General features: G+C 71.5%; 108 protein-coding genes, 1 tRNA gene, 2 pseudogenes and 1 riboswitch (1 of these 112 only partly in view). Of the genes and pseudogenes, 71 read left to right on the forward strand and 40 right to left on the reverse strand.

Features of this window, described 5'->3' with window-relative positions; all coding sequences use genetic code 11:
• Both AB0I88_RS07865 and AB0I88_RS07870 read left to right on the forward strand, forming a co-directional pair.
• Window positions 1–367: pseudogene (locus tag AB0I88_RS07865) on the forward strand (NDP-hexose 4-ketoreductase); the annotation flags it as partial.
• A 61-nt stretch (window positions 368–428) separates the two neighbouring features.
• Window positions 429–1,013 (forward strand): DUF4291 domain-containing protein, encoded by a 585-nt coding sequence (locus AB0I88_RS07870; RefSeq protein ID WP_361019958.1) that lies wholly within the window; start codon window positions 429–431, stop codon window positions 1,011–1,013.
• Between the two features lie 6 nt (window positions 1,014–1,019).
• On the opposite strand, the gene AB0I88_RS07875 is transcribed toward AB0I88_RS07870, so the two are convergent.
• A complete protein-coding gene (locus AB0I88_RS07875) occupies window positions 1,020–1,916 on the reverse strand; it encodes an A/G-specific adenine glycosylase (protein WP_361019960.1) in 897 nt (298 codons plus the stop codon).
• Window positions 1,917–1,936: 20 nt separating this feature from the next.
• Between AB0I88_RS07875 and AB0I88_RS07880 the strand changes: the two genes are divergently transcribed.
• The 4 genes from AB0I88_RS07880 to AB0I88_RS07895 all read left to right on the forward strand — a co-directional run bounded on the left by AB0I88_RS07880 (window position 1,937) and on the right by AB0I88_RS07895 (window position 4,278).
• Complete coding sequence (locus tag AB0I88_RS07880; RefSeq protein WP_361019962.1) at window positions 1,937–2,446, forward strand: ACT domain-containing protein; 510 nt, start codon at window positions 1,937–1,939, stop codon at window positions 2,444–2,446.
• Window positions 2,443–2,940, forward strand: coding sequence for a peptide deformylase (def, locus tag AB0I88_RS07885; RefSeq protein ID WP_361019964.1), 498 nt, complete (start codon window positions 2,443–2,445; stop codon window positions 2,938–2,940). Before AB0I88_RS07880 ends, def begins: the two co-directional genes overlap by 4 nt.
• 82 nt (window positions 2,941–3,022) lie before the next feature.
• The gene (locus AB0I88_RS07890) at window positions 3,023–3,763 is read left to right on the forward strand and encodes an adhesin (protein ID WP_361019966.1); all 741 of its coding nucleotides are present in this window, start codon (window positions 3,023–3,025) and stop codon (window positions 3,761–3,763) included.
• Window positions 3,764–3,768: 5 nt separating this feature from the next.
• Entirely contained in the window at window positions 3,769–4,278 is a 510-nt protein-coding gene (locus tag AB0I88_RS07895) for a 2'-5' RNA ligase family protein (protein WP_361019968.1), read from the forward strand.
• Between the two features lie 101 nt (window positions 4,279–4,379).
• Here the strand turns inward: AB0I88_RS07895 and disA are convergent, their stop codons facing one another.
• The 4 genes from disA to AB0I88_RS07915 all read right to left on the reverse strand — a co-directional run bounded on the left by disA (window position 4,380) and on the right by AB0I88_RS07915 (window position 8,715).
• Window positions 4,380–5,561 (reverse strand): DNA integrity scanning diadenylate cyclase DisA, encoded by a 1,182-nt coding sequence (gene disA, locus AB0I88_RS07900; protein WP_361019970.1) that lies wholly within the window; start codon window positions 5,559–5,561, stop codon window positions 4,380–4,382.
• A 93-nt stretch (window positions 5,562–5,654) separates the two neighbouring features.
• Window positions 5,655–7,067, reverse strand: coding sequence for a DNA repair protein RadA (radA, locus tag AB0I88_RS07905; RefSeq protein ID WP_361019972.1), 1,413 nt, complete (start codon window positions 7,065–7,067; stop codon window positions 5,655–5,657).
• A gap of 35 nt (window positions 7,068–7,102) precedes the next feature.
• A complete protein-coding gene (locus AB0I88_RS07910; RefSeq protein WP_361019974.1) occupies window positions 7,103–7,795 on the reverse strand; it encodes a hypothetical protein in 693 nt (230 codons plus the stop codon).
• 92 nt (window positions 7,796–7,887) lie between these two features.
• Window positions 7,888–8,715 carry a UbiA family prenyltransferase gene (locus AB0I88_RS07915; RefSeq protein WP_361019977.1) on the reverse strand — a complete coding sequence of 276 codons (828 nt, stop codon included), beginning with the start codon at window positions 8,713–8,715 and terminating at the stop codon, window positions 7,888–7,890.
• A 48-nt stretch (window positions 8,716–8,763) separates the two neighbouring features.
• Here AB0I88_RS07915 and AB0I88_RS07920 point away from each other — a divergent pair, with 48 nt between their 5' ends.
• From AB0I88_RS07920 to AB0I88_RS07935, 4 genes and pseudogenes are all read left to right on the forward strand, one after another.
• On the forward strand, window positions 8,764–9,471 hold the full coding sequence (locus tag AB0I88_RS07920) for a methyltransferase domain-containing protein (protein WP_361019979.1): 708 nt from the start codon (window positions 8,764–8,766) through the stop codon (window positions 9,469–9,471).
• Window positions 9,461–10,615, forward strand: a complete 1,155-nt coding sequence (locus AB0I88_RS07925; protein WP_361019981.1) for an acyl-CoA dehydrogenase family protein — start codon at window positions 9,461–9,463, stop codon at window positions 10,613–10,615. The genes AB0I88_RS07920 and AB0I88_RS07925 overlap by 11 nt, the downstream gene beginning before the upstream one ends.
• A gap of 131 nt (window positions 10,616–10,746) precedes the next feature.
• Window positions 10,747–11,808 (forward strand): annotated as a pseudogene (locus AB0I88_RS07930) (type III polyketide synthase); the annotation flags it as partial.
• Window positions 11,805–12,257, forward strand: a complete 453-nt coding sequence (locus tag AB0I88_RS07935; protein ID WP_361019983.1) for a DUF6023 family protein — start codon at window positions 11,805–11,807, stop codon at window positions 12,255–12,257. The pseudogene AB0I88_RS07930 and the gene AB0I88_RS07935, both read left to right, overlap by 4 nt.
• A 110-nt stretch (window positions 12,258–12,367) precedes the next feature.
• On the opposite strand, the gene AB0I88_RS07940 is transcribed toward AB0I88_RS07935, so the two are convergent.
• Window positions 12,368–13,150, reverse strand: a complete 783-nt coding sequence (locus AB0I88_RS07940; protein WP_361019985.1) for a hypothetical protein — start codon at window positions 13,148–13,150, stop codon at window positions 12,368–12,370.
• 350 nt (window positions 13,151–13,500) lie between these two features.
• Here AB0I88_RS07940 and AB0I88_RS07945 point away from each other — a divergent pair, with 350 nt between their 5' ends.
• From AB0I88_RS07945 to AB0I88_RS07970, 6 genes are read left to right on the forward strand one after another with little or no spacing between them, the layout of a single operon-like run.
• Window positions 13,501–13,986, forward strand: coding sequence for a CarD family transcriptional regulator (locus AB0I88_RS07945; RefSeq protein ID WP_183222390.1), 486 nt, complete (start codon window positions 13,501–13,503; stop codon window positions 13,984–13,986).
• A 42-nt stretch (window positions 13,987–14,028) separates the two neighbouring features.
• Window positions 14,029–14,724, forward strand: coding sequence for a 2-C-methyl-D-erythritol 4-phosphate cytidylyltransferase (ispD, locus tag AB0I88_RS07950; protein WP_361020306.1), 696 nt, complete (start codon window positions 14,029–14,031; stop codon window positions 14,722–14,724).
• Window positions 14,721–15,209 (forward strand): 2-C-methyl-D-erythritol 2,4-cyclodiphosphate synthase, encoded by a 489-nt coding sequence (gene ispF, locus AB0I88_RS07955; protein ID WP_361019988.1) that lies wholly within the window; start codon window positions 14,721–14,723, stop codon window positions 15,207–15,209. The genes ispD and ispF overlap by 4 nt, the downstream gene beginning before the upstream one ends.
• A 42-nt stretch (window positions 15,210–15,251) precedes the next feature.
• On the forward strand, window positions 15,252–16,340 hold the full coding sequence (locus AB0I88_RS07960) for a hypothetical protein (protein WP_361020308.1): 1,089 nt from the start codon (window positions 15,252–15,254) through the stop codon (window positions 16,338–16,340).
• Window positions 16,341–16,379: 39 nt separating this feature from the next.
• The gene (locus AB0I88_RS07965) at window positions 16,380–17,276 is read left to right on the forward strand and encodes a hypothetical protein (RefSeq protein ID WP_361019990.1); all 897 of its coding nucleotides are present in this window, start codon (window positions 16,380–16,382) and stop codon (window positions 17,274–17,276) included.
• A 29-nt stretch (window positions 17,277–17,305) separates the two neighbouring features.
• Window positions 17,306–18,457, forward strand: a complete 1,152-nt coding sequence (locus AB0I88_RS07970; protein ID WP_361019992.1) for a PQQ-binding-like beta-propeller repeat protein — start codon at window positions 17,306–17,308, stop codon at window positions 18,455–18,457.
• Window positions 18,458–18,622: 165 nt separating this feature from the next.
• Here the strand turns inward: AB0I88_RS07970 and AB0I88_RS07975 are convergent, their stop codons facing one another.
• Entirely contained in the window at window positions 18,623–19,927 is a 1,305-nt protein-coding gene (locus AB0I88_RS07975) for an ROK family protein (protein WP_361019994.1), read from the reverse strand.
• A gap of 47 nt (window positions 19,928–19,974) precedes the next feature.
• On the opposite strand from AB0I88_RS07975, the gene AB0I88_RS07980 reads away from it, so the two are divergent.
• Entirely contained in the window at window positions 19,975–21,189 is a 1,215-nt protein-coding gene (locus tag AB0I88_RS07980; protein ID WP_361019996.1) for an MFS transporter, read from the forward strand.
• Window positions 21,190–21,366: 177 nt separating this feature from the next.
• Here AB0I88_RS07980 and hisC read toward each other — a convergent pair whose 3' ends face one another.
• Together hisC and AB0I88_RS07990 are read right to left on the reverse strand one after the other, a co-directional pair.
• Window positions 21,367–22,455, reverse strand: coding sequence for a histidinol-phosphate transaminase (hisC, locus tag AB0I88_RS07985; protein ID WP_361019998.1), 1,089 nt, complete (start codon window positions 22,453–22,455; stop codon window positions 21,367–21,369).
• Window positions 22,452–23,504, reverse strand: coding sequence for an RDD family protein (locus AB0I88_RS07990; RefSeq protein WP_361020000.1), 1,053 nt, complete (start codon window positions 23,502–23,504; stop codon window positions 22,452–22,454). Before AB0I88_RS07990 ends, hisC begins: the two co-directional genes overlap by 4 nt.
• Window positions 23,505–23,747: 243 nt before the next feature.
• On the opposite strand from AB0I88_RS07990, the gene AB0I88_RS07995 reads away from it, so the two are divergent.
• From AB0I88_RS07995 to AB0I88_RS08005, 3 genes are all read left to right on the forward strand, one after another.
• Window positions 23,748–24,233, forward strand: a complete 486-nt coding sequence (locus tag AB0I88_RS07995; protein WP_361020002.1) for an Lrp/AsnC family transcriptional regulator — start codon at window positions 23,748–23,750, stop codon at window positions 24,231–24,233.
• Window positions 24,234–24,295: 62 nt separating this feature from the next.
• On the forward strand, window positions 24,296–25,588 hold the full coding sequence (locus AB0I88_RS08000) for a hypothetical protein (protein ID WP_361020004.1): 1,293 nt from the start codon (window positions 24,296–24,298) through the stop codon (window positions 25,586–25,588).
• A gap of 63 nt (window positions 25,589–25,651) precedes the next feature.
• A complete protein-coding gene (locus tag AB0I88_RS08005; protein ID WP_361020006.1) occupies window positions 25,652–27,310 on the forward strand; it encodes a fumarate hydratase in 1,659 nt (552 codons plus the stop codon).
• A gap of 16 nt (window positions 27,311–27,326) precedes the next feature.
• Here the strand turns inward: AB0I88_RS08005 and AB0I88_RS08010 are convergent, their stop codons facing one another.
• Window positions 27,327–27,851, reverse strand: coding sequence for a hypothetical protein (locus AB0I88_RS08010; RefSeq protein ID WP_361020008.1), 525 nt, complete (start codon window positions 27,849–27,851; stop codon window positions 27,327–27,329).
• Between the two features lie 195 nt (window positions 27,852–28,046).
• Here AB0I88_RS08010 and AB0I88_RS08015 point away from each other — a divergent pair, with 195 nt between their 5' ends.
• Genes AB0I88_RS08015 through rlmB form a run of 3 tightly spaced genes read left to right on the forward strand, consistent with a single transcriptional unit; the run spans window position 28,047 to window position 32,007 of the window.
• Window positions 28,047–29,444 (forward strand): class II fumarate hydratase, encoded by a 1,398-nt coding sequence (locus AB0I88_RS08015; RefSeq protein WP_361020010.1) that lies wholly within the window; start codon window positions 28,047–28,049, stop codon window positions 29,442–29,444.
• 23 nt (window positions 29,445–29,467) lie between these two features.
• Window positions 29,468–30,883: a cysteine--tRNA ligase gene (gene cysS / locus AB0I88_RS08020; RefSeq protein WP_361020012.1), complete on the forward strand. Its 1,416-nt coding sequence runs from the start codon at window positions 29,468–29,470 to the stop codon at window positions 30,881–30,883.
• Window positions 30,883–32,007 (forward strand): 23S rRNA (guanosine(2251)-2'-O)-methyltransferase RlmB, encoded by a 1,125-nt coding sequence (rlmB, locus tag AB0I88_RS08025; RefSeq protein WP_361020014.1) that lies wholly within the window; start codon window positions 30,883–30,885, stop codon window positions 32,005–32,007. Before cysS ends, rlmB begins: the two co-directional genes overlap by 1 nt.
• Before the next feature lie 51 nt (window positions 32,008–32,058).
• Here rlmB and AB0I88_RS08030 read toward each other — a convergent pair whose 3' ends face one another.
• Complete coding sequence (locus AB0I88_RS08030) at window positions 32,059–33,177, reverse strand: PQQ-binding-like beta-propeller repeat protein (RefSeq protein ID WP_361020016.1); 1,119 nt, start codon at window positions 33,175–33,177, stop codon at window positions 32,059–32,061.
• Window positions 33,178–33,278: 101 nt separating this feature from the next.
• Between AB0I88_RS08030 and AB0I88_RS08035 the strand changes: the two genes are divergently transcribed.
• Both AB0I88_RS08035 and AB0I88_RS08040 read left to right on the forward strand, forming a co-directional pair.
• Entirely contained in the window at window positions 33,279–34,193 is a 915-nt protein-coding gene (locus tag AB0I88_RS08035) for a TipAS antibiotic-recognition domain-containing protein (protein WP_361020018.1), read from the forward strand.
• A gap of 454 nt (window positions 34,194–34,647) precedes the next feature.
• A complete protein-coding gene (locus tag AB0I88_RS08040; protein WP_361020020.1) occupies window positions 34,648–35,265 on the forward strand; it encodes a DUF6518 family protein in 618 nt (205 codons plus the stop codon).
• A gap of 36 nt (window positions 35,266–35,301) precedes the next feature.
• Here the strand turns inward: AB0I88_RS08040 and AB0I88_RS08045 are convergent.
• A tRNA-Thr gene (locus AB0I88_RS08045) sits at window positions 35,302–35,378 on the reverse strand.
• Between the two features lie 138 nt (window positions 35,379–35,516).
• Here AB0I88_RS08045 and ugpC point away from each other — a divergent pair.
• Complete coding sequence (gene ugpC / locus AB0I88_RS08050) at window positions 35,517–36,605, forward strand: sn-glycerol-3-phosphate ABC transporter ATP-binding protein UgpC (RefSeq protein ID WP_361020022.1); 1,089 nt, start codon at window positions 35,517–35,519, stop codon at window positions 36,603–36,605.
• A gap of 60 nt (window positions 36,606–36,665) precedes the next feature.
• On the opposite strand, the gene AB0I88_RS08055 is transcribed toward ugpC, so the two are convergent.
• Window positions 36,666–38,333, reverse strand: a complete 1,668-nt coding sequence (locus AB0I88_RS08055; protein WP_361020024.1) for a PQQ-binding-like beta-propeller repeat protein — start codon at window positions 38,331–38,333, stop codon at window positions 36,666–36,668.
• A 401-nt stretch (window positions 38,334–38,734) separates the two neighbouring features.
• Between AB0I88_RS08055 and AB0I88_RS08060 the strand changes: the two genes are divergently transcribed.
• Window positions 38,735–39,154: a GNAT family N-acetyltransferase gene (locus AB0I88_RS08060; RefSeq protein WP_361020026.1), complete on the forward strand. Its 420-nt coding sequence runs from the start codon at window positions 38,735–38,737 to the stop codon at window positions 39,152–39,154.
• Window positions 39,155–39,584: 430 nt separating this feature from the next.
• On the opposite strand, the gene AB0I88_RS08065 is transcribed toward AB0I88_RS08060, so the two are convergent.
• Window positions 39,585–40,553, reverse strand: coding sequence for a hypothetical protein (locus tag AB0I88_RS08065; protein ID WP_361020028.1), 969 nt, complete (start codon window positions 40,551–40,553; stop codon window positions 39,585–39,587).
• A gap of 123 nt (window positions 40,554–40,676) precedes the next feature.
• On the opposite strand from AB0I88_RS08065, the gene AB0I88_RS08070 reads away from it, so the two are divergent.
• Entirely contained in the window at window positions 40,677–42,440 is a 1,764-nt protein-coding gene (locus AB0I88_RS08070; protein ID WP_361020030.1) for an NAD-binding protein, read from the forward strand.
• On the opposite strand, the gene AB0I88_RS08075 is transcribed toward AB0I88_RS08070, so the two are convergent.
• A complete protein-coding gene (locus AB0I88_RS08075; protein ID WP_361020032.1) occupies window positions 42,420–43,640 on the reverse strand; it encodes a DUF4032 domain-containing protein in 1,221 nt (406 codons plus the stop codon). The two genes, AB0I88_RS08070 and AB0I88_RS08075, sit on opposite strands and share 21 nt — an antisense overlap.
• A 90-nt stretch (window positions 43,641–43,730) precedes the next feature.
• Here AB0I88_RS08075 and AB0I88_RS08080 point away from each other — a divergent pair, with 90 nt between their 5' ends.
• Together AB0I88_RS08080 and AB0I88_RS08085 are read left to right on the forward strand one after the other, a co-directional pair.
• Window positions 43,731–45,086, forward strand: a complete 1,356-nt coding sequence (locus AB0I88_RS08080; protein ID WP_361020035.1) for a serine protease — start codon at window positions 43,731–43,733, stop codon at window positions 45,084–45,086.
• A 10-nt stretch (window positions 45,087–45,096) separates the two neighbouring features.
• Complete coding sequence (locus AB0I88_RS08085) at window positions 45,097–45,783, forward strand: phosphatase PAP2 family protein (RefSeq protein WP_361020037.1); 687 nt, start codon at window positions 45,097–45,099, stop codon at window positions 45,781–45,783.
• Here AB0I88_RS08085 and nagA read toward each other — a convergent pair.
• From nagA to AB0I88_RS08100, 3 genes are read right to left on the reverse strand one after another with little or no spacing between them, the layout of a single operon-like run.
• Window positions 45,780–46,874 (reverse strand): N-acetylglucosamine-6-phosphate deacetylase, encoded by a 1,095-nt coding sequence (nagA, locus tag AB0I88_RS08090; RefSeq protein ID WP_361020039.1) that lies wholly within the window; start codon window positions 46,872–46,874, stop codon window positions 45,780–45,782. The genes AB0I88_RS08085 and nagA overlap by 4 nt on opposite strands.
• Window positions 46,871–47,797 (reverse strand): ROK family protein, encoded by a 927-nt coding sequence (locus AB0I88_RS08095; RefSeq protein WP_361020310.1) that lies wholly within the window; start codon window positions 47,795–47,797, stop codon window positions 46,871–46,873. Before AB0I88_RS08095 ends, nagA begins: the two co-directional genes overlap by 4 nt.
• Before the next feature lie 8 nt (window positions 47,798–47,805).
• Window positions 47,806–48,729: a sugar isomerase gene (locus AB0I88_RS08100; protein ID WP_361020041.1), complete on the reverse strand. Its 924-nt coding sequence runs from the start codon at window positions 48,727–48,729 to the stop codon at window positions 47,806–47,808.
• 190 nt (window positions 48,730–48,919) lie between these two features.
• On the opposite strand from AB0I88_RS08100, the gene AB0I88_RS08105 reads away from it, so the two are divergent.
• Together AB0I88_RS08105 and AB0I88_RS08110 are read left to right on the forward strand one after the other, a co-directional pair.
• Window positions 48,920–49,705: a DeoR/GlpR family DNA-binding transcription regulator gene (locus AB0I88_RS08105; protein WP_361020043.1), complete on the forward strand. Its 786-nt coding sequence runs from the start codon at window positions 48,920–48,922 to the stop codon at window positions 49,703–49,705.
• Window positions 49,706–49,825: 120 nt separating this feature from the next.
• Complete coding sequence (locus tag AB0I88_RS08110; protein ID WP_361020044.1) at window positions 49,826–50,170, forward strand: DUF3263 domain-containing protein; 345 nt, start codon at window positions 49,826–49,828, stop codon at window positions 50,168–50,170.
• Between the two features lie 31 nt (window positions 50,171–50,201).
• Here the strand turns inward: AB0I88_RS08110 and AB0I88_RS08115 are convergent, their stop codons facing one another.
• Window positions 50,202–52,412, reverse strand: a complete 2,211-nt coding sequence (locus tag AB0I88_RS08115) for an AAA family ATPase (RefSeq protein WP_361020046.1) — start codon at window positions 52,410–52,412, stop codon at window positions 50,202–50,204.
• A 71-nt stretch (window positions 52,413–52,483) separates the two neighbouring features.
• On the opposite strand from AB0I88_RS08115, the gene AB0I88_RS08120 reads away from it, so the two are divergent.
• The 4 genes from AB0I88_RS08120 to thrC all read left to right on the forward strand — a co-directional run bounded on the left by AB0I88_RS08120 (window position 52,484) and on the right by thrC (window position 58,621).
• On the forward strand, window positions 52,484–53,074 hold the full coding sequence (locus AB0I88_RS08120) for a hypothetical protein (RefSeq protein ID WP_361020048.1): 591 nt from the start codon (window positions 52,484–52,486) through the stop codon (window positions 53,072–53,074).
• Window positions 53,075–53,121: 47 nt separating this feature from the next.
• Window positions 53,122–55,872: an alpha/beta fold hydrolase gene (locus tag AB0I88_RS08125; RefSeq protein ID WP_361020050.1), complete on the forward strand. Its 2,751-nt coding sequence runs from the start codon at window positions 53,122–53,124 to the stop codon at window positions 55,870–55,872.
• A complete protein-coding gene (locus tag AB0I88_RS08130; RefSeq protein ID WP_361020052.1) occupies window positions 55,869–56,762 on the forward strand; it encodes an ABC transporter permease subunit in 894 nt (297 codons plus the stop codon). Before AB0I88_RS08125 ends, AB0I88_RS08130 begins: the two co-directional genes overlap by 4 nt.
• A 426-nt stretch (window positions 56,763–57,188) precedes the next feature.
• Window positions 57,189–57,328: riboswitch (SAM riboswitch) on the forward strand.
• A gap of 9 nt (window positions 57,329–57,337) precedes the next feature.
• On the forward strand, window positions 57,338–58,621 hold the full coding sequence (gene thrC, locus AB0I88_RS08135; RefSeq protein ID WP_361020054.1) for a threonine synthase: 1,284 nt from the start codon (window positions 57,338–57,340) through the stop codon (window positions 58,619–58,621).
• A gap of 177 nt (window positions 58,622–58,798) precedes the next feature.
• Here the strand turns inward: thrC and AB0I88_RS08140 are convergent, their stop codons facing one another.
• Together AB0I88_RS08140 and AB0I88_RS08145 are read right to left on the reverse strand one after the other, a co-directional pair.
• Window positions 58,799–59,257, reverse strand: a complete 459-nt coding sequence (locus AB0I88_RS08140; RefSeq protein WP_361020056.1) for a hypothetical protein — start codon at window positions 59,255–59,257, stop codon at window positions 58,799–58,801.
• Between the two features lie 20 nt (window positions 59,258–59,277).
• The gene (locus tag AB0I88_RS08145; protein ID WP_361020058.1) at window positions 59,278–59,781 is read right to left on the reverse strand and encodes a GNAT family N-acetyltransferase; all 504 of its coding nucleotides are present in this window, start codon (window positions 59,779–59,781) and stop codon (window positions 59,278–59,280) included.
• Window positions 59,782–59,827: 46 nt separating this feature from the next.
• Here AB0I88_RS08145 and AB0I88_RS08150 point away from each other — a divergent pair, with 46 nt between their 5' ends.
• Both AB0I88_RS08150 and groL read left to right on the forward strand, forming a co-directional pair.
• Window positions 59,828–60,058, forward strand: coding sequence for a hypothetical protein (locus AB0I88_RS08150; protein WP_361020060.1), 231 nt, complete (start codon window positions 59,828–59,830; stop codon window positions 60,056–60,058).
• A 299-nt stretch (window positions 60,059–60,357) separates the two neighbouring features.
• On the forward strand, window positions 60,358–61,980 hold the full coding sequence (groL, locus tag AB0I88_RS08155) for a chaperonin GroEL (RefSeq protein WP_361020062.1): 1,623 nt from the start codon (window positions 60,358–60,360) through the stop codon (window positions 61,978–61,980).
• A 56-nt stretch (window positions 61,981–62,036) separates the two neighbouring features.
• On the opposite strand, the gene AB0I88_RS08160 is transcribed toward groL, so the two are convergent.
• On the reverse strand, window positions 62,037–67,145 hold the full coding sequence (locus AB0I88_RS08160; RefSeq protein ID WP_361020064.1) for an Ig-like domain-containing protein: 5,109 nt from the start codon (window positions 67,143–67,145) through the stop codon (window positions 62,037–62,039).
• Window positions 67,146–67,255: 110 nt separating this feature from the next.
• Between AB0I88_RS08160 and AB0I88_RS08165 the strand changes: the two genes are divergently transcribed.
• Complete coding sequence (locus AB0I88_RS08165; RefSeq protein ID WP_361020066.1) at window positions 67,256–69,055, forward strand: glycerol-3-phosphate dehydrogenase/oxidase; 1,800 nt, start codon at window positions 67,256–67,258, stop codon at window positions 69,053–69,055.
• A complete protein-coding gene (locus tag AB0I88_RS08170) occupies window positions 69,052–69,405 on the forward strand; it encodes a DUF4031 domain-containing protein (protein WP_361020068.1) in 354 nt (117 codons plus the stop codon). Before AB0I88_RS08165 ends, AB0I88_RS08170 begins: the two co-directional genes overlap by 4 nt.
• A gap of 128 nt (window positions 69,406–69,533) precedes the next feature.
• Here AB0I88_RS08170 and AB0I88_RS08175 read toward each other — a convergent pair whose 3' ends face one another.
• Window positions 69,534–70,172: a metal-dependent phosphohydrolase gene (locus AB0I88_RS08175; RefSeq protein ID WP_361020070.1), complete on the reverse strand. Its 639-nt coding sequence runs from the start codon at window positions 70,170–70,172 to the stop codon at window positions 69,534–69,536.
• Window positions 70,173–70,240: 68 nt separating this feature from the next.
• Between AB0I88_RS08175 and AB0I88_RS08180 the strand changes: the two genes are divergently transcribed.
• Window positions 70,241–71,344 (forward strand): FUSC family protein, encoded by a 1,104-nt coding sequence (locus AB0I88_RS08180; RefSeq protein WP_361020072.1) that lies wholly within the window; start codon window positions 70,241–70,243, stop codon window positions 71,342–71,344.
• A 14-nt stretch (window positions 71,345–71,358) separates the two neighbouring features.
• Complete coding sequence (locus AB0I88_RS08185) at window positions 71,359–72,762, forward strand: PrsW family intramembrane metalloprotease (protein ID WP_361020074.1); 1,404 nt, start codon at window positions 71,359–71,361, stop codon at window positions 72,760–72,762.
• On the opposite strand, the gene AB0I88_RS08190 is transcribed toward AB0I88_RS08185, so the two are convergent.
• Entirely contained in the window at window positions 72,753–73,049 is a 297-nt protein-coding gene (locus tag AB0I88_RS08190; protein ID WP_361020312.1) for a co-chaperone GroES, read from the reverse strand. The two genes, AB0I88_RS08185 and AB0I88_RS08190, sit on opposite strands and share 10 nt — an antisense overlap.
• A 117-nt stretch (window positions 73,050–73,166) precedes the next feature.
• Here AB0I88_RS08190 and AB0I88_RS08195 point away from each other — a divergent pair, with 117 nt between their 5' ends.
• The gene (locus AB0I88_RS08195; RefSeq protein WP_361020076.1) at window positions 73,167–74,462 is read left to right on the forward strand and encodes an AI-2E family transporter; all 1,296 of its coding nucleotides are present in this window, start codon (window positions 73,167–73,169) and stop codon (window positions 74,460–74,462) included.
• Between the two features lie 162 nt (window positions 74,463–74,624).
• On the opposite strand, the gene AB0I88_RS08200 is transcribed toward AB0I88_RS08195, so the two are convergent.
• From AB0I88_RS08200 to AB0I88_RS08220, 5 genes are all read right to left on the reverse strand, one after another.
• Window positions 74,625–74,975 carry a DUF1416 domain-containing protein gene (locus AB0I88_RS08200; protein ID WP_361020078.1) on the reverse strand — a complete coding sequence of 117 codons (351 nt, stop codon included), beginning with the start codon at window positions 74,973–74,975 and terminating at the stop codon, window positions 74,625–74,627.
• Between the two features lie 2 nt (window positions 74,976–74,977).
• Window positions 74,978–75,826: a sulfurtransferase gene (locus AB0I88_RS08205; RefSeq protein WP_361020080.1), complete on the reverse strand. Its 849-nt coding sequence runs from the start codon at window positions 75,824–75,826 to the stop codon at window positions 74,978–74,980.
• A gap of 179 nt (window positions 75,827–76,005) precedes the next feature.
• Window positions 76,006–76,083, reverse strand: coding sequence for an Ms5788A family Cys-rich leader peptide (locus tag AB0I88_RS08210; protein WP_316248150.1), 78 nt, complete (start codon window positions 76,081–76,083; stop codon window positions 76,006–76,008).
• Between the two features lie 70 nt (window positions 76,084–76,153).
• Window positions 76,154–76,945 (reverse strand): DUF2993 domain-containing protein, encoded by a 792-nt coding sequence (locus AB0I88_RS08215; RefSeq protein WP_361020082.1) that lies wholly within the window; start codon window positions 76,943–76,945, stop codon window positions 76,154–76,156.
• A gap of 68 nt (window positions 76,946–77,013) precedes the next feature.
• A complete protein-coding gene (locus tag AB0I88_RS08220) occupies window positions 77,014–78,003 on the reverse strand; it encodes a hypothetical protein (RefSeq protein WP_361020084.1) in 990 nt (329 codons plus the stop codon).
• A 276-nt stretch (window positions 78,004–78,279) separates the two neighbouring features.
• On the opposite strand from AB0I88_RS08220, the gene AB0I88_RS08225 reads away from it, so the two are divergent.
• The 6 genes from AB0I88_RS08225 (at window position 78,280) to pstB (ending at window position 84,253) form a co-directional block, all read left to right on the forward strand.
• The gene (locus tag AB0I88_RS08225; protein WP_109595296.1) at window positions 78,280–78,996 is read left to right on the forward strand and encodes a response regulator transcription factor; all 717 of its coding nucleotides are present in this window, start codon (window positions 78,280–78,282) and stop codon (window positions 78,994–78,996) included.
• Between the two features lie 16 nt (window positions 78,997–79,012).
• Entirely contained in the window at window positions 79,013–79,894 is an 882-nt protein-coding gene (gene mshD, locus AB0I88_RS08230; protein WP_361020086.1) for a mycothiol synthase, read from the forward strand.
• 236 nt (window positions 79,895–80,130) lie between these two features.
• Window positions 80,131–81,219 (forward strand): phosphate ABC transporter substrate-binding protein PstS, encoded by a 1,089-nt coding sequence (gene pstS / locus AB0I88_RS08235; protein ID WP_361020088.1) that lies wholly within the window; start codon window positions 80,131–80,133, stop codon window positions 81,217–81,219.
• Window positions 81,220–81,259: 40 nt separating this feature from the next.
• The gene (gene pstC / locus AB0I88_RS08240) at window positions 81,260–82,330 is read left to right on the forward strand and encodes a phosphate ABC transporter permease subunit PstC (protein WP_361020090.1); all 1,071 of its coding nucleotides are present in this window, start codon (window positions 81,260–81,262) and stop codon (window positions 82,328–82,330) included.
• Window positions 82,331–82,373: 43 nt separating this feature from the next.
• Window positions 82,374–83,459, forward strand: coding sequence for a phosphate ABC transporter permease PstA (gene pstA, locus AB0I88_RS08245; RefSeq protein ID WP_361020092.1), 1,086 nt, complete (start codon window positions 82,374–82,376; stop codon window positions 83,457–83,459).
• A gap of 17 nt (window positions 83,460–83,476) precedes the next feature.
• Complete coding sequence (gene pstB, locus AB0I88_RS08250) at window positions 83,477–84,253, forward strand: phosphate ABC transporter ATP-binding protein PstB (RefSeq protein ID WP_361020094.1); 777 nt, start codon at window positions 83,477–83,479, stop codon at window positions 84,251–84,253.
• A 1,693-nt stretch (window positions 84,254–85,946) separates the two neighbouring features.
• Here pstB and AB0I88_RS08255 read toward each other — a convergent pair.
• Window positions 85,947–86,720 (reverse strand): NUDIX domain-containing protein, encoded by a 774-nt coding sequence (locus tag AB0I88_RS08255; RefSeq protein WP_361020314.1) that lies wholly within the window; start codon window positions 86,718–86,720, stop codon window positions 85,947–85,949.
• Between the two features lie 118 nt (window positions 86,721–86,838).
• Window positions 86,839–87,171, reverse strand: coding sequence for a helix-turn-helix domain-containing protein (locus AB0I88_RS08260; protein WP_361020096.1), 333 nt, complete (start codon window positions 87,169–87,171; stop codon window positions 86,839–86,841).
• Here AB0I88_RS08260 and AB0I88_RS08265 point away from each other — a divergent pair.
• Window positions 87,114–88,091, forward strand: a complete 978-nt coding sequence (locus tag AB0I88_RS08265; RefSeq protein WP_361020099.1) for a Gfo/Idh/MocA family oxidoreductase — start codon at window positions 87,114–87,116, stop codon at window positions 88,089–88,091. The two genes, AB0I88_RS08260 and AB0I88_RS08265, sit on opposite strands and share 58 nt — an antisense overlap.
• Here AB0I88_RS08265 and AB0I88_RS08270 read toward each other — a convergent pair whose 3' ends face one another.
• The 3 genes from AB0I88_RS08270 to AB0I88_RS08280 all read right to left on the reverse strand — a co-directional run bounded on the left by AB0I88_RS08270 (window position 88,092) and on the right by AB0I88_RS08280 (window position 90,761).
• Window positions 88,092–89,099, reverse strand: a complete 1,008-nt coding sequence (locus tag AB0I88_RS08270; RefSeq protein ID WP_361020101.1) for an inorganic phosphate transporter — start codon at window positions 89,097–89,099, stop codon at window positions 88,092–88,094.
• Window positions 89,100–89,102: 3 nt separating this feature from the next.
• Window positions 89,103–89,729, reverse strand: coding sequence for a DUF47 family protein (locus AB0I88_RS08275; protein WP_361020103.1), 627 nt, complete (start codon window positions 89,727–89,729; stop codon window positions 89,103–89,105).
• Between the two features lie 84 nt (window positions 89,730–89,813).
• Window positions 89,814–90,761, reverse strand: a complete 948-nt coding sequence (locus AB0I88_RS08280) for a hypothetical protein (protein WP_361020105.1) — start codon at window positions 90,759–90,761, stop codon at window positions 89,814–89,816.
• 99 nt (window positions 90,762–90,860) lie between these two features.
• Between AB0I88_RS08280 and sigJ the strand changes: the two genes are divergently transcribed.
• Window positions 90,861–91,751 (forward strand): RNA polymerase sigma factor SigJ, encoded by an 891-nt coding sequence (gene sigJ, locus AB0I88_RS08285; RefSeq protein WP_361020107.1) that lies wholly within the window; start codon window positions 90,861–90,863, stop codon window positions 91,749–91,751.
• On the opposite strand, the gene AB0I88_RS08290 is transcribed toward sigJ, so the two are convergent.
• Window positions 91,728–92,237, reverse strand: a complete 510-nt coding sequence (locus AB0I88_RS08290) for a DUF402 domain-containing protein (protein WP_361020109.1) — start codon at window positions 92,235–92,237, stop codon at window positions 91,728–91,730. The two genes, sigJ and AB0I88_RS08290, sit on opposite strands and share 24 nt — an antisense overlap.
• Before the next feature lie 155 nt (window positions 92,238–92,392).
• Here AB0I88_RS08290 and AB0I88_RS08295 point away from each other — a divergent pair, with 155 nt between their 5' ends.
• From AB0I88_RS08295 to AB0I88_RS08310, 4 genes are all read left to right on the forward strand, one after another.
• Window positions 92,393–94,288 carry an ATP-dependent DNA helicase gene (locus AB0I88_RS08295; RefSeq protein WP_361020317.1) on the forward strand — a complete coding sequence of 632 codons (1,896 nt, stop codon included), beginning with the start codon at window positions 92,393–92,395 and terminating at the stop codon, window positions 94,286–94,288.
• Between the two features lie 93 nt (window positions 94,289–94,381).
• Window positions 94,382–94,609 carry a hypothetical protein gene (locus AB0I88_RS08300; protein WP_361020112.1) on the forward strand — a complete coding sequence of 76 codons (228 nt, stop codon included), beginning with the start codon at window positions 94,382–94,384 and terminating at the stop codon, window positions 94,607–94,609.
• A complete protein-coding gene (locus AB0I88_RS08305; protein ID WP_361020114.1) occupies window positions 94,606–94,908 on the forward strand; it encodes a hypothetical protein in 303 nt (100 codons plus the stop codon). The genes AB0I88_RS08300 and AB0I88_RS08305 overlap by 4 nt, the downstream gene beginning before the upstream one ends.
• An 86-nt stretch (window positions 94,909–94,994) precedes the next feature.
• On the forward strand, window positions 94,995–95,915 hold the full coding sequence (locus AB0I88_RS08310; protein ID WP_361020116.1) for a hypothetical protein: 921 nt from the start codon (window positions 94,995–94,997) through the stop codon (window positions 95,913–95,915).
• Here the strand turns inward: AB0I88_RS08310 and AB0I88_RS08315 are convergent.
• Entirely contained in the window at window positions 95,909–96,283 is a 375-nt protein-coding gene (locus tag AB0I88_RS08315) for a DsrE family protein (protein WP_361020118.1), read from the reverse strand. The two genes, AB0I88_RS08310 and AB0I88_RS08315, sit on opposite strands and share 7 nt — an antisense overlap.
• A 14-nt stretch (window positions 96,284–96,297) precedes the next feature.
• Between AB0I88_RS08315 and mtfM the strand changes: the two genes are divergently transcribed.
• The 13 genes from mtfM to AB0I88_RS08380 all read left to right on the forward strand — a co-directional run bounded on the left by mtfM (window position 96,298) and on the right by AB0I88_RS08380 (window position 104,412).
• Window positions 96,298–96,402 carry a small membrane protein MtfM gene (mtfM, locus tag AB0I88_RS08320; protein WP_043533180.1) on the forward strand — a complete coding sequence of 35 codons (105 nt, stop codon included), beginning with the start codon at window positions 96,298–96,300 and terminating at the stop codon, window positions 96,400–96,402.
• Window positions 96,399–97,001: an FABP family protein gene (locus tag AB0I88_RS08325; RefSeq protein WP_361020120.1), complete on the forward strand. Its 603-nt coding sequence runs from the start codon at window positions 96,399–96,401 to the stop codon at window positions 96,999–97,001. The genes mtfM and AB0I88_RS08325 overlap by 4 nt, the downstream gene beginning before the upstream one ends.
• A gap of 62 nt (window positions 97,002–97,063) precedes the next feature.
• On the forward strand, window positions 97,064–97,486 hold the full coding sequence (locus AB0I88_RS08330; protein WP_361020122.1) for a Fur family transcriptional regulator: 423 nt from the start codon (window positions 97,064–97,066) through the stop codon (window positions 97,484–97,486).
• 8 nt (window positions 97,487–97,494) lie between these two features.
• A complete protein-coding gene (locus AB0I88_RS08335) occupies window positions 97,495–98,523 on the forward strand; it encodes a folate-binding protein (protein ID WP_361020319.1) in 1,029 nt (342 codons plus the stop codon).
• A gap of 11 nt (window positions 98,524–98,534) precedes the next feature.
• Entirely contained in the window at window positions 98,535–99,377 is an 843-nt protein-coding gene (locus AB0I88_RS08340) for a 3-keto-5-aminohexanoate cleavage protein (protein WP_361020124.1), read from the forward strand.
• Window positions 99,374–100,282: an asparaginase gene (locus AB0I88_RS08345; protein WP_361020126.1), complete on the forward strand. Its 909-nt coding sequence runs from the start codon at window positions 99,374–99,376 to the stop codon at window positions 100,280–100,282. Before AB0I88_RS08340 ends, AB0I88_RS08345 begins: the two co-directional genes overlap by 4 nt.
• A gap of 103 nt (window positions 100,283–100,385) precedes the next feature.
• Window positions 100,386–100,769 (forward strand): helix-turn-helix transcriptional regulator, encoded by a 384-nt coding sequence (locus AB0I88_RS08350; RefSeq protein WP_361020128.1) that lies wholly within the window; start codon window positions 100,386–100,388, stop codon window positions 100,767–100,769.
• Window positions 100,766–101,248, forward strand: coding sequence for a hypothetical protein (locus AB0I88_RS08355; protein WP_361020130.1), 483 nt, complete (start codon window positions 100,766–100,768; stop codon window positions 101,246–101,248). Before AB0I88_RS08350 ends, AB0I88_RS08355 begins: the two co-directional genes overlap by 4 nt.
• A gap of 66 nt (window positions 101,249–101,314) precedes the next feature.
• On the forward strand, window positions 101,315–101,632 hold the full coding sequence (locus AB0I88_RS08360; protein WP_361020132.1) for a DUF2516 family protein: 318 nt from the start codon (window positions 101,315–101,317) through the stop codon (window positions 101,630–101,632).
• Window positions 101,633–101,699: 67 nt separating this feature from the next.
• A complete protein-coding gene (locus tag AB0I88_RS08365) occupies window positions 101,700–102,533 on the forward strand; it encodes an alpha/beta hydrolase (RefSeq protein WP_361020134.1) in 834 nt (277 codons plus the stop codon).
• Between the two features lie 95 nt (window positions 102,534–102,628).
• Window positions 102,629–103,069, forward strand: coding sequence for a hypothetical protein (locus AB0I88_RS08370; RefSeq protein WP_361020136.1), 441 nt, complete (start codon window positions 102,629–102,631; stop codon window positions 103,067–103,069).
• 24 nt (window positions 103,070–103,093) lie between these two features.
• On the forward strand, window positions 103,094–103,894 hold the full coding sequence (locus AB0I88_RS08375) for an EI24 domain-containing protein (protein WP_361020138.1): 801 nt from the start codon (window positions 103,094–103,096) through the stop codon (window positions 103,892–103,894).
• Entirely contained in the window at window positions 103,891–104,412 is a 522-nt protein-coding gene (locus AB0I88_RS08380) for an O-acetyl-ADP-ribose deacetylase (RefSeq protein ID WP_361020140.1), read from the forward strand. The genes AB0I88_RS08375 and AB0I88_RS08380 overlap by 4 nt, the downstream gene beginning before the upstream one ends.
• A gap of 308 nt (window positions 104,413–104,720) precedes the next feature.
• On the opposite strand, the gene AB0I88_RS08385 is transcribed toward AB0I88_RS08380, so the two are convergent.
• From AB0I88_RS08385 to AB0I88_RS08395, 3 genes are all read right to left on the reverse strand, one after another.
• The gene (locus AB0I88_RS08385) at window positions 104,721–105,734 is read right to left on the reverse strand and encodes a LacI family DNA-binding transcriptional regulator (RefSeq protein WP_361020142.1); all 1,014 of its coding nucleotides are present in this window, start codon (window positions 105,732–105,734) and stop codon (window positions 104,721–104,723) included.
• Window positions 105,735–105,756: 22 nt separating this feature from the next.
• Window positions 105,757–107,160 carry a GH1 family beta-glucosidase gene (locus AB0I88_RS08390; protein WP_361020144.1) on the reverse strand — a complete coding sequence of 468 codons (1,404 nt, stop codon included), beginning with the start codon at window positions 107,158–107,160 and terminating at the stop codon, window positions 105,757–105,759.
• Window positions 107,161–107,263: 103 nt separating this feature from the next.
• A complete protein-coding gene (locus tag AB0I88_RS08395; RefSeq protein ID WP_361020146.1) occupies window positions 107,264–108,025 on the reverse strand; it encodes a maleylpyruvate isomerase family mycothiol-dependent enzyme in 762 nt (253 codons plus the stop codon).
• A 68-nt stretch (window positions 108,026–108,093) separates the two neighbouring features.
• Here AB0I88_RS08395 and AB0I88_RS08400 point away from each other — a divergent pair, with 68 nt between their 5' ends.
• Window positions 108,094–109,116 (forward strand): UDP-N-acetylmuramate dehydrogenase, encoded by a 1,023-nt coding sequence (locus AB0I88_RS08400; protein ID WP_361020148.1) that lies wholly within the window; start codon window positions 108,094–108,096, stop codon window positions 109,114–109,116.
• Between the two features lie 4 nt (window positions 109,117–109,120).
• Here the strand turns inward: AB0I88_RS08400 and AB0I88_RS08405 are convergent, their stop codons facing one another.
• Entirely contained in the window at window positions 109,121–109,855 is a 735-nt protein-coding gene (locus AB0I88_RS08405) for a CAP domain-containing protein (RefSeq protein WP_361020150.1), read from the reverse strand.
• A gap of 364 nt (window positions 109,856–110,219) precedes the next feature.
• Between AB0I88_RS08405 and AB0I88_RS08410 the strand changes: the two genes are divergently transcribed.
• Window positions 110,220–110,918, forward strand: coding sequence for a response regulator transcription factor (locus AB0I88_RS08410; RefSeq protein WP_361020152.1), 699 nt, complete (start codon window positions 110,220–110,222; stop codon window positions 110,916–110,918).
• A gap of 65 nt (window positions 110,919–110,983) precedes the next feature.
• A protein-coding gene (locus AB0I88_RS08415; RefSeq protein ID WP_361020154.1) for a chemotaxis protein CheA crosses the window boundary here: on the forward strand, window positions 110,984–112,800 show its 5' portion. It continues 568 nt past the right edge of the window; the window shows 1,817 of its 2,385 coding nt (coding positions 1–1,817); its start codon is at window positions 110,984–110,986; its stop codon lies off the right edge, out of view.

Here is a 112,800-nt window from a genome sequence, read left to right on the forward strand (position 1 = left end):
GCTGCGTGAGGCGGAGATCCTCCAGATCGTCGACATCTTCACCGCCCGCATCGAGGGACAGCTGAAGAACAAGGACATGGGTCTCGAGCTGACCGACGACGCCAAGAAGTACCTGGCGGCCAAGGGCTTCGACCCGGTGCTCGGTGCCCGTCCGCTGCGCCGGACCATCCAGCGCGAGCTGGAGGACACCCTGTCCGAGCAGATCCTCTTCAACGAGCTGCGCCCCGGCCAGATCGTCGTCGTGGACTGCGAGGGCGACCCGGCCAAGGTGGAGAAGGCCAAGCTGGTCTTCCGCGGCGCCGAGAAGGGCGTGACGGTGCCCGACGCGGTGCCGGCCGACCTCGGCGCGGCAACCACCGAGGAGTAGAAGCACGCACGATCGGCCCGGCTGCGCTCGCAGCCGGGCCCTTCGCGTTTAATCGAGCACCATGCGACATGAGATCCGGGCCGCGTACGACGACAGCACCGTCACCGTCTACCAGGCGTACCGATCGGAGATCGCCGGCCCGGCGGTCCGCGCGGGCCGGTTCGTGCCGCCGTTCAAACGCGACCGGATGACCTGGATCAAGCCGTCGTTCCTGTGGATGATGTACCGCTGCGGGTGGGCCACGAAGCCCGGTCAGGAGCATGTCCTCGCGGTGTCGATCACCCGGGAGGGCTTCGAGTGGGCGCTCGCCAACGCCGCGCTGAGCCACTACGTGCGCGGCGTCCACCCGGACCGGGCCACCTGGCAGCGCGAACTCAAGCGGGCTCCCACCCGGGTGCAGTGGGATCCGGAACGCGACCTGCGACTGCGTGAGCTGCCGTACCGGTCGCTCCAGCTGGGCCTGGGTGGCGCGGCGGTGCCCCGCTACGTCGACGAGTGGATCACCGGGATCACCGAGGTGACCGGGCTGGCGCGCGAGATCCGGGCGCTGCTGGACCGGGACGACGAGGCACGGGCGGCCGCGTTGCTGCCTCCCGAGCGGCCCTATCCCCTGCCGCCCGAGATCGAGTCGCGGCTCGCCGCCTGAGAAGGCTCACCCGAGGTTCTGGACCTCTCCTCGTGGACTGTCGCCGGCCAGCACGAAGTCGCCTCCCAGCCGCTCCACCAGGCCGTCCTCGACCAGCCCGGCGAGCGCCCGGGCCCGCTGCACCTCGTCGTTCCACACCAGGTCGAGGCGCTGTCGCGGCACGGGTCCGGTCGCGTGCCGCAGCACCTCCAGGAGGAGCCCGCGCACCTGGCGGTCGGTTCCGGCGTACCGCTGCGGTTTTCGGCTGGGGCCCTCCGGCAGCGGCTCGCCGCGCAGCCGCCAGGCGCACACGTCGTGGAACGGGCAGTCCACGCAGCGGGGCGCCCGCGCGGTGCAGACGATCGCGCCGAGCTCCATGAAGGCGATGCTGGCCTTCGCGGCCCGCGGCACGTCCGCCGGAAGCAGTTCCTCCATCGCGGTGAGGTCGGCGGCCGTGGTGGCCGGTCCGGCGTCCGGTTTGCCTTCGACGGCGCGGGAGACCACCCGCCGTACGTTGGTGTCGACGACCGGGTGCCGCTGCCCGTACGCGAAGGTCGCCACGGCCCGCCCGGTGTACGTCCCGACGCCCGGCAGCGCGAGCAGTTCCTCCAGCGAGGAGGGAACCCGGCCACCGTGCCGTTCCACGATGGCGACCGCGCAGGCGTGCAGTCGCATCGCCCGGCGCGGGTAGCCGAGCCGTCCCCACATGCGGATCGCCTCCGACGGCGGGTCGTCGGCGAGCGCGGCGGGGGTGGGCCATCGGGTCATCCAGGAGCGCCAGGCGGGCTCGACGCGGACGACGGGGGTCTGTTGCAGCATCACCTCGCTGACCAGTACCCCCCAAGGGGTGGTGTCCGGCTGCCGCCAGGGCAGATCGCGGGCATTTGTGGCGTACCAGGCGATGGCTTCGTCGGCGAGAGTCATATCCCGTTTACTGTAAGCGGGTGTACGAGCTTGCCATCACCGTCATCGGCCCGGACCGCACCGGCATCGTGGCCGACGTCTCCGAGGCTCTCGCGGCGGTCGGCGCCAACCTGACCGACTCGACGATGACCCGGCTCCGCGGCCACTTCGCGATGACCCTGATCTGTACCGGGCCGACCGAGTCGGAGGCGACCCGGGCTCTGGAGCCGGTCGCCACCGGCGGTCTGCTGGCCACCGTCCGCCGGGTGGAGCCGGAGGCCGACAGCGCGGCCGCCGGCGAGCCCTATCTGGTGAGCGTGCACGGGGCGGACCGTCTCGGCATCGTCGCCGCGGTGACCCGGGTCGTCGCGGCCGCCGGCGGCAACATCACCGACCTCACCACCCGCCTCACCGGGCCGCTCTACGTGCTGGTCGCCGAGGTGGACGTGCCGGCCGGGGCGGGCGACGAGCTGGCCGAGCGGCTCGCCGTGGCCGCCGCCGAGCTGGACGTCGACGTGACACTGCGCCGGTCCGACACGGAAGTCCTGTGAGAGCGGTCGTCACCGCGCCGGCGAGCGTGCTGAGCACCCCCGGCGAGGCGGTCGACCCGACCGATCCGGAGGTCGTCCGGCTGGCCGCCGAGCTGGTCGAGATCATGCGCGGGTCACCCGGATGCGTCGGCCTGGCCGCCCCGCAGATCGGCGTGAGCGCGCAGGTGTTCTGCGTGGACGTGACCGGCCATCCGAAGGCGGTCACCACACACGGCACGTTCGTGCTCTGCAACGCGAAGATCGTCGAGGCGAGCCGGTGGCGTCCCGGCCGGGAGGGCTGCATGTCGGTGCCCGACCTCACCGGCGACGTGAAACGGGCCGGCCGGATCGTGGTGGAGGCGGTTCTGCCGGGCACCGGGGAGCCGTTCACGCTCACCGCTGACGCGTTCGAGGCGCGGGCCGTGCAACACGAGATCGATCACTGCGCCGGCAAGCTGTTCCTCGATCGGGTGGCCGGAGCCCATGCCGTCCACCAGCGCAAGGTCTATCTCTAACGAGCGTTGCGTGAGTTGGTGTCGCATAACCGGCGCGTCGTGCACATAGCGACGGCTGTCCGGGTTTACCGTGAGCGGCATCATGCGTGCGACGGTTGGTCCCCTCCCACCCGCGGTCTACTGGCGGCGGCGTGCGGTCGTGCTGAGCGCGGTCCTGCTCGGCGTCATCGTGCTGTTCCAGGCCTGCTCCGGCGAAGACGATCAGGGCAAGAAGAAGGCGTCCTCCCAGACGACGAGCTTTCCGACACCCGGTGCCGGTAAGAATCCGAGCGTGTCGCCGACACCGTCGTTCGAGGAGACCGGCCCCGCCGTCGGCCCGGCCCTGCCCGACCCCAACGATTTGCTCTCCCGGCAGCCCGACGACGGTGAGCAGTTGCCTCCGCCCGCGAACGGCGCCACCGCGACCGGGAACCCGGCGTCCGGCTCCGGCGCGTGCGCCGACAACGAGATGTCGGTGACCCCGATCCCGGCGGACACGTCCCCGCAGCGCGGCACCCCGCTCAAGATCAAACTCAAGATCAAGAACGTCGGTACGCGTACGTGCACCCGCGACCTGGGCGCCAGCGCACAGGAGCTGTACATCGAACAGGGTGCCCAGAAGTACTGGTCCTCGGACCTGTGCAACCCGGTCAAGGGCAACCAGGTCGACACCCTGACCGCGGGCGCCGAACGCGAGTTCGAGGTGACCTGGAACGGCCGCTCCTCCACCCAGTGCGTCAAGAACGTCGCCGCCGGCCCGATCCCCGCCGCGGGCGCCTACGAACTGCGCGGCCGCCTGGACACGATCATCAGCAACCCGGTGGTCCTGACCATCGTCGCCTGACCGAATTGGTAGCCGCACTCGAGCTGTACCTGGACGTCGACACGACGCGCCGGGTCCGCACCCTGTGGCGTGCCCTGGACGCCGAGGGCATCCCGTCCCTCGGCTCCCTGCATCAGAGACACCGCCCGCACATCTCGCTCGCCGCCGCCCACCGCATCGACCCGCACGCAGTGGCGGACGCACTGGCGGGTTTCCAGGTGGCCCGCCCGATCCCGTTGAGCATCGACTTCGTGGGCCAGTTCGTAGGCCGGGTCCTGTGGCTGGGAGTCACCGTCACCGAGGACCTGCTGGCCCACCACCGGGCCGTCCACGAGCGCCTCTCCGCGGCCGGGGTGGAGGTCTGGGACCACTACCGCCCGGGCCGCTGGGTTCCGCACTGCACCATCTCGATGCGCGTGCCCAACCCGGTGATGGCCCCCGCCGTACGCCGCTGCCTGGAATACCTTCCCCTTCAGGCCACGATCACCGGCGCCGCCGTGGCGGACCACGCCAACGACATCAGCCACCCTCTCTGACCCCGGCCCTTTCCGGTACGCGTGACCGGCGCCCCGCCTGAATCGGACCGTCCACCTCCCCGGCGCCGTGAATCCGGGTGGGGGCCGGACGGTCGCGAGCGTCAGACGTAGCGTTCGAGGATCGAGGCCTCGGCCAACCGGGAGAGCCCTTCCCGCACTCCCCGGGCCCGTGCATCTCCCACGCCCTCAACCGCCTGCAGGTCCTCGACGGTGGCGCCGAGAAGACGCTGGAGGCTGCCGAAGTGGTCGACGAGCCGGTCGACGATCTGGGCGGGCAGCCGTGGCACCTTGGCGAGCAGCCGGAAACCGCGCGGGGAGACGGCCGCGTCGAGGGAGTCGGAGGCGCCCGGGTAGCCGATGGCCTTGGCCACGGCGACCAGGTCGATCATCTCGGTGGCGGTCAGCAGGTCGAGCTCGACGAGGGCCTCGTCGAGGGTGCGGGCTTTGCGCCCGGACGGCAGGTAGTCGCGGATGACCAGGGTGCGGTCGGAGTCGACGCCGGCCATCAGTTCGTCGAGCTGGAGGGCGAGGAGGCGCCCGTCGGTGCCGAGCTCGACCACATAGCCGGAGATCTCGTCGGCGATGCGGCGGACCATCTCGAGGCGCTGCACCACCGCGACGGCATCACGCACCGTGACCAGGTCTTCGATCTCCAGGGCGGAGAGGGTGCCGGAGACCTCGTCGAGGCGGAGTTTGTACCGTTCCAGAGTGGCGAGGGCCTGGTTGGCGCGGGACAGGATGGCGGCCGAGTCGTCGAGGACGTGGCGCTGACCGTTCACATACAGCCCGATGATGCGCATCGACTGGCTGACCGAGATCACCGGGAAGCCGGACTGCTTGGCGACCCGCTCGGCGGTGCGGTGCCGGGTGCCGGACTCCTCCGACGGGATGGACGGGTCGGGCATCAGATGCACGGCGGCCCGGACGATGCGGGTGCCGTCGCTGGAGAGGACGACAGCGCCGTCCATCTTGCACAACTCACGCAGCCGGGTGGCGGAGAACTCCACATCGAGCGGGAACCCACCGGTGCAGATGGTCTCCACGACGGCGTCGTGACCGAGGACGATGAGCGCGCCGGTGCGGCCGCGGAGGATGCGCTCCAGACCGTCGCGCAGCGCCGTGCCGGGAGCCATCAGCGCCAGATTTGCCCGCAACGGATCACTTGCTCCGCCGGTCAGACCGGCGCCCACGGCCGGCGTCATCGCGCGATGCCCCGCGCCGTTGACGCCGGGACGCGGCGTTGAACTGGCGGCGGGCTTGGAACCATCGCGGTCGAGCGGCACCCGGACATTCTACGGACTGTCATCCAGGCCAACGAGGCTTGGTTCAATGAATGCTCCGTAGCGTGATGATTCGTAACCCTGGGTAGTCAAGAATCAGGAGGAGGCCGAGGCCCGGGCCGCGCTCTGCAGTGCCGCCTGGAGGTTGCCGACCTCCACGACCTCCATGCCCTTGGGCATCCCACTGGCGCCGTCGGGCCCGCAGCCGGGCGGAACGAGCGCCACCTTGAAACCGAGCCGGGCCGCCTCGGCGAGCCGCCGGCCGACCGCGCCGACCCGCCGGATCTCGCCGGTGAGGCCGACCTCGCCGATCGCCACGAGGTGCGGGGCCATGGCCAGGTCTAGACCGCCGGAGGCGACGGCCAGGGCCATGGCCAGGTCGGCGGACGGCTCGGTGAGCCGGATGCCGCCCACAGTGGCCGCGAAGACCTCTCGGTTGTAGAGCTTGAGCTGCTTGGTCCGCCGCTCCAGCACGGCCAGGACCATGGCGAGCCGGGCACTGTCGAGCCCGGACACCGTGCGCCGGGGTGAGCCCTGCACCTCTGCCCCGATCAGCGCCTGAACCTCGGTGACCAGCGCCCGCCGGCCCTCCATGGCGACCGTCACGCAAGTGCCGGGGACCGGCTCCAGATAGCGGGTGAGGAACAGGCCGGACGGGTCGGGCAGGCTGGTGATGCCGCCCTCGTGCATCTCGAAGCAGCCCACCTCGTCGGCCGCGCCGAACCGGTTCTTCACCCCGCGGACCAGGCGCAGCGAGGAGTGTTTGTCGCCCTCGAAGTGGAGCACCACGTCGACCAGGTGCTCCAGCACGCGAGGGCCGGCGACCTGCCCGTCCTTGGTGACGTGGCCGACCAGGACGGTGGCGATGCCCCGCTCCTTGGCGATCGTGACGAGTGCCGCGGTGACCGCCCGGACCTGGGTGACGCCGCCGGGGACGCCCTCGGTGCCGGGTGCCGAGACGGTCTGCACCGAGTCGAGCACGAGCAGACCGGGCCGGACCGCGTCGAGGTGGCCGATGACCGTGCCGAGATCATTCTCCGAGGCGAGGTAGAGCTTCTCGTGCAGGGCGCCGAGCCGCTCGGCCCGCAACCGCACCTGGCTGACCGACTCCTCGCCGCTGACCACCAGCGACGGTGTGCCCGCCCCGGCCGCCCACTGCTGGGCGACGTCGAGCAGCAGGGTGGATTTGCCGACGCCGGGCTCGCCGGCGAGCAGCACCACGGCGCCGGGCACCAGGCCGCCACCGAGGACCCGGTCGAGCTCGCCGACGCCGGTGGCGACCGCGCGGGCCGGCGCGGCGCTGATCTGGGCGATCGGGCGGGCCGGCTCGGCCGGCATGCGGGAGCTGACCACCCGGCCGGAGGCTCCGACGGTGACCGTGGACTCGATGATCGAGCCCCACTCGCCGCACTCCGGGCACCGGCCCAGCCATTTCGGCGGCTGATGGCCACAGGCGTCACAGACGTAGGCGGCTCGGGGTGCCTTGGCCGCGGATCGGGAGGTCGTCACACCGACAAGCTAGCTCGGCGGTATGACAACTCCGGTCAGTGACCCCCGGCCTCCCCGGCCTCCTCGTGCACCTCCGCCGACCCGCGGGGGGCCGGGCTGAGCGGGGAGGCGACGGGCGCCTGGAGGACCAGCTCCTCCGAGCTGTTGCTGAACTTGAAGACCAGGTTGACCGCCAGGCCCGGGGTCAGCTCCTCCTTCAGGCCGATGACCTGGAGTGGAGTGGAGTCGCTCGGCCGGAACAGGGCCGCGGACAGCGGGGCGATCTGGATCTGGGCCGGGCGGACCTCCGGGGCGGCCGGCGCGGAGGCAGCGACGCTCGGGCCGGCGGACGGCGCGGAGGCGGAGGCGGCGGCGGACGGCGCGGAGGCGGACGGGGTGGCGACGGCGGCGGCGCTCGAGAAGCCGACCTTGTCCGCCCCGACGACCTGGGCGCGGTCGGGTTCCCTGGTGGTGATCGTGACGGTGATCGGCTCGGCGGTCTGGTTGAAGAGACTCAGCTCGAGCGGAGCGTTGTCGCCCTTGGCATAGCCCTCGGTGCCGTTGTACTCCACCTGCAGGTTGCGGATGAGCACGCTGCCGTCCGTGGACTCCGTGTCGACGCCGGCGATGGGCGTGTCCAGGATGGCGGTCTCGGCGACCTGGCCGGCCGAGCAGCCGCCCAGAGCCAGGGCGGCGACCGTGGCGGCACCCGCGACCAGAGCGGCGCGACGGGTTCCCAGGGGACGCATCACGATCCTCCAAATAGAGACACCAAGGTGTTGACTCAGCCTAATGGGCGGCGATCAGCGGCGTGCGCCGACCCATCCATCAGCCCCCGCGATCAGGTCAACCGGCCATTCACAACGAGAAGCAGAACGTCTATCAGGGCGACCACGATGACCGCCCGGAACAGCGCGACCGGCCGTCCGTCGGCACGCCGCGCGGCGTACCACCCGAGGGGAAGGACCACGACGGCGGCCGCGATCGCCGCCGAGCCGGTCCACGACGGCGGCCCGGGTGGCCCGAGGACCAGGGTGAGCGTCGCGCCCAGCAGGAGCCCCGCGGCGGCCAGCTGGGACCCGGCCGCGCCGATCCGGTGCGGCAGCCCGCGCACCCCGGTGGCCGCGTCGTCGGCCAGGTCCGGCAGCACGTTGGCGAAGTGCGCGCCGCCACCGAGCAGCGCGCCGGCCGCGACCAGCCAGACCGGCGGCGCCGGATGCCCGGGCAGCGCGAGCACCACGAAGGCCGGCAGTAGTCCGAAGGCGACCAGGTAGGGCACCACCGAGAACGCGGTGTTCTTCAGCGGCCAGTCGTAGAGCAGCGCGGACACCGTCGCCACCGAGATCGCCAGGAGCGCCGGAAGACCGAGATCAAAAGCCAGCAGGGGTACGCCCAGCGCCGCCCCGATCCCGGCGGCGCCGACCGTGCGTGGCGACACGGCACCCGACGCCACGGGTTTGTCCCGCCGCCCGGCCCGCCTGTCGCGTTCCGCGTCGAGCCGGTCGTTGACCCAGCCGACCGCGAGCTGGCTGGCGGCCACGGTGAGCGCGACGAGCAGCAGACGGGACCCGCGGTGCCCGGCTCCGGCGGCCAGCAGAGTCATGGCGAGGGTGACCGCGGCACCCGGTTCCGGATGCGACGATCGGAGCAGCGCGAGCGCACGGGACATGGCTGCCAAGTGTGGCCTCCGCGCACGGTCCGTGCCAGGCTCGATCACATGCTGTCGATGCAGCGCAATGATCCACGTCAGTACGACGACCTGGCCGGCGAGTGGTGGCGACCCGGCGGACCCTTCGAACTGCTGCACTGGCTGGCCGAGGCCAGGGCGGCGCTGATCCCTCCGGCGGAGTCCCCCGGCCGGATCCTGCTCGACGCGGGCTGCGGCGGCGGCCTGCTGGCCCCGCACGTCCGTGGCAAGGGCTACCGGCACGTCGGTGTGGACCTGCGGCGTACCGGGCTGGAGCGGGCCGTGCCGCGCGGGATGACCGCGGTGAACGGTGACGTGACCGCCCTGCCGCTGGCGGACGGCAGTGCCGACGTGGTGGTGGCCGGCGAGATCCTGGAGCACGTCACCGATCTGTCCGGCACGGTGGCCGAGCTGTGCCGGGTGCTGCGTCCCGGCGGGCTGGTGGTGCTGGACACGGTCAACGACACGCGGCTGAGCCGCCTGATCACGGTGACGCTCGGGGAGCGGTTGGGGATCGCCCCGGTGGGCCTGCACGATCCGGCGCTGTTCGTGCCACCCCGGCGTCTGGTGACCGAGTTCACACGGCACGGGGTGGAACTGGAGATACGCGGGGTACGCCCGAGCCTGCCGGGACTGTTCCGCTGGCTGATCCTCGGCCGGGCCGCGAGCGGGCGCATCGTGCCCGCCTTCTCGGCGGCGGTCCTCTACCAGGGAATCGGGAGAAGACATGCGGGATGAGGCACGACGGCTGGCGCCACGGTTCGCGGCGCGGGCGGCCGTCACCGACCGGGACGGCTCGTTCCCCGAACAGGACTTCGCCGAGTTACGGGAGGCGGGCTTCTTCGGGCTGATGGTCCCGGCCCGGCTGGGCGGGGCGGGCGCGGGCTTCGCCGACTACGCGGAGATCGCCTACGAGCTGGCCCGCGGCAACGGCTCGACGGCCCTGGTCTTCAACATGCATGCTTCGGTGACCGGGGCGATCGCCGGGGTCACCGACGAACTGGCCGAGATGCTCGGGCTTCCGCCGGAGGCGCTGGACGCCCGGGACGGTTTCCTGAAGGCGGCCGCCGGCGGCGGTTGGTACGCCGTGGCGATGAGCGAACGCGGCGCCGGCTCCCGGCTGTCCGAGCTGGCCACCACCTACGACCGGGTGGACGGCGGCTACCGGCTCACCGGCGCCAAGACGTTCTGCTCGGGGGCCGGGCACGCGGACGCGTACCTGGTGGCCGCCCGCAGCGCCGCCGATCCGTCGCAGGTCTCGCAGTTCCTGGTCCCGGCGGGGGACGGCCTGCGGGTGGAGCCCACCTGGGACGCGCTCGGCATGCGCGCCACCGGGTCGCACGACCTGCACATCGACGTGACGGTCCCGGCGTCGGCGCTGCTCGGCGGCGTGGAGGGGCTCGCCCTGGTGGCCGCCCAACTCGCCCCGCACTGGATGGTGGCCAGTTACGCCGCGGTCTACGTGGGGGTGGCCCGGGCGGCCGTGGACGCCGCGGTCGAGCACGTCAACGCCCGCGGCCTGGGCCGGCTGCCGACGGTGCGGGCCCGGATCGGCCGGGCCGACGCGGCGGTGTCGGCCGCGCACCTGGTGGTGCGGGAGGCGGCCCGCCGGGTCGACGAGGCCCCCGGCGAACCGGAGACGAACCGCTGGGTGTGGCGGGCCAAACTGCTGGCCGGCACGACCGCGGCGGACGTGGCGGCGGCGATGCTGGAGGCTGCGGGCACCTCGGCGATGCGTCGCGGCCATCCGCTGGAGCGCCTCTACCGGGACGCCCGGGCCGGTTCGCTGCAACCGGCGACCAGTGACGTCTGTGCCGACTGGCTGGGCGTGGACGCGCTCGGCGGCGACCCGGACGCCGACGGCGTCGCCCCGCGCTGGTGACGGCCCGCGACATGACAGAGCGAGAGACGGGCCCCGGTATGACAGAGCACCGGACGGACGGTCCCGGTGTGTGGGTTTCGGGTGCGAATCGCGCCCGAACTCGACACACCGGTTCTGAGCGCCAGGGCCGGCACGCGGTGATCAGCGGCATCGGGGTGGCGCTGCCGCCCGCCACGGCGCAGGACGACATCTGGGACGGCTACTTCGCCCGCCACTACACCGGCGCCCGGCACGGCCTGGCCCGGCGGATCTTCGCGAACTCCGGGGTGCGTACCCGGCAGGCCGTGGTGAACCCGCTGCTGGAGGACGTCTCGCACTGGTCCACCGAGCGCCGGATGCGTCGTTACCAGGCCGAGGTGATGCCGCTGGGCAAGGCCGCCGTGGACCGGGCGCTGGCCGACGCCGGGGTGGCGGCCGGCGATGTGGGCCTCTTCGCGGTCTGCTCGTGCACCGGCTACGCGACGCCCGGGGTGGACATTCTGCTCGCCCGGGATCTGGGAATGTCACCGAGCGTTCAGCGGCTCTTCGTCGGCCACATGGGCTGTTACGCAGCGTTACCGGGCCTCGGTACCGTGAGCGACTTCGTGGTGGCCCGGCACCGGCCCGCGCTGCTGCTCTGTGCCGAACTGACCAGCCTGCACCTGCAACCGCCGAGCGCCCGTGCGGACGTCCAGCAGATCGTCTCGCACGCCCTCTTCTCGGACGCCGCGGCCGCCGTCGTGGTCACCCCACCGGATCAAACCCGTCCGGGGTACGCCGTACGCGAACTCGCCGCGATCACCGACACCTCCACCGCCGACCACATGACGTGGGAGGTCACCGACCTGGGGTTCCGGATGGGCCTGTCGCCGAAGGTGCCTTCGGTGCTCGCCGCGCACGTCCGCGGACTGGTCGAGCAGGTCTTGTCACGGCACGGCCGGAGCATCGCCGACGTGGACGGCTGGGCGGTGCACCCCGGCGGTCCCAAGATCCTCGACGTGGTGCAGGAGCGTCTCGATCTGCCCGCCCCCGCACTGGCCGAGTCCCGTGCCGTCCTGTCCACCCACGGCAACTGTTCATCACCCACCGTGCTCCTGGTCCTGAACGAGTTACGCCGTCGCCCCGTCCCGCCGCGACGGATAGTGATGCTCGCCTTCGGTCCGGGCCTCACGCTCTACGTCACCCTTTTGGAGGGCTCTACTCTCGCAGCGTGAGCGGCGAACGGGGACGCGGCGTCGTGCTGCAGGCGCTGGCGCTATTGATCTTGATGGTTGGGCTGGTGTGGTGGTGGCGGGCGGCGCCCGGTCAGGGCGCCGACCGGCGGGTGGTGGACTGGCGGCTGAGTGCCGAGCAGCTCCTGCCCGACATCGGCGAGCAGGAGGTGGCGAACACCCTGGTGCTGGAGCCCGGTACCGGCTACGAGGAGGTCGTCGAGATCGAACAGGGCGACTTCCTGGTGTCGGCGGTGTGCGCCGGTGACGACGGTGCCCGGGTCCGGGTCAGTCTCGGCGACGAGGACTCCGGCCGTGGCCTGCGCTGCTCGGGCGCCCGCACCCCGGACATCTTCAGTGTCGGCCTCAGCGAGGAGCTGCGTATGCGGATCAGCATCGACTCACCCGGCCCGGTCGTCTTCCGTTACGCCCTCCAGCGCTCGTCCGGGTGACCCTCACACAGGGGTCGCTTCTGCGCCTGGGCCGGGATCCGAAACGGCCCGAGTCGGGGGCCGGTTTCCGAGGGTACGGCCACACGCGTACCCATTGTGGGGTTTGGTCGTTAGAGGCGCGACAGGTCGGGCCGGAACGTCTCGATCGACGCGGTCCGCGGGTGCACCCGGACGATCTCGCCGCCCCGGTCGACGAGAACCACCGCGGCCGTCCCGTCCGGCGCCGCGAGCCCGAGGTGCCGCCGCAACGTGTCGGTGGGGTCCTGCAGGGCGGCGACCGACTTGCCGTCCGCCCGGGGAGTCCGTGCGGTGGGCAGCAGGCTCTGGCTGGTCGCGGACGGTCCGATGGAAACGGGAGCCTTACTCACCGTGAGGATCGTGATGTCGGTGCGGACCGCCGCGATCGTGTCCGCGATCAGGTGCGCGCAGTCGCAGCCGTCGGTGAGCATCACCACGGCCGGAAGGCGTCCCCGGATCGAGACGCTCTGCCCGCCGCTGTCGATGAGATCGACCGCCGGCAACGTGTCGGACCGGCTCTCGGTGGCGCCCGAGGTCCGCTGTGTGGTCGGCTGCCGGGCCGGTCCGGGCCATGCCGACGCGAACAGGCTGGCCACCGTGACCAGCACGGCAAGGGTGATGATCAGGGCGGGCGTGTGTGTCAGGAGACCGCCGAGACGGCGCAGCCGACGCGCCGTGGGCCGCCGGGCCAGGCGCTGCAGCCCGTTGAGCGGCGCCGCCGTGTGCAACTCGGCGCGGACCGCCTCGACCTCGTCGGACAACTCGGAGAGGTCGTCGGGGATGACGATGACGCCCCACTCCTCGGGGAAGTCGGGGAGGCCGTCGGGGGACCCGCCACCGGGCGGCCTGTCGCCGTTGTCGCTCGCGCCAGCCATGACTCAACCTCCCCCCTGGCCGACCAGATCTTGCTTCGGTCGGGGAACTTCCGTCCAGCCTCCCGCACGTGAGGCCGCATCGCCAGTGGTGCGCCGGCGCGGACCTTAGCGATAAGCTTGATCTGACAAAGCCGGTCAGGTCTGGAATTCCCGACTTGGTGGATGAGGCCGCGTTGGTCGGGGCCGTGCAGTTCGGTCACTTTGCGTTACTTAGGCAGCTTCTCGCTTCGCTGTCAAGCGGTAGAAAGCCCCGTCACAGGGCCTCTGAGCTGCACTAACGGTAACCGTACGGGCAAGACACAGCCGCCCGGGCGTGTTACCCTAGACACAGCGAAAGGGGTTTCGAACCTATGGTTTTCAGTGTCGGCGAGACCGTTGTTTACCCCCACCACGGGGCCGCACTCATCGAGGCAATCGAGACTAGGGTCATCAAGGGCGTTGAAAGGCAGTACCTCGTTCTGCGTGTCGCCCAGGGCGATCTGACTGTTCGAGTGCCCGCTGAGAACGCCGAGGAAGTCGGCGTGCGCGAAGTGGTTGGCGAGGAAGGCCTTGGAAAGGTCTTCGATGTCCTTCGTGCTCCGCACACCGAGGAGCCGACCAACTGGTCGCGGCGCTACAAGGCCAACCTCGAGAAGCTTGCTTCCGGTAACCCGCTGAAGGTTGCGGAGGTTGTTCGTGACCTCTGGCGCCGTGAGCGTGAGCGTGGCCTTTCCGCGGGTGAGAAGCGCATGCTCGCCAAGGCTCGCGACATTCTGGTCGGCGAGGTGGCCCTCGCTGAGAAGAGCAGCAAGGATGAGGCCGAGGTCCTGCTCGACAAGGTCCTCACCGAGGCCTGATCCGTCCAACGCATCCCTCACACCTTGACCGACGACCGCGACGTGACCGCGCAGCTGAATGCTCGCGGTGACGTCGCGGTCGTCGTTCCGGCCGCGGGTGCCGGTGTGCGCCTCGGTCCCGGCACCCCCAAGGCCCTGCGCCTGCTCGAGGGGGAGCCACTCCTGGTCCACGCGATCCGCCGGACCGCCGCCGCGCCGTCGGTCCGCCTGATCGTGGTCGCCGCCCCGGCCGCCGAGGTCGACGCGGTGCACCGGCTGCTCGCCCCGATCGCCCCGGTCACCGTGGTGGCGGGCGGTGCGGAGCGGCAGGACTCGGTGGCCGCCGCCCTCGCGGTCGTTCCCGACGACATCGGCATCGTCCTGGTGCACGACGCCGCCCGTTGTCTCGCGCCGGCCGACCTGTTCGAACGGGTCGCCGCCGCCGTTCGGGAGGGAGCCGACGCCGTGATCCCGGCGCTCCCGGTGGTCGACACCGTCAAAGAGGTCGCGGCGGACGGCACGGTGCTCGGTACGGTGGACCGCTCGGTTCTGCGGGCCGTCCAGACACCCCAGGGCTTCCGCGCCACGATTCTGCGAGCCGCCCACGCGGCCGCCGCCGACTCGCACACCGACGACGCCGGTGCCGTGGAGAAACTCGGCCGGCCGGTGCTGTGCGTCCCCGGGTCGGACTTCGCCTTGAAGATCACCCGGCCGATCGACCTGGCGCTCGCCACCCACCTGCTTAAGCTCTCCGCGTGATCATTCCGCGGGTCGGCATCGGTACCGACGTTCACGCCTTCGACCCGGACCGCCCCTGCTGGGTGGCCGGGCTGCACTGGCCCGGCGAGGCGGGGCTGGCCGGGCACTCCGACGCCGACGTCGCGGCACACGCCGCCTGTGACGCCCTGCTCTCCGCGGCCGGGCTCGGCGACCTGGGCGGCAATTTCGGCACGAGCCGGCCGGAGTGGGCCGGGGCGGCCGGGATAACGCTGCTCGCCGAGACGGCCCGTCGCGTACGGGAAGCGGGTTTCGAGATCGGGAACGTGTCGATCCAGGTGATCGGGAACCGCCCGAAGATCGGCAAACGCCGTGCCGAGGCGGAGAAGGTGCTCTCCGAGGCGATCGGGGCGCCGGCCACCGTGGCCGGGACGACCACCGACGGGCTCGGGCTCACCGGGCGGGGCGAAGGGCTGGCCGGGATCGCGGTCGCCATGGTGTATCCAGCGTCACCCCGACTCGCCTGATCCTCGGGTGGACGGCCTACGCTCGGCAGCGTGCCAGCCCCCATGGAGCCCGACACCACCCCGGAGGAGCACCGTCAGCGTGCCCTCCTGCTCGCCGACCTCGGCCGTTACGACGAGGCCGCCGACGAGATCGCGGCCGGCCTGACCGTCGCGCCGCGGGAGACCAGCCTGCTCGCCACCCTGGCCCGCATCCACCTGGCCGCCGACCAGCCCGCCGAGGCGCTGGCCGCCGCCGACCGGGCCGCCGGGGCCGACCCACGGGACCTGGCCACGCTGGTGGTCCGGGCGATGGCGCTCACCGACAGCCGACGGTTCGGCGACGCCGCCCGGGTCGCCGCCGAGATCCTCAGCGGGTGGCCCGACGACGCGTACGCGCAGCGAACCGGGGCGGCCCTGCTCAGCGAGTCGCGCAACGGTCAGGAGGCGCTGAACGCGGCCTGGAACGGGGTCCGGGTCGCGCCCACCGACGCCGAGGCGCATCTGGTCCTGGCCGTCGTGGCGGCCCGGCTGCGGTTGTTCGACCTGGCTCAGCGGGCGTACGCGGAGGCGCTCGAACTGGACCCGGCGATCGGCGACGCGGGACAGGAGACCGGGATCGTCCGGTTCGAGCGCCGCCGCTGGGCCCGGGCCATCGAGGAACTGGCCGAGGAGGCGTCGCTCGGTGTGCCGCCGGGTGGGGAGACCCCGGCGCCGGGGCCGTTCGTGAGCCCGGCGCCGCCGGTCGTGGTGCCGGCCCGCCCGGTTCTCGACGTGTCCGGGGAGACGGCCGAGGCGGTCGGTGAGACGGCCCGCTACGGCGCCGGCGGCACCATCGTGGCCGCGGTGCTGGCGGCGGCCATGACCCTGATCAACGTCGGGATCTCCCGGGTCTGGGCCGGGCTCATCGGCGTACTGGTCTTCGGGGCTGTGGTGTTCTGGTTCCGCGGCCGGTTGCCGGAACCGGCCGGGGTGGTGATGCGCCGCCTGCGATCCGGGGACCGGCGGCTGGCGGTGGCCGTCTACCTGACTTTCGCGGCACCGCTGTTCCTGCTGGCGTACGCCGTCGTCGGCGGGCCGGCGCCACTGGTCGCGGGCATGGCGGCCGGCGCCGTCGCCGAGATCCTGGTGCTGACGGGCCGCCGCAAGCGCTGAGGCTGTCCGTTTCCGGCGGCGTCTACTAGGTTCGAATTCGTGTCGACGATGGTGCCTCCGCTGTATGCCGGGCTGGTCGATGACGCGTCCCTGCTGCCGCCCAGCCCGGTCGGCCTGGACGACGCGGTGCTCAAGCATCAGGAGCACACCACTTCGTGGTACCGCGACCTGATCGGTTCGCTGCTGGTGCCCGCCTCGATCGTCGGAACCGAGCCCCTGAAACCGGCGTGTGGAGTTGGGGTGCGCTCCGCACCCGAAATCCACACGCCGGTTCCTGGGCTCACCGCTGTGCTGATCGGCGACGTGCCGGCCGCCGCCCTGCCCAACACCGTGGAGAAGCTGCGCTCCTCCGGTGTGGTGGTCAAGCACGTCGAGGCGGCGGTGGCCCGCCGGGGTGAGGACCCTCAGCCCGGGCTGGCCACTCTCTGCACGTTCGCGGCCGCCGAGACCGGTCTGCCGCTGTACGCCGAGATCCCGCTGAGCTGGGGTCTGCTGGCGGCGCTGGACTCGGTGGCCGAGGCCCGCGCCGACGGTCTGGCGATCGCCCCGAAGTTCCGGGTCGGGGGCCTGGCCGCGGAGCTGTTCCCGACCCCGGTCGAGCTGGCCGCGGTGATCTGCGCCTGCCGGGACCGGGAGTTGCCGTTCAAACTGGCCGCCGGACTGCGCCACGCCACCCGGCACACCGACCCGGAGACCGGGTTCACCCACCACGGCTTCCTCAACGTGCTGGTCGCGACGGTGATCGCGGCCGACGGCGGCGAGGTCGCCGAGGTGGCCGAGGCGCTGGCAGCCACCCACCCGGTGCCGCTGGTCGAACCGGCCCGCATCCACCGGGACGGGCCGCGGCCGCTGTTCGTCGGATTCGGCGCCGCCAACGTGGTGGAACCGCTCACCGAGCTGGTCCGGCTCGGCCTGATCAACGGTGGTTACGAGTGACCTCGCCCTGACCTGTAATACTTTCGGCCGTGACCCGGGTGCCGCTGCGAATCCTGGCGGCCGTGCTTCTGCTGGTCGCGTCCGCCGTGATCGGATGGCGAGTGCTGGCCCCGGCGGAACAGACGGCGAGCGCCATCACCCCCTACCCGCCGGAGCCGTCGCCCGCTTTCGGCGTCACCGGGCGGCTCAACCAGGCGCCGTTGATCGTCGACCGGCGGCTGCGCGTCTACGCGGCGAAACATCAGGTGCGGGCGGACGGGCCGGTCACCGCCCGGACCATGTACACCGCCCGCTGGTCGTTCCGCCGCTGGCCACAGCAGGTGAGCGCGGTGGTGGCGAGCGGCGCCACGGTGGTCACCCGATGGTCCGACGGCCGGTTGATCGCGCTCGACGCCCGTACCGGAAAGGTGTCCTGGCGGGCGGACGGCCCGGACGCGCCGGACTATGCCGGACACCGCACCGGGGCCGCGACCGTCTGGACCCCGCCGGGTCTGCGTCTCGCCGGCGGCGCCGTGGTGGTCACCCAAGATCGAGATCTCTCGGGGTACGCGCTGAGCACCGGCCAGCGACTGTGGAGCACGACCGTCCCGGCCGGGTGCGCGGACGGGTTCACCACCGACGGCGGCGCGTACGTGTGCGCGACCGGCGCCTACGACGCGGTGACCGGGCGTCCCGCGGTGGGCTGGACGGCCGGGCCCTACGAGCCGGTCGGATGCGTCTCGTTCGTGTGCCCGGCGTTCCGGGACGGCGCCGGGCGCGGCTGGCTCGCCGGGACCGCGAGCCCGCGACGGGCGGCCGGACTGGACGTGCCCGGCTCGACGTTCGCGGCGGGCGTCGTCGTCACACCCACCGACGCCGGCGTCAGCGCCGCCTCGGTGAACGGCGGGCGGCTCTGGGAACGGCCGGGACTGGTGCGGGTGCTCGGCGGGACGCCGGCGACCGTGCTCGTGCTCACGCCGTCCAACACTCTCGAAGGGCTGGACGCCCGGACCGGGGCGCTGCGGTACACCTATCCGATGGCGTACGGGAACGACCACACCCACTGGAAGGCCGGGTTGTACCAGGTCACCGACGGGTATCTGGCGATGGAGCGGCTGAGGCCCGACGCGCCGGACGACCCGGAGTCCCCGATCTACTACCTGACGTTCGACGCCGTGCTGGTCGCCGTCCTCCCGTACTGAGCTGTTCCGGCGCCCTGGCAACCGCCGGGATGGCCCGGCTGGCTCTGGGCACTGTTTCGGGCTGTTTGAGGCGGCTCTGGTGTCCGGTCGGGTGGGCCGGGTGGCTCGGCTGGGGTCGGGGGCTGTTCGGGCTGTTCGAGGCAGCCTGGTGCCGGCTGGGGGTGTTTACGGCAGGCGGGGAAGCAGGGCGGACCAGGCCTCCTCGGCGGCGCCGGCGATCGGGCCCTCGTCGTCCGGGAGGGTGGCCGGGCGGACCGGGGGAGGGGACGCTCGGTGGATCAGCATGAGGCCGTCCCGGTAGGCGGCGTGGATCTCGGCGGGGACCGTGGCGAGCAGGTCCACGCCCAGGCCGCCGAGAGTCACCAGATCCGCGTCCAAGGCGTTGACGAGGCCGGCCATGCCGCGGCCCAGAGCGGCGCCGACGGCACGGACCGCGGCCACGGCGGCCTCCGGGTCACTCTCCGGGCCGGTGTCCCCCGAGCTGTACGGGCTGGGTGGTGCGGTGTGCGGTCGGGCCGCGGGATCGGCGGGGCTGGGCGGTGCGGTGTGCGGTCGGGCCGCGGGATCGGCGGGGCTGGACGGCGGGGGCGGTGGGAGGCCGGCCAGATCCTGGCGGGCTCGCTGGGAGGCGAGGGCCCGGGCGGCCGTGGCGATCACCCGGCGGGCGTAGGTGACCGGGTCGCGTGGGCGCGGGTCGCCGAGCAGCCGGGCCAGGGCGGTGCCGTCGACGGCGGTGCCCCAGCAGCCGTGGGCGCCGCACGCGCAGCGTACCGCCGGGTCGCCGAACGGCATGTGGCCGAACTCGCCGGCCGCGCCGCGAGCGCCCAGCACCGGGCGGCCGTCCTCGATCACGGCGCCACCCAGTCCCGCCTCGATCCGCAGGTGCAGGGCGACCGCGGCTCCGGCGCCGGCTCCCCGGCGGTGCTCGGCGGTCGCGGCCAGGGTGGCGTCGTTGCCGGCGACCAGCAGTTCGGCGCCGGGCCAGAGTCCGGTCAGGTCCACGTCGTGCCAGTCGGCCCGGAACGCTTCGAGACGAAGTGTGCGGGAGACCGGACCGGGCACTGATACGCCGAGGGCGCGCGGGCGGTCCCCGTACCGGGAGAGGAGGTCTTTGATCTCGGCGGCGACGGCCGCACGGACCTCGGCCCAGTCGGTGCTCGCGTGCCGTCGGGACCGGGAGGCGACGGCGGCCCCACCCAGCTCGACCACGTCGATCCGCCAGGCCTCGTGGCTGATCGCCACAGCCAGCACGAGGGGGCCGCGTGGATGCGGCAGCAGGACGGTGGTGGGGCGCCCGCGGCTGCCGCTCGGCGCCGCCGGGGCCTCGGTGAGCAGGCCGGACCGGCTGAGCTTGGCGACGAGCTCGGTGGCGGCGCCGGTGCCCACGCCGAGCAGCCGGGCGGCGTCGGCGCGGGTCACGCCCGGGCGCTGGTGGACGACCCGGAGGAGCTCGGTGGAGCGCGTCGTCACAGTCGTACTCCTGTTTATGATCTGCCTTAGAGTTTATTGTGCGAGGGGTGAGACTCAACCGGCCGGCGATCGTCGTCCTCGGCTCCTCCTCGTTCTGCTACGTCGCGGCGGAAACCCTGCCCGTCGGCCTCCTCCCACAGATCTCCACCGACCTCGGCGTCACCGAGGCCCAGGTCGGGCTGCTGCTCACCAGTTACGCCGTGGTGGCCGCGCTGAGCACCATCCCGTTCACCGCGCTCACCATGCGGGTGCCGCGGCATCTGCTGATCGCCGCCACGGTAGCGGTCTTCGCCGTGTCCCAGGCCGCGGCCGCGCTCGCGCCCACCTTCGTCATCCTCATGCTGTCCCGGCTCGTCTGCGCCCTCGCGCACGGGGTGTTCTGGTCGATCATCGGGCCGATCACCGCCCGGCTCGCCCCACCCGGACAGGCCGGCCGGGCCACCGCCATGGTCTTCATCGGCAACTCGCTGGCCATCGTGCTCGGCGTGCCGGCCGGCACCGCCCTCGGGCAGTGGCTGGGCTGGCGGGTCGCGGTCGGGTTCTTCGCGGTGGCCGGAGCGATCTGCGTGGCGCTGCTGCTCAAGGTGCTGCCCACACTTCCGGCGCTGCCCCGGGACCTGGCCGCCGGTACCGGGCGGCAACTACGGGACGCCGTCCGGATCCTGCGCGACGGACGGGTCGCCCGGCTCTGCCTGATCACCACGGTGCTGGTGGTGGGGCACTTCGCGGCATACACGTACATCGCCCCGCTGGTACGCCGGGACGCCGGGCTGGACGGGGCCGGGCTCAGCGCGCTGCTGCTCGGGTACGGGCTGGTCGGCCTGCTGACGAACTTCGCGGTCGGCCGGTTCGTGGACCGGCGGCCCGGCCCGCTGGTGATCGCGCTGACGACGATCGTCACCGTGTCGGTGGGGCTGCTCGCTCCGGTGCTCGGGGCCGCGCCCACGATCGTCGCCACGCTGCTGTGGGGTGGCGCGTTCACGGCCATCCCGGTGTTCCTGGCGGCGGCCGTGCTGCGGGTGGCGCCGACCGCCCGGGACGCGGCGTCGGCGGTCTACGTGGTGGCCTTCCAGATCGGCATCGGCGGTGGGGCGTTCGTCGGTGAGCGGCTGGTCAGCGCCGGGCACCTGGCCGTGCTGCCGCTGCTGGCGTCCGGGTTCGCGCTGGTCGCCACGGTGCTGACCGCCCTGTCGCCGACGGTGTTCCCGCGCCGGATCGACGCCGAGGAACACCGCCGGGCCGAAGTGGCCGCGCTGCACTGACGGACGGTCGCTGGCCGGTCGCCGCGGCCTGGGGACGGCTGCTGGCCGGTCGCCGCGGCCTGGGGACGGTCGCTGGTCGGTCGCCGGGGTGACCGGAGATGTCAGCCCGGCGCCCGCGCCGCCGCCGCGCGAGGGCCGGCGGCGGCGTGCGGTGGGCGTACCCGAGAAAGGTTCGGATCAGGCCGTCTCGGCGAGATTGGCCTCGGCGACCGCGAGGAACTGGTCGTTCTCCTCGGGGGTGCCGATCGTGACGCGGACGCCCTCGGGGTGGAAACCCCGGACGATCACGCCACGGTTCTCGCAGGCCGCGGTGAAGGCGGCCGTCCGGTCGCCGAGCGGCAGCCAGACGAAGTTGGCCTGGCTGTCCGGCACGGCGAGGGAGAGCTTGCGCAGCGCCTCGGTGACCCGGTCCCGCTCGGACACCACCTGGGCGCACCGGCGGCGGACCTCCTCCTCCTGGTCCAGCGCGGCCAGCGCCGCGGCCTGCGCGACCAGGCTGGTGGAGAAGGGGGTGACGACCTTGCGGATGGTGGCGGCGATCTCCGGCTGGGCGACCAGGTAGCCCATCCGCAGACCGGCCAGGCCCCACGCCTTGCTCATGGTCCGCAGCACCACGACGTTGGGACGGTCCGCGTACGTCTCCAGGCCGTCCGGAACGGCCGGGTCGGTGACGAACTCCCGGTACGCCTCGTCGAGCACCACCAGCACGTCGGACGGCACGTCGGCGAGGAACCGGTCCAGCTCGGCCCGGCGCACGCTGGTGCCGGTCGGGTTGTTCGGGTTGCAGACGAAGACGAGCCGGGTCTGGTCGGTGATCGCCTCGCTCATGGCGGCCAGGTCGTGCCCGTGCGCCGCGGTGTTCGGCACCCGGACGCTGGTGGCTCCGCCGCCGGCCGCGATGATCGGGTACGCCTCGAACGACCGCCACGAGTAGACGACCTCGTCGCCCGGCAGGCAGGTCGCCTTGACCAGGATCTCGGCCAGCGCCACCGACCCGCAGCCGGTGACCACCCGCTCGGGGGCGACGCCGAAGCGCTCGCCGATCCGGTCGCGCAACCGCACCACGCCCATGTCGGGGTACCGGTGAGCGGTCCGGGCGGCCTCGGTGACCGCTTCGACGACCCCGGGGAGCGGACCGTACGGCACCTCGTTGCTGGCCAGCTTGATCGCCTCGGCGATGCCCAGCTCCCGGGCGAGGTCGGCGACGTTGCGGCCGGGCACGTAGCTGGGCAGCGCGTCCAGGTCGGCGCGGGTGAGCCGGGTCATCGCGGTCCTCCGGGGTTGTCGCCGCGGGTGGCGGTGGTGGTCGGTTTCGCGCCGGCCGGCACGGCGACGACGACGGTGGCCGCGGCCTTGTCGTGCCACGCCTGCCGCAGCCGGGGGTCGAAGACGGGTGAGAGGGCGGCCATGAACTGGACGACCAGGCCGATGCCGCACCACCAGAAAAGGGTCCACATGCCGAGCCGGGCCCAGCGGGTGAAGGCGCGGCCGAACCCGATCGGCCCGTCCTTCTCCACCGGGACGACCTTGATCCCCATGATCCGTTTGCCCAGGGTCTGGCCGCTGCCGGCGATCGACGGCGCCTCGTAGACCAGCCAGAGCAGGGTGGCGATCATGAGGATGGCCACCGACAGGGTCGACATCCGCTCGGAGGGCTGCTGCATCACCGGCGCGGCGACCCCGGCACGGTACTGGTCCAGGTAGTCGGTGAGGATCGGCAGGAAGTCCTGCCAGTACATCCACCCGAAGTAACCGTTGACCACGACGTTGAGCAGCAGAACCGCGGTGATGTCGATGAGCCGGGCGGTGAGCCGCCGGCCGAGCCCGGCCAGCGCCATGCCGTGCGGCCGGACCTCGGGCATCGGGTAGAGGTAGGGGTGCATCGGCTGCGCCCCGGGCTGTGGCTGCCAGCCCACCGGTGGCGCCTGTTGCTGCCAGCCGGGCGGCGGCTGCTGCCAGCCCGGCGGCGGCTGCTGCCAGCCGGGTGGGGGCTGTGTACCGGGCGGGGGCTGCTGCCAGCCGGGTGGCGGCTGCATGCCGGGTGGGGGTTGCCAGCCGGGTGGGGGCGGGGGCTGCGGCGCCCAGCCGGGCGGCGGACCCGTCTGGGGCCCGGCTGGGCCCGGAACCGCGGCCGGGGCGGCCGGAGCGGCGGGGGTGACCGGGGCGGGAGGCTCGGGCTCCTGCGCGGGCGGCGGGCCGTCCGGTGGCGTCGCGTCCGCCGGGATGGCCTTGCCCACCCAGCCCTCACCGTCCCAGTAGCGCTGGGTGCTGGTGTCGGCGGGATCCTTGTACCAACCCGCGGGAACGGAACTCATGCGCAAACCTTTACCACGACAGCCTGACGTTTCCCTGCGGCCGACCGGGTGGCCCGAGGCGCGGGGTCTGCTCACAGTGTCACAGGTCATCACCGGCTGGTCGCCGGTGCCGTCGCCGCGTCGCCGACACGGCACGGTGATCGGCCGATGGATCCCGCCTGACGGTGACCCAGTGGGCCGTGCTGGGCAACCGGGGTGATCTGCCCTGGTCAGTGTGCGCAATCGGTGCGGTAGCTTCGCGCCATGGGTGAGCAGACTGTCCAGCTGGATCCGCTCGATGCCCGGCTCATCTCGCTGCTGGCGGCCGAGCCCAGGATCGGTGTGCTGGAACTCTCCCGGCGGCTCGCGGTGGCCCGCGGCACGGTCCAGGCGCGCCTGGACAAGCTGATCGCGCGAGGCGCGATCAAGGGCTTCGGGCCCGAGGTGGCTCCGGACGTGATCGGTTTCGGGGTCACCAGCTTCGTGACCTTGGAGATCATTCAGAGGTACGGGCACGACGCCGTCGCCGAGCACCTCGCCGAGATCCCCGAGGTCCTGGAGGCGCACACGATCACCGGTGGCGGTGACATCCTCTGCCGGATCGTGGCCCGCTCGAACGCCGACCTGCAGCGGGTGATCGACCAGATTGTCGGGTACGCGGGCATCGGCCGTGCTCACACGATCATCGCGCTGGCCGAGTTGATCCCGTACCGGACCGTACCGCTGGTGAGATCGGCAATCCGGTCATAACCGGATGACACGGGCTTTCCTCGCTGGCCGGTTCCCGGATCGAAGGTCATTACCCTGCCCGCATGGCCTCCGGAGGCGGTTCCTGGAAGGGATACACGCTGGTCGCCGCCACGGTCGTCGTCACCGTGCTGGCCGCGACCGGTGTGTGGAACCCGTTTCCGCAGGTCTGGGCATGGATCAGCACGAGCGGGCCGATCGCGCCGGGCGCCCGCTGGCAGCAGGAACTGGGCGGCACGCCGCAGAGCATCGCGATCGCCGGCGACTCGGTGATCGTCGAGTATCGGACGTCGGTCGAGGCGTACGGCCTGACCGCCGCCGTGAAGCTGTGGTCCTCGGACGCCGACTGGGCGTCGATCGCCGGCAAGGGCGCCAACGCCGTCGTGGTGACCGGCCGCCTGCTCACCAAGGGCTACCAGGTGCTCGACCCGGCCACCGGCACGGTACGGCGGTCCGACACCACCGCGTCGGCGGTCTGGACCTACCAGGAAGCGATCGTGGACCTGAGCTGCTCGGGCGGCGACGACTGCCGGCTCACCGCCTGGGATCCGCGCTCCGGTGAACAGCTCTGGTCGGTCGGCACCGGCGGCATCGGGTTCGTCCTGGACGCGGCCAACCCCGATCTGCCGGACACCCGCCGGCTCTCGTCCGGCGAGGTGGACGACGACGTGGCCGGGCCGCCCACCCTGCCCGGACTGCTCGGGCTGCCGCACGACGGGCGGATCCGGGTGATCGACACGGCGAGCGGGCGGCTCGTGCAGACCGTGCGGCCCAGCCGGGAGCAGCGGGTCGCGGTGGTCGGCGGCCGGGTGCTGACGATCACCGGCACCGCGAAGGACGGCACCTGCTACTACGACGTGGTGGCCGGGAACCCGCCGGGCGGCCAGGTGGTGTGGCGGCGCGACGGGCTGAACCTGCGGACCGCCGACAACGGGTCGGCCTGCGACCAAGAACGGGACCCGGCCGGCGGTTACAACGTGGTGCTCGGCGTCGACCCGTACGGGCGGGAGGTGCTGATCAACGGCTACGACGGGCGCAACCTGTGGTACGGCGACAAGGAGTCGAGGGTGCTCACCGTCAACGACACCTACGCCGTCATCCGCAAGGGCGATCAGGTGCGGGGGTACTCGTTCGCCAAGGACAAGGCGGTCTGGCGGCTGGACGGGCGGGGCGAGGTGGGTGCGGCGCTCACCGCGTACGCCGTGATCGTGGTCTCGAAGGGCCGCGTGACGGCGCTGACCCCGTCGAACGGCGCGGTCCGTGCCGATGTGCGCACCGATGCGAAGGTCTTCGCGGTCGGCCCGGACGGCATGATCGCGGCTTCCGGACGGGACATGGCCTACCTGCCGTTCTCCTGATGCTCCGGAAGCATCGGGGGATGGTTCGCGCGGCACGGCCTCGCTGGCTTAGGCTTGCCGCTCATGAGCTCCAGCGTCGATTTCAGCTACTCACCGCTCCTGCCGACCGGTGCGGACCTGACTGAGTACCGTCTGGTCACCGACGAGGGCGTGGACGTCGTCGAGGGTCCGGGCGGCCGGCGATTCCTGACCGTCGAGCCGGCGGCGCTGACCCAGCTCACCGCGGAGGCGATGCACGACATCGCCCATTACCTGCGGCCCGCGCACCTGGCCCAGCTGCGCTCGATCATCGACGACCCGAAGGCGTCGCCGAACGACCGGTTCGTGGCGCTGGACCTGCTGCGCAACGCGAACATCGCGGCGGGTGGCGTGCTGCCGATGTGCCAGGACACCGGCACCGCGATCGTGATGGGCAAGCGCGGCCGGCACGTGCTCACCGACGGCCAGGACGAGGCGGCCATCGCGCTCGGCGTCTACCAGGCCTACACCCGGCTCAACCTGCGGTACTCGCAGCTCGCCCCGATCACCATGTGGGACGAGAGGAACACCGGGACCAACCTGCCGGCCCAGATCGAGCTGTACGCCGAGGACCCGGGCGGTCAGCCGGACGCGTACAAGTTGCTGTTCATGGCCAAGGGCGGCGGCTCGGCCAACAAGTCGTACCTGTACCAGGAGACGAAGGCGCTGCTGAACCCGCAGCGGATGATGCAGTTCCTGGACGAGAAGCTGCGCCTGATCGGCACGTCGGCGTGCCCGCCGTACCACCTGGCCGTGGTCGTCGGCGGCACCAGCGCCGAGCACGCGCTGAAGACCGCGAAGCTGGCCAGCGCGAAGTACCTGGACAATCTGCCCACCTCGGGCACGATGCTGGCGCACGGTTTCCGGGACCTGGAGCTGGAGGCCGCGGTTCTGGAGCTGACCCGGGACTTCGGCATCGGCGCCCAGTTCGGCGGACGGTACTTCTGCCATGACGTACGGGTGATCCGCCTGCCCCGGCACGGCGCGTCCTGCCCGGTCGCGATCGCGGTCTCCTGCTCGGCGGACCGCCAGGCGGTCGCCAAGATCACCCCGTCCGGTGTGTGGCTGGAGCGGCTGGAGACCGACCCGGCGCGCTTCCTGCCGGAGGTCGACCTGGAATCGTCGCCCGTCGTCAACATCGACCTGAACCGGCCGATGGCGGAGATCCGCGCGGAGCTCAGCAAGTACCCGGTGAAGACCCGCCTGTCGCTGACCGGCCCGCTGGTGGTGGCCCGGGACATCGCGCACGCGAAGATCGCCGAGCGGCTCGACGCCGGCCAGCCGATGCCGCAATACATGCGCGACCACGCGGTCTACTACGCCGGCCCGGCCAAGACCCCCGAGGGGTACGCCTCCGGCTCCTTCGGTCCGACCACGGCCGGCCGGATGGACTCCTACGTCGAGAAGTTCCAGGCGGCCGGCGGGTCGATGGTGATGCTGGCCAAGGGCAACCGGTCCAAGCAGGTCACCGACGCCTGCCAGACCTACGGCGGCTTCTACCTCGGCTCGATCGGCGGCCCGGCCGCGCGGCTCGCCCAGGACTGCATCCGCCACGTCGAGGTGCTGGAGTTCCCGGAGCTCGGCATGGAGGCGGTCTGGAAGATCGAGGTCGAGGACTTCCCGGCGTTCATCGTGGTCGACGACAAGGGCGACGACTTCTTCGCCGAGGTCACCAAGCCCGTGCTGGGGATCGGCCGCCACTGACCGGCCCGCCGCGCGGTCAACTGACCGCGCAGTAGCCGGCCACCGGGCTGAGCCATTCGGCGATCTCGTCCTCGAGGCTCTTGTTCAGATCCTTGGTGGTCTTGATCTTCTCGATGTAGTCGCGGTCCTTCGCGCTCGCCTCGATCTTCCCGGCCGAGACGACGGCGGCCGCCTTCAGATCCGGGTTCTCGGCGTCGGCGATCTCCTTGCGGATCGCGGTGGCCACCGCCCGCAACTCGGCGGCCGCGGTCTTCTCGGCCTTGGCCGCGCCGGCCTTGTCCTTGGCCTCCTTGTAGGCGATCATCTTGCCGATCGCCTTGCCGAACTGGCCGAACTCGGTGGTGAAGACCTTGTCGAGGCGGCCACACACCGCGTCGTTCTCGGCCGAGTAGTCGGGCGTCGGCGCCGAGGCGACCGGAGTGGCCTCGATCAGCGCCGAGACGGTGGGCTGCGGGGCGCTGCTCGGCTTCGGATCGCTGCCGCAGGCGGCGCTGCCGAGCAGCAGGCCGCCGGCGAGCACGGCCAGGATGGCGCGTCGCATCAGAGGTTCCTCTTCGTCGGGGTCATCCAAACTCAGCCGACGTTACGTAACGACGACAACGATCGCCAACTCTGTGTGATCACTGAGCCCACCAGCTGTTTGAGCCAGGGTGAAAACCCTTTCCGTCACCGACGGCGAGCGGACAGTGGTGGCGGATCGGCTGCGGCTCACCGAAGGTCGAGAGAGGATGGTCCGGTGACGACCGACGAGAATGGTTTCCGGATCGAACGCGACACGATGGGCGAGGTACGTGTGCCGGCCGCGGCCCTGTGGCGCGCGCAGACGCAGCGGGCGGTGGAGAACTTCCCGATCTCCGGGCGCGGGCTGGAGCCGTCGCACATCCGGGCATTGGCCCGGATCAAGGGCGCCGCGGCCCGGACCAACGCGAGCCTCGGCGTGCTGGACGAGGACCTGGCCGAGTCGATCGCGACCGCCGCGGCGCACGTGGCCGACGGCGGCTACGACGACCAGTTCCCGATCGACGTCTTCCAGACCGGTTCGGGCACCTCCTCCAACATGAACGCGAACGAGGTCATCGCCACCCTGGCGAGCCGTGACCTGGGCCGCCCGGTGCACCCGAACGACCACGTCAACGCCTCCCAGTCGTCGAACGACGTCTTTCCCTCGTCGATCCACCTGGCCGCGGTCGAGATGGTGAGCGGCGAGCTGATCCCGGCGCTCACGCACCTCGCCGCCGTGCTGACCGCGAAATCGTCCGACTTCGCGGAGATCGTCAAGAGCGGCCGCACGCATCTCATGGACGCCACCCCGGTCACCCTGGGGCAGGAATTCTCCGGGTACGCGCGACAGGTCACCAACGGTGTCGAGCGTCTCCAGGGCACCCTGCCCCGGCTCGGTGAGCTGCCGCTCGGCGGCACCGCGGTGGGCACCGGGGTGAACACGCCGCCCGGGTTCGCGCAGGCGGTGATCCGGCTGCTCGCCGACGAGACCGGTCTGCCGCTGACCGAGGCCCGCGACCACTTCGAGGCGCAGGGCGCCCGCGACGCGCTGGTCGAGGCGTCCGGCCAGCTGCGGGTGATCGCCGCCGGCCTCTACAAGATCGCCAACGACATCCGCTGGATGGGCTCCGGACCCCGGGCCGGGCTGCGTGAGCTGCGCCTGCCCGACCTGCAGCCCGGATCGTCGATCATGCCGGGGAAGGTGAACCCGGTGGTCCCCGAGGCGGTCCGGCAGGTCGCCGCCCAGGTCATCGGCAACGACGCGACGGTCGCCTTCGCCGGCACCCAGGGCGACTTCGAGCTCAACGTGATGCTGCCGGTGATGGCCCGCAACCTGCTGGAGTCGATCCGGCTGCTGGCCGCGGCGTCCCGCCTGTTCGCCGATCGCTGCGTCGTGGGCCTTGCGGCGAACGAGGAGATCGCCCGGGCGTACGCGGAAGGTTCGCCGTCGATCGTCACCCCGCTCAACCGCCATCTGGGGTACGACGAGGCCGCCGCGATCGCCAAGCAGGCGCTCGCCACCGGGCGGACGATCCGCGAGGTGGTGATCGAGCGCGGCCACGTCGGAACGGGCAAGCTCACCGAGGCGCAGTTGGACGAAGCGCTCGACGTGCTCCGGATGACGCGTCCCTGACGTCCGGCCGCTACCCTTGTACGGTGACTCTGCGCTTGTATGACACCGCGACCCGATCGGTCCGGGACTTCGTCCCGTCGACGCCCGGTCAGGCGGGGATCTACCTGTGTGGTGTCACCGTGCAGTCCCCGCCCCACATCGGCCACCTCCGCTCCGCCGTCAACTACGACGTGCTGCGGCGCTGGCTCCTGCACGAGGGGCTGGAGGTGACCTTCGTCCGCAACGTCACCGACGTGGACGACAAGATCCTGCAGAAGTCGCTCGACCACAAACGGCCGTGGTGGGCCATCGCCTACGAGAACCGGCTGCTGCTGGAGCGCGACTACCGGGCCCTCAACGTGCTGCCGCCGACCTACGAGCCGTTGGCCACCGGGCACATCACCGACATGCACGAGCTCATCGAGACGCTGATCGAGCGCGGGCACGCGTACCCGGGCGGTGGCGACTGCGCCGACGTCTACTTCGACGTGCTCTCCTTCCGGGAGTACGGCGCACTCTCCGGGCAGCGACCGGACGACATGCGCGACGCCGGCGACGCTCCGGTGCGCGACAAACGCGACCACCGTGACTTCGCGCTGTGGAAAGGCGTGAAGGCGGACGAGCCGCAGGACGCGTACTGGCCGTCGCCGTGGGGCCGTGGCCGGCCCGGCTGGCACATCGAGTGCTCGGCGATGGCCCGGCGCTACCTCGGCGACGAGTTCGACATCCACGGTGGCGGGCTCGACCTCACGTTCCCGCACCACGAGAACGAGGTGGCCCAGTCCAAGGCGGCCGGGCTCGGCTTCGCCCGCTACTGGGTGCATCACGCCCTGCTCAACCTGGGCGACTCCAAGATGAGCAAGTCGCTGGGCAACGTGATCGACCTGAACGCGGTGGTCGAGGCCGGGATCCGCCCGGTCGAACTGCGCTACTACCTGGGCAGCCCGCACTACCGCTCACGGATCGACTACTCCGACGAGGCGCTGCGGGAGGCCGCGGTCGCCTACCGGCGGATCGAGGGCTTCGTGCAGCGGGCCGCCGAGGTGGTCGGCAGCGGGCGGCCCAAGGCGGTGCCCCCGGCGTTCGCCGAGGCGATGAACGACGACCTGAACACGTCGGCGGCGCTCGCGGTCGTGCACGACACCATCCGGGAGGGCAACACCGCCCTGGCCGCCGGTGACGAGCCGGCCATCCGCGGGGCGCTGACCGCCGTCCGGGCCATGCTGGGGGTGCTCGGCATCGACCCGTTCGACAACGCCTGGAGCGGCGGCGAAGGCGGCAACGATCTCAAGCCGGTGGTCGACTCCCTGGTCGCCCTGGCGCTGGAACAGCGGGCTCAGGCCCGCGCACGTAAGGACTGGGCTGCCGCCGATTCGGTGCGGGACCAGCTCAAGAACGCGGGTATTCAGGTGGAGGACACTCCGGCCGGTCCGCGCTGGACGGTAGGAGAGCAGCACTGATGCCGGGAAATTCCTTCAACGCGAGCAAGCGCGCCACCTCCAAGAAGGGGGCGTCGGCCGGTTCCGGTGGCAAGAACCGGGCCAGCCTCAAGGGGCGCGGCAAGACCCTGCCCGCCGACGAGCGGCCATGGCACAAGGCGTACTCGGGCACTGAGAAACTGCCCGAGAAGACCGCCCGCAAGCAGGACAAGGAGCGCCGGGCCGCGGCCGCCGAGGGCCGCGCGCCCAAGGTCGGCATCCCCGGCACCAAGGACACCACCTGGGGCCGTGGCGGTGGCCGCGCCTCCGGGCTCACCCGGGCCCAGTCGTCCCGCGGCGCCCGGGGCGGCGGTCCGCGCGGTCCGCGGGTCGCGCCCGGCCGCAAGTCCAACCCCACCAAGGAAGGGCCCGAGCTGCTGCTCGGCCGCAACCCGGTGGTCGAGGCGCTGCGTGCCGCGGTCCCCGCCACCGCGCTGTACGTGGCGCAGGGCATCGACATCGACGAGCGGGTCACCGAGATCGTCCGGACCTCCGGCGACCGGGGCATCCCGATCCTGGAGATCAGCCGCAACGAGCTGGACCGGATGACCGGCGGCGTGCTGCATCAGGGCATCGGGCTCCAGGTGCCGCCGTTCGCGTACGAGGATTTCGACGACCTCGTGAACGCGGCACTGGAGCAGACCGCCCCGCTGCTGGTGGCGCTGGACGGCATCACCGACCCGCGCAACGTCGGTGCGGTGATCCGGTCGGTGGCCGCGTTCGGCGGGCACGGCGTCTTCATGACCGAGCGGCGGGCCGCCGGCATCACCGCGACCGCCTGGCGCACCAGCGCCGGCGCGGCCGCCCGGGTGCCGGTCTCACAGGTGGTCAACCTGACCCGCGCGATCAAGTCGGCGCAGAAGGCCGGCTTCACCGCGATCGGGCTGGACGCCGACGGCGAGACCGACCTCTACCAGCTCGAGGCCGCGGTCGGGCCGCTGATCGTGGTGGTCGGCTCAGAGGGGCGCGGCCTGTCCCGCCTCGTCGGTGAGACCTGTGACCTGCGGGTGAGCATTCCGATGGCCTCTGACGTGGAGTCCCTCAACGCCAGTGTGGCGGCGGCCGTGACCCTTGCCGAGGTCAGCCGCCGCCGGACCCAGGGCTGACCCGCGTCTCGGAAGGGACGGCCGGGCCCGGCCCCCTTCCGAGAACGGGACTCAGAAATAGGCGCGCAGGCGGTTGCCTTCCGTCAGGAAGAGACGGCCGTCCGCGACCATCGGCGGGTAGTTCTGGTCGCTCGGCATGCCGCCCTTGTGCGGTTTGCCGGTCTCCGCGTCGACGATCGACAGCGCCGCGCCCATCCCGGCCGGGCTGTAGAGCAGCGCCCCCGCCCGGACCGGCTGCCCGGCGCCGTCGGCCAGCTTCACCGACCAGAGCTTCCGGCCGGTCCGCGCGTCCAGGCACTGGACGCTGCGGTAACGGGGGAAGTAGAGGTGCCGTTCGTCGGCGGTCACCGCGGACGCCGGCCAGGTCGACTCCCAGACCTTCCGGCCGTCGGCCGCGTTGACCGCGGTCAGCCCACCGCCCCGGCCGGCCACGTAGAAGCGGGTGCCGGCCGGGTCGCTGCCTACGGCGTACCAATTCTCCGGGGTGTGCCAGAGAGTGGCGCCCGTGGTGATCGAGACGGCGCGGGCGCCCTGACCCTCGGTCCGCAGCAGCAGCCGTCCGCCGGACGAGAGCAGGCCGTCGCCGCGGGTTCCGCCGAGCTTCCACAGCCGGGCGCCGGTGGCCAGCCGGTGGGCGATGGTGGCCGCCCCGAAGTCCGGGCGGGCGTCCACCACCACCACACCGCGATCGACGATCATGTCCTGGCTGGGAGCGGCGAGGGAGAGCTCCCAGAGGCGGGCGCCGGTCGAGGCCCGATAGGTGGTCAGGAAATTGCGCTGGCCCGTGCACGCGTACGTGAGGACGGCCAGGATCCCGTCCGACATGGCCATCCGGGTGACACCGCGCCCCCGCAGGTCGGCGTGCCAGCGGCGGGCCCCGGTGGCCGGGTCGTACGCCCCGATGCCGCCCGGATCGCTGGTGTAGATGAGGCCGCCGCCGGCCAGCGGCTCCCGTCCGATCTCGCATTCCGGGGCGGCGTGTGTGGGAATGTCCCAGCGCCGGGTGATGGCGCCGACCGATGACGGGGTGAGCCGGCGCTCGTGCGGGTTGTAGTAGGTGAGGCCCGGGCCGTACCCGGTCTGGGTCCACTCCGAAGGGGGTGGAGCCGGGATGGCTGGGCTGGGAAAACTCAGTGCCGCGGCGAGAGCGGCGACCATGACGGAGCTCATACAAGATCAACGAAAGAGCCCCCGGTCGGGATCGAACCGACGACCTCCCGTTTACGGGCCACAACGCGATCATTCCGGATGAACCCGCCCGGTTGAGCGCAATGCCCGCGACTCATGCCGAAGAGCGCGCGTGTGCCGACGTTGAGTGTGGTGGTCTCGATACGTGTGTGGCGTTGACTCTGCCGTTGCGTCAAGGTCCATCGTTGGGAGCAGGCCGGAGCGGTTTCGGCTGGTGGGTGCGGGAAGGGACGGCAGTAGTGGCCTGGTCGATCACCGAGGTGGCGCAGATGGCAGGGGTCACCTCCCGCACGCTGCGGCACTACGACACGATCGGCCTGCTGGCCCCGGCCTACGTCGGGATCAACGGCTATCGCTATTACGAGCAGCCGCAGTTGCTGCGCTTGCAGCAGATTCTGCTGCTACGCGAACTCGGGCTGAGCCTGGAGACGATCGCCGAAGTCCTCACCGGTCAGCGTGACCGGGTCGAGGCCCTGCGGGGGCACCAGGAATGGCTGCGTGCCGAGCAGCAGCGCCTGGCACGCCTGGCCGCCACCGTCGCGCGCACCATCGAGCACCTGCAGGAGGGGACAGCTATGAGCACGTCAGAAATGTTCGACGGCTTCAGCCAGCGTCGGGCCGAGACCGAAGAGGCCCTGGCCGCTCGCTACGGGGACGGTGTGCGGGAGCACTTCGCCGCCGCCAAGGAGCGCACCAAGGGCTGGACACAGCAGGACTACCTTGACGCCCAGAAAGAGGGAGAGCGCCTGGACGCCCGAGTTCTTCAGCTCTTGCGCTCCGGAGTGGCACCAGAGACACCGGAGGCGCTCGACGTCATCGCGGACCATCACCGCGCTGTCGCCCGGCACTGGAGCCCGGACAAGGTGAGCTACGCGGGCATGGGGCAGCTGTATCTGGACGATCCGCAGCACCGTGCCCGTTACGACGCTCAGGACCCGGCCCTGGCGCAGTACTACCGCGACGCCATCACCGCCTACGCCGAACAGCGCCTGAACTGATCAACTCATCCACCAGGTGAGTGGCGGCGCTGGTGTGCAGGGCTGCAGACCTGCACATCGACGGCCCGTACGACTCAGCCGGCGAACACCCGCTTCATGCCGCGATCCGAGCGATACAGACCGTCACGGCGTGCGTCGCGGGCGGTTTGCGGCCCCCAAGCTGATGTGAGGATCCGGTCAGTGGCCGGAAATGTTGAACGGGTTGCCTGGCGCCGTTCCGCATTGTGGACCCTTTGAGGCTGCGAAGGCTGAGGTCACGCAGTTCTACCGCTGGGAGCGAGGTGTCAGCGGCTGAGCCCCGACATCGCCGGCGCTCTGGCCGCGCTGCTCGCGGATCCACCGCCCGGGTGGAGGGTGCGTGCGCCGACGGTCTGCCTTTCGGAGGATCATCGGGCCGCGTGGTCTATCCGCGGTTCGATGTGCCGGGCTCCTCAGGTTCTTACGATCAGCGATCATGGCGATCAACCGGAACGCGGCCGTAGTGGTTCCCGTCGCGGGCGTGCTCTTGGGCGCTCTTGACTTCGTATGGATCAAGTATGTTCCCTTTCCGTTCGGCGGGCTGGGCAACTCCATCGCCGTGTGGGCTGTAGCGGCGTTCCTGCTCACCTTCCTCAGCCGGTGGACGTTGCCGGCCGGCATCCTCGGCGCGATCGGCTGCCTGGTCCTGGCGGTGCCGAGCTACTACCTCACCGCCACGCTGATCCAGAGCGATGCCCTGGCGAACATGTACAACGCAACGGCGTTGTTCTGGACGGCGTCGGGCGTGGTGGCCGGCGCGGTCTTCGGTGCGGCAGGCGTACTGGCGCGAACCGGGGGCCGTTTTCGCGCAGCCGCCGTGGCCATACCGGGTGCGGTGCTGTTCGCCGAGGCCACGATGCAGCTCAAGCGCATCGGAGACCCGAACTACGAAACCGCGGAAACCGTCGGGTACACCGCTGTCCTGATCGCGTTGGGGGTGGCACTCATCGTGCTGGTGAGCCGCTCCTGGCCCCAGCGCGGGCTCGCGCTGCTGCTCGCCCTTCCGCTGACCGCGGTGGGATACGTCCTGTTGTCCCTCACCGGCTTCCGCTGATCAGCGGCTGCAGGGTTTTCCCAGTTCAGAGTGCGATGGAGCCCCCGGTCGGGATCGAACCGACGACCTCCCGTTTACAAGACGGGTGCTCTGGCCATCTGAGCTACAGGGGCGAACGGCCTCAGCATAACGTCCTGTGATGCGAACGCCATCTTGGCAGGTCGGGAGAAAACAAATACGGTGACGACCGCAGTTCCTTCTACTCGGATCGTCCGGCACGTTCCTGCCGGTGGAAAGGAAGTAGTTTCACCATGGCTACCGTCACTTATGACAAGGCATCCCGGATCTACCCGGGCTCCGAGCGCCCCGCGGTCAACGAACTGAACCTCGAGATCGGCGACGGAGAGTTCCTGGTCCTGGTCGGCCCCTCCGGTTGTGGTAAGTCCACCAGCCTGCGCATGCTCGCCGGCCTGGAGGACGTGGACCGCGGCCGCATCCTCATCAACGACAAGGACGTCACGCACCTCCCGCCGAAGTCCCGTGACATCGCGATGGTGTTCCAGAACTACGCTCTCTACCCGCACATGACGGTGTACGAGAACATGGCGTTCGCCCTGAAGCTGCGCAAGACCCCGAAGGCGGAGATCGACCGCGCCGTCAAGGAGGCCGCCGGGCTGCTCCAGCTCGAGGAGTACCTGTCCCGTAAGCCGAAGGCGCTCTCCGGCGGTCAGCGTCAGCGTGTCGCCATGGGCCGCGCCATCGTGCGCCAGCCGCAGGTGTTCCTCATGGACGAGCCGCTGTCGAACCTCGACGCCAAGCTCCGCGTCCAGACCCGTTCGCAGATCGCCTCGCTGCAGGCGAAGCTGGGCGTCACCACCGTCTACGTCACCCACGACCAGGTCGAGGCCATGACCATGGGTCACCGGGTCGCGGTCATGCTGGACGGTGTGCTGCAGCAGGTGGACACCCCGCGGGCGCTCTACGACACCCCCGGCAACGTGTTCGTCGCCGGGTTCATGGGCTCCCCCGCCATGAACATCAAGACCGTCCCGCTGACCGAGGCCGGCGCCCACTTCGGCGCGCTGAACCTCCCGCTCACCCGTGAGCAGGTCGCCGCGGCGAGCCAGGGCGGCGACGGCAAGGTCACCATCGGGTTCCGGCCCGAGGCCGCGGAGGTCGTCACCGAGTCCGCCGGCGCGCTGCCGATCGTCGTCGACCTGGTCGAGGACCTCGGATCGGACGCCAACGTCTACGGCCACGCCGAGGTCGACGGCGGCCAGGAGCGGTTCGTGGTCCGGACCGAGCGTCGTTACATGCCGCAGATGGGCGAGACGGTCTACATCAAGCCGCAGACCAGCGCGCTGCACGTCTTCAACGCCGGCTCGGGTGTGCGTATCTGACGCCCGGATCTGACGGAAAGGGCGGTTCCCCTCGGGGAGCCGCCCTTTTCCGCGTTCGCCTCAGTCGGTGAACCGGTACATGACGTAGTCCTCCTCGGCGGCGCAGGCGATCACCGAGGTGTTCCAGGAGCAGCTCGCCGACCGTACGTCCGCGATCTCACCCAGCGGCACGGCGCTCTCGCCCAGCGGGATGCCCCAGGCGGTCCGGTCGCTCACCGAGCTGCTCAGGCTGTCCGAGAAGCGCAGCATGTTGCCGGCGTCCAGGCGTACCGTGATGCCGGTCTCGGGCCGGCCCTTCCGCCCCTCCGCGTCGATCAGGGTGGTCGTCTCGTCGCCGACCGCCAGCACCGCGTCGCCGACCGGGACCAGCGCCTCCACCTCCGGCACCCCCACCGGCTTCGCCCAGCTCGTCTCGCCGACCGCGAACACCTCATCCTTCGTACGGTCGTAGCCCTCCGTCTGCACGAAGCAGAGCCGGACACCGCACGGTGACAGCTTGCTCAGCGAATAGCTCGGCGGAGCGGTGTGCACGATGACCGGATTCTTACCGAGATCGCCCAGGTCGTAGGAGAGGATCCGCTGCGGGGCGGCCGAACCCTTCACATACAGGCGGCCGTCGTGCGCCACGATCTCGTCGCTCGTCGACGCCGCCCCGGCCAGCGAACCGGTCGGCGCGCCGTCACCGAAACCGCGGACCGTCACCGTCTGATCCGCGTCGACCTGCACGAACCGGTCGTCGTCGGAGGCCTCCGGGGAGAACAGGCGACCCGAGGCGCCCGCCGGACCGGACAGATCCTTCACCGTCGTCACCGGGTGGATCGCCGACGAATCCGGATCCTCCGTCGACCACTTCTCCTTGCCGTCGGTCAGATCGATCCCGACCAGGCGCTTCGCCTCCCGGTTCGTCCACAGCGCGATCGTCGAACCGAAGTGGATCTCGTCGTAGGAGCCGAGCCGCTGCTCCCAGAGCCGCTTGCCGTCGCCGGCGTCGAGCGCCACCACCCGGCTCGTGCTCGTGACCGAATCCAGACCCGAGTAGAGCAGGACCACGTCGGGCAGGGCGTACATCGCCTTCCACAGGGTCGCCTGGCCGGCGCCGGCGCTCTCCCAGAGCTTCGATCCCTTCGCCGTGTCGGCCGCCACCACCCGCAGCGTGCCGGTCTCGTCGGCGCTCGCGAAGTAGGCGCGGTCCCCGAGCACCTCCGCGTCCGCGAACGCCGACGACACCGGCACGGTCGGAGTGACCCGCTTCGGCTCCCGCAACGGCACGAAATCGATCGGCGACACACCCGGCCAGAAGATCACCGCGGCGGCGGTGACGGCCGCGGCCACGCCGACGGCCGCACCGCCGGCCCACAGCCAGGTCAGCCGCTTACGGCTCTTGCGCGGCTCGTTCTCGGCGGTCGGCTCCACCGCGCCGCCGGCCCACAGCCAGGTCGGTCGCTTGCGGCTCGTCCTCGCCTCGTTCTCGGCGGTCGGCTCCACCGCGGCGCCCGGGATGGTCCAGGTCGCACCGGGGTACGGGTGAGGCGTGTAGCCGCCCGGCTGTCCCCCGGCCGCGATCGCCGCCGCCTCGGCCGCCGCCCACGGGTCGACCGGGTCGGCATATTCGATCTCGGCCTGCGTGGTGGGGTCCGCCGGGCCGGCCGGGATGGGCGGGTTCCGATCGACCGTGGCGGGGGTGGGCGTCGGGGTGGCCGCCTCGGAGACGCCTTGCGCATACCGCACCGGCTCCGCCGCCGTACCGGCCGGGACGGGGTGGGTCTGTGTGGCGGCTGTCGCTGAGGGTCGGGCTGGGCCGGTGTGGGCGGTGGCTGTTGCCGCGGGTCGGGCCGCGGGAGTGTGTGTGGCGGCTGTCGTGTACGGGTGTGCCGGGCTCGCGGGCGCGGTCGGCCCGGACGCCGGCGGGCCCACCGGTTGCTCGGCGTCAGGTTCCGCCGACGCTGTCGGTTGAGCCTCGTCGTCCCCCGGACCCGCCATGTTCCCCGCCCCTTCTCAGCGCCCCATCGGCAGGTCATGCTACCGAGTCGACCTTCGATGACCAGTCCGGCGAACGACCGGTTCCGCCCGTGCCGACGGCCGGAAGAAGAGTGCTGAGTCGTGATATGTCCGCTGGTTATCGTGGCGGCATGCGTATCGAACGGGTCACCGCCGAGACCGAGGTTTACCGCGCGGCCGATCTCTTCGACGCACCACCGATCGAGGCCGCCACCCGCCGTTTCCTCACCGAACCCAATCATCACCTGCTTCTCGCCTACGACGACGCGGACCGCCCGGTCGGCATGATCACCGGTGTCGAGACCACGCACCCCGACAAGGGCACCGAGATGCTGGTCTACGAACTCGGCGTAGCCCCGGTGGCCCGCCTCCAGGGCATCGGCAAAGCCCTGGTCGTCGCGTTGGCCGACCTGGCCCGGAGCAGGGGCTGTTACGGCATGTGGGTGGCCACCGAGACCGACAACAAGGCGGCGCTGGCCACCTATCGCCGGGCCGGGGCGCTCGAGGAGATGACCTTCACTCTGCTCAGCTGGGATCTCCACCAGGAGTGAACGGAGGGGTGGGCGTCCGGCGTACCGGAAGGGCTGGGGTAAGAGGGACCACGGGGTGGTGCTCCAGCCGTAGCCGGGCTGAGTCGTGGCTTGCCCACATGCGTGTGTGGGTTTTGGGTGCGTATCGCGCCCGAAACCGACACGCGGTGGGTTGTCGGGCAGTTGTGGTGGGGTGCGGTTGCCGGGGGACTGGGGTGTTGGGCGTCGCCATCCGGGCGTGTGTGTGGGTTTTGGGTGCGTATCGCGCCCGAAACCGACACGCGGTGGGTTGTCTGGCAGTTGTGGTGGGGCGCGGTTGCCGGGGGCCGGGGTGTTGGGCGTCGCCACTCGGGCGAGCGTGTGGGTTTTGGGCGCGGTACGCACCCAAAACCCACACGCGAGAGCGGGCACCGCCGACGTCCGGCGGCGCGCGCTCTCGCTGGAGTGGCGTCTACTTCGCGCTGCGGTTGACGAAGCCGTCGACCGGCTCCTCGTGCAGGCGAGGGTCGTCGATGGCCGGGTCGCCGGGAACGGCGGCCTTCGGGCGGCCGGGGGCCGAGAAGCCGCCGGGTGCGGTGGTGCCGCCGGGCGCGGTGGTGCCGCCGGATGCTGTGGTGCCGCCGGGGGCGGTGGTGTTGCCGGGGGCTGGGGAGTCGCCGGGTGCGGTGGTGTCGTCGGGGGTGTTTGCATTCGGGGAGGCGGCGGCGGGGGTGGGCTCGGTGGACGGCCCGGAGCCGGCGCCGGGGGTCTCGCCGCCGATCGGCAGGCCGGCCACGTCGGTGCGCACGTTGGCGATGTTGCGCTGGAGTGTGCTCACCGGGCTCGTGCCCGCGAGCCCGCCGAGCAGCGAGAAGTCGGATTCATCGTGTTCCAGGCGCGGGGCGATCGGGCGCTCGTCGGCGGCCGGCGTACGCGGACGGGTCTGGGTGGCCGGCGAGCCGCCGGACGGGCCGAGGCCGCCGATCGACGGGAGGCCCTGTCCGAGGAGGCCGGGCAGGTTCAGCGGCACCGGGAGGCCGGGCAGCGGGGAGCCTCCGGCCGGGCGGCTGGTGGCGGGGACGGTTCCGCGGATGACGTCGGCGGCGGGCAGCAGCCGTCGCGGGTTCCTGGTGTCCTTGCGCGGGCCGGGAGCGTCTTCGAGGGCGGGCAGCGTGAGTTCGCGGGCGGGGCCGGGTTCGATCTGGATCAGGGGCTGGCCGCTGAGCGGGTCGGAGGCGAGCGGGCTGTCGATCCGCGCGTCGTCGGTGTGGTCCAGCGTGTGGCCGAGGACGTTTCGCAGCGGGTCTTGTGCGCTGCCGGGACGGGCGGCGGGGGTGGAGGCCGCGGTCGAGGGCGTGACCGTCTCGCCGGCCCACGCGGGTGCCCCACCGAGGAGCAGGATTCCGCCGGCGAGGGCGCCGGCACACCACAACTTGCGCACTGATCTTCTCCTGGCCACATCGGACGATGGGTTCGGTCGATACCCACCAAGTCGGACATAAGGTGTCGGATGGGGCAACGACCGGCCCCATGGGCAGGTTCCGGCTGACTACGATTCGTGAACGTGAGTGCCGTGCCGCCGCTGGAGATCCACAAGCGTTCCGCGTCCGAAGAGGACAGCCGACCCCATCTGGTGCTGTGCGGCGCGGACGCGCTGGTCTTCACCCTGGCCGAGGAGCTGGCCAACTCCCGGCACCGGATCCGGATCACGGTGATCACTCCCCGCCGGATCCGGGCCGACGTGCCGGACCTCGCGTCGCTCGCCGAACGCGGTGTCGAGTGGTGCAAGGCCGACCGGCTGGACGAGCGGACGTTCCGCGAGGCGGGTCTGGCCGGAGCCGCGGCACTCGCCCTGGTCATGCCGGACGACATGGTCAACCTGCACGCCGCGCTCTGCGCCCGCGAGGTCGAGGAGCGGCTGCGGGTGGTGGTGCGGATGTTCAACCGGGAGCTCGGCCGGAGTCTGCTGCCCCTCTTCCCCGACTGCGCGGTGCTGTCCGACGCCGAGATGGCGGCCCCGGCGTTCGTGGCGTCGGCGCTCGGCGAGGTGGCACCCACGCATTTCCGGCACTCCGGGCGTACGCTCTATGTCGCTCACCGGGAGGACGTCGCGGCGCGACAGGTGATCCTCACTCTGACCACCGCCGACGAGCAGGGTGAGGTGAGCGTTCTGCCGGCGGATCCGCCGCCCGGTTCGGCGCGGCCGGGCGATCTGGTGCTGGCCGAGGCGCTCGGCCGCCCGCCGGGGGAGGACGTGACCCGCCGCCTGCTCTCCCGGGCCGGCCGCCGTCGTCGCCCGCTGCACGCGGTCGGCCGGGCGCTGCGCGCGGCGCTGAGCCGCAAGCTCGGCATCGCGGTCCTGATCACGCTGGCCGTCACGCTGGTCGCCGGTCTCGTGCTGGCCCGGTTCGACAAGAACGGGCACGGGCTGTGGGAGTCGGTCTACGTGACCCTGTTGACCGCGGTCGGCTCGTCCGATGTGGAGGTGGGCCGCAATCCGGTGGCGCAGGCCGCCCAGCTGGTGCTGACCATCGCCGGGCTGGCGCTGATCCCGCTGATCACCGCGGCCGTGGTGGACGGCATGGTGAACGCCCGGCTGGCGCTCGCCCAGGGCCGGGTCGCCGGGCAGTTGCGCGATCACATCGTGCTCGTCGGACTCGGCAACGTCGGCACGCAGGTGCTGCGCCAGCTCACCGACCTGGGGCTCCGGGTGGTGGCGATCGACCGCACCGCCGACGCCCGGGGCGCGAAGAGCGCGCAGCGGCGCGGGGTGCCGGTGATCGTCGGCGACGCGTCCGCCGAGGCGACGCTGCGGGCCGCCTCGATCGACACGTGCCGGGCGCTGGTCGTGCTCTCCACCGACGACGTGGTGAACCTTCAGGCCGCCCTGCAGTCCCGGTCGGCCCGGCCGGACCTGCGGGTGGTGCTGCGGCTCTTCGACGACGACTTCGCGCAGCGGGTCGAGTCGGCCTTCCAGATCAACACGTCCCGCAGCGTCTCCCGGCTGTGCGCGCCGGTCTTCGCGGCCGCCCTGCTGGAACGCGACGTGCACGCCACCATCCCGGTCGACCGGCACGCTGTGATGGTCGCCACGGTCACCGTGTCGGCCGGATCCCTTCTGGACGGAGCGCCGTTGGACCACGCCGACCATCCCGGCGAGGCGCGGGTGATCGGCTTGTCCGCGGTCGGCCAGGGCTGGGTCGACTGGGTGCCGGACCGGCGCCGGGTGCTGGCCGAGGGCGACGAGGTCCTGGTGGTGGCCCGCCGGGGCGGGCTGCGGGCACTCGCCGAGCTGGCCAGCCCGCCGTTACGCCGTGCCGCTCAGTGACTCCGCCTCGACACCCAGGACCGCCTGCTCGTCCGGCTTGTTGACCAGCACGTCGGTCAGGTAGCCGTGCACCGCCGGGCCCATGCCGACGTCGCGCCCGGCCTTCTCCGACAGCAGCCACTTGTGCTGGATGATCTGCGAGAAGATCTCCTGCGGTTCCAGCTTGCGGCGCAGGTGGGCCGGGACCGCCCGGACCACCGGCTCGAACACCTCGGTGAGCCAACGGTGCGCGGCCTGCTGCTCGTCCTTGAGGTGGCTCTCCGCGCGGTACGCGTCCAGGTCGTTGAGCAGCTGGCGGGCCTGGTTCTCCTCGGCGTCCAGGCCGGTCAGCCGCATCAGCCGGCGGGTGTGGTAGCCGGCGTCGACGACCTTGGGACGGACCAGGTAACCGCCGTCGTCCGACGTGGACATCGACACCTCGGCGACGTCGAAGCCCATCTCGTTGAGCCGCCGGATGCGCCGCTCGATGTGGTGCCGGGAGTCCTTCGACACCTCCTGCTCATAGGTCACCTCGTGCCACAGCCGCTCGTAGCGCGCCATGATGTCGTCGACCACCTTCTCCGGGTCGATCGACGGGTGCAGCAGCTCGGCGGCCTCCAGGTCGAGGCACTCGCCGAAGATGTTCAGCCGGAGGATCTCGATGTCCTCGCTGCGCTGGCCCTCGGAGAGTTTCGGGTACAGGTTGCCGGTCTCGGCGTCGACCAGGTAGGCGGCGAAGGCGCCCGCGTCCCTCCGGAACAGGGTGTTCGACAGCGAGCAGTCGCCCCACGAGAAGCCGGTCAGGTGCATCCGCACCACGAGGGCGGCCAGCGCGTCGAGGAGACGGTTCATCGTGTCCGGCCGTAGCACCCGGGAGAACAGCGCACGGTACGGCAGGGAGAACTGGAGGTGCCGGGTGACCAGGACGGTCTCCAGCGGCTCACCCTCCTTGGTCTGCCGGTCGGTGGCGATGGCGATCGCCTGCACGGCCGGGAAGTCGATCCGCTCCAGGGCGCGGAGCAGGTCGTACTCCTTCTCGGCGATCCGCTCCCGGGTCTCCTTCATGGCGTAGACCACACCGTTCAGCTTCACGAAACGGACGATGTGCCGCGAGATGCCCTGCGGGAGCGCGACCAGATGATCGGCGGGCCAGTCCTCGAGCGGAATGTGCCACGGCAGATCCAGCAACGCGGGGTCGATGAGGGCGGAGGTGATGCGCACGGGGTCAAGTGTGCCGGTTCGGGCGGCGCGTCGTGCCCGCACGTGGCTCGTTACACAGGTGCGAAACCGCCGACGACGTACGGGAGTGGCATGCGACGTAGGACAGGAATCGTCATCGGAACGTGTGCCGTGCTGGCCCTGGTCGGCACGGCCGGGGTGGTCACGTCGGCGGGCGCCGGCGAACGCGCGTCCGGGACCCGGCACGAGGTGGCGCCGCCGGGTGTGGCCGAGCCGGGTGTGGCCGGGCACACGCCGGCTGCCGCGGGCCGGCGTGCCGCCCCACCGGTCACACCGACCACATCGGTCACGTCAGCCCCGTCACGCGGTCCCTCCGAGCCGGACGTGTCGCCCTCGGGGGCCCCGGCCTCCCGGAACCGCCCGCTGGAGTCGACCACCGCCCGGTCCGCCGGCCGGCAGCGGATCGGCGAGCTGCTCCGGGTGGACCGCCTGCTCGGCGACGTCGGCGGCCCCCGGCGCGAGGAGTTCGCCTACCCCGGCGCCTCCTACGTCAAGGTGCACTTCGACCGCCTCACCATGCTCCCCGGCGACTACGTGACCGTGTCGAACCCGGAGCGCACCGAGTCGTACCGGTACGACGAGAGCGACCCCGACGGCCGCTGGGCCATGTCGATCACCGGCGACACCGCGGTCGTCGAGGTGCACCGGAAGATCAACCCGCTCGGGTTGCGGAACCTCACCGGCGACCTCGGGATCGGGATCGACAAGGTGGCCCGGGGCCACTCCCGCCGGGCGCCGGCACGCCCCGGGCGCGAGGAGTCGGTCTGCGGCACGGACACGTCCAGCGACGCGGTCTGCTTCGAGTCGAAGGATCCGGTCGCCTACACCAAGTCGAAGGCGATCGCCCGGCTGCTGATCAACGGCACCGAACTGTGCACCGGCTGGCGGGTCGGCGCCAAGAACCGCATGATCACCAACAATCACTGCCTCACCACGTCGTCCGAGGCGTACGACACCGAGGTGTGGTTCAACTACCAGTGCGCCAAGTGCGGCGGCTACGACGTGTTCAAGCCGACCAAGGTGTGGGGCGACCAGGTGCTCGCGACCGACAAGACGTACGACTACACGCTCTTCACCGTCGACGGCTTCGAATCGGTCGAGAAGTACGGCTACCTCACCCTGGACACCGTCCGGCCCCGCAAGGGCCAGCAGCTGTACGTGCCGCAGCACCCGTCCGGTGAACCGGCCCGGATCGCCGGCAGCAAGGACGAGGCGGCCGGCAACTGCGAGGTCGACAACCCCGACTACACCGGGTACGCGGCACACTCCGACGTCTCGTACTTCTGCGACACGGCGGGCGGCTCCTCCGGTTCGCCGGTCATCTCCCGGTCGACGAACCGGGTGGTGGCGCTGCACCACTTCGGCGGCTGCCCCAACTCCGGTGTGCGGGGAGATCTGCTGGCCGGAAGGTTGCGCACGTACCTCTAGTTTTGTAGGGGTGAGCGACAAGATCGGTAAGAGCTGGTGGCCCGAGGTGGCGGCGCTCGTGGCCTTCGCCGCGCTGACCCTGGCCCTGATCCGCGGCCACCTGCTGGACCTGGACCAGCGGGTGGCCGATTGGGTGTTCGCCCACGATCCGGCGCCGGTGTACGGGACCGCCCGGGTGTTCAACTACCTGGGCCAGGGCGGTCAGGTGCTGATGCCGGTCACGCTGATCCTGACCGGGGTGCTGTTCTGGCGTACCCGATCGGTTCGTGCCCTGTTGCCGTTCGCGGTCACGTTCGTGCTCACCTACTGCACCATCGGCCCAGCCAAGATCTACTTCGACCGGGCGGCGCCGAAGTTCCCCTTGGAGAACCGGACGGTCATGTTCAATCCGGACGCCGCCGGCGCGCTGTCGATGAGCTACCCGTCCGGGCACGTCGCCAACTCGCTGGTCTGGTTCGCGGTGATCGGCCTGCTGCTGGTCGCGCTGATCGGCCGGGAGCTGACCCGCCGCGAGTGGCTGCTGCTGCGGGTCGTGCCGGTCGTGGTCGTCTTCGTGACCACGGTCTACACCGGCTTCCACTGGCTGACCGACTCCGTCGCGGCGCTCTTCCTCGGCTTCGTCCTGGCGCGCCTGCTGCAACGGGTTCCCTGGGACCGGGTCCCGTTGCCGGGACTCCTGAGCCGATGGGAGCGCTAGATCCAGTCGCCTGACCGCATCACCCGGCGCAGCGTCAGGTCGGCCGAGAGCACCACGACGTCCGCCCGCAGGCCCGGCTCCAGCGCGCCCAGCGTGCCCGCCAGCCCGAGAAGCCGGGCCGGGGTGGTCGACGCCATCGTCACGGCGTCCACCAGCGGCAGCCCGGCGGCCACCGTGTTGCGCAGCGCCACGTCCATGGTCAGCGTGCTGCCGGCGATCGCCCCGTTGTGGGCGAGCCGGGCCACCCGGTCGGCGACCACGACCTGCTGGCCACCCAGTTCGTAACGCCCGTCCGGCATGCCGGTGGCGTCCATCGCGTCGGTGACCAGCACCGCCCGGTCCGGTCCGGTGCTGCCGGCGGCGAACGCCAGCATCCCCGGATGCAGGTGGATGTTGTCGGCGATCAGCTCGCAGACCGCGGTGGAGGAGAGCAGTCCGACGACCGGGCCCGGTTCCCGGTGGTGCGGCGGGCGCATGCCGTTGAACAGGTGGGTGGCGACGGTCGCGCCGGCCGCCACTCCGGCGTGCGTCTGGTCGTACGTCGCGTCGGTGTGCCCGATCGCCGCGATGACCCCGCCGCGGCGCAGCAGTCCGATCGCCTCCGGGGCGCCGGGCAGTTCGGGGGCGATGGTCATCATCCGTACCGCCCCGTCACCCACCTCGACCAGCTCGGCGATCTCGGCCGTCGACGGGTCCCGCAGATATGCCGGGTTCTGCGCCCCGCAGCGGGCGTGCGACAGGTACGGCCCCTCGAAGTGGATCCCGGCGAGCACCCCCTCGGCGACCAGCGGCCGGTATTCGGCGGTGGCCGACCGCATCAGTTCGAACGGCGAGCTGACCAGGCTGGCCAGCATCGTCGTGGTGCCGTGGCCCAGGTGGAACGCGGCCGCCTTGCGGGCCGCGCCGGCGTCGCCGGTGGTGAACGTGTGCCCGCCGCCGCCGTGGCAGTGGATGTCCACGAAGCCGGGCACGATCACGTCGTCGCCGACCGTGTCGTCCGGGACGATCGCCGCGATGGTGTCGCCGTCGAGGTCCAGGTGGCCGGGGACGATCGTGCCGGAGGTGACGATCCGGCCGGAGATGCGAGTCACGGGGTCTCTTTCAGGGAGTCGAGAGCGAGCAGGGCGGAGCCCAGGCACCCGGCGGCGTCGCCCAGCTCCGCGCGGACGATCTCGGGGGAGCGGTGGAAGGTGACCCGCTCGGCGACCGCGGCGCGGACCGGGGCGAGCAGGTCGTCACCGGCCTCGGCCAGCCCGCCGCCGAGCACCACCACGCCGACGTCGTAGAGCGCCTGAGCGGTGATCAGGCCGTCCGCGAGCGCCTCCACGGCGTCCTGCCAGACCCGCCGGGCCAGCTCGTCGCCGCGGACCGCCCGGGTGGCCACGTCGAAGGCGGTGGCGGTGGGGTCGCCGGACAGTTCCGCGTACCGCCGGCCGACCGCCTTGGCCGAGGCCTCCGCCTCCAGGCAGCCGCGCAGCCCGCAACCGCAGGGCGTGCCACCCGGCCGGACCACGACGTGCCCGAGCTCGCCGGCCGCGCCGTGGGCTCCCGGATAGCCGCTGCCGTCGATCACCAGACCGCCGGCGATACCGGTGCCGATCGCCACGAACAGCACGTGCCGCCGTCCTCGGCCGGCGCCCAGGCGGGCCTCGGCGAGAGCGCCCACCCGTACGTCGTGGCCGAGCGCGGCGGGCATCCCCAGCCGGCGCACGGCCAAATCCCGCAGGGGTACGTCACGGAAGCCCACATTCGCCGACCAGACCGCGACGCCGCCCAGCTCGTCGACCACGCCGGGCACCGCGATGCCCGTGGCGACCGGGGTGAGCCCGTCGGCGCGGGCCTTGCCGGCCAGCGACTCGGCGACGCCCAGGATCGACTCGGTGACCGCCTCCGGACCGCGTTCGGCCCGGGTCGGGTGCCGCTCCTCGTGGTGAACCGTGCCGTCCGGCCGGACCAGGGCGCATTTCATCCCGGTGCCGCCCACGTCCAGGGCGACGACGACGCTGGGGCTCACGCTTTCGTTCACCCGAGGATGACGGAGCGGCTGAGGTTGCGCGGGTTGTCCGGGTCCAGGCCCTGGGTGGTGGCCAGGGCCACGGCCACCCGCTGGGCCAGGATCAGGTCGGCCATCGGGTCGAGCGGGGCCCGCCCGCCCACCCAGCGGCCGATCGAGCCGTACCCGCCGTGGTGGCGGCTGTGCACGAAGGCGGCGCCGGTGATCTCCACCTGCTCGGCGAGGCCCTCCGGCACGTCACCGAACGCCCACACCACGCGGCGCGGCCCGGCGATCGCGATGGGCCCGTGCCGGTAGTCCATCGCCGGGTACGACTCGGTCCAGAACCCGGCGGTCTCCCGGCACTTGAGGGCGGCCTCCTCGGCGAGCCCGACGGTCCAGCCACGGCCGATGAAGGTGATCTGGTCGAAGAGGGCCGGGTGCACCGGGAGCGGGAGGCGGGTCGCCACCTCGGCGTCCGCGGCGGCGGCCTCGATGTCGTGGCCCAGGTGGGCCCGCAGAGCGGCCAGCACACTCGTCGCGAAACGGGTCTGCACCACGGACTTCTCGTCGGCGAAGTCGAGCACCACGGTCTCGTTCGCGATCTCGGCGGCCGGCTGTGAGCCGTCGGCGGTGAAGACGGTCACCGGGGTGTGCTCACCGACGGCACGCATCACGTCGAGGGTCTCGGTGGTGGTGCCGGACCGGGTGATCGCCAGCAGACGGTCGTAGCGCCGGCCGTACGGGAAGTCGGACGCCTGGAACGCGTCGGTCTCGCCCTGCCCGGCCTGCTCGCGGAGCACCGCGTACGACTTCGCCATGAACCAGGATGTCCCGCACCCGACGACGGCGACCCGTTCGTCCTGCCGGGGCAGCCCAGGCGCCCCGGCTAGTTTCGCCGCTTGCCGCCAGCACTCCGGCTGTGTGGCGATCTCCGCTTTGACATGGCTCATGTCTTTTCCTCACCGGTTGATGCTGCGCATTCGCGCTCGGTTCCCGGGACTTTCGCGCGCTATTGTGCTCACGAGGCCGTCGACGGGGCAAGCGACAAAGGTCCTTCGCGCAACGGTTACCTTTGCTTCCGGGTCTTTCGCGCACTAATGTGCACACACTTATCATGCAACGTGCATCGGGGAGTGGTGGGTGGACCGGTACGCGCGGTGGAATGCCCTGCTCGAATTACTCACGGAGAGCGGCCGGGTAACCGTCGAGGAGGCCTCCGAGCGTCTCGACGTGTCCCAGGCCACCATCCGGCGTGACTTCGACCAGCTCGCCCAGCAACAGATGATCACCCGAACCCGGGGCGGGGCGGTCGCCAACGGGGTCTCGTACGATCTGCCGCTGCGCTACAAGAGCGCCAAGCACTCCGCCGAGAAGCAGCGCATCGGTGAGGCCGCCGCACGCCTGGTCACCCCCGGCACGGTGGTCGGACTCAACGGCGGCACCACGATCACCGAGGTGGCCCGGGCGCTGGCCGTCCGCCCCGACCTCAACGCCGGCGGCGAGGGCTCCCAGCTCACCGTCGTCACCAACGCCCTGAACATCGCCAACGAGCTGCTGCTCCGCTCGCGCATGAAGATCGTCGTGGCCGGTGGCGTGGTCCGCCCGCAGTCCTTCGAGGTGGTCGGCCCGCTCGGCGGCGCCCTCCTCAAGGAGGTCACGCTGGACATCGTGCTGCTCGGTGTGGACGCCCTGGACGTCGAGCTCGGCGCCGCCTCCCACCACGAGGGCGAGGCGTCGATGAACAGCCTGATGGTGGCCCGGGCCAAACGGGTCGTCGTGATCGCCGACTCGTCCAAGCTGGGCGGCCACGCGTTCGCCCGGATCTGCCCGATCACCAAGGTTGAGACCCTGGTCACCGATTCCGGGGCGCCGCCGGCGGTGCTGGCCGCCTTCCGGGATGCCGGAGTCGACGTCATCACAGCCTGAAACACCTAAGGGTGTCAGCAAATTGGACGTTGAGTAGCCACGCGGTCGCCTGAGGTAGCGTCTGCGGGGATCTTCGGTGCGACCTATGCTGAGGATCCCTCGTCAAATCCGTGGTCACCGATGTCGTCTGGGAGCGCCATGCAGCCCGCCGCCGAACCGACCAGGGAGCAGCCGGCCGTCCCCGCCCCGCGTGCGGCGGAACCCGGAACCGCGCCCGCCGAACACGTCGAGGCCACCGGCCTGACCGACCGGGAGCTGGAGATCCTCGCCTTCGAGGGCAAGTGGTGGAAACACGCGGGCGCCAAGGAGCAGGCCATCCGGGACACCTTCGGCCTCTCCTCGACCCGCTACTACCAGCTCCTCAACGGCCTGCTCGACAACCCGGCCGCCCTCCAGCAGGACCCGGTCCTGGTCGGACGGCTGCGCCGCCTCCGCACGGCGCGCGCCCGCACCCGCCGCCGTTAGGCTCTGTCGCGCGGATCACGCGACAGAGCCTCTAGGGCTGATGGGTCTCGGCGTAGGCGGCGAGCCAGGCCACCTGCGCGGGATCCAGCGAGGCCCGCACCCGGGACCGGGCGGTCGCCACGTTCGCCGCGGTCACCGTGGACGCCTCCAGGGACTCACGCATGGCGGCCAGCGCCGACTCCCGGATCAGCGCCGCACAGTCGGCCGCCGAGAAGCCCTCCAGATCCGCGCCCAGCTCGTCCAGGTCGACCGCGTCGTCCAGCGGCACCGCCTTGGACGACGCCCGCAGGATCGCCGCCCGCGCCCGCCCGTCCGGCGGCGGCACGTAGACCAGGCGCTCCAGCCGGCCGGGCCGCAGCAGCGCCGGGTCGATCAGGTCGGGCCGGTTGGTCGCCCCGATCACCACGACGTTGCGCAGATCCTCGACACCGTCCAGCTCGGTCAGCAGGGCGGCCACCACCCGGTCGGTGACACCGCCGTCGCTGCCCTGACCGCGGGCCGGGGCGAGCGCGTCCACCTCGTCCAGGAAGACCAGGGTGGGCGCGGCCTCCCGGGCCCGGCGGAACAGCTCCCGCACCGCCCGCTCGCTGTCACCCACCCACTTGCTGAGCAGCTCGGCGCCCTTCACCGACAGCACATTCGCCTTGCCGGTCCCGGCGATCGCCTTCACCAGGTACGTCTTCCCGCACCCGGGCGGACCGTAGAGCAGCACCCCACGCGGCGGCGAGACACCGAGCCGGGCGAACGTGTCCGGATAGGTCAGCGGCCACAGCACCGACTCGGTGAGCACCTGCTTCACCTCGGCCATGTCACCCACGTCGTCGAGGGTCACGGCCGCCACCTCCAGGGTGGACTCGGCCATCGAAGTGGGCCGGACCACGTCGAGAGCCGCCTCGAAGTCGGCCATCGTCACGGTCGGCGACTCGGCGTCCTTCTGCCGCAACGCGGCCCGCACCCCGGCCTCCCGGGCCAGCGCGCCCAGATCGGCGGCCACGAAACCGGGGGTACGCCCGGCGACCTCGTCCAACCGCACGTCCTCGGCCAGCGGCATGCCCCGGGTCAGCACGCCCAGCTGCTCGCGCCGCATCGCCGAGTCCGGCAGCGGCACGGTCAACTGGACGGCGAGCAGGTCGGGCGCGCGCAGCGACGGGTCCACCGACTCGGGCTTGCTGGTGGTGCAGACGACCGCCGTACCGGCCGCCACCGTCTCGGCCAGCACCTGCCGGAACACCGTGGAGATCGGCCCCGGCTCCTCGCGCGGCGCCAGCGCCTCCACGTCCGAGATCACCAGCACGGCGGGGCCGTCTCCGCGTACCTCCGTGGCGAGCTCGCGCAGCCGGGCGGCCGCCGCACTGTTGGTGAGCGCGGCCAGCGCCGGCGCCCACACCGTGCGCACCCGCGCGCCGACCACGGCGCCGACCGCCCGGACCAGCGCGGACTTGCCCGATCCGGCGGGGCCGGAGACGAGGACGCCGAGCGTCACCCGGGTGCCCAGCCGGGTCAGCACCTCCCGGTGGTGGAAGCCCAGGTCGAGCAGCTCCTCCAGCTCCTTGGCCTGGGAGCGCAGCCCGGGCAGGTCGTCCAGGCTGGGCGGCGGCACCTCCGGGTCGGAGGAGGCGGGCGCCTCGGCCGGAACCCGCCGGGTCGCCACGGTCCCGGCGGCGACCGCGGCGGGACCGTCCCGCCAGCCGACCACGGTGTCCATGGTGACCAGCGAGGCGTCTCCGCCGGCGACCTCGGTCACCCGCAGCAGGGTGCTGGTCCAGGCATACCCCACCCGGTTGGCGAGGCTGCGCCGGGCCGCCTCCACCAGCGGGCGGTGCCCGGCGTCCGGCAGCACGTCCTGCGGCAGCAGCGAGACGTCGTCGCCGGTGCTGACCACCTTGCCGAGCAGGGCCAGGCGCAGCATCTCGGGGGAGACCACGGCCACCACCTCGGGCGGCCCGGACAGCATCACCCGGTCGGCCTGCACCACCGGCGTCCCGGTGACGGTGACCCGGCCGCCGTCACGCATGCCGAGATTGCCCAGGGTCAGATCGTCGGCGTAGAGCAGGCCGCGCCCGGCGTTCGGCTCGGCCCGGGCCACGATGCCCGCCGTGGTCCGGTTGCCGGTCAGCCGGACCGGGTCGCCGGGGCGCAGGTCCAGCGCCGCCATCACCTCCGGATGCAAGCGCACGATGCCACGCCTGGCATCCAGCGCGGCAGGCCGTAAGGTCACGGTCAGCGTGAGATCATCAGCCACCGGGCGTGCCTCCGATTGATCGTCTGGGCCATCTGGTTCGTCCACGCTATCCGCCGAGGGGTAGTCCACTGATGAGGCGTAGACCGCTTGTCGCACTGACGATGGCGCTGGCCGTGCTGTCCGGCTGCACCGGCGACCCGGACACCCCGGCGCCCTCCGCCACCGCCCCGGCCGCCTCCCCGGGAATCAGCCTCGACATGCCGCCGGCCAGCTTCGGCCCGTCCCCGCCGGAACCCACACCCTCCGGCAAGCTGAGCATCAGCGCGGCCGGGTACGGCCCGTTCCGGATCGGGATGACCCAGCAGGAGATCACCGACGCCGGACTGGTCACCGGACTGACCCCCAACGGGTGCGGCAGGGCCGGCGGGTTCACCGGCGCGCCGGAGACCGATGTCTGGGGCGGAGAACTCGTCCGGGTGCGGGTCACCGATCCCACCGTCACCACGACCGGGAACGTGGCGATCGGGGCGACCGTCGACGACGTGCGGGCCGCGTACCCGTCCGGCCGGGCGGTGACCGGGACCGGCGGCGTCACCGGCTGGCTCGTCGTGGACGGGACCGGCGCGCTGCTCCTGGAACTCGCCGGCGGGACGGTGAGCGCCCTGACCGCCGGTGACGCCACCACCGTCGAGAAGGTCTTCACCGGCGAAAGGGGTTGCTGAGAGAACCCTCAGCACCCACACAGGGCTTTCCGGCTAGCGTTTGCGCCATGTCTGCCCTGACCGCCGGGTTGCGCCGCGCGCTGCCCCGGCTCAACCGGCGCCGGGCCGTTCCCGCGGCCGCCGCCCTCGTGGTGCTCGCCGCCGCCGCAGTCTGGGCCGTCCGGCCCACGCCCGACGCCTGGACCACCGAGGACCTCCGGCTCGCCGGTGACGCCGTCGAACTGGACGCCCGCCTCTACCTGCCGGCCGACCGGGACGGCAAGGTGCCCGCCGTCCTGCTCGCGCACGGCTTCGGCGGCTCCAAGGAGACCGTCCGCGACGACGCCGAATCCCTCGCCGAACGCGGGTACGCCGTCCTGGCGTACACCGCTCGCGGGTTCGGGCGCAGCACCGGCGAGATCCACCTGAACAGCCCGGACCACGAGGTCGAGGACGCCCAGCGGCTGCTCGACTGGCTGGCCACCCGGCCCGAGGTGACCACCGACGCCGCCGGGGACCCGAAGGTCGCCGTCGTCGGCGGCTCGTACGGCGGAGCCCTGGCCCTGCTCCTCGCCGGCCAGGACCAGCGGGTCGACGCGATCGTCCCGTCGATCACCTGGAACGACCTGGGCAGCGCCCTCGTCCCGCAGTCGGCGGGCACCGACGCGGCCGGCGTCTTCAAGAAGAGCTGGGCCGGCTACTTCTTCGGCAACGGCACGGCGTCGCTGGAGACCGGCGGCCGCGGCGGACCGCCGGAGGCCCCGCCGGGTGACCCCGCCTGCGGCCGGTTCGCCGCCGACATCTGCGCCGCCTACCTCCAGATGGCCACCACCGGCATCCCCGACGAGAACACCCTGGCGCTGCTGCGCAAGTCCAGCCCGGCCACCGTCCTCGACCGGATCAAGGCGCCGACGCTGCTGATCCAGGGCGCCGTCGACACGCTCTTCCCGCTCTCCGAGGCGGACGCCAACGCGAAAGGCATCGCCGCGGCCGGCACCCCGGTGCGGGTCGCCTGGTTCACCGGCGGCCACGACGGCGGCGAAGGGCCCACCTCCGACTCCGACCGGCTCAAGTACCTGACGGTGCAGTGGCTCGACCACTACCTCAAGGGCGAGGGCGAAGCCCCCGGCGACGACTTCACCTGGTCCCAGGTGGCCGGATTCAGCGCGCTCGACCGCGGGCTGGTCACCAACGGCTACTCCGCGGACGCGTACCCCGGATTGAGCGGGACCGGAAGCACCCCGGTGACCCTCGCCGGATCGGCGCAGCCGGTCGCCAACCCGCCGAACGGCAATCCCGGCGCCATCTCCTCGATGCCCGGCATCACCAGCCGGCTCAGCTCGCTGCTCAGCGGCAACGTGGCCCTGGACGTGCCCGGCCAGCACGCCGTCTTCGAGTCGGCCCCGCTCACCGCAGCCGCCGACGTGGCCGGATCGCCGACGGTCCGGCTGCGGGCCGCGTCGCCGACCGGTACGGCCGTCGTCTTCGTGAAGCTCTACGACGTCGACGCCAACGGGACCGCCACGCTGAGCGCCGGCCTGGTCGCGCCGGTCCGGCTCACCGGCCTGCCGGCCGACATCGCCCAGGCGCGGCCGGTCACCGTGACGCTTCCGGCGATCGTCCGCCAGATCGATGCCGGTCACACCGTACGCGTCACCGTAGCCACCTCCGACCAGGCGTTCCTCACTCCCGCCCAGCCGACGACGTACACCGTCGCGGTGGATCCGGAACTGACCCTGCCGACGCTGACCGGCGAACCGATCGCCGACCCCGGCGCCCTCTGGTGGTACGTGCTGGCCGGGGTGGTCGCCGCGCTCGTGCTCGGCCTGATCCTGCTGCTCGTGGTGAGCCGCGCCCGGCACCGGCGGCGTGACGTCGCGGTCGTCGCCGAGCACGCCGACACCCCGCTGGTGGTCCGTGGGCTGCGCAAGGCGTACGGGGACGGCTTCGTGGCCGTCCAGGAGATCGACTTCACGGTGGCACGCGGGCAGGTCGTCGGTCTCCTCGGACCGAACGGCGCCGGCAAGACCACCACGCTGCGGGTGCTGATGGGCCTCACCCAGCCGACCGAGGGCGAGATCTTCGTCTTCGGGCACCGGCTGGTCCCCGGCGCCCCGATCCTGTCCCGGGTCGGCGCGCTCGTCGAGGGCCCCGGCTTCCTGCCGCACCTCAGCGGGTACGAGAACTTGAAGGCGTACTGGCAGGCCACCGGCCGGCCGTGGGAGGACGCCAGGTTCGACGAGGCCCTGGAGATCGCCGGACTGGGTGACTCGGTGCACCGCAAGACCCGCAAGTACAGCCACGGTATGCGGCAGCGGCTCGCCATCGCGCAGGCCATGCTGGGCCTGCCCGAGCTGCTGGTCCTCGACGAGCCGACGGACGGGCTGGATCCGCCGCAGATCGCCGAGATGCGCCGCGTCCTGCAGCGGTACGCCACCGACGGCCGGGCGGTGCTCGTCTCCAGCCACCTGCTCGCCGAGGTGGAACAGACCTGCACCCACGCCGTCGTCGTCAACAAGGGGCGGATCGTGGCGTCCGGCCCGGTCGGCGACATCGTCGGCGAGTCCCCGTCGGTGCAGTTGGAGGTGTCCGACGTACCGGCCGCCACCCGGGTCCTCGAGGATCTGGGCGTGCACTCGGTCAAACCCGAGGGCGCGAACGGCCTGATCGTCGACATGAACGGCACGGCCCGCTCGGAGATCGTCGCGTCGCTGGTCGGCGCCGGCATCGGGGTGGACCGGCTGGTGCCGCGCCGCCGCCTGGAGGACGCGTTCCTCTCCCTGGTCGGCGACAACTCACGAGGAAGTGGAGACCGATGAGCGAGCTTGCGAGCGAATCATCGAGCTCGTTGGAGGCCGCGGCCGGCTACCGGCCGTCGCGCACCCTGCCGATCTGGGCCGAGGTGCGGCGCCAGGCGTCGCGCCGGCGCACCCAGATGGCGCTCGGTTTCATGGTGCTGCTGCCGATGATCGTCCTGGCCGCCTTCGAGTTCGGCGGCGGCGGTGACGGCGACGAGGACGGTGACCGCGGCGGCGCGTTCAGCAGCATGGCAGATCTGGCCACCTCCGGCGGTCTGAACTTCGCCCTCTTCGGCCTGGCCGTCTCCGCGGGCTTCCTGCTGGTCGTGGTGGTCGCCCTGTTCTTCGGCGACACGGTCGCCAGCGAGGCCAGCTGGGGCAGCCTGCGCTATCTGCTCGCCATCCCGGTCCCGCGGGCCCGGCTGCTCGGCGTCAAGCTGATCGTGGCGGCCGCCTACTCCCTGGTCGCCCTGCTTCTGCTCACCGGCACCGGCCTGCTGATCGGGACCCTCCGTTACGGCTGGTCCCCGCTGGGCAGCACGATCGCCGCCGAGATCCCACCCGCCGAAGGGCTGCTCCGCCTGCTGGCCATCCTCGCCTACCTGGCGACCACCCTGCTGGTGGTGGCGGGCCTGGCCTTCCTGCTCTCGGTCCTCACCGACGCCGCTCTCGGCGCGGTGGGCGGCGCCGTCCTCCTGTGGATCCTGTCCAGCATTCTGGACCAGATCGAGGCCCTCGGCGGCATCCGCAACGCGCTGCCCACCCACTACACGGACGCATGGATGGGCCTGCTCTCCACCCCGGTCCAGACCGAGGACCTGGCCAAGGGTGCCATCTCCGCGGTCGTCTACGCCACCCTGTTCTGGGGGATCGCCTTCTACCGCTTCACCCGAAAAGACGTAACTTCCTAAAACCCCCATATCGTACGCACGACGCCGAGTCCCGTCCGTCGCGGCGGCCACTGCGGGCGCGACTCCAGGCCGTCCCCGCCGCCCGCTCATGAGAGCGGGCGGCCTCCGGCCGCGCCCACCACGGCCAGCCGGGTTTCGAGCGCAACCGCTCACGCACGTCGCGCGGGGTGGCTCGTGTCTTGGACGCGCCAGCGGCCAGCGAGTCACACCGGGCCCTCGGCGGGAGCAGCGGTCCGCACCCACCACCCCGCTGCGACAGGAATTTGATCTTGACCTGGAACGTCGGGCCGCCAAGAAGGGGCTTTTGTTGGCATTCGGGGAGCGGGAGCGAAATCCGGGGCGGCGCCGGAAGGAAGTGGCTCACACCTCGGGAACTCGGTATGGAGATCCCGGAATCTCGTCGTAAGGTGTGGGAAACAACTGAATACCTCATCCAGAGGGGCAGAGGGATACGGCCCGACGAAGCCCCGGCAACCACCACGCATGACTCTCGATGACGAGGCAGCGACGTGGCAGGTGCTAATTCCGTCCCCGTTTCGGCAGGTCGCCGCGGGGAAAGATGAGAGGAAACTCTAGTGACGTCTGTCGTCGACGCACCCTCCACCACCTCCGCCTCGCCCGCTCGCGGGCTGATCTGTCGCGCTTGTGGCGCCGAGTACCCGTTGGCCGCGCAGCACGCCTGTTACGAGTGTTTCGGCCCGCTCGAGGTCGCCTACGACGAGGCGGCGCTCGCGCGGGTGACCCGGGCCCAGATCGAGGCGGGCCCGCAGAACATCTGGCGTTACGCGCCTCTGCTCCCGGCCGGCCAGGACCCGGACGCCCGGGTGACCCTGGACCCGGGCATGACGCCGCTGGTGAGCGCCCCGGCGCTGGCCGCCGCGCTCGGCATCCGGGCCCCGCTGTGGGTGAAGGACGACTCGCAGAACCCGACGCACTCGTTCAAGGACCGGGTCGTCTCGGTGGCGCTGACCGCCGCCAAGCAGCTGGGGTTCAACCGGTTCTCCTGCGCCTCGACCGGCAACCTGGCGAACTCGGTGGCCGCCCACGCGGCCCGCGCCGGTGTCCCGAGCATCGTGTTCATCCCGGCCGACCTGGAGCAGGGCAAGATCATCACGACCGCGGTGTACGGCGGGGACCTGGTGGCCATCCAGGGCTCCTACGACGACGTGAACCGGCTGTGCAGCGAGCTCGTGGAGACCGACGAGTTCGAGGACACCGCTTTCGTCAACGTGAACGTCCGCCCGTTCTACGCCGAGGGCTCCAAGACGCTGGGCTACGAGGTGGCCGAGCAGCTGGGCTGGCGCATCCCGGCCCAGGTGGTCATCCCGATGGCGTCCGGTGAGCTGCTCACCAAGGTGGACAAGGCGTTCTCCGAGCTGGTCGAGATCGGACTCGTCGAGGCCCCCGAGGACGGCTGGACCGTCTTCGGCGCCCAGTCGGAGGGCTGCAACCCGATCGCCGTGGCGCTGCACGCCGACACCGACGTGATCACCCCGGTGAAGCCGACCGGCATCGCCAAGTCGCTGAACATCGGCGACCCCGCCGCCGGGCCGTACGCGATCGAGGCCGTCCGCCGCACCGGCGGCTGGATGGACTACGCGAACGACGACGAGATCCGGGCCGGCATCCGGCTGCTCGCCGAGACGACCGGCGTCTTCGCCGAGACGGCCGGCGGCACCACGGTGGCGGTGCTGAAGAAACTGGTGGAGAGCGGCAAGCTGGACCCCACCAAGGAGACGGTCGTCTACAACACGGGCGAGGGTCTGAAGACTCTGGACGCGGTCGCCGGCCAGGTTGGACCGACACACGCGATCAAACCGTCGCTGCGGGGCGCTCGCGACGCCGGCCTGCTCGGATAACTGTCGGTAATCGGCGATCAGCCGGTTGTCGAAAATCCCTCCTCCGAGGACTTGCACTCCGATCTCCGGATCGGCAGGATGCTCTCTGCGGGAGGACGCGACGCCGTACGAGGCCCCTCACCTGAGCTTGGCGACAATCTCCGAGGGTCCCAACGATCCCAGCGCTGACCCATACGGCTACGTGCCCGGAGGCGTTGTGCGTCCGTCCTCCCGACCAAACATTCTGAGTGCCCACGGTCGCAGTGGGAGATCCTCCGGGTAGTGCCCGTCGGCCAGTCCCGCGTTCCGTTCGAACCAGTTGCGCACCCCGTAGGACGTGGTGAGCGCGATCGACCACGCGCACGCCAGCCAGTAGGCGGGCCAGAACAGCGGGCCGAGTACGGCGTACTGGCCGGCGTGCCGGCTCTCGTGCGCCAGCAGCCGGGCCCGCTCCTCGGCGAGCAGCCACTCGGCGGTGCGTCTGGTGAGGACGACCGAACCGATCGTGAAGCAGGTCGCGGGCGGCACCCGGAGCCGGTAGTTCTCGGCGATGAGCACGCCGTGCCGGCCACGGCGGATCCGGGCCCCGGTGGCCAGGGCGACCAGCAGGCCGATGACGGTGGTCCCGTTCACGGCGGTGAGGACGGTGCGCGTCACGTGCCATCCCCGCCCGGCCATCAGACCCGCCGTCGCATCTGGAGCTCGGTGAGCGCCGGGATGGTGGGGTGCCGCAGCCGCACACCGGTGTCGGCGAAACCCAGCTTCTCGTACGCCCGGACGGCCCGCCCGTTGCCGCACACCACCTCGAGCATCAGCTGGTCCCGCCCGGCCGCCACGGACCAGTCGGCGACCGCCTCGACCAACTGCCCGAGCACCTTACCGCCCCGGTACGCCGGAGTCAGGTAGACCGCGAAGATCACCGTGCAGGCCGGTTCGCCGGGCGCCACGGTGCCGCCGGCGTGCCCGATCAGCGGCCCGCCCGGGTCGGCGATGAACTGTGCCGTCTCCGGTCCGAACGACGACTTACGGATCCGCTGCCGGTAGGCCTCGTGCGACCGGGCCGCCGCCTGGGCCACCGTCTCCAGGAACGCGAGGGGACTGTCCGCCAGCATCTCGATCCGCAGAGCCCGCATCCGCCCGGCGTCCTCCGGGGTGACCCGGCGTACGTCCCAGTTCTCCATGGGTCATGCCTACCGCCGCCGCACCCGCCCGGCAACCTGCTTGCCGGTGAACCGGGTTGCGCTGTTCCCGGCGCCCGCCCGCGGCCGGCGCGGACTGCTCCTGGCCGCCTCCGTCGCCCTGCCGCCGTTCTGGTGGGCCGTGAGCACCCTCCCGGTCCCGTGGGCGCAGAGTGTCCTGTGGGCGGTCGGCCTCGTCGCCTGGTCGGTTGCGGCGCTCGTCACGTCGCCCCGGAGGAGCCTCGCGAACCCGCCTGAGCTGGGCGTTCAAGATCGTTAGCGGAATTCGGGGCCGGTCGGCGGGTTTCGCGGGAAGATGGGGTTTCTTGCACTCGCCACCGGAGAGTGCTAAACAAGTGATTGGCACTCGCGCCTGTTGAGTGCCAGCAGGTCGGGACGGTGGGGTTCCGGTCACGATGCTGCCATCGGCATCGGGGCACGGAGCCGGTCGTCGCGGGCTATCCGGCTCGGCCTGAGGACGTCACATCGCCAGGTGGTGACGTCCACAGACTTCCTCAAAGTGCGGAGAGCGGGGCCGACGAGGCCCGGCGCCGCGGATGTCCGGGAGGACAACGCCGTATGGCCAAGATCATCGCATTCGACGAGGAGGCTCGTCGGGGCCTCGAGCGCGGCATGAACCAGCTCGCCGACGCGGTCAAGGTGACCCTCGGTCCCAAGGGCCGCAACGTGGTTCTCGAGAAGAAGTGGGGCGCCCCCACGATCACCAACGATGGTGTATCCATCGCCAAGGAGATCGAGCTCGAGGACCCGTACGAGAAGATCGGCGCCGAGCTGGTCAAGGAGGTCGCGAAGAAGACCGACGACGTCGCCGGTGACGGCACGACGACGGCGACCGTCCTGGCTCAGGCCCTGGTCCGTGAGGGCCTGCGCAACGTCGCCGCCGGCGCGAACCCGATGGCCCTGAAGCGGGGCATCGAGGCCGCCGTCGCCAGCGTCTCCGAGGGCCTTTCGCAGCTCGCGAAGGACGTGGAGACCAAGGAGCAGATCGCCTCCACCGCCTCCATCTCGGCCGGTGACTCCACGGTCGGCGAGATCATCGCCGAGGCCATGGACAAGGTCGGCAAGGAAGGCGTCATCACCGTCGAGGAGAGCAACACCTTCGGTCTGGAGCTGGAGCTCACCGAGGGCATGCGCTTCGACAAGGGCTACATCTCGGCGTACTTCATGACCGACGCCGAGCGGATGGAGGCCGTCTTCGACGACCCCTACATCCTCATCGCGAACAGCAAGATCTCTGCGGTCAAGGACCTGCTGCCGATCCTCGAGAAGGTCATGCAGTCCGGCAAGCCGCTGGTCATCATCGCCGAGGACGTCGAGGGCGAGGCCCTGGCCACCCTGGTCGTCAACAAGGTCCGCGGCACCTTCAAGTCGGTCGCCGTCAAGGCCCCCGGCTTCGGTGACCGTCGCAAGGCCATGCTCGAGGACATCGCCATCCTCACCGGTGGCGCGGTCATCAGCGAGGAGGTCGGCCTCAAGCTGGACGCCGCCGACCTGTCGCTGCTGGGCCAGGCCCGCAAGGTCGTCATCACCAAGGACGAGACCACCGTCGTGGACGGCGCCGGCAACGGCGAGCAGATCCAGGGCCGGGTCAACCAGATCCGCGCCGAGATCGAGCGCTCGGACTCCGACTACGACCGTGAGAAGCTGCAGGAGCGCCTGGCCAAGCTGGCCGGTGGCGTTGCGGTGATCAAGGTCGGCGCGGCCACCGAGGTCGAGCTCAAGGAGCGCAAGCACCGCATCGAGGACGCCGTTCGCAACGCGAAGGCGGCCGTCGAGGAGGGCATCGTCCCGGGTGGTGGCGTCGCGCTGGTGCAGGCCGGCAAGACCGCGTTCGACAAGCTGGACCTGGTCGGCGACGAGGCGACCGGCGCCAACATCGTCAAGGTCGCGCTCGACGCCCCGCTGCGTCAGATCGCCGTGAACGCCGGCCTCGAGGGCGGCGTCGTGGTGGAGAAGGTGCGCAACCTCGCCGCGGGTCACGGCCTCAACGCCGCGACCGGTGAGTACGTGGACCTGCTGGCCGCGGGCATCATCGACCCGGCCAAGGTGACCCGTTCGGCGCTGCAGAACGCCGCGTCGATCGCCGCGCTGTTCCTCACCACCGAGGCCGTCGTGGCCGACAAGCCCGAGAAGACCCCGGCTCCGGCCGGCGCCCCGGGCGGCGGTGACATGGACTTCTGAGTCCATCAGCTCCAAACCGGAAGGCGGTCCGCTTCGGCGGGCCGCCTTCCGGCGTCTCAGCGCCGGTGCCGGCCCCTGTGGGGTACGCCGAGGGCGTACAGGACGGTGCCGAACAGGCAGGCCAGGCAGCTCAGGAGAGTGACCGGGACCGCGGCCGGGCCGGTCGTCGGCAGGTCGGGCGGGACGGGCGCCGCCCCGGGCGTCGGTGACGTGGCCGGACCGCGGGACGGGCTGCCGGAGGGCGGCCGGGCCGGGGTCCGTGTCACCGGGACGCTCGGCGACGGCGGCCCCGGCGGCGGGGACGACGGCGGGACGGGCGACGGCGGAGTGGAGACCGGCGGGACGGGCGACGGGGAGACGGGCGCCGGCACGTTGACGATGATCGTGCCGTGGGCGACGTTGCCGTACTCGTCGATGATCTCGTAGGTGAACCGGTCGGTGCCGGTGAAACCCGGATCCGGGGTGTAGGTGATCGTGCCGTCCGGGTTCAGCCGGACCGTGCCGTGCCGGGGTTCGCCGATCCGCCCGACCCTCGCCGGGCGGCCCTGTTCGTCGGTGCTGGGCAGCGGGATCCCCACCGGGCTGCCGGGCGGGGTGGTGACCTCCCGGTCGGGGGCGTTCGGTGGCGGCCCCACGGTGACGGTCACGGTCGCCCCGGTCTCGCGGCCGTCCGCGTCGACGGCGGTGTACCCGAACACGGCCGTCCCGGAGAATCCGCGCGGCGGTGTGTAGGTGACCGTCCGGCCGCCGTCGTTGCGCGCGGTGCCGTGGTCCGGTTCGGTCACCGCGGTGACCCGCAGGGTGCCGCTCGGGTCCAGGTCGTTGGCGAGCACCGGCACGGTCACCGCCCGGCCGTGCGGGGTGGCCCGGGAGTCGGCCACCGCGTACGGGATCTGGTGGGTGACGGTGATCTCGACGGTCGTCTCGGCTGCACCACCGGCGCCGTCGCTCACCGCGTACCGGAAATGGTCCTGACCGGTCCACCCGGCCGGCGGCGTGTAGCGGACCCGGTCACCCACGATGGTGGTGGCGCCCCGCCCGGCGGGACCGGCCGCGCTGATGACCAGGGTCTGGCCGGGGTTGTCGTCGGTGTCGTTGGCCAGCACGTCCACCTCGACCGGGCGGCCGGCGAGGGCGGCGGCCCGGTCGGGGCGGGCGACCGGGGAGGCGTTGGCGACCCGGACGGAGATCCGGGCGTTCGCGACGTTGCCGATCGGGTCGCGGATCGTGTAGCCGAAGGTGTCCATGCCGGTGTAGCCGTGCCGTGGGGCGTACCGGATGGTTCCGTGGGCCTGGACCGTCGCGAAGCCGTGTCCCGGGTTCCCGGTGCCGGTCACCGTCAGCGGCCGGTTCTCCGGGTCGCTGTCGTTGGTCAGGACGGTGATGTCCACCGGGGTGGCCGCGCCGGTGAACGCCTGGTCGTCGGTCGCGGCCGGTGCCTCGTCGATGGTGACCGTCACGGTGCCGGTGTCGCTGCCGCCCACCTCGTCGCGGACCGTGTAATCGAAGGTGTCCTGGCCGGTGGCGCCGGGCGCCGGGGCGTAGCCGACGGTCCCGTCCGCGGTCGGCGTGGCCGTGCCCCGGGTGGCCGCGCCGGTTCCGCCGAGCATCAGGTCCTGGCCGGTGTTCGCGTCGGTGTCGTTGACGAGTACGGCCAGTGTGGTGGCGCCCTGCTGCCGGACGGTGTAGACGTCGTCGACCGCCACCGGCGCCGCGTTGCGCACCGTGATCGTCACCTGGGCGGCCGCGCTCGCCCGGTGCGGGTCCTCGGCGGTGTAACCGAAGGCGTCGACGCCGGTGAACCCCGGATCCGGGGTGTAGCGGAGCGTGCCGGCCGTTCCGGTGGCGGCGACCGTGCCGTGCGCGGCCGCGGTCCAGGCCGAGACGGTCAGCGGTTCGCCGTTCGGATCGCTGTCGTTGGCCGTCACGTCGACCGTGACCGGCTCGCCCGTGCCGGTGACGGCGGCGTCCGCGCGGGCCACCGGGAACGCGTTGACCAGCTCGATCGTCACGGTCGCGGTATCCGTGCCGCCGCGCCCGTCGCTGATCGTGTAGCGCAGCGAGTCGGCGCCGGACCAGCCGGGCGCGGGCTGGTAGCCGATCCGGCCGCCGGAGACCGAGGCGGTCCCGTGGTCGGGTGGCGTGTCGACGGTGACGGTGAGCGGGTCGCCGTTCGGGTCCTCGTCGTTGGCCAGCACGTCGATCACCGACGGCTGCCCGGTCGGCAGGGTGACGGCCTCGGGCCGGGCGGTCGGTGGCGCGTTCAGCACGGTGACGGTGACGGTGGCCGTGCTGGTGCCGCCCCGGGTGTCGGCGACCGTGACGGTGAACGAGTCGGTTCCGGACCAGCCGTCGTCGGGGGTGTAGGTGAGCGTCTGGTCGGGGTGGTGTGTGAGCAGGCCGTGGGCCGGGCCGGTCGCGCCGCTGACGGTGAGCGGGTCGCCGTTCGGGTCCAGCGCCCCGGCGAGCGCGGTCACCGTCAGCGGCGTCCGGTACGGGGTGCTCACCGTCCGGTCCACGGCCACCGGCGGCGCGTTGGCCACCTCCACCGTGATCCGTCCGGTCGACGTGGCACCGTGGGTGTCGGCGATCGTGTAGTCGAAGGTCACCGTTCCGGAGAAGCCGGCCGCGGCCTGGTAGACGACGTGGGTGTCGCCGGGCCCGGGGATCGCGGTGCCCGAGGAGGGGACGGCGACCGTCTTGACGGTGAGCGGCTCCTGGTTGCCGTCGCTGTCGTTGGCCAGCACCGGGATCGTCACGCTGCCCAGGTAGGCGACCGTGGCCAGGTCGTTGTTCGCGGCCGGGGCCGCGTTCGCCACGTCGACCAGGATCTGCCCGTCGTCGGTGCCGGTCCCGTCGCTGACCGTGTAGCCCAGCACCACCTGTCCGACCACGAGCGGTGAGGGCAGGAAGACCACCGTGTCCCCGGCGATCCGTACCGTCCCGGGCGGACCGGTCACCGCGACCACGGTGAGGGGGTCGCCGTTGGGGTCGGAGTCGTTGAGGAGCACCGGGATGATCACTTCGGTGGCGGAGGCGGTGTGTGCGACGTCGTCCCGGGCGGTCGGGGTCGCGTTGGCGGTCCGTACGGTCACCGTCGCCGTCCGGGTGCCCCCGTCCGCGTCGGCGAGCACGTACGTGAACGTGTCGTCCCCCGCCCAGCCGAGCGCCGGTGTGTAGGTGACCGTGCCGTCCGCCTCGACGATCGCCGTGCCGTGCCCGGGCGGCGTGCCGATCGTGGCGGTCAGCGCGGACGCCGGCCCGTCCGGGTCGGAGTCGTTGCCGAGCACCGCCAGGTTCACCGCCGTGCCGTTCGTGGTGGCCGCCGAGTCGGCGACCGCCACCGGCGCCTCGTTGACTCCGAAGGCGGCGGTGGCGGCGTCGTCGACCGTGCCGAGGGTGGCGGCCGGCCGTGCCGCGGCTGTCCCGGCGACGGTCGCCGGCACGACCACGGTCGCGGTGGTGCCGGGCACGAGCGGCCCGAGCGCGCACGTCACCACCTGGGCGAAGACGGAACACCCGGCGGGCAGCGCACCGGGGGTCACCCCGGACGGCAGGGTCAGTTCGGCGGACGGCGCGCTCGCCAGGGCGGTCCCCCGGTTGGTGACCGTGCCGGTGTAGGTGACGGCGGACGGCAGGGCGCCCCGTTGGAGCACCGGCGGCTCGACGGTCAGGCCGGCGGCCAGGTCGGCCCGTCCGGCGGCGACCGGGGTGGCGACCGAGGCGGCCGGGCCGGAGACGCCGACGTTCGCGGTGTGCCCGGTGTAGCTGAGGTTGACCAGGTTGGTGATCGCGTATCCGGGCGGGACGGTGCCGTCGACCCGGACCCGCAGGATCGCCCAGGCCGTGCCCTGGTAGCCGATGTCGCCGAGGGCCAGGTCGGCGCGTCCGGCCGCGAAGGCGCCACCGTCGTCGCCGGCCGCGTCGGTGACCGGTACGCCCCGGATCCGCAGCGACCCCGGCACGTAGCTGGTCCACGCCGGGACGGCGCTCGACACCAGCACGTCGTCGGCGGTGTCGTTGCCGTCGTTGCGGACCTCGATCCGGTACTCGATCAGGTCGCCGGGCAGCAGGTCGCCGCCGTCCACGTCGGTGCCGGTGACCGTGGTGGTCATCTTCGGGGCGTACAGGTCGATGGCGAAGGAGACCACCCCCGGGTAGTAGGTGTCGCTCGTCGTGCTCAGGGTGAGCGTCGCCGAGGTGGCCGCGTGCCCGAGCATCCCGGTGGCGTCGAACTGGTCGATGTCGACGCCGAACAGGTTCGGCCACGCCGGGTCCCGCGTGCCGGCCGCCGTGCTGTTGAAGAAGTTGTTCGCCGGGTTCGCCGCGTCGGTCACCGCGGTGCCGTCGAGTTCCAGCGCGTCGCCGGTCCGGCCCCGGTCACCCTCGTAGGCGACCGTGCCGATCTCGGCGCGCACGGCGCCGAGGTGCGGGGTCTCGAAGCCGCCGACGGTGATGTCGACGTCGCCGGAGGTGCTGGTCACCGAGCCGTATCCGTCGTACAGGCGCAGCGCGCGCAGGCCGGCGGCCGGGTTTCGGTACGCGATCGCGAGAGCCCAGCCGGCGTACCGGTCCTTGCCGAGCCCGGCCTGGATGTTCGCCACCCCGTACACCCCGTTGCCGGCGCCCGCCACCAGCGCCGTCACGTCGGCGAACCCCTGGTACGCCCCACCGCCGCCGAACACCTTGGAGGCGGTCACCGGCAGCCAGCCGGAGCCGGGGGCGCGGAACAGCACCCGGTCCCGGTGTCCCGGTGTCGGCGCGCCCGATCCGAGTTCGCCGGCGGTGGTGTCCGCGCTCCAGTACAGCGCCGCGAACAGCACCGAGCTGCCGGGCGGGACGGCCACCGTCGCGGTGCTGTCGTTGCGGGTGGTGGCGCCGAGGTCACCGTCGGCGTCGGCGTTCGCCATGACGTAGCCGTTGTTGTCGAGTGACTCGCTGTTCGGCCGCAGCCCCTGCCGCGCGTTGACGCAGTCGGTGACCGGGGCGCAGACCAGGTTGGCGTTGCCGCGCAACAGGATCGAGCCGTTGGTGTTGACGGCGTACCTCAGCGTGAACGGGCTGGTCACGGCGGCCACCCCGGGTGGGGCTACCAGGGCGGTGGCGGTCAGCAGGAGCGCGTAGACGAGCACGACCGCCGTCCCGGTCCGGTGTGTCGGCGGCATGGCTTGACGCTAATGGCGGATAAGTGGTTGATGCTGACCATTCGTGGCATATCGGCAGGCCACAACATTCCCTCGCCTGGGCGACACCGGTGAGCGCTAACGTGGGACGGGTGCGTGATCCCTCCGTTTCTCGCTACTCGGCCGGCCGGCTCTCCCCGATCCGGCGTGCCGCCGACCTGCGCCGGCTGCGCGACGAGCAGTTCGACGTCCTGGTGATCGGTGGCGGGGCCACCGGGGCCGGGGCCGCCGTCGACGCCGCCTCCCGCGGACTCAAGGTCGCCCTGGTCGAGGCGCGTGACCTGGCCTCCGGCACGTCCAGCCGATCCAGCAAGCTCATCCACGGCGGCCTGCGCTACCTGGAGCAGCTGGAGCTGCATCTGGTCCACGAGGCGCTGACCGAGCGCGGCCTGCTGGCCACCCGGCTCGCGCCGCACCTGGTGCGCCCGGTTCCGATCCTGGTCCCGCTGCCCAGCGCCGGCCTGCCCAAACGGGCCTGGCAGCGCGGCTACTACGGGCTCGGCGTGGCGGCGTACGACGTCTTCGCCGGGATCTTCGGCACCGGGCGGGGCATGCCGCTGCACCGGCACCTCACCCGCGACGGCACCCGGCACCTCTTCCCCAGTCTGCGGGCCGACCGGATCGCCGGGGCGATCCGCTACTACGACGGCCAGGTCGACGACGCCCGCCTGGTGGTCAACCTGGCGCGCACCGCGGCCAGCCTGGGCGCGGCCGTGGTGACCAGCGCCCGGGTCACCGGCTTCGTGCGCGAGGCCCGCCAGGTGGTCGGGGTGAAGGTGCGGGACCTGGAGGCCCCCGGCTCGGAGGAGTTCGAGGTCCGGGCCCGCACGGTGGTCGCCGCCACCGGCGTGTGGAGCGACGACATGTCGCGGATGCTCACCGACGTGGGCGTCCGGCCGGGGCTGCGCGTCCGCGCCTCCAAAGGGGTCCACCTCGTGGTGCCCCGCTCGGCGATCACCGGCGAGGCCGGCCTGATCCTGCGGACCGCCACGTCGGTGCTGTTCGTGCTGCCGTGGGGCGGCCACTGGATCATCGGCACCACCGACACCGACTGGCAGCTCGACCGGGCCCACCCGGCCGCCTCCGCCCGCGACATCCGCTACCTGCTCGACCAGGTCAACACCGTGCTCGACCGGCCGCTCACCACCGACGACATCGAAGGCGTCTACGCCGGGCTGCGGCCGCTGCTCTCCGGCGAGGCCGACTCCACCTCGAAACTGTCCCGCGAGCACGCCGTGGTCGAGCCGATGCTGGGGCTGCTGCTGGTCGCCGGGGGCAAGTACACGACGTACCGGGTGATGGCGGCCGACGTCGTCGACCGCGCGGTGCGCCGGCTCGGCGGCCCGGCCCGGCCGTCACGGACCGCCGAGCTTCCGCTGCTCGGCGCGGACGGCTACGCCGCCGCCTGGCGCGACCGGCACGACACCGCCCGGCGGCACGGCGTCACCGCCGGGGTGATCGAGCATCTCCTGGAGCGGTACGGGACGCTCACCGTCCACCTGCTGGCGATGATGTCCGCGCGGCCGGAGCTGGCCGCGCCGCTCCGCGGGGCACCGGAGTACCTGGCGGCCGAGGTGGCGTACGCGGCCCTCGCCGAAGGCGCCCTGCACCTCGACGACGTGCTCACCCGGCGTACCCGGATCTCGTTCGAGACCTCGCACCGCGGCGCCGAGTCGGCCGGGCACGCCGCCGAGATCATGGGTGAGGCGCTCGGCTGGGACGCCACCGTCCGGCGCAAGGAGATCGAGCACTACCTGGCCCAGGTCACCGCCGAGCGGCAGTCGCAGACCAAACCGGACGACGAGACCGCCGACGCGGCCCGGATGGGCGCGCCGGACGTCCGCGGGCTGGCCGCCGACCGGCGCGAGCCCCTGCTCGACATCGACCTTTGATCCTCGTCGACGAACCGCTCTGGCCGGGCCGCGGCTGCCTCTGGTCGCACCTGGTCAGCGACGTCTCCTACGACGAACTGCACGTGTTCGCCGAGATGCTGGGCACGCCGCGGCGGGCCTTCGACCGGGACCACTACGACATCCCCGAGTTCCGGTTCCACAGCGCGCTCTGGCTGGGCGCCACCCTCCTGCCGTCTCGCGAGCTGGCCGTCCGGCTCCGCGCGGCGGGACTGCGCCGACCCAAACACCTCTGGGGTACGCGTGAGACCGCCCCCGGCGAACCGGGTCGTCCCGTCCGTGCGGCGCGCGCCGGTCGCCCGGTCCGGCCTCTGCCGCGACCGCCGGGCTGAGCTCGACGGCCGGGCCCACCGATCTCAGCCCGGCGGGCGCGGCAGAGGCCGGACCACCAGGTGAGCGGGCGTCGCACGGACGGGACGGTCCTGATTGAAAGGGGCGATGTTCCGCGTACCGGAAGAATCTAGGAAAGCTCTTCCAGTTCGGCCTTGAGGTTGGCCTGGGCGCGGTCCTCCCACTCGGCGCGGATCTCGGCGTGCCGGAAGACGGACGGCGGCCGCAGCAGCTCGGTGAGCACCTGCGAGCGCCCGGCCCGGAAGGCGTCGTCGGGGACGTGGGCGTACTCGCGGCGGATCGCGCTGGTGTAGCGGGCGTAACGGTCCGTGTCGGCGGCCAGGATCGCCAGGTCGGCGTCGCAGAGCAGCTCGCCGTCCGGGTCGTCCTCCCCGGTCGCGTGCCCGGCGGTCAGGCCCACCAGGCGGGCCACCTCGGCGGCCACCTCGGGCGGGGCGCCCAGGCTGGTCAGCAGTCCCTCGGCGAACTCGGCGCTGTCCCGCTCGTTGGCGTCGCCCAGAGCGCGCGGGTCGTACACCGCGTCGTGCAGCCAGGCGGCCAGGCGTACCCGGTCGGGGTTGGGCGCGAGGTGGGCGAACCGGTCGACCACCTCCAGCACCGCGGCGAGGTGGGTCACGTCGTGATAGTGGCGCTGCGGCTCGGTCCAGCGGCCGACCAGGTAGCTCGCGGCGGCGTCCAGGTCCGCGTCGTCCGCGGTGGCGCCGGCGCCGCGGGCGGCGGACCGGAAAGCGTCAGGCAGTGAGGTCACCTCCGCATCCTGACATCCGGCGCCCGTCTCGCCTCCGCCCCTCTCGAAGGTGGCGTTAGGTTGGTGTCATGATCGGCGTGTTCCTCACCCGGGGCAGGGCCGGGTTGATGCTCGCCGTGCAGGCCGGCCTCGCCGCCGGCCTGGCCTGGTACGTGGCACACGACCTGTTCGGCCGCCCGGTGCCGTTCCTCGCCCCGATCGCCGCGGTGATCGCCCTCGGCTCGTCGGTGGGCCAGCGCCTGCGACGGACCACGGAACTGGTGATCGGGGTGGCCGCCGGCATCGGTCTCGGCGACGGCATCATCCTGCTGATCGGCAACGGCCCGGTGCAGATCGGCCTGATCGTGCTGCTGGCCGTGCTGCTGGCGACCGCGGTCGGCGGCGGCGCTCCGTTGATCGTGCAGTCCGCCTCGTCGGCGGTGCTGGTCGCCACCCTGACCACGACCACCGGACAGCCCTGGACCCGGTTCCTGGACGCTCTGGTCGGCGGTGGGGTGGCGCTCGTGGTGATGACCGTGCTGCTGCCGCTGAACCCGCTGACGGTGGTCCGCCGGGCCGCCGATCCGGCGCTGCGTGCCTTCACCGGCGGCCTGCACGACGCGGCTCGCGGGCTGGCCGCCGGTGACCCGGAGGTGCTCCAGGCCGCGCTGGAGCGGCTGCGGGCCGCTGAGGGCACCTTCGCGGCGTTCCAGGCGGCGATCGAGGCGGCCGGGGAGAACGTGGCGTTCGCGCCGGCCCGATGGCGGTCCCGTGGCGCCCTGGCCCAGTACGTCGAGGGAGCCCCACAACTGACCTATTCGCTGCGTAACGTCCGGGTGCTGCTGCGGCGGGCGCACACCGCGCTGAACGACCGGGAGCCGGTCCCCGAGATGCTGCCCGTCTCGGTCCGCCACCTGGGCGACGCCGTGGAGCTGCTCCGGCAGGAGTGGGCCCGGGGCGCCGAGCCGGTCGCCGCCCGGGCACGCGCGCTGCAGGCGGTCGCCGAGTCGGGCCGCGCCTACGCGGAGGGGGTCGGCTACTCCGGCGGCGTGGTGGTGGCGCAGACCCGGACCGCGGTGGCCGACCTGCTGCGCGCCACCGGGGTGGAGTACGCGGAGGCGACCCGTCAGGTCCGGGCCGCCATCGGCTGGCGAGGGCGGCCGCACGGGGCACGCCGCCGAACCGCCCGGTGACTACGCTGGCGGGCATGGCCGACGATCCCGCTCCCGAGACGGCTGAGGTTCCGCCGTACCCCGAAGTGACCGAGGCGGCGACCGCGCCGGTGCCCGGCCGGCCGGCCGGATGGCGGCGCTGGCTGCCGGTCGTCCTGGTGATCGCGCTGATCGCGAGCGCGGCCGTGTTCATGCTGGTCTTCCTGGGCTACAACATCGGCGTCACCGGCCTGATCGTCGGCCTGACCGCGGCGATCCTGCCGGTTCCGCTGCTGGCCAGCAGTTTCGTCTGGCTGGACCGCTATGAGCCGGAGCCGGCGAAATACCTGGTCTACTGCTTCGCCTGGGGCGCCGCCGTGGCGACCGCGGTGGCACTGGGTGTGAACACCGGCGCGGCCTGGCTCTTCGAGCGGGTCGGCCTGCCGGACGCGCTGGTCGCGGTGCTGGTGGCCCCCTTCATCGAGGAGTCGATGAAGGTGCTGGGCCCGCTGCTGCTGTTCTGGCGGCGCCGCGGCGAGTGGTCCGGCATCACCGACGGCATCGTCTACTGCGGCCTCTCCGCGCTCGGCTTCGCCATGGTGGAGAACGTGCTGTACCTCGGCGGGCACGGCTACGCGCAGGGCGCCGCGGACTACGGCCCGGCCACCGGCCTGCAGAACGTGTTCTTGATCTTCATCGTCCGGATCCTGTTCACCGGCTTCGCCCATCCGCTGTTCACCTCGATGGCCGGGATCGGGCTGGGCATCGCGGCCCGCTCCGGCGACCGGACGGTGCGGCGGCTCGCCCCGATCGCCGGCCTGCTGCTCGCGATGATCCTGCACGGCATCTTCAACCTGCTGCCGACGCTGGCCGGCGCCACCGGCGAGACCCTGATCATGCTGTACGGCTACCTCGGCTTCATGGTGCCGTTCTTCTTCCTGGTGGTCGGCTTCGCCATCGCGCTGCGCAGTTGGGAGGGCCGCCTCGCCGAGCGGGTGCTGTACGACTACGCGGCCGCCGGCTGGTTCGCCCCGTCCGAGGTGGCCGCCCTGGGCACGCTCGGGCGGCGGCACGCCGCCCGGGAGTGGGCGAACCGGGTGGCCGGCCCGATGGGGCGCCGCGCGATGCGGGACTTCCAGTTCGCGGCGACCCGGCTGGCGCTGCTGCGCGACGGGTTGCAGCGTGGGCTGCCGCGGACGCCGCACGATCTACATCGGTTGGGAGTGGAGGAGCGCGAGCTGCTGACCGCGATCACCGGCTACCGGTCGGTCTTCGCCGGCCGGGACCCGCAGACGCCGCCGTCGTGGTGGGACGGCCGGTATTACCGGATCACCTTCCCGGACGGGGTGGTGCGGACCGTCGCGCCGCCGCCGGAACCGGTCATGCCGGTGCCGGTGCGGCTGGGTTACCACGCGAGCCCGCCGCCGCCGTTCGCCCCGCTGCCGCCGGCTCAGAGGTAGAGGCCGGTCCCGTCGGGCTCGACCCGGGTGGCCGCCACCGCGTGCACGTCCCGTTCCCGGAGCAGCACGTACTCCTTGCCGTGCAGTTCGACCTCGGAGCGGTCGTCCGGGTCGAAGAGAACGCGGTCGCCGACCACGATGGACCGGACGTTGGGCCCGACACCGACCGCTGTCGCCCAGGACAGGCGCCGGCCCATCGAGGCGGTGGCCGGGATGACGATGCCGGCGGTGGACCGCCGCTCGCCCTCCCCACCGTCCTGGCGGACGAGGACGCGGTCGTGCAGCATCCGGATCGGCAATCCGGTCTCGGTACGGGCGGTGTCGGCACTCACGCTTGCAGACGGTACGCCGCCGTGGTTTCTCCTCGTCGCCGGGTGGAGCGATACGGGCCACCGGGTACTAGCGTGATTACCGCGCATTCAAGAGTCGAGGGGGGCAAGCGGTTGAACCGTTTCCAACGGGTCCGGGACAACCTGAAGAAGGCCTACGACTCCGGCCGTGACTCGGTGCGGTCGGCCCGGTCCGAGGAGCCCGAGCAGGAGACCGACCGGTACGACGAGTTCATGCCGCCGCCACCCGAGCCGGAGATCGTGCACCACTCGACGGCCAGCAAGGACGACGCGGACGTGCCGCATTCGCTGCGCATCGCGGCGGCGTGGAGCTGGCGCCTGATCGTGGTCGGCGTGATCGGCTGGGCGCTGCTCAAGCTGATCGGCATGGTCAGCATCGTGATGATTCCGCTGGCCATCGCGCTGCTGCTGTCGGCGCTGTTCGGCCCGGCGGTGGGCTGGCTGTTGCGGCTGCGCCTGCCCCGGTCGCTGGCCACCTTCCTGGTGATGGTGACCGGCATCGCGGCGGTCGCCGGCACGCTGACGCTGGTGGTGAACCAGTTCATCGCCGGGGTGCCGAAACTGACCGAGAACGCGAGCGCCGGTGTCCGGCAGATTCAGCAGTGGGCGCGGACCGGGCCGCTGCACCTGTCCGACGAGCAGGTGGATCAGGCCATCGACGCCGGCCAGGAGTGGATCAACTCGAACACGACGTCGCTGACCTCCACCGGCATCGCCACCGTGGCGACCATCGCCGAGCTGGTCACCGGCCTGCTGCTGGTGATCTTCGCGACGTTCTTCTTCCTGCGGGACGGGCGGTCGATCTGGCGGTTCATCGTCCGGTTGTTCCCGGTGAACGCGCGCTGGTCTCTGGCCGACGCCGGGGACGCCTCGTGGGCGACGCTGGGTGCGTACGTGCGGGCCACCGTGCTGGTCGCCTTCATCGACGCGGTCGGCATCGGCATGGCGCTGGTGGCGCTGGAGGTGGAGTTCGCCTTCCCGCTGGCCGCGCTGGTCTTCCTGGGCGCGTTCATCCCGATCGTCGGGGCCAGTGTGTCCGGCGCGGTCGCGGTGCTGGTGGCGCTGGTCGACGAGGGCTGGGTGGTCGCCCTGATCACCCTGGGCGCGGTGATCCTGGTGCAGCAGATCGAGGGGCACGTACTCCAGCCGCTGATCATGGGCCGGGCGGTGTCGGTGCACCCGCTCGCGGTGATCATCGGGATCGCCTGTGGTGTGGTGCTGGCCGGCATCATCGGGGCGCTGGTGGCGGTGCCGCTGATCGCGGTGCTCAACACCGGTGTCCGGCGGCTGTCCCGGCGGCGACCGGAGGTTCCGCCGCACGCCGAGGTGGTCACCACCGGCGGAACATGAGCGTGTGGGTTTCGGGTGCGGTACGCACCCGAAACTCACACACCGGGCTGCGTGTCGATTTCGGGTGCGGTACGCGCCCGAAACTCACACACCATGCTGTGTGTGGGTTTCGGGCGCGGTACGCGCCCGAAATCAACACGGAAATGCGGGACAGAGCGTGGGTCAGGCCGCGGCCACGTTCACCGCGATCTCGTTGATGCCGAGGGCGGCGTCGACGGCCAGTTCACCGTTGCCGTGCCGGCTGAGCGCCTTCACGGTCCAGGAACCGGGCGCCGCGAAGAACCGGAAGACACCCTCGGGCGAGGAGACGACCTCGGCGGTGAACTCGCCGGAGGAGTCGAGCAGCCGGACATACGCCCCGCCGACGACCTCGCCGTCCGCGTTGCGCACGGTGCCGGTGATCACCGTCTCCTTGGCCAGGTCCACGCTGCTGGGGAAGGGCGCGGACTGGTCCGGTGCGGCACAACCGGCCGGGAGGTTGGCCGCGGTGTTCGCGGCGGTGGGCACAGTCATGATCAGGCCTTTCCGGGTTCGTCGCCGAGGGCGATCGGCACCCCGATGAGGGAGCCGTACTCGGTCCAGGAACCGTCGTAGTTCTTCACGTTCTCCTGGCCGAGCAGCTCCTTGAGCACGAACCAGGTGTGCGAGGAGCGTTCGCCGATGCGGCAGTAGGCGATGGTGTCCTTGCTGCCGTCCAGACCGGCCTCGCCGTAGATCTTGGCGAGCTCCGCGTCGGACTTGAAGGTGCCGTCCTCGTTGGCGGCCTTGCTCCACGGCACGCTGATCGCGGTCGGGATGTGGCCGGCCCGCTGCGACTGCTCCTGCGGCAGGTGCGCCGGGGCGAGCAGGCGGCCCGCGTACTCGTCGGGGCTGCGCACGTCGACCAGGTTCTTCACGCCGATGGCCTGGACGACCTCGTCACGGAACGCGCGGATCGCCAGGTTCGGGGCCTGGGCGGTGTAGGCGGTCTTCGCGCGGACCGGCACGTCCTTGGTGTAGACGCGGGCGTCGAGTTCCCACTTCTTGCGGCCGCCGTCGAGCAGCTTGACCGCCTCGTGGCCGTACAGCTTGAAGTACCAGTACGCGTACGCCGCGAACCAGTTGTTGTTCCCGCCGTACAGGATCACGGTGTCGTCGTTGCTGATGCCGCGCTCGGAGAGCAGAGCGGCGAACTGCTCCTGGTTGACGAAATCACGCCGAACCGGGTCCTGCAGGTCCTTCTTCCAGTCCAGCTTGATCGCACCGGGGATGTGGCCGCCGTCGTAGGCGGTGGTGTCCTCGTCGACCTCGACGAAGACGAGCCCCGGGGTCTCCAGGTTCTCCTCGGCCCATGCGGCCGAGACGAGTGCGGTGTCGCGACTCATCGGTTCACTCCCTGATGGTGGGTGATGGGTGAGTCAGCGCACGGAAGTGTCCTGTTCAGTCGCACTCCGCGCGGACCCATGGTTGGTTGGGATCACGGGCTGCTGTGCGACGGCGCCACTGCCGGGCTAGATAGTGCCCTGGGCTGTCAGAGAAGGGTGCTCAGCACCGAGTGGCCCCGTCAGTTGACAGGGCGACACAGGCACGCGGCCACGCGGCACAGGTCGACCGCGCGCCTTTTCGTGAGCAACAGGCTCATGACATTCGACCCTACCAGCGGGCCCACTCAGCGGAACAGCACCGACCACCATCCGGGAAGGCGCGACTCGTCACGCCCCCGCCGCGGCGAGCGCCACATCGCTGGCGCCGAAGGTGACCCGCAGTCCCTCGGGAAGCGGCGTCAGCTCCTGAAGCTGAAGATTCATCGGCAGGTCCGGGACGTCGACGGTGAACGTCATCCGCTTCACGTACGAATCGATCTGGCCCTGAACGAACGGGTTCGCCCGCACGTCCTTGGCCGTCACGTCGGAGAAACGCACCCGGACGTCGCCCTTGACGACGGAGAGGTCGGCGGTGCCGGCCAGTTCGACGGTCTGCAGGCCGGAGATCTTCACCTGCGCGGTGCCGACCACCTTGCCGTCCTTCGCGGTCAGCGTCAGGCCCTGCTGGCCGGCGGCCTCGGCGAGCAGGTCGTAGTCGATGGTGCCGGTCCCGGTGACCGACTTCGCCGTCACCTCGCCGGTGCCGTCACGCAGGGCGTTCAGCGGGGCGCTCACGTCCGTGGCCTTGATGTCCAGCGCGTCCATCCGCACCGTGACGTCGGTGCCGGTCGGCGCCGCGAAATCGGGCAGCAGGATGCGGATCTGCTGATAGTCGCCGGACAGCACCTGGGTCAGGAACGGGACGCCGGCGATCGCCACCTCCGGGGTGCCGCTGGTGGCGCCCTGGTCGGCGACCTGCTGGGACACCTTGTCGGCGAGGACGCCCTCGGCGTACGACGCGCCGATCCGGTCGATCACCACCACGCCGGCGAGCAGGAGCAGCAGCAGGGTCAGGACGACGAACATCAGGGCACGCCCACGACGACGGCGCGGACGTCCCGGTACCTGTGCCTCGGTCACTGTTCCTCCCGGCTCGACACCCTGGGGAACGTACATGCCCGGGTCCATGGTTCACCGAAACCGGTGTGTCAGGTGAGATAGAGGTGCAGCAGCGTGTACGCCGCGAAGGCGGTGAGCGCGAAACCGCCGAGCGGGCCCTGCATGTGCCGTGCCAGCCAGAAGGTCGGCGCCTCCCCGGCCAGCCGGCGCCCCGCCTCGCCGAAGTTGACGGCCAGGTCGATCAGGTGCGCGGCCACCGCGGCGACCAGCCCCAGCACCGCGCCCTTGGTCGGCGTGAACGGCAGGACCAGGTAGCTGCCGAGCAGCGAGGAGGCCAGCGTGCCGAGCATCGCGCCCAGCACGATGCCGGTCGCGCCGCGCGGCACCTGCAGCGCGATCCGTGGTTTCGGGAACACCGCGTCGGTGAGCCGGGCGGTCAGCAGCGCCACCCCGGCGCCGGTGCAGCAGACCAGGATGACCTGCGTGCCGAGCGGCACACGGACCAGCAGGATCAAGATCGCGTACGCCGCGGCGCCGCTGACGATCAGCAGCGTGGTGCGCCACGTGTCCTTGGCCCGTTGCCGGTCCGAGGCCCGGATCACCTGTGCCACCAGCGCCGCCACGAACCCGCCGAGGGCCACCCAGAGCAGCGGCGGCAGCTTGCCCTCGCCGGTCACCGCCAGATAGTCGGCGGCCAGCGCGGTCACCGCGACGATCGCGGCGGTGGCGCCCGCCGCCGGCGGGTGCAGGGCCATGGTCCAGGCGAGCAGGCCCAGCAGTTGCACCCCGAAGAGCACCACCGCGTACGAGACGCGGGCGCCCGGACCTGTCGCGTGCGCACCGATGATCAGTGCGACGGCGAGCAGCGCGGCGAACCCGCCGATCGCGGCCGACAGCTTCGGCCGGACCGGGACGATGGGGATCTCCTCGAACTCCTCGTCCTCGGAGGACGGCCGGTCGTCGTCGTCTTCGGGGACGGCGCCGTAGAACCCGGCCTTGGGGCGGCCTGGGTTCATCCGGGCGACCTGCTGGGAGGCCTCGGCGTCCCAGGGGTCGTCGTTCGGCATGGAGGGGAACACGACTGCGATCGTGCCAGACCCGCGACCGTGGACCCAATCGCCGGGCACGGCAATCCTCGGGTAAAAGGCCGGTTAAGAATCGGCCGTTCGGCCACCTTCGCGGCGTTCGCTACATCACTTGCGAGCGCGACCCGGGTGTCGGGGCGGATACATCGGTTAAGGTAACCGCAACCCACCCGTCGGTGACGCCGGGCCCCAATCTCCGGTGGCGAAGCCGTCAGCGCTGCGCAGACCGGGTCACCCGAGCGGCCTGATGCCGCGAGGACGGAGGTGAGTGTGGAGATCCTTCTGCTGGTCACGGCACGTGCCGGTGAGCCTTCTGCTGTACTGCCCGCTCTGGACCTTCTGCCCCACTCGGTTCGCACCGCCCCCCGCGATGTGCGCACGCTGGTTTCCGGGCCGAGTCCCGACGCCGTCCTGGTGGACGCCCGTTCCGAGCTCTCGGAGGCGCGCGCCACCTGCCGGATGCTGCACGCCACCGGCATCGGTGTCCCGCTGGTCGCGGTCGTCACCGAGGCCGGCCTGATCGCGCTGAACGCCGACTGGGGTGTCGACGACGTGATCCTGGCCAGCGCCGGTCCGGCCGAGGTCGAGGCGCGGCTGCGTCTGGCGGTCGGCCGTCTCAACAACGCGACCGCCGGGGCCGGTGGCTCGATCCGCGCGGGCGAGCTCAACATCGACCCGGACACCTACGCCGCGAAACTCAAGGGCCGTCCGCTCGACCTCACGTACAAGGAGTTCGAGCTGCTGAAGTTCCTCGCCCAGCACCCGGGCCGGGTGTTCACCCGCGACCAGCTGCTGCGCGAGGTGTGGGGCTACGACTACTTCGGCGGCACCCGGACGGTCGACGTCCACGTCCGGCGCCTGCGTGCCAAGCTCGGCTCGGAGTACGAGTCGATGATCGGCACCGTCCGCCAGGTGGGCTACAAGTTCGTGGTCCCGCCGTCCGGCCGTCAGCTGCCGGACAACGAGCCCGTCTCGCTCCCGGTCTGATCTAGAGTTCCTTCTCATGACGTCACGACAGCCGGTCCGTGTCACGGACCGGCTGTCGCCGTCCGAGGTGGACGACGTGCTGGCCCTGGCCGCGGCCGCCGGGCATCTCGACGGCGTCTACCCGCTCTCCGAGGATGTCGTGCTGCGGGTCCGCGGCGACGTCTCCGGTCAGGGACGGCACCTGTTGGCCTACGCCGGTGACCGGCTGGCCGGCTACGCCTTCGTGGAGGGTTCCTCCGGCGAGCTGATCGTCCACCCCGGCTTCCGGCGCGCCGGTGTCGGGACCGGGCTGCTGGCCGCGGCCGGGCCGGGTCCGTTGCGGTTCTGGGCGCACGGCGACGATCCGGGGGCGGCCGCCTTCGCGTCGCGAAACGGTTTCGAGCGCGCCCGGGTGCTGTGGCAGATGCGCCGCTCGCTGTTGGAGCCGCTGCCGGACATCCCGCTGCCGGAGGGTGTGACCGTCCGGGGTTTCCGTCCCGGCTCCGACGAGCAGGCGTGGCTCGAGGTGAATGCGAAGGCTTTCGCCCACCACCCGGAGCAGGGCCGGTGGACCCTGCCGGACCTGCTGACGCGGGAGGACGAGCCGTGGTTCGATCCGGCCGGCTTCCTGCTCGCGGTGGACATCACCGGGACGGTGCTCGGCTTCCACTGGACCAAGGTGCATCCGGCCTCCGGTGACGAGCCGGCCGTCGGTGAGATCTATGTGCTCGGTGTCGATCCGTCCGGGCACCGGCGCGGTCTGGGCGCCGCGCTGAGTGTGGCGGGTCTGCGGCATCTCGCCGGGGCCGGTCTGACGGTCTCGAGTCTGTATGTCGACGAGTCGAACACGGCCGCCGTGAAGCTGTACCGGCGTCTCGGGTTCGAGGTCTACAAGACCGACGTCAATTACCGCCGATAACGGCCGGGACAAGCGGTTGTCTCGCTCAGGTCACGACTGACCGCATATAACCGACATTTCGGGTAGCAGGAGCGCAGTTCACTTAACGGACAACTGCCCCTAGTGGGATGGCTACCTTCTGGGACTTACGTGTTCACTCCCAGTTCATTTGCGGCCGGTGAACCGGTCACTTCGCCTTCCTAGCTTTTCGGTGTGAGCCGGTGAGAGACCGGCTGCAGAACTCCGAAGGGACTACCGTGAAGCTCCAGCGGTCCGGTTTCGTGGCCGGCATTGCTTTGACTGCGACGATCGCGCTCACCGGATGCGGCTCCGACAACGAGCCGGCCGGCAGCACCTCGTCCGCGGCGCCGGGCGACTGCGTCAGCGGCAGCCTGACGGCGTCGGGCTCCACCGCCCAGAAGAACGCCATGGACGAGTGGATCAAGGCCTACCAGACCAAGTGCGCGGACTCGAAGGTCGACTACCAGGGCACCGGCTCCGGTGCGGGCATCGAGGCCTTCATCGCCGGCACGGCCGACTTCGCCGGTTCCGACTCGGCCCTCAAGGAGGAGGAGCAGCCGCAGGCCGACGCCAAGTGCGTCGGTGGCAAGGCGCTCAACCTGCCGATGGTGATCGGCCCGATCGCCGTCGTCTACAACCTCGAGGGCGTCGACGGCCTGCAGCTGTCGGCCCCCACCATCGCGAAGATCTTCTCCGGTTCGATCACCAAGTGGAACGACCCGGCGATCGCGGCGGAGAACACCTCCGCCAAACTGCCGGACGCCAAGATCGAGTCGGTGCACCGCGCTGACGAGTCGGGCACCACCGACAACTTCACCAAGTACCTCAGCAAGTCCGCCGAAGCCGACTGGACCTTCGGCAACGCGAAGGCGTGGAAGGCCCCGGGCGGCACCGGCGTCTCGAAGTCCGACGGCATCGCCACCAAGGTCAAGGGCACCGCGAACACCATCTCCTACGTCGAGATGTCCTACGCCGAGAACAGCGGCCTGCAGACCGCGAAGATCAAGAACGGTGCCGGTGAGTACGCCGAGCTGTCCGGTGAGAGCGCCGGCAAGACCTTCGAGAACGCCGAGATCAAGGGCACCGACGGCGACCTGGCCCTCAGCCTCGACTACGCCACCACCACCCCGGGCGCGTACCCGATCGTGCTGGTGACCTACGAGATCGCCTGCAGCAAGGGCAGCCCGAAGGCCAAGGAGGTCCAGGCCTTCCTGAAGTACACCTCCAGCGCCGACGGCCAGAAGGCGCTCGAGGGTCTCGGCTACGCCCCGCTGCCCGAGACGCTCCGCAGCAAGGTCGCGGACTCGGTCGCGAAGATCGCCTGACCCATCCGTCAATCCCTCCTAGACGACAGCGAGCGCGCAGATGGGTGACTACCCTTCCCGCTCGGTGAACGCCACCGCCGGCGACCTGGGCGTGACCTCGAGTCACGCCCAGGGCGCCGGCTACGGCACTTCCCCGAGCAACTTCAACGAGCCCCCGCTCGGTGGCGGTGGCGCACTGCCCAAGAAGTCCCGGTTCTCAGTCGAGACGGGCTTCCGCGGCCTCTCCACGGCCGCCGGTGCGATGGTGCTGGTCATCATCGTCGCCATCGCCGTCTTCCTGATCTCCAAAGCGGTTCCGGCACTCCAGGCCAACAACGCGAACTTCCTGACCGAGCTGAAGTGGTTCCCGAACGACACGGAACCCGTCTTCGGTATCGCCGCGCTGGCCTTCGGAACCGTCCTCAGCTCGATCATCGCGCTGATCGTGGCGGTGCCGATCGCGCTGGGCATCGCGCTCTTCCTGTCGCACTACGCTCCCCGGCGTCTGGCGACCCCACTGGGCTTCGTGATCGACCTGCTCGCGGCGGTGCCCAGTGTCGTCTTCGGTCTCTGGGGCCGGGACGTCTTCCAGGAACCGGTCCGCGAGTTCTCGATCTGGCTCAACGAGTACTTCGGCTGGATCCCGCTCTTCGGCGGTGAGGGCCCGTTCGGGCAGTCCATCATGCTCGGCGGCCTGGTGCTGGCGATCATGGTGCTGCCGATCGTCACGTCGCTCTCCCGCGAGGTCTTCCAGCAGACCCCGGGAATGAACGAGGAGGCCGCCCTGGCCCTCGGCGCCACCCGCTGGGAGATGATCCGGACCGCGGTCCTGCCGTACGGCAAGCCCGGTGTGATCGCCGCCGTGATGCTCGGCCTCGGCCGCGCGCTCGGCGAGACCATCGCCCTCGCGCTGACCCTCAGCATCGCCTTCAAAATCAACTTCAACCTGATCGAGAACGGCGGCAACTCGATCGCCGCCAACATCGCGAACGCCTTCGGTGAGGCCAACGAGACCGGCCGCGGCGCCCTGATCGCCTCCGGCCTGGTGCTCTTCGTGATCACGCTGGTGGTCAACATGACGGCGCGGGCGATCATCTACCGCCGTCGCGAGTTCCGGGACAGTGCCGCATGAGTGAGCGAAGCGTACGAATCGACGGGCCCACCGGAGTGTCGTCATGAGCCTTCTCGAACGTCAGGTTCCGGGCGTCGTCATGACGCCGGACAACATCCGCAGCCGCAAGCTCCCGATCCTCACCAACGTGCTCGTCGCGGTGGCCGCGTTCGCGGTCGCCGCCGTGATCGTGCTCGGCACCGGGATCGGCAACTGGGTGCTGGTCGCCGCGGTCGGTCCCGCGCTCTACCTGACCGGCCTCTACCTCGCCGCCAGCCGGGTGGAGGGTAAACGGGCCGCCAAGAACCGCAGCATGCAGGCGCTCATCTACTCCGCCTGCATCCTGGCGATCCTGCCGCTCGCCTCGGTGGTGTGGACGCTCGTCTCCAAGGGCGCCGAACGCCTCGACGCGAACTTCTTCGGCACCTCGATGAACAACATCGGCGCCCGAGACCCGGACGGCGGCGCCTACCACGCCATCATCGGCACCCTGGAGCAGGTCGGCATCGCCACCCTGATGGCCGTGCCGCTCGGCGTGCTCGGCGCCATCTACCTCGTCGAGTACGGCCGAGGCAAGTTCGCCGGCACGGTCCGCTTCTTCGTCGACGTGATGACCGGCATCCCGTCGATCGTGGCCGGCCTGTTCATCCTCTCGTTCTGGGTGCTGATCGTCAGCCCGTGGTTCAACAACGGGCAGCCGCGGTTCTCCGGCTTCGCCGCCTCACTGGCGCTGGCCGTACTGATGCTGCCGACGATCGTCCGCTCCACCGAGGAGATGCTGCGCCTGGTGCCCGGCCCGCTCCGCGAGGGCTCGTACGCTCTCGGCGTCCCGCAGTGGAAGACGATCCTCAAGGTCGTCCTGCCGACCGCCCTGCCCGGCATCGTCACCGGCGTGATGCTCGCCGTCGCCCGCGCGGCCGGGGAGACCGCCCCGGTGCTGCTGGTCGCCGGCGGCGCCGCGGCGATCAACTTCGACCCGTTCGGCGGCAACCAGCAGTCCCTCTCGCTCTTCGTCTACCAGCAGGCCGGAGACGCCTCCCTGTACGCGCCGGCCCGGGCCTGGACCGCCGCCCTGACCCTGGTCGCGCTGGTCCTGGTCCTGACCATCGCCGCCAAGTTGCTCGCCCGACGCAACAAACTGTCCCGGTAAAGAAGGTGTACCCCGCCATGGCAAAGCGCATCGAGGCGAGCAACGTCTCCTCCTACTACGGCTCGTTCAAGGCCATCGACAGCGTCTCGATGACGGTCGAGCCGAAGACGATCACCGCCCTGATCGGCCCGTCCGGCTGCGGCAAGTCCACGTTCCTGCGGTCCGTCAACCGCATGCACGAGGTGCTGCCCGGCGCCCGCATCGAAGGCCGCCTGACCATCGACGACCAGAACATCTACGACCCGGACGTGGACGTCACCGCCGTCCGTCGCATGATCGGCATGGTCTTCCAGCGGCCCAACCCGTTCCCCACCATGTCGATCTACGAGAACGCGGTCGCCGGCCTCAAACTCAACGGCGTCAAGAAGAAGGCGCTGCTCGACGAGGCCGCCGAGAAGTCGCTGCGCTCGGCGAACCTGTGGGACGAGGTCAAGGACCGCCTCGACCGGCCCGGCGCCGGCCTCTCCGGCGGCCAGCAGCAGCGCCTCTGCATCGCCCGCACCATCGCGGTCGAGCCGCAGGTCGTGCTGATGGACGAGCCGTGTTCCGCGCTCGACCCGATCTCGACGCTGGCGATCGAGGACCTGATGTTCAAGCTGAAGGACCGCTTCACGATCATCATCGTCACGCACAACATGCAGCAGGCCGCCCGGGTCAGCGACAAGACCGGCTTCTTCTCGATCGACAAGACCGGCGACCCGGGCCGCCTGATCGAGTACGACGACACCCAGAAGATCTTCAGCAACCCCTCTCAGAAGAAGACCGAGGACTACATCACCGGCCGCTTCGGTTAAGAACACGCACCCCGCGTGCCAGGACATGCTGGGGGGGACAGGAACACCGGTTCGGCCTTGGTGCCGGGCCGGTGTTTCCCTTTTCCGGTACGCGGCGGGCCGCTCCCGCCGAATCGGGACCGTCCCGCCTGCTCCACGCGATCACCTGCCGGGCCGGGCCTGTGCCGCGCCCGCCGGGCTGACCTGCCACGAGGGCCGCTCCGCGGCCCGACGGCCGGCCCCCAGAGACGATGCTGATGGCCAATTGTTCTCCGTGCCTTCCCGCCCCGCCCGTGCCGGCCAGCGCGCACGTAGGGCTCTGCGTGGTCGTTCACGGGTGTCACAGCGGTGGTCCGGGCACACGATCGGTGCGCTGGGCGTGCCCACCTGACCGGCACCGGGCGGGGCGAGGGCGAGCGTTTTTGCCATCTATGTCAGGGCTGACCCTGCTGGCTTATCAATGAAGGCTCGCTACCAGCGCATGTCCGGTCCGGCCCCGCTTCGCCAGGCCTCACGACGCGGGTGCGAGGTAGCGGAAACCGGGACGTGGATCTGGGATTCGATGACCGGCGACGGCGACGGCGACCGTGACCGTGTCGGTGACCGCGTCGGTGACCGGTGACCGGTGAAGACTCGTCCGCTGCGGCGGTTGCGGATGTGGACGGCATTGCGTGAACGGTGCGCTCGTCCCTGAGCAAGACCGGCGAAACGACCCGGCCAGCCACGATGACTCCCCGGCGACCGCCGCTGACGCTGCCCCCGTGGACTTCAGCGTGTGGCATCGGCCGGCCGTCACACGCCATCACCGCCACGTTCCCCGGCTGGCCCCGCACGCAGGAACGAGTCTTCGTCCGGGGAGGCGGGACGCGGATCACGGGCTATCGGTGTTCGGCAGACGTGACACCTGCAACGGGTGTCGTCACACCCACTAGGGGTGTCGTGTTCTCCGAGCACACATCACCCGGCACGCCGGCCCTCCGGCCACCGGCGGTGACGCCGTCCCGTGGACTCCAGCGTGTGGCATCGGCCGGCCGTCACACGCAACCACCGCCACGTTCCCCGGCTGGCCGCGCACGCAGGAACGAATCCCCGTCCGGGGAGACGGGACACGGATCACGGGCCATCGGTGTTCGGCAGACGTGACACCCGCAACGGGTGTCATCACACCCACCACGGGTGTCGTGTTCTCCGAACACACATCGCCCTGCACACCGGCCCTCCGCCCACCGGACGCCAGGACGCCGGGGCGGCAGGACGCCGGGGTGGCAGGGCACCGGGGCGGCAGGACGCCGGGGCGACAGGGCGACAGGGCGGCAGGGCGACAGGGCGGCGGGGCGGCAGGGGCGTGCCGTCGGTGCGCTGGGGGCGCCCGCCCGGCGGGCAGAGGGGGCCGAGCGATTCGGCACGCACGCGGGGCCCTGCGTGGTTGCTCACGAGTGTCACAGCGGGGCTCGGGCGCACCGTCGGAGCGCTGTGCGCCCCGCCCGCCCGGCGGGCGTGCAGGCGGGCGGGGCGGGCGAATTGGTCAGCAGGGTCAGAGACGTCTCGAAGGCACTGAGGCAGCCCCCAGCACCAGCTGGACCACCGACCTCAGCCCGGCGGGCGCGTCGCGGGCGTGAGTGGGCAGCTGATCGCGTGGAGCGGGCGGAACGGGCCCGATTCCGTGGGAGCGGCCCACCGCGTACCGGAAACGGGTTTGATCTGAGCGGGCGGATCAGGACGGGATGTGCAGGGTGACCTGGCCGTCCTTGATCTCGACCCGGGGGTTGAGGGGTGTGGCCGCGTCGCGGTGGGCGGAGGCGGCGACGACGTCCGGGATGGTCCGGCAGGCGCCCAGTTGGTCGAGGGTGCGCCGGGTGGGCGGCAGCATCGGCAGGCCGGCCGTGTCCTCGATGGTGATCCAGGCGGTGCGGTCGGCTTCGCCGGAGACGTCCCGGGTGGTCTGCGCCTCCGGGAGCAGGGCCACGAAGAACCAGGTGTCGAACCGTTTCGGCTCGAACTCCGGGGTGATCCAGCGGGCCCAGGGCAGCAGCAGGTCGTCGCGCAGGCGCAGGCCGCGCCGGGCGAGCAGTTCGGTCATGGTGAGTTCGCGGCGCTGGACGGCGGCCCGGTCGCTCTCCCAGTCGACGCCGTCGGTGGCGGTGGCCGTGTGATCCGGTTCGGCGACCGGGCCGGCCAGCAGGATGCCGGTCTCCTCGAAGAGCTCCCGGGCGGCGGCGCCGACCACCGCGTGCGCCTCCTCGGCGGGCAGGCCGAGATGCTCCGGCCAGTCGTCGCGGATCGTGTCGGGGCGGTCCGAGGGGTCCACGGTCCCGCCGGGGAAGGCGTAGACGCCGCCGAAGACCATGGTCGAGGCACGGCGCAGGACGTAGACCTGGAAGGTGTCGGCGTGCGGCCGGAGCAGGACCACGGTGGCCGCCGGGCGGGCCGGGACCGGTGGGCCGGTGAACTCACGTGCGCGCTGGGACATGGCGGGGGGAAGCGGCATCGAGTCGGTCACCGGTCGATCGTGCCACCGGTGGTGCTCCGGGCGATACGGTATCGATCTTGACTTCTCTCCGCCGAAGGGCGGGATTCCACTGGGTCGCCCCAGAGTGTTTCCTGCTTCATCGCCGATCGCCAGCCCGGGAGGTGGTTCCCCGTTGAGGTCTCACATCAGCTCGACAGGCCGTTACCGCCAGCCCGGCGGCCACCCGCACACACCCGAACGTGCGGGTCAGCAGGTCAGCCTGGTTCGGGGTGGGATGGAACCGGTACCGGTAACCCCGTGTCACCGCAATCAGCCTCGACACAGGCTGGAACGTCTGTTCGGTGCCTGGTGCGGCGGGGATCCGCTTTCTGGTCCAGCGGGAAAGGCCGGATCGTTTATGAAAGGACTCGTATGACCGGACAGAAGGTGCGCTGGGGGATTCTGGGCCCCGGCGGGATCGCCAGCACATTCGCGGCCGACCTGCCCCTGGTGGCGGGCGCCGAGCTAGCCGCCGTCGGCTCGCGCAGTCTCGCGGGCGCCGAGGCGTTCGCCGAGCGGTTCGGGTTCGCCCGGGCGCACGGCTCGTACGCGGAGCTGGCGGCCGACGACGGCGTCGACGTGGTGTACGTGGCCACACCGCACGCCTTTCACCTGGACGCCGCGATGATGTGCGTGGAGGCGGGCAAGGCGGTGCTCGTGGAGAAGCCGATCACGGTGGATCTGGCCTCCGCGGCCCTGCTGATCGAGGCGGCCCGGGCGCGTGGGGTGTTTCTCATGGAGGCCATGTGGATGCGGTGCAACCCGGCGATCCGCAAGATCGCCGAGCTGGTCGCGGGGGGTGCGATCGGTGATGTCAGTGCCATCCACGCCGACTTCGGGCTGCAGGGCCCGTTCGAGGCCACGCACCGGCTGCGTGACCCGAAGCTGGGCGGCGGGGCGCTGCTCGACCTGGGCGTCTACCCGATCCACCTGGCCCATCTGATTCTCGGCTCGCCGGCGTCGGCGCACGCCTGGGCGCATCTCACGCCGGAGCGCGTCGACGAGAACACCGGGGTTCTGCTGGGCTACCAGGCGGGTGCGGTGGCCGCGCTGACCTGCAGCATCAACGGCGCCAGCAAGAACGCGGCCTCGATCACCGGCACCGCCGGGCGGATCGACCTGCCGGTCGGGTTCTTCGTGCCGCGCTCGTTCGTGCTGAACCGTCCGGACCACGCCCCGGAGACGTTCGAGTTCCCGTTCGAGGGCAGCGGTTACCAGTTCGAGGCGGCCGAGGTGCAGCGCTGCCTGCTCGCCGGTGAGCTGGAGAGCCCGATGGTCTCGCAGGCCACCACGCTCGAGGTGATGGCCCTGCTGGACGCGCTGCGCGACCGGATCGGTGTGGAGTACTGATCAGTTGAACAGCGGCCGCACGACGAAGTAGATCAGGCAGGCGAAGAACGCGGCGGCGGGGAACGTCGTGATCCACGCGATCACGATGTTGCCCGCCACGTTCCAGCGGACCGCGCTCAGCCGTTTCGTCGCGCCCACGCCCATGATCGCCGAGGTGATCGTGTGTGTCGTCGAGATCGGCGCGTGCAGCACCAGGGCGTTGAAGTAGAGCACCGAGCTGGCGACCGTCTCGGCGGCGAAGCCCTCGGCCGGGCCCAGGTCGATGATCTTGCGGCCCAGGGTGCGGATGATCCGCCAGCCGCCCGCGTAGGTGCCCGCCGCCAGTACGGTCGCCGACGTCCAGTACACCCACTCCGGGATGTGCGTGGGGTCGCTCTGGATGCCGCCGGTGTAGAGGGCCAGCACCACGATGCCCATCGTCTTCGCGGCGTCCTGCATGCCGTGCCCGACCGACATGGCCGCCGCCGACCCGGTCTGTGCCCAGCGGAACCCGCGGTTCAGCCGGCCCGGGTGGCCGCGCCGGAAGATCCACATGATCGCGACCATCATCACGAAGCCGAGCATCAGCCCGACCACAGGTGACACGACCATCGGGATGAGCACCTTGTTGATGATGTTGTCCCATTGGACCTCGCCGACCGTGGCGAAGAGGGTGGCGCCGACCAGGCCTCCGAAGAGCGCGTGCGACGAGCTCGACGGCAACCCGAAATACCAGGTGATCAGGTTCCAGGTGATGGCGCCGAGCACGCCGGCGAAGACGATGCCGAGGCTGGGCACCCCGACCGGCAGGTCGACCAGGCCGTCACCGACCGTCTTGGCCACCTCGGTGCCCAGGTGGGCGCCGACGAAGTTGCCGACCGCGGCCATCGCCAGCGCGGCCCGTGGGGTCAGCGCCCGGGTGCTCACGCTGGTGGCGATGGCGTTCGCGGCGTCGTGGAAGCCGTTCGTGTAGTCGAACGCCATCGCGGCCAGGATCACCGCCACGACGGCTATGAATTCGGCATCCAAGGCCTAGGACTCCTTGACCGCGATGGTCTCGACCGTGTTGGCCACGTGCTCGAAGGCGTCACAGGCCGCCTCCAGCTCGTCGACGACCTCCTTCATCTTCAGGACGGTCAGGGCGTCGTACTCCCCGGAGAAGAGCCGGACCAGCAGCATCCGGTAGGCGCGGTCGCCGTCGTTCTCCAGGCGGTTGATCTCGATCCAGTAGTCCTCGAGGTTCTTCATCGTGCGCAGCCGGGGCATCGCCTCAGCGGTGATCTTCGCCTGCTGGTCCAGCACCGTGACCAGCTCGTGCATCTCCCGCGGCAGCGACGGCAGGTCGGTCAGCCCGTACAGGTAGAGCAGGTTGCCGGCCGCTTCCAGGTGGTCCATCACATCGTCCAGCTGGGAGCCGAGCGAGTAGATGTCCTCACGGTCGAACGGCGTGATGAAGGTGGAGTTGATCTTCTTGTACAGCTCGTGGGTGATCGAGTCGCTGTCGTGTTCCACGTCGCTCAGCCGGTCGGCGACCGACTGGACGTCCACTCCGGGCAGCGCGAGCTCGTTGAGCAGCTCGGTTCCCTTCACCAGATTGGACGCGGCCTTGGTGAAGAGTTCGTAGAAGGCGCCCTCGACGGGGCGGAATGAGAACTTCACGGCGCGGACCTCGATCGACGGTCTTGTGGATGGATCTCCGGAGGCATGCTATCGGTCCACGCGGCTTCACCCTTCGCGACGGGGTTAAACCTGCTCGTGACGTCCGGCGGCGCGGGGCGCGTTCGGGCGGGGCGCGGTACGGCGTACCGCCCTGGTCGGAAGGTGCGGCCGGGGAGTCCCACTGACCGGGTGCCGGCGCAGGTGCCGGGCCAGCCCGGCGAGGTCGGTGTCGGCGATCACGTCCACACCGGCCGCTCCCAGTTCGGACCAGACCGCGGCGCGGGCCTTGCGGGAACCCTCCGGCAGCCCGGAGATCCGGACCGTCCGGCCGTCGTCGTGCGCGGCCCGGACCAGCGCGTGCAGTTGGTGCCGTTCCTCGGCGGTGATCGGCTCCTGACCGTCCCAGCCGAACCGCCTCGTCCAGCACTCGCTCACCATCGGGACCAGATCCGGCGGGGCGGAGCGGGATCCCAGGTCGTCGAAGGTGCCGTCGGCGAACGCGTACCGCTCCGGCTGGGACGCGAGCAGTTCCCGGACGTCGACCACGCCGGTCACGGTGACGGTCACCGCGCCCGCGGTCAGCGTCCCGGCGCGGCACCGGCTGAGCAGCCCGGCGTGGTCCCGCAACTGCCGGTCCAGCATCCGGTAGGCGCGCAGCAGCGCCTGCGGGTCCCGGTTCGTCCCGCCGAACTCGACCACCAGGCGGAACGGCGCCTCCTGGCCGGGCCACAGCTTGCCGTCGGCGGCCGTGGCGCGGGCGAAGAGCGGGCCCAGCACCAGGCGGCGCAGGGTCCGGCCGGGCTGCGGCGCGCCCGGTCCCAGGAAGAGTTCACCGCGCGGGCCGGGGATCACGCGTACCGTCATCCCGCCCAGTCCGAGCCTGACCACCCCGGGCAGCGGGTCGGCGACCGTGGGCCCGGTCAGCGCGTGCCCGGAGGTCAGCCAGGAGCGCCGGGAGCGGCGGAGCACCGCGACCGAGACCGCGCCACCGGCGCCGGCGAGCCCGGCCAGGCCGCCGGCGTAAGTCGCCATGTCCTGCACCACGCACCATCCGATTCGTACTGTATGGGTGTTTCATACTGTGGCACAGCCGACACCCGGGAACCGGCAATCTCCCGCAGAATTTCTCCCATGCCGTCGCCGACCGTCACCGAGTTCGAGACTCACCGTCCCTATCTGACGGCCGTCGCCCACCGCATGCTCGGCAACCGGGCCGAGGCCGAGGACGCGGTCCAGGAGGCCTGGCTGCGCTACGCGCGACAGCCGGCCGCGGCCATCCGGGACGCGCGGGGCTGGCTCACCACGGTCACCGGCCGCATCTGCCTGGACCAGCTCAACTCCGCTCGGGTACGCCGTACCGCGTACCCCGGCGAATGGCTGCCCGCCTTCGTGGTCGAACCGGACGCCGGCCCCGCCGACCGGGCCGAGATCGCCGACCAGGTCGGCCTCGCGCTGCTGGTCGTGCTGGAGCGGCTCACCCCGGAGCAGCGGGTCGCGTTCGTCCTGCACGACGCGTTCGGCGTGCCGTTCGACGAGGTGGCCGCGGTGCTCGACAGCACACCGGCGGCGGCCCGCCAGCACGCCTCCCGGGCCCGCCGGGCGGTCTCCGGCGCTGGCGTCCGGCACACCGCCGGGCCGGCCGAGCAGCGGCGGGTGCTCGACGCCTTCCTGGCCGCGGCGCAGGACGGCGACATGCGCCGGCTCGCCGCGATCCTCGCCCCCGACGTGGTCGCGGTCAGTGACGGTGGCGGAGTGGTCCGCGCCGCGCTCCGGCCGATCCACGGGGTGGAGAAGGTCACCCGGTTCTTCACCGGCCTGGTCGCCAACCGGTTCGCCGACGTCAGCGATCTCACCATGGAGCCCGTGCTGGTCGAGGGCTCGGCCGCGGTGCTGATCCGGGGCGATTGGGCGGACGGCGGCAGACTGGCCGTGGTGCTCGGGGTGGCGGTCGACAACGGGCTGATCACCGGCCTGTTCAGCCAGCAGAACCCGGAGAAGCTAGTCCTGGGTGACCTCGAGTAGGTGCTTGCGGTAGTGCGAGGCGAACGGCTCCGTGCCGTCGCCGAGCATCCCGAGCAGGTGGTGCGCCGCGGCGTAGGCGTGCTCCACGAGATCGTCCGGGTAACCGAAGGCGACCCGGTGCACGGCGAACTCGTCCTCGTCGCGCAACTCCACCAGGCCGGTCTCGCGGCGGCGGACCGCGTCCAGATCCAGATCGATGATGTAGACCGTGTCACCCTCCCAGCGGGCCGGGGTGGTGATGTCGCAGTAGACCTCGCTGGTCCGCGGCGGCGGGTTGAACATCCCCGTCCACCAGGAGTGGTGCGGAATGAGCAGAACGAACGGAATCTGTTCCACCGAGGGGCGTCCGTGGTAGACCGAAGCGGTGCCACGGGTCACACCCACCCAGGTGCCCAGGTCGTCCTCGGCCAGGCGGCGGGCCGGGTAATCACGATGTGCCGAACCGTCGTACTTCGTGTAGATGACCCGGACCATCTCGCTCGGCATGGCTTGCACCCTAGCGGTGACCCGGTTATGTCGGTGGTGGCGGGTACGGTTCCTCCGTGCCCGCAGCTTCCAAGAAGAAGGCCACCGCTGGACAGCTACTCGCCGCCGCGGTCGGCGCCGTCCCCGGCGGGTCCGCCCGCCCAGGTCAGCAGGCCATGGTCGAGGCCATCGAGAAGTCGATCAAGGACCGCGAGCACCTGCTGGTCCAGGCCGGCACGGGCACCGGCAAGAGCCTCGGCTACCTCACCCCGGCCCTGCTCGTCGACGGCCCGGTGGTCGTCTCCACGGCCACCCTGGCCCTGCAGAATCAGCTGGTCGAGCACGACCTGCCCCGGCTCGCCGACGCGGTCCAGCCGGTGCTCGGGCGCAAACCCACGTTCGCCGTGCTCAAGGGCCGCCACCACTATCTGTGCGCGGCCAAGCTGGAGCACGCCGACGAGGAGGGGCCCACCGACACCCTCTTCGACGCCGCCCCCGCGCCCAAGGCCGGCCAGTGGCTCGGCGAGGCGGGCCGGCTCGGCAAACAGATCCTGCGCATCCGCAAATGGTCGGAGAAGACCCAGACCGGTGACCGCGACGAGCTGGACCCCGGCGTCGACGACACGGCCTGGCGGCAGGTGTCCATGCCGGCACGGGACTGCGTCGGGGCCACCCGGTGTCCGTACGGTGCGGAGTGTTTCGCCGAAGCCTCCCGCGCCCGGGCCCGCGAGGCCGACATCGTCGTCACCAACCACAGCCTCCTCGCCGTCGACATGCTCGCCGGCCGGCAGATCGTCCCGCCGCACAAACTGCTCGTCGTCGACGAGGGCCACGAGCTCGCCGACCGGGTCTCCTCGGCCGCCCAGGCCGAGATCACCCCGGAGGCCGTCGAGCGGGCCGCCCGCCGCTCCCGCACCCTGATCCCGCCGGCCGCCGCCGAGCGGCTCGCCGAAGCCGCCGACGCGCTCACCGTCGGCCTGGCCGACGTGCCCGCCGGGCGGCTCACCGACGGCCTGCCCGAGGCGCTGCGGATGGCCGTCGCCACACTCGAGTCGGCCACCCGGGCCGGGCTCACCGGGATCGGCGAGATCAAGGCCGACGACCCCGACCCGGTCGGCAAACAGCAGGCCAAGGCGGTCCTCGACGAGCTGTCCGACACCGCCCAGCGGCTGTTGGAGGAGAACGCGTTCGACGTCGCCTGGGTGGAGAAGTCCGACCTGGGCAACGGCCGCCGGGCGCTCGTGGTGGCGCCGCTGTCGGTCGCCGGCACCCTCTCCGAGAGCCTCTACAAGGACCGGACCGTGGTGGTCACCTCGGCCACCCTCACCCTGGGCGGCCGGTTCGACACGGTGGCCCGCTCCCTCGGGCTGCCCGCGCCCACCGACGGCTCCGCCTCCGGCGACGGCTGGACCTCGCTGGACGTCGGGTCCCCGTTCGACTACCCCAAGCAGGGGATTCTGTATGTGGCGGCGCACCTGCCCCGGCCCGCCGCGTCCGGGCTGCCCGACGGGGCCGGCGCCGAGTTGCTCCGACTGGTCGAGGCGCTCGGTGGGCGTACTCTCGGGCTGTTCTCCTCCCGCAAGGCCGCCACCCAGGCCGCCGAGCTGCTGCGCGCCAAGACCGACCTGCCGATCCTGCTTCAGGGCGAGGAGACGCTGCCGATCCTGGTCCGCAAGTTCAAGGAGGACCAGGCGAGCTGCCTCTTCGGCGTGATGTCGCTGTGGCAGGGCGTCGACGTCCCCGGCGACTCCTGCCAGCTCGTCGTCATCGACCGCCTGCCCTTCCCGCGCCCGGACGAGCCGCTGGCCGCCGCCCGTTCCGCCGCGGTGGACGCCTCCGGAGGCTCCGGCTTCTCCTCGGTCAGCGTCCCGATCGCGGCGGTCCGCCTGGCACAGGGCGTCGGCCGCCTGATCCGCTCCACCGGCGACAAGGGCGTGGTCGCGGTCCTCGACTCCCGCCTGGAGACGGCCCGCGGTTACGGCGCCTTCCTCCGGAAGTCCCTGCCCCCGTTCTGGTACACGACTCGTCCCGACGTCGCCGAGGGCGCCCTGCGCCGCCTGTCCCAGACCTGACCGGGTGACACGGGGTTGTCATGGAGCAATTGGCGCTAGTACGCTTGTCCAATGACACCCTCAACATCGGAACTGCGTATTAAGGTGGGGCCTATGCCCACCGAGAGGATCACCCTCGACCTGGACGCCACGGGGCTCTACGCGGCTCGTTATGCGGCTGCGGCGCGGAGTCAGTCCCTGGATGAATGGATCTCGAAAGTCGTGCGCGACCACGCGATCCGCGATGCGCTGGAAGTCGATGGTCCCCGGGACGATCTCGACGAGCCGCCAGGGTGGGCCGACGAGATCATGGACAACATCTTCCGTGAGGACGAAGAGTGAGGCGTGGTGAGGTTTGGACGGCCTCCCGTTTCGGTCATGACCGGAAAGTCTTGATCGTTGGCAATGAGTCCGTCGCTCGCGATCGGGAAGGCATCCTGGTCGTCCCGATCTCCGACGTCCTTCCGCCGGGCCTGGTTGAGCCGGTCGTTCGCGATGTCAACGGAGCCGTGCTCGGCGTGGCACAAACCCCGCGCGTCGGCCAGGTGAACAAGGAGACGCTCAAAGCTCGAGCGGGCGCACTGGCCCCGGCCAGCGTTGAGATAGTCGACATCTCGCTGCGCACGGTGCTTGATCTATGAGCTGATTCCTGGAGCCTGGCCCCTGGGTCACGGCGGCCTCACGTGTCACCATGGCTGCCGTGACAGGGGCTGGGCGGCGTCGGTGGGTGATCGGGGGGATCACCGCCTGGACTGTGCTGCTCGTGGCCGGTGGGCTGTGGTCGGTGCGATCCGATCCGCCGACCGTGCCCGAGCAGCGGGATGTCGGGCAGGCGCTGCCGGTGCTGCGGGAGGCCGCCGGCACGGTGATGTCGGCAGCTCAGAATGCGGCTCAGAGCGGTGAGTGGGCGCTGCGGCTCGGCGAGTTGAGGGTCGAGGACTGCGCGCTCACCCCGGCGTGGGACGGCAGTGAGGCCAGTCGTGAGGTCACCGTCTACGTGCCGGAGGGCGAGGCGCGGGCGGCGCTCGACGGGATCGCCGCCGGACTTCCGGGCGGGTATCGGGCGGTGGTGACCGCGACCCGGGGCGCCACCCGATTGTCGCTGTTCGCGGATGCCGGGCAGTTCGTCGGCGTCGAGGCGGAGGCGTCCTCGTCCGACCAGGTGCTGCGGGTGCTGATCTCCAGCGGTTGCCGGCCGGGCGTGGACCGGCTGGACCGGGCCGATCCGGCTTCGGGCCCGGCGCCGGAGTTGCTCGCCGCGACCGTGGCCGCGCTCCACGGCCACCGGGCCGGGGGAGACCCGACCGCCAGCGATCCGGCGAGCGAGGGCCCGGCGAGCGAAGGCCCATCGGGTGGAGATCCGTCGGGTGGAGATCCGGCCGCCAGCGAGCCGGCGAGCGGCGAACCAGCGGGTGGGGTCGCGCGGACCAGGGCCGCCGACTGCCCCGACGGGGGGACCGCGGCGACGTTCGTGGCCGACGGCGGGGCGGCTCGACCGGACAGCGATCCGGTCGGGGTTCCGGAGGGCACGCTTCCGGTGTGGGCCGAACCCGGCGGATGGGCGTACCGGATCGGATCCGCATCGGTCGTGGTGACCACCGAGGGCGGGCGATGGCAGGTGAGCTTGACCACCGGCTGCCGTCAGTAGACGAGGGCCTGCGCGCCCTCGGACATGATCTCCTCGACGAAGACGGCGGCGCCCGCGACGCGGATGCCGGGGATGACGTCGCCGGGGCCGATGCCGCGGCGGGCCGCGCATTGTGTGCAGAGGGTGACCCGGGCCTCGGCCAGCAGGATCTCCAGCAGGTCGGGCAGCGGCGCGGCGTGCGGAAGGTCGAACTCGGCGGCACGCCCGGGCAGGGCGAACCATGCGGACTCGCCGGTGAGCCAGAGGGAGACGCCGACACCCGCGGTCACGGCCGTGCTCGCCACGTTGAAGGCCTGCGAGCAGCGCTCCGGCGCGTCGGCGCCGGCGGTGGCCTTGACGACCAGCAAACGTGCCATACCGGCCAGCATAAGATGGGCCGGACATGGTTACCGAGATCGGGTTCGTGAGCCTGCTGGTCGCCGCCCTGGGCGGGCTGGCCGGCGGGTTCGGCTATCTGGCAATGCGTATTTCGAGGGGGCGCTGGTGAGCGGCAGCGAGACGGAAAACCCACTGGGCCCGCCGCCGTGGCTGCACGCGCCTCCGGTCGCTCCCTATCCCTACGAGGACACCCACGACCTGCGGTCCGGCCCGGACCTGCACCCGTCGCTGCTCGGCCTGCTGCCCTTCGTGGGGTTGTGGCGTGGCCGTGGCCAGGGCGGCTTCCCGGTGGACGAGGACTACAACTTCGCCCAGGAGATCCGGATCAGCCACGACGGCCGGTCGTTCCTGCGTTACGAGTCGCGGGCCTGGCTGCTCGACGACGAGTCGAAGCCGATCGGGCAGGCCCTGGTCGAGTCCGGGTTCTGGCGCCCGGTGCTGGTCGACGGCCGCCCGGGTGACGAGATGGAAGCCACCATGATCCGGCCGGACGGGGTGGCCGAGCTCTACCTGGGCAAGGCGAACAACACGCGGTTGGAGATGTCGGCCGACGCGGTCGCCTACACACCGTCGGGGCTGCACGTCACCGGCGGTCACCGGCTGTTCGGGATCGTCGAGGGTGCGCTGCTCTACGCCCACGAGATCTCCATCGACAACAGCAAACTGCACCCGCACATGTCGGCCCGGCTGCTGCGGATCGGCGGCTGAGCGGGCGTTCCGGCGAGGATGTGGCGGGCGCCGCGGGAGATCCGGCGAACTATGCTCGTAGCGTGTCCGCCACATCGCTAGCCGCCATGCTCCGCGAGCGGGGCCTGCGACTCACCCCCCAGCGTCAGCTGATCCTCGAAGCGGTGCACGAACTCGGTCATGCGACGCCGGAGTCGGTGCACAACGCGGTCCGCGAGCGTGCCGCCGGGGTGAACATCACGACCGTCTACCGCACCCTTGAGCTGCTCGAGGAGCTGGGGCTGGTCAATCACACCCATCTGTCGCACGGCTCGCCGACGTATCATCCGGCCGGCGAGGATCAGCATGTCCATCTGGTGTGCCGGTCGTGCGGCTCGATCGCCGAGGTCGATCCGGCGGTGATGGAGCCGGTCACCGGTCTGCTTCTGCGGGAGCGGGAGTTCCGGGTGGACGTCGGGCACGTCTCGCTGTTCGGCCTGTGCGGCAACTGCAAGGAGTCCGAGTGACCGTCGTCATGGTCGAGGAACTCGACCCCGGTTCGGCCGACGCCGGGGTGCCGGCGCATTTCGGTGACCCGATGCGTGAGCAGCGCCTGCTGGAGACCGGGGTGGGCCTGGTCGACCGGTCGAACCGTGAGGTGATCGCGGTTCCCGGCGAGGAGCGGGCGAGCTGGCTGCACACGCTGACCACCCAGCATCTTTCCGGCATCACCGCGGGTCAGGGCAGCGAGCTGCTGGTCCTCTCCCCGAACGGGCATGTCGAGCAGCACGCGTTCGTCACCGAGGACGGCACGACCGCGTGGCTGGACACCGAGCCCGGCGTCGGCGCGGGCCTGTTGAAGTATCTGGAGACGATGCGGTTCTTCACCCGGGTGGAGCCCCGTGACGCGAGCGCTGAGCTGGCGGTCCTCTCGCTGGTCGGCCCGGCGGCGGCCGATCTCGTCCCGGGCCTCGCCGAGCCCCGGGTGGGCGCGGTGCCCGGCCCCAGGTTCGCCGCCGGCTCGGTGCCTCCGTCGCCGACAACCCTCTATGCGGTACGGGCATTCGAAGGCGGTCTGGCCCGCCGTGTGCCGCTCGGCGTGGACCTGCTGGTGCCCCGGGAGTCCAAGGACGCGGTGATCGAGAAGCTGGGTGTGCCGCGGGCCGGGTTGTGGGCGTTCGAGGCGGTCCGGGTGGCCCGCCGGATCCCGCGGCTGGGCTGGGAGACCGACCACCGCACCATTCCGGCCGAGGTGGAGCTGACCGCCCCTGCCGTACATCTGGAGAAGGGCTGCTATCGCGGCCAGGAGACGGTCGCCCGGGTGCACAACATGGGCCGCCCGCCGCGCCGTCTGGTGCTGCTGCACCTGGACGGGGTGGCCACCGATCATCCGCCGGCCCGGGGCACGGCGGTGGAGCTGGCCGGCCGGGCGGTCGGTTTCGTCGGCACCGCGGTTCGTCACCACGAGCTCGGCATGATCGCACTGGCCGTGGTGAAGCGCAACGTGCCCGACGACGCCGACCTGTCGGTGGGGGAGTCAGCGGCGGCCATCGACGTGGGGTGAGGCGTGGCAGGATGACCGGCATGACCGGGACCTTGATCACCGTCGCCCCGACCGGCGCGGAGAGCAGCAAGGCGGATGTGCCGGCTCTGCCAGTGACCCTGGGCGAGCTGGTGACCACCGCCAAGGAGTGCGAGGCGCTGGGCGCTTCGATCATTCACGTCCACATCCGGGACGAGGCCGCCCGGCCCACCCTGGATCAGGGCCGCCTGCGGGACACCGTCGCCGCACTGCGGGAGGGCACCGGCCTGATCGTGCAGTTGTCCTCGGGCGGATCGGTGCACGACCCGGAGGCCGACCGGCTGGCCGTGCTGGACGCCGCCCCGGAGATGGCCTCGTGCACGATGGGCACCGTCAACTTCGGCGACGACGTGTTCCTGAACCGCTGGGAGTTCATCGTCGACCTGCACACCCGTATGCAGGAGCGGGGCATCGTGCCGGAGTACGAGATCTTCGACCTGGGACAGCTCACCACCCTGCAACGGCTGCTCGCCAAGCACGGTCTGCCGGCCGGTGGCCACGTGCACGTCGACCTGGTGATGGGCGTGCCCGGTGGGATGCCCGGCACGGCGGCCGCGCTCGTCGGCTGCGAGCAGGTCATCCGTGACCTGCCGGCGGGCACCACGTTCTCGGCGACCGGCATCGGCCGGAGCACCATCCCGGTGATGCTGGCGTCGCTGTCGGCCGGTGGTCATCTGCGGGTCGGGATGGAGGACACCCTGACGTACGGCAGGGGCCGTCCCGTCGAGTCGAACATGCAGCTGGTGGCCCGCGCGGTCGGTTTCGCCCAGCTCTCCCAGCGCCCGCCGCTCACTCCGGCGCAGGCCCGCGAGCTGCTCGGGGTCCCGCCCCGATGATCGTGGCGGAGGTGGTCCGTTCCGGTTTCGTGGAGAGTGTCCACCACGGTGTCGTGGCCGTTCACGGTGGCACGAGCATCGGGGACGTCGAGAAGCCCTTCTTCCCCCGGTCGTCTAGCAAACCATTGCAGACCGTCGGCCTGTTGAACGCCGGCCTGACGCCACGGGAGGAGGCGGACCTCGCCCTGATCAGCGCCAGCCACGACGGCGAGCCGTTCCACGTGGAACGGGTTCGCGCCATCCTGGCCGCGGCCGGGCTCGGGCCGGAGGCGCTGCGCTGCCCGGCCGACCTGCCGCTGGGTGTGGTGGCGCAGCGGGACTGGCTCCGGGGCGGCGGTGGGCCCGAGCGGATCCTGATGAACTGTTCCGGCAAGCACGCCGGTTTCCTCGCCACCTGCGTGGTCAACGGCTGGCCGCTGGAGTCGTACCTGGAGGTCGGCCACCCGTTGCAGACGATGCTGGCCGGCACCGTGAGCCGGCTGTCCGGTGAGCCGATCGCCGCGCTCGGGGTGGACGGCTGCGGTGCGCCGATCTTCGCGATCTCCCCTCTCGGCCTGGCCCGGGCCTTCCTCACCCTGGTCGAGGCGGCGCCCGGCACCCCGGAGCGCCGGGTCGCCGACGCGATGCGGGCCGACCCGGAGCTGGTGGCGGGCACCGGCTCGGAGGACACCGTGCTGATGACCAGGATGCCGGGCCTGATCGTGAAACGCGGCGCCGACGGGGTGTCCGCGGCCGCGATGGCCGGTGTCGGAGCGGTGGCACTGAAGATTTCCGACGGCTCGACTCGGGCGCGCGTACCGGTGCTGCTCGCCGCCCTGCGCCGACTCGGCCTGGACGTTCCCGACCTGCCGGAGTGGGTCCTGGGTGGCGGTGTGCCGGTGGGCGAGGTTCGCGCCGTCCTCTGAAGAGGGGTCCTCCGGGTGGGTTTCCCTACGGGTGACCGGCTTCACGCTAACTATTGCAAGCACTTTGCTTGCAGGAGCTAGCACTGCGAGCTAGGTTCGATTCATGGCCACACCGAAGGATCTGCCGGAGGACATCGGATCGTTCATCCGAGACCTGCGGCAGACCGCGAGGATCTCGCTCCGGCAGCTCGCCGACAAGGCGGGCGTCAGTAATCCGTATCTGAGCCAGATCGAGCGTGGCCTTCGCAAGCCGAGCGCCGAGGTGCTGCAGCAGATCGCCAGCGCCTTGCGAGTGTCGACGCCCGCGATGTATCTGCGGGCTGGGCTGCTCGATGGAGAGGGCCAGCAGGGAGTGCTGGCCGCCATCGCGGTCGACCCGGAGCTCACGATCGCGCAGAAGCAGTCCCTGACGCAGATCTACGAGACGTTCCGCAACGAGAACGCCCGCAATGCCCCGCCCGGAGAAGACGCCGAGGAGACGAAATGACCGAGCAGACCAAGACCAAGATCCCGACCCCCCTCTACGCCGCTGCCGGCGCCGGTGACCTGGCGTATGAGCAGCTTCGCAAGCTGCCGGCCGTCGTCACCGAGCTGAGCAACCAGGCCGTCGCCTCGCTCCGCGCCTACAACGAGCAGGCCGGCACCAAGGCCGCCGAGCTGCGTGGCAAGGCCCAGGAGACCGACTTCGTCGCGCTCCGGGACACCGCCGCCACCGCCGCGACCACCTTCGCCCAGGTCGCCCAGGAGCGCGCCCTCGCCGTCTACAACGAGCTGGTGGCTCGTGGCGAGCGTGTCGTCGGCACCGGTGTGGTCGAGGCCGCCGACGTGGTCAACGCCGACATCGAGGCCACCGAGGAGCCGAAGGCCGTCGAGGCCACGGTGACCGAGGCCAAGGCCGTCGAGGCCGCGCCGAAGCCGCGCAAGCGGGCCAAGCCGGCCACCCCCGCCGTGAAGCCGGCGGAGTGATCGACAAATCCGACATGATCCGCGGGCCCCGGCGTTTGCCGGGGCCTGCGGCATAGACTCTTCCTCATGGCCACCTCCGCCGCGCCCATCTTCTTCGACGACGTCCGCTTTTATCTGAACGCCGCCATCTGGCTCGTGTCCATGGCCGTGCAGGCGGTCGCGCTGATCCATTGCCTGACACAGCGCGGCGCGGGCTTCCAGGCGCTCGGCACCCTGCCGAAAGGCGCGTGGGCCGCGATCATCGGCGTCTGTCTGGTGCTGACCGTGATCACCATGGGCGGCCTGCTCATCATCACGATGATCGGTGTCGCCGCGGCACTCATCTACATGCTCGACGTCCGTCCGGGTCTCAAGGATCTGTCCGACGGCAAGGGCTTCTGGTGATCCGGACCGTCGCTTGAGGAGACGTTTCGGCCCACCTCCTCCGGACGGTGGCCCGCGCCTGCAGCGGATGGACCGGACCGGCCCGCGGACCGGTCGCCCCACGTTGCCGGGTCCGGCCACCGAGCTGGTCACCCTTCCCTCGGGGGTACGGGTGGAGCAGCTGGTCACCGGCGCCGGTGACCCGGTGACGGTGTTCGCGCACGGCCTCGCCGGGGATGTGTCCGGCACCCGCCCGCTGGGCAGCGCGGTCGCCGGCCGCCGGGTGTTCTTCCATTTCCGGGGGCACGGTCGTTCGGATGTGCCGCCCGGGCCGTGGAGCTTCGCCGATCTGGCCGACGACCTGCGCGGTGTCGCCGATCTGGCCGGGGCCACCCGGGCGCTGGGCGTCAGCATGGGAGCCGCCGCGCTGTGCCGTCTGCTGGCCGCCACGCCGGAGCGGTTCGAGCGGGTGGTCCTCTACCTGCCGGCCGCTCTGGACGGGGCCAGGCCGGCCGCGTCGGCGCAGCGTCTGGAGCGGCTGCTGGCGTCGGTCGAGTCGGGGGAGGCCGCGATGATCGCCGCGGCGGTCGAGTCGGACCTGCCGTCGTCGGTGCGTAACACTCCGGCCGGCTGGAGTTTTCTGCGGCAGCGGGTGGAGCAACTGCAACGGGACGGGCTGGCGCCGGAGATCGAGACGGTGTGGTCGTCGCCGCCGCTGGCCGACGCGTCGGCGTTGCGGCGGTTCCGGGGCCGGGCGCTGGTGATCGGCTGTCTCGGCGACGACGTGCACCCGGTGGCGTGGGCGGAGCGGATCGCCGGCCTGCTGCCCGGCGCTGAGCTGGAGGTCTTCGACCGTCCGGCGGTGCTCTGGAATGCCCGGACCGAGCTGCGGGAGCGGATCGCCGGATTTCTCAACGCATAACTTCGGGGCCTATGTCCGAAAAGCCGTAACCTTTCCCGCCGCGGTGCGGTGAGTATTACGTGCGCTTGTCCCCCAAGTCCGTTTTCTTCGCTTTGGTGGTTCTCGGGCTGCCGTTCGCGGTCGTGGCCGGCTGGGCGCTCGGCGCGCCGTCCGCGCGTCAGACCACCCTCGGCGCCCCGAACGGTCCGCTCGGGCCCGGCGCCATCGGTGGTGACGGCGGCCTGGGCGCCGCCCCGGCGGAAACGAGCCCGACCCGGGACCGGGCCCCCGGCTACACGGCCCGGCCACCACGTGTCACCGCCGACCCGCTGCCCGCATCGTCAGTGCCCGCCGCCGGGCCCAGTACGGTCACCGCGATCGTGACCGTCGTCCAGTCGGCGACCCCGGCACCGGCCGAGACCACCGATCCGCCGCTCACCGCACCACCGGTCCCCACGCCGACGCAGCCGGACCAGCCGGCGAGCCCGTCCGCCACCCCGCCGTCGCCGAGCACCACCGCGGCCCCGTCCGGATCCGCCCCCGCCGCCGCCGGATGACACCGGGTTCTAAGCTTCCGAAACGTGAGCGGTGATCGAAGTCGTCCGGTCTCGGCCCTGCGCGAGTTCGTGTCCGGGGCCGGGCTCCTCGGCCGTGGACTCGGCCTGGTGCTGGGCAACTCGCGGCTGTTCCTGATCGGGCTGATTCCCGCGCTGTTGTCCGGCGTCCTCTACACCGCGGCCCTGATCTTCCTGCTGCGCTATCTGCCGGACCTCTCCGCACAGGTCACCTGGTTCGCCGACGACTGGTCCGGCTGGCAGCGCGGCACCCTCCGGGTTCTCGGCGGCGCCGCGGTGCTCGGTCTGAGCGTGCTGTTCAGCGTCCTCACCTTCACCGCGGTGACGCTGCTGATCGGCGACCCGTTCTACGAGAAGATCTCCGAGCTGGTCGAGGACCGGTTCGGCGGTGTGCCCGACGCGGTGGACATCAGCCTCCTGCGGGCGCTGCGCCGCAGCCTGGCCGACTCACTCAAGCTGATCGGCGTCTCGATCCTGATCGGCATCCCGCTCTTCCTGCTCGGGTTCCTGCCGTTCGTGGGCCAGACCGTGATCCCGGTCCTGGCCGGCGCGGTCGGCGGCTGGCTGCTCGCCCTGGAACTGACCGGCGTCCCGTTCCAGCGGCGCGGTCAACGGCTGCGTCACCGCCGTGCCACGCTCGCGCAGCGCAAGCCGCTGGTCCTGGGTTTCGGTGCGGCCGTCTTCGTCTGCTTCCTGATTCCGCTCGGCGCGATCCTGCTGATGCCGGCCGCCATCGCCGGCGCCACCCTGCTGGCCCGGCAATCGCTCGGCAAGCCCATCGAGATCACCAGCACCGCCTCGCTGTGAGGGTCGAACTGATCGAGGGCGACATCACCGCCCAGAGTGCCGACGTGATCGTCAACGCGGCCAACTCGTCGCTGCTCGGTGGCGGCGGGGTGGACGGGGCGATCCACCGCAAGGGCGGACCGGAGATCCTGGCCGAGACCCGGATGCTGCGGGCCTCGAGATACGGCCGTGGACTTCCGGTCGGCCAGGCCGTAGCGACCACCGCCGGGCGCCTGCCCGCCCGCTGGGTGGTGCACACGGTCGGGCCCGTCTTCAGCGCCGCCGAGGACCGCTCCGAGCTGTTGCGTGCCTGCTACACGAACTCGCTCCAGGTCGCCGACGAACTCGGTGCCGAGTCGATCGCGTTCCCGCTGATCTCGGCCGGTGTCTATCGCTGGCCGGTCGAGGACGCCGTGCGGCAGGCGCTCAGCGTGCTCCGAGACGCCGAGCCACGGTCTGTCCGGGCCGCCGTGCTGGTGCTCTTCGGTGCCGAGACCGCGGCCGTTGGCCGCACGGTCCACGCCGCCGTCTTTCCGTGACCGGTCCAGGTCCGCCTGTCGCTTGCGCCATTTCGCGGTACGCGGAACTTCGCCCCGTCCGATTCGGACCGTCCCGTCCGTCCGGCGCGAGCCTGCTGCCCGCTACAGCCTGTGCCGCGCCCGCCGGGCTGAGTTCGGTGGTTCCACGACCAGCTGGACCACCCACTCAAGCCCGGCGGGCGCGTTCTCGGTCCGGAGTCGCGGGGAGATCGCGGGTCGCCCACGGTGGGTTCGGGTAGGCGTACCGGAAAGGCTGGCGGGAGGGACGCTGAGCTGGCCGTGGCGACGGCCGGGAGGTCCGGAAATGATCAGGCGGAGGCGCGGATGACGAGATCCGTGGGCAGGATGATCGCGGGTGGCACGCTGGGGTCGCCGGCGATCAGCCGGAGCAGCTCGCGGGCCATGGTCCGGCCGGCCTCGCCGATCGGCTGGCGCACCGTGGTGAGCGGGGGATCGCTGTAGCGGCTGATCTCGAAGTCGTCGAAGCCGATCACCGCGACGTCCGCCGGGACGCGGCGACCGGCCTCACGCAGGGCTTGCAGGGCGCCGTGGGCCATCAGGTCGGAGGCGGCGAAGACGGCGTCGAGATCCGGATCACGGTCGAGGAGCTCGCGCATCGCGGTGATGCCGGAGTCGCGGGTGAAGTCGCCGGTGGCGACGAGTTCCGGGAGGGCGGCCGCGCGCAGGGTGTCGTGGTAGCCGGTGAGGCGTTCGAGGCCGGCCACCATGTCCTGTGGTCCGGCTATGGTGGCGATCCGCCGACGGCCGGAAGCGATCAGATGGCGGAGTGCCGCGGCGACACCACCGGCGTGGTCGACGTCCACGTAGGGCACCGGCGGGTCGGCGATCATCGGACGGCCGGAGCAGATCACCGGTATGCCGCGCCGGGCCAGCAGGCCGGGCAGCGGGTCGGCGCCGTGGATCGAGGCGAACATGACGCCGTCGACGTGGCCGGCCACCGCGTAGCGCTCGACCCGGGCGTAGCCGGCGGCCGAACCGGCCATCATCAGCACCAGCTGTTTGTTCGCGGCCTCCAGTTCGGAGCCGACGCCGCGGATGATGGCCGGGAAGAACAGGTCGTCGGAGAAGACCCGATTCGCCGTCTCCGGCAGGATCAGCGCGATCGAGTCGGTCTGCCGGGTGACCAGGCTCCGGGCCGCCTGGTTCGGCACGTAGCCGAGCTCGTCGACGGCCCGGTTGACGGCCTCACGGATCGAGGCCGCCACCGTGGTCGAACCGTTGACGACGCGGGACACCGTCGCACGGGAGACCCCGGCATGACGGGCGACCGCTTCCAGGGTCGGGCGTTCCCGCGTCGTCACAAGCCCCCCGCTCTGATTCCGCTCAGTCCAGGCCGTTGCGGCGGATCACCTCGCGGTACCACTTCGCGCTGTCCTTGAGCACCCGCTGCTGCGTGGTGTAGTCGACGTGCACCATACCGAAACGCTTGGCGTAGCCCTCGGACCATTCGAAGTTGTCCATCAACGACCAGGCGAAGTATCCCCGCAGATCCACTCCGGCCGCCAGAGCGTCGTGGCAGGCGCGCAGGTGGGCGTCCACGTAGTCGATCCGGCGCAGGTCGTGGACCTCGCCGTTCTCGGTGGGGCCGTCCGGGTACGCCGCGCCGTTCTCGGTGATCAGTAGCGGTACGCCGGGGTAGTCCCGGTGCAGGCGGGTCAGCAGGCGGGTCAGCGCGGCCGGCTCGATCTGCCAGTTCATGTCGGTGACCGGGCCGACCGGCGCCCGGAACTTGATGCCGTGGCTGCCCGGGTAGTCGAGCGGGCCGGGGTGGCCGGGGGCCGCCGAGACGTACGCCGGGGCGTAGTAGTTGAGGCCGAGCATGTCGATCGGGGCGTTGATGATCGCCTCGTCGCCGTCGCGGATCCAGACCGGGTCGGCGAGCCGGGAGATGTGCGCCAGCACGTCGGCCGGGTAGTGGCCCTTGAGCATCGGGTCCAGGAAGATCCGGTTGGCCAGGCCGTCGATCAGGTGGGCGGCGGCACGGTCGGCTGCGCTGTCCGGGTCGAGCGGGGCGACGGCGCTCGGGTTCAGCGTGATGCTGATGCTCTTCGCGCCGGCCGCGCGCAGCGCCCGGGCGGCCATGCCGTGGGCCAGGTTGAGGTGGTGCACCGCGGTCAGGGCGGCGACCGGGTCCTGGATGCCGGGCGCGTGCAGGCCGGAGGCGTACCCGAGGTAGGCCGAGCACCACGGCTCGTTCAGCGTGGTCCAGGTGGCGACCCGGTCACCGAGGCGACGGTGGACGATCTCGGCGTATTCGGTGTACGCCTCCGCGGTCTCCCGGTTGGTCCAGCCGCCCCGGTCCTCCAGCGTCTGCGGCAGGTCCCAGTGGTAGAGCGTGACCACCGGGGCGATGCCCTTGCCGAGTAGTTCGTCCGTGAGCCGGTCGTAGAAGTCCAGGCCACGGACGTTGACCGGGCCGGTGCCGTCGGGACGGATCCGGGGCCAGGCGATCGAGAAGCGGTACGAGGCCAGGCCCATGTCTGCCATCAGCGCGACGTCGTCGGCGTACCGGTGGTAGTGGTCGCAGGCGACATCGCCGGTGTGCCCGGCGAAGACTTTGCCGGGCGTACGGCTGAAGGTGTCCCAGATGGACGTGCCGCGGCCGTCCTCCCGCACGGCGCCCTCGATCTGGTACGAGGCCGTCGCCGCTCCCCAGATGAAACCTTCGGGGAAGGTGATCCCCGCGGGGGCCGGCTGCGCCGACGTGGACGTGACGGTTGCCGTCATGTCTTCTCCGCTTCCTGATGATCCGCTAACGATGATCCGCATAACTTAACCGGTTCATCTTAGGGCCTACCGACGCGGTGACAACGGCCCTTGACTTCGAACCTCAACCGGTGCGCAAGGCCTGCACCAGCCGCGGATCGCCGGTGAGGGCCAGTTGGTCGGTGCGCTTGCGGCCCATGAGGGCCAGTTGCAGGTCGCTCGCCGCGCCGGTGACCTTGGCCCGTGGGTGGTGATCATCGCTGTCCAGGATCGTGCCGGTGTCCAGCAGGGCGATGCCGGCGCCGCGCAGCCGGACGAACCACTCCTGTGCCGCGTCCGTCCCGACCAGGTGCACGACGCCGTGCAGATCGGTCGGGCCCTGGCGCTTGCCGGCCGGCAGCCAGGTGTCCAGGATCTCGCTCACGCCGTCGGTGGCGAGTTTCGTCTCGATCGGGGTGGCCCGTCCGGCGGCCGACTCGGCGTCCCACCGGTGCACCGAGAGCTCGTGCGCCATCCGGCGATGCCAGAAGACCGCCCGTTTCGGCTGCGGCGCCCAGTTCCACGCCGGGAAGTCCGGGTCCAGCGCCTCCAGCGTCTCGATCGTGCCGGTGATCTCACGGCGCAGGTGGTCCAGCGCCTCGGACCACTCGGCCGGGCGATCCGGAGGGACGAAACCCTCCATCCGCTCGGTCACCCCGCGTGTCGCCGTGGCCCGCACCCAGTTCAGCACCGTGGTCACGTGGTGGGTGAGATCGGCGACGGACCAGTCCGGGCAGGCCGGGACCGCCGTGTCCGGCCCGCTCTCGGCGACGGCGTCGTAGAGCGCCGGACCGTCGGCGCGCAGCGCCGCGAGCCAGAAATCCTTCGTCGCGTGCAACCTGTTCATCGCTCTCGTCCCCCACTCGGCCGGACCGCCGGTAAAACCCCCCGCAGTGTGAGCTTAGGGTGAGCGTCGTGACTGACACTTCCCTGGCGGCGTACACGACGCTACGCCTCGGCGGGCCCGCCGGCACAGTGACCACCGCGGTCCATACGGACGAGGCCGTCGCCGCGGTGCGCGGGGCCACCGCGGAGGGCCGGCCGCTGCTGGTCCTGGCCGGCGGCAGCAACGTCGTGATCGGCGACTCCGGCTTCGACGGCGAGGTGCTGCTGCTGCGCGACCGGGGGATCGAGGTGGTCGGCGAGGACCCCTCCGGCGTCCTGGTCCGGGTCGCGGCCGGCGAGCCGTGGGACGACTTCGTGGCGTACGCCGTGGCGAACGGCCTGTCCGGCGTCGAGTGCCTGTCCGGCATCCCGGGCGCGGCCGGGTCCACCCCGATCCAGAACGTCGGGGCGTACGGCCAGGAGGTCGCGCACACCATCGAGGCGGTGCACGCGTACGACCGGATCGCCGACGAGACCCGTGTCATGACGCCGGCCGAGTGCCGTTTCGGCTACCGGTCCAGCGTGTTCAAGCACGACGACCGGCACCTGGTCACCGCGGTCGACTTCCGGCTCGCCCGCTCGGCGGAGTCGGCCCCGATCCGGTACGCCGAACTCGCCCGCACCCTCGGCGCCTCGGCCGGGGAGCGGGTCCCGTTGCGGCAGGCCCGGGACACCGTGCTCAAGCTGCGGGCCGGCAAGGGGATGGTCCTCGATCCGGAGGACCGGGACACCTGGTCGGTCGGGTCGTTCTTCACCAACCCGGTGGTCCCCGTGGAGTTCTTCGCGACGCTGGGCGAGATGCCGCACTGGCCGACCGCGGACGGGACCGTGAAGCTTCCGGCGGCCTGGCTGATCGAGCGGGCCGGCTTCCCGAAGGGGTACGCCGGTGCCGGCGTCGCCATCTCGGGCAAGCACACGCTGGCGCTGACCAACCGGGGGGACGGCAGCACGACGGCGCTGCTGGACCTGGCCCGGACGATCCGGGACGGGGTCCAGGCCCGGTTCGGTGTCGAGTTGCGCCCGGAGCCGGTCCTGATCAACTGCGCTCTCTGAGCCGTTACCGCCAGCCGAAGACCTGCGTGTAGTACGGGGTGCCGTCGGCCGCGTACGCCACGCCGGCCCCGATCGAGCGGGCTTTGCAGTTGAGGATGTTGCGCCGGTGTCCCGGGCTGGCCATCCACGCGGACACCACCTCCGGTGCGGTGCGGTAGCCCCAGGCGATGTTCTCCCCGGCGGGCTGCTGGTAGCCGGCGTCCTCGCTGCGGTCCACGAACGTCGAGCCGTCCCGCCAGACGTGGCTGAAGAGCCTGGTCCGGGCCATGTAGTGGCTCTGCCGCAGGGACGCGGTGACCAGATGGCCGTCGACCGTGAGGCTGGGGCAGCCGGCGTCACGGCGGGTCTCGTTGGTGAGCCGGACCACCTGGACCATCACGGCGCGGGCCCGGAGCTGGGCCGGGTTCGCCGCGGGCCGCGGGGCGACGGCGGTGGTGACCGGCCGCCGCGTGACGGTGGTGGTGACCGGCCGCGGGGCGACGGTGGTGGTGACCGGCCGCCGGGTGACGGTGGTGGTGACCGGTCGCGGGACGACGGTCGTCGCCGCCGGCAGTGAGAGCGTGGTGCGGGGCGCGACGGCCGGACCGGGCGCGCTCGGTGTGGGGGCGGCGGTCGATGGCGGGCCGGCCAGCGGCCGCGGCGGGACGATCGGCCCGTGGCCCAGCGCCGGTGCTGAGAGAACGAACAGCGTGGGTGCTGCCACGAGCGCGGCGACACGTCGTACCACCAGGTCGAACACGGGTGCCTCCCGGATCGCAGATACGGGCGCGGATCGCCCGTCACGGTTATCGCACCCCGTTGCACGCGGCGTGTCACATCTTTCGCGGAACGGGCGATAAGCCGTACGAGAAATGTCAGGCTGTAGGGATGTCCCGATCGGGCCGAGGGGGTACCCCCGGGCGGGTCGGGTGGGTGGATCCTCGCGGACCGGCTCCGGGCGCACCCCTCGGCGCTAGACTGTCACTGTCCGTAAATAGGCGGTCACATCACGCTATGGTGTGTTTGCGCCGTCGGACATTTCTTCCCGCTCGCGCGGTGGTGCGGCGGAGATCGGCCGTGCCGGCACAGGCACGAGCGCGAGTTGGGGGCAGGGTGAGCAAACGATGAGTCGCCTTCTCGTGGTCGAGGACGACCCGGACATCGCACTCGCTCTCCGGATGTTGTTCAGCCGGGCCGGATACGAGGTGGCGCACGCCGCCGACGGCCGTTCCGGGCTGAAGGAGGCCTACGCCGAACACCCCGACCTGGTGGTGCTCGACGTCGGCCTGCCGGAGATGGACGGCTGGCAGGTGCTGGAACGGCTGCGGGACGTCTCGGACGTCCCGGTGCTGGTCCTCACCGCACACGGCCAGGAGACGGAGAAGGTGCGCGGCCTGCGGGGCGGCGCCGACGACTACCTGACCAAGCCGTTCGCCAACAACGAGCTGCTGGCCCGGGTCGAGGCGCTGCTGCGGCGCTCCTCCTCCGGGCAGAACACCTGGGCCAGCCAGGTCTACGACGACGGTCTCGTGCACCTCGACCCGACCAAGCGCCGGGTCTACGTCAAGGGTGAGGAGAAACGCCTCACGCCCACCGAGTTTCGCCTGCTCAACGCGCTGGTGCGGCATGCCGGCGCGGTTCTCAGCCCGAACCAGCTGCTGACCCAGGCGTGGGACGACCCGACCGGCATCGGCCAGGAGCGGGTCAAGTTCGCGGTGCTCCGCCTGCGCCGGAAGCTGGGCTGGTCCGATCCCGACGATTCGCCCATCGAATCCGTCCGGGGTTTCGGCTACCGCTACCGGCGTCCGGGCGGAGAAGCCTGAGTGTTCTCAGCCCGCGCCATCATCCGCCGATGTGGCCTGTGAAGCCGAGCAGGAGGTAGTAAGTCGTGGAAGACCTTGGTGAGATCGTCGGCGAATTCCTGATGGAGAGCCACGAGAACCTGGACCAGATCGACCGGGACCTCGTCAGCCTCGAACAGGAACCGGGCTCGCGTGACCTGATCTCCCGTATCTTCCGGGCGATCCACACGATCAAGGGCACCAGTGGATTCCTGGCGTTCTCCCGTCTGGAGAAGCTCGCGCACGCGGGTGAGTCCCTGCTGTCCCGGCTCCGCGACGGCGTACAGCCCGTCACCCCGGAGACCATCACCGTCCTGTTGCTCTGCATCGACGGCGTCCGGTCCATCCTCTCCTCGATCGAGGAGAACGGGTCCGAGGCCGAGGTCGACATCGAGAGGGTGATCGTCAAGATCCAGGCGCAGATGAACGCCCCTACGGACAGCGCTCCCGCCGCCGCGCCGGCGGCTCCGGCCGCTGTGGTGGCGGCTCCGGCCGCACCGGTGGCCGAGGCCCCCGCCGCCGAGGCCCCGGTGAGCGTCGAGCAGGAGGCCGCGGCCGCTCGCCGGGCGCCCGAGCCGGTCGCCGACCAGCGCCAGCCGCTCGGCCAGATCCTGGTCGACGCGGGCGCGGCCCAGTCCTCCGACGTCGCCTCGGCGCTCCAGCAGCAGATCGAGGGCGACGAGCGCAAGCTCGGCACCATCCTGCTGGAGGAGGGCAAGGCGCAGCCGGCCGCGGTCAGCGAGGCGCTGCAGTCCCAGGCGCCGAAGCGCAGCATCGCGGACAGCGCGATCCGTGTCGACGTCGACCTGCTCGACACCCTGATGAACATGGTCGGCGAGCTGGTGCTGGCCCGGAACCAGCTGGTCCGCGGCGTGATGGAGACCGGCGACTCCGGTCTGGTCCGCAGCGCCCAGCGGCTCGGCATGATCACCAGTGAGCTGCAAGAGGGCATCATGAAGACCCGGATGCAGCCCATCGAGCACATCTGGTCCAAGCTGCCCCGGGTCATCCGGGACCTGAGCAACTCGCTCGGCAAGCAGGTCGCGCTGGTCATGGAGGGCAAGGAGACCGAACTCGACCGGAGCCTGCTGGAGGCGGTCAAGGACCCGCTGACGCACCTGGTGCGCAACGCGGTGGACCACGGCATCGAGGAGCCGGAGCGGCGGATCGCCAGCGGCAAGGGCCCGGAGGGCACGCTCACGCTCCGCGCGTACCACGAGGGTGGTCACGTGGCGGTCGAGGTCGCCGACGACGGCGCCGGGCTGAACGTCGAGCGGATCGCGCAGAAGGCCGTGGACAACGGCCTGCTCCGCCCGGAGCAGATTCCGAACATGGACAAGCGCGACATCATGGCGATGGTGTTCCAGCCCGGCTTCTCCACCGCCGCCAAGGTCACCAACGTGTCCGGCCGCGGCGTCGGCATGGACGTCGTGAAGACCAACATCGAGAACATCGGTGGCGCGGTCAGCGTGGACTCGACACCCGGCGAGGGTACGGTCTGGCGGCTCACCATCCCGCTGACCCTCGCGATCATCCAGGCGCTCACCGTCGACTGCGGCGACCAGCGCTACGTCGTGCCGCAGGTCGCGGTGCTCGAGCTGGTCTTCATCGACGGCAACACCACCAAGGTCGAGTACGCCTCCGGCGCACCGGTCTACCGGCTGCGCGGCAAGCTGCTCCCGCTGGTCCGCCTGGACCGGGCGCTCGGCCTCGAGGTCGGTGGCGACCAGGGCGTCTACATCATGGTGCTGCAGGCCGACGGCCGGCGGTTCGGCCTGGTCGTCGACCGGGTGCTGAACACCGAGGAGGTCGTCGTCAAGGCCCTCAACACCCGATTCAAGGACATCGGGCTGTACGCCGGAGC

This window comes from Actinoplanes sp. NPDC049802, assembly GCF_040656595.1.
Classification (GTDB): domain Bacteria; phylum Actinomycetota; class Actinomycetes; order Mycobacteriales; family Micromonosporaceae; genus Actinoplanes.

Bases quoted from the DNA above. Each gene is read 5' to 3' on its own strand.
- AB0I88_RS07870 (WP_361019958.1), top strand. From the start codon at position 429: ATGCGACATGAGATCCGGGCCGCGTACGACGACAGCACCGTCACCGTC.
- AB0I88_RS07875 (WP_361019960.1), bottom strand. From the start codon at position 1,916: ATGACTCTCGCCGACGAAGCCATCGCCTGGTACGCCACAAATGCCCGC.
- AB0I88_RS07890 (WP_361019966.1), top strand. From the start codon at position 3,023: ATGCGTGCGACGGTTGGTCCCCTCCCACCCGCGGTCTACTGGCGGCGG.
- AB0I88_RS07910 (WP_361019974.1), bottom strand. From the start codon at position 7,795: ATGCGTCCCCTGGGAACCCGTCGCGCCGCTCTGGTCGCGGGTGCCGCC.
- AB0I88_RS07915 (WP_361019977.1), bottom strand. From the start codon at position 8,715: ATGTCCCGTGCGCTCGCGCTGCTCCGATCGTCGCATCCGGAACCGGGT.
- AB0I88_RS07920 (WP_361019979.1), top strand. From the start codon at position 8,764: ATGCTGTCGATGCAGCGCAATGATCCACGTCAGTACGACGACCTGGCC.
- AB0I88_RS07925 (WP_361019981.1), top strand. From the start codon at position 9,461: ATGCGGGATGAGGCACGACGGCTGGCGCCACGGTTCGCGGCGCGGGCG.
- AB0I88_RS07940 (WP_361019985.1), bottom strand. From the start codon at position 13,150: ATGGCTGGCGCGAGCGACAACGGCGACAGGCCGCCCGGTGGCGGGTCC.
- AB0I88_RS07945 (WP_183222390.1), top strand. From the start codon at position 13,501: ATGGTTTTCAGTGTCGGCGAGACCGTTGTTTACCCCCACCACGGGGCC.
- AB0I88_RS07960 (WP_361020308.1), top strand. From the start codon at position 15,252: ATGGAGCCCGACACCACCCCGGAGGAGCACCGTCAGCGTGCCCTCCTG.
- hisC (WP_361019998.1), bottom strand. From the start codon at position 22,455: ATGACCCGGCTCACCCGCGCCGACCTGGACGCGCTGCCCAGCTACGTG.
- AB0I88_RS07990 (WP_361020000.1), bottom strand. From the start codon at position 23,504: ATGAGTTCCGTTCCCGCGGGTTGGTACAAGGATCCCGCCGACACCAGC.
- AB0I88_RS07995 (WP_361020002.1), top strand. From the start codon at position 23,748: ATGGGTGAGCAGACTGTCCAGCTGGATCCGCTCGATGCCCGGCTCATC.
- AB0I88_RS08000 (WP_361020004.1), top strand. From the start codon at position 24,296: ATGGCCTCCGGAGGCGGTTCCTGGAAGGGATACACGCTGGTCGCCGCC.
- AB0I88_RS08005 (WP_361020006.1), top strand. From the start codon at position 25,652: ATGAGCTCCAGCGTCGATTTCAGCTACTCACCGCTCCTGCCGACCGGT.
- AB0I88_RS08010 (WP_361020008.1), bottom strand. From the start codon at position 27,851: ATGCGACGCGCCATCCTGGCCGTGCTCGCCGGCGGCCTGCTGCTCGGC.
- rlmB (WP_361020014.1), top strand. From the start codon at position 30,883: ATGCCGGGAAATTCCTTCAACGCGAGCAAGCGCGCCACCTCCAAGAAG.
- AB0I88_RS08030 (WP_361020016.1), bottom strand. From the start codon at position 33,177: ATGAGCTCCGTCATGGTCGCCGCTCTCGCCGCGGCACTGAGTTTTCCC.
- AB0I88_RS08035 (WP_361020018.1), top strand. From the start codon at position 33,279: ATGCCCGCGACTCATGCCGAAGAGCGCGCGTGTGCCGACGTTGAGTGT.
- AB0I88_RS08040 (WP_361020020.1), top strand. From the start codon at position 34,648: ATGGCGATCAACCGGAACGCGGCCGTAGTGGTTCCCGTCGCGGGCGTG.
- ugpC (WP_361020022.1), top strand. From the start codon at position 35,517: ATGGCTACCGTCACTTATGACAAGGCATCCCGGATCTACCCGGGCTCC.
- AB0I88_RS08060 (WP_361020026.1), top strand. From the start codon at position 38,735: ATGCGTATCGAACGGGTCACCGCCGAGACCGAGGTTTACCGCGCGGCC.
- AB0I88_RS08080 (WP_361020035.1), top strand. From the start codon at position 43,731: ATGCGACGTAGGACAGGAATCGTCATCGGAACGTGTGCCGTGCTGGCC.
- AB0I88_RS08100 (WP_361020041.1), bottom strand. From the start codon at position 48,729: ATGAGCCATGTCAAAGCGGAGATCGCCACACAGCCGGAGTGCTGGCGG.
- AB0I88_RS08110 (WP_361020044.1), top strand. From the start codon at position 49,826: ATGTCGTCTGGGAGCGCCATGCAGCCCGCCGCCGAACCGACCAGGGAG.
- AB0I88_RS08120 (WP_361020048.1), top strand. From the start codon at position 52,484: ATGAGGCGTAGACCGCTTGTCGCACTGACGATGGCGCTGGCCGTGCTG.
- AB0I88_RS08125 (WP_361020050.1), top strand. From the start codon at position 53,122: ATGTCTGCCCTGACCGCCGGGTTGCGCCGCGCGCTGCCCCGGCTCAAC.
- AB0I88_RS08130 (WP_361020052.1), top strand. From the start codon at position 55,869: ATGAGCGAGCTTGCGAGCGAATCATCGAGCTCGTTGGAGGCCGCGGCC.
- AB0I88_RS08145 (WP_361020058.1), bottom strand. From the start codon at position 59,781: ATGGAGAACTGGGACGTACGCCGGGTCACCCCGGAGGACGCCGGGCGG.
- groL (WP_361020062.1), top strand. From the start codon at position 60,358: ATGGCCAAGATCATCGCATTCGACGAGGAGGCTCGTCGGGGCCTCGAG.
- AB0I88_RS08160 (WP_361020064.1), bottom strand. From the start codon at position 67,145: ATGCCGCCGACACACCGGACCGGGACGGCGGTCGTGCTCGTCTACGCG.
- AB0I88_RS08180 (WP_361020072.1), top strand. From the start codon at position 70,241: ATGATCGGCGTGTTCCTCACCCGGGGCAGGGCCGGGTTGATGCTCGCC.
- AB0I88_RS08185 (WP_361020074.1), top strand. From the start codon at position 71,359: ATGGCCGACGATCCCGCTCCCGAGACGGCTGAGGTTCCGCCGTACCCC.
- AB0I88_RS08190 (WP_361020312.1), bottom strand. From the start codon at position 73,049: ATGCTGCACGACCGCGTCCTCGTCCGCCAGGACGGTGGGGAGGGCGAG.
- AB0I88_RS08200 (WP_361020078.1), bottom strand. From the start codon at position 74,975: ATGACTGTGCCCACCGCCGCGAACACCGCGGCCAACCTCCCGGCCGGT.
- AB0I88_RS08205 (WP_361020080.1), bottom strand. From the start codon at position 75,826: ATGAGTCGCGACACCGCACTCGTCTCGGCCGCATGGGCCGAGGAGAAC.
- AB0I88_RS08210 (WP_316248150.1), bottom strand. From the start codon at position 76,083: ATGAGCCTGTTGCTCACGAAAAGGCGCGCGGTCGACCTGTGCCGCGTG.
- mshD (WP_361020086.1), top strand. From the start codon at position 79,013: ATGACGTCACGACAGCCGGTCCGTGTCACGGACCGGCTGTCGCCGTCC.
- pstC (WP_361020090.1), top strand. From the start codon at position 81,260: ATGGGTGACTACCCTTCCCGCTCGGTGAACGCCACCGCCGGCGACCTG.
- pstA (WP_361020092.1), top strand. From the start codon at position 82,374: ATGAGCCTTCTCGAACGTCAGGTTCCGGGCGTCGTCATGACGCCGGAC.
- pstB (WP_361020094.1), top strand. From the start codon at position 83,477: ATGGCAAAGCGCATCGAGGCGAGCAACGTCTCCTCCTACTACGGCTCG.
- AB0I88_RS08255 (WP_361020314.1), bottom strand. From the start codon at position 86,720: ATGCCGCTTCCCCCCGCCATGTCCCAGCGCGCACGTGAGTTCACCGGC.
- AB0I88_RS08265 (WP_361020099.1), top strand. From the start codon at position 87,114: ATGACCGGACAGAAGGTGCGCTGGGGGATTCTGGGCCCCGGCGGGATC.
- AB0I88_RS08260 (WP_361020096.1), bottom strand. From the start codon at position 87,171: ATGTGCTGGCGATCCCGCCGGGGCCCAGAATCCCCCAGCGCACCTTCT.
- AB0I88_RS08280 (WP_361020105.1), bottom strand. From the start codon at position 90,761: ATGGCGACTTACGCCGGCGGCCTGGCCGGGCTCGCCGGCGCCGGTGGC.
- sigJ (WP_361020107.1), top strand. From the start codon at position 90,861: ATGCCGTCGCCGACCGTCACCGAGTTCGAGACTCACCGTCCCTATCTG.
- AB0I88_RS08290 (WP_361020109.1), bottom strand. From the start codon at position 92,237: ATGCCGAGCGAGATGGTCCGGGTCATCTACACGAAGTACGACGGTTCG.
- AB0I88_RS08295 (WP_361020317.1), top strand. From the start codon at position 92,393: ATGGTCGAGGCCATCGAGAAGTCGATCAAGGACCGCGAGCACCTGCTG.
- AB0I88_RS08300 (WP_361020112.1), top strand. From the start codon at position 94,382: ATGCCCACCGAGAGGATCACCCTCGACCTGGACGCCACGGGGCTCTAC.
- AB0I88_RS08315 (WP_361020118.1), bottom strand. From the start codon at position 96,283: ATGCTGGCCGGTATGGCACGTTTGCTGGTCGTCAAGGCCACCGCCGGC.
- mtfM (WP_043533180.1), top strand. From the start codon at position 96,298: ATGGTTACCGAGATCGGGTTCGTGAGCCTGCTGGTCGCCGCCCTGGGC.
- AB0I88_RS08335 (WP_361020319.1), top strand. From the start codon at position 97,495: ATGGTCGAGGAACTCGACCCCGGTTCGGCCGACGCCGGGGTGCCGGCG.
- AB0I88_RS08340 (WP_361020124.1), top strand. From the start codon at position 98,535: ATGACCGGCATGACCGGGACCTTGATCACCGTCGCCCCGACCGGCGCG.
- AB0I88_RS08345 (WP_361020126.1), top strand. From the start codon at position 99,374: ATGATCGTGGCGGAGGTGGTCCGTTCCGGTTTCGTGGAGAGTGTCCAC.
- AB0I88_RS08350 (WP_361020128.1), top strand. From the start codon at position 100,386: ATGGCCACACCGAAGGATCTGCCGGAGGACATCGGATCGTTCATCCGA.
- AB0I88_RS08355 (WP_361020130.1), top strand. From the start codon at position 100,766: ATGACCGAGCAGACCAAGACCAAGATCCCGACCCCCCTCTACGCCGCT.
- AB0I88_RS08360 (WP_361020132.1), top strand. From the start codon at position 101,315: ATGGCCACCTCCGCCGCGCCCATCTTCTTCGACGACGTCCGCTTTTAT.
- AB0I88_RS08365 (WP_361020134.1), top strand. From the start codon at position 101,700: ATGGACCGGACCGGCCCGCGGACCGGTCGCCCCACGTTGCCGGGTCCG.
- AB0I88_RS08390 (WP_361020144.1), bottom strand. From the start codon at position 107,160: ATGACGGCAACCGTCACGTCCACGTCGGCGCAGCCGGCCCCCGCGGGG.
- AB0I88_RS08395 (WP_361020146.1), bottom strand. From the start codon at position 108,025: ATGAACAGGTTGCACGCGACGAAGGATTTCTGGCTCGCGGCGCTGCGC.
- AB0I88_RS08410 (WP_361020152.1), top strand. From the start codon at position 110,220: ATGAGTCGCCTTCTCGTGGTCGAGGACGACCCGGACATCGCACTCGCT.